At 60.7% G+C, this 91,112-nt stretch carries 93 protein-coding genes; 76 read left to right on the top strand and 17 right to left on the bottom strand.

The features are described 5' to 3' along the window. The first annotated feature begins 88 nt into the window (after positions 1-88). From ACQ4WP_RS21665 to ACQ4WP_RS21590, 16 genes are all read left to right on the top strand, one after another. Complete coding sequence (locus tag ACQ4WP_RS21665; protein ID WP_436524260.1) at positions 89-292, top strand: helix-turn-helix transcriptional regulator; 204 nt, start codon at positions 89-91, stop codon at positions 290-292. Then, the gene (locus tag ACQ4WP_RS21660; RefSeq protein WP_436524250.1) at positions 289-795 is read left to right on the top strand and encodes a hypothetical protein; all 507 of its coding nucleotides are present in this window, start codon (positions 289-291) and stop codon (positions 793-795) included. The genes ACQ4WP_RS21665 and ACQ4WP_RS21660 overlap by 4 nt, the downstream gene beginning before the upstream one ends. A gap of 8 nt (positions 796-803) precedes the next feature. After that, a complete protein-coding gene (locus tag ACQ4WP_RS21655) occupies positions 804-1,079 on the top strand; it encodes a hypothetical protein (RefSeq protein WP_436524248.1) in 276 nt (91 codons plus the stop codon). Next, positions 1,079-2,947 (top strand): replication endonuclease, encoded by a 1,869-nt coding sequence (locus tag ACQ4WP_RS21650; protein WP_436524246.1) that lies wholly within the window; start codon positions 1,079-1,081, stop codon positions 2,945-2,947. Before ACQ4WP_RS21655 ends, ACQ4WP_RS21650 begins: the two co-directional genes overlap by 1 nt. Before the next feature lie 113 nt (positions 2,948-3,060). Beyond that, positions 3,061-3,399 carry a single-stranded DNA-binding protein gene (locus tag ACQ4WP_RS21645; protein WP_436524244.1) on the top strand — a complete coding sequence of 113 codons (339 nt, stop codon included), beginning with the start codon at positions 3,061-3,063 and terminating at the stop codon, positions 3,397-3,399. Between the two features lie 34 nt (positions 3,400-3,433). After that, positions 3,434-3,970: a hypothetical protein gene (locus ACQ4WP_RS21640; protein WP_436524242.1), complete on the top strand. Its 537-nt coding sequence runs from the start codon at positions 3,434-3,436 to the stop codon at positions 3,968-3,970. A gap of 304 nt (positions 3,971-4,274) precedes the next feature. Further along, positions 4,275-4,493 carry a major coat protein gene (locus tag ACQ4WP_RS21635; RefSeq protein ID WP_436524240.1) on the top strand — a complete coding sequence of 73 codons (219 nt, stop codon included), beginning with the start codon at positions 4,275-4,277 and terminating at the stop codon, positions 4,491-4,493. A gap of 71 nt (positions 4,494-4,564) precedes the next feature. After that, positions 4,565-6,088, top strand: coding sequence for a hypothetical protein (locus tag ACQ4WP_RS21630; RefSeq protein WP_436524238.1), 1,524 nt, complete (start codon positions 4,565-4,567; stop codon positions 6,086-6,088). A gap of 2 nt (positions 6,089-6,090) precedes the next feature. Further along, the gene (locus ACQ4WP_RS21625; protein ID WP_436524236.1) at positions 6,091-6,501 is read left to right on the top strand and encodes a hypothetical protein; all 411 of its coding nucleotides are present in this window, start codon (positions 6,091-6,093) and stop codon (positions 6,499-6,501) included. A 12-nt stretch (positions 6,502-6,513) separates the two neighbouring features. Further along, positions 6,514-6,816 carry a hypothetical protein gene (locus ACQ4WP_RS21620; RefSeq protein ID WP_436524234.1) on the top strand — a complete coding sequence of 101 codons (303 nt, stop codon included), beginning with the start codon at positions 6,514-6,516 and terminating at the stop codon, positions 6,814-6,816. A 66-nt stretch (positions 6,817-6,882) separates the two neighbouring features. Continuing rightward, a complete protein-coding gene (locus ACQ4WP_RS21615) occupies positions 6,883-8,037 on the top strand; it encodes a zonular occludens toxin domain-containing protein (RefSeq protein WP_436524232.1) in 1,155 nt (384 codons plus the stop codon). Next, on the top strand, positions 8,034-9,323 hold the full coding sequence (locus ACQ4WP_RS21610; protein WP_436524230.1) for a type II secretion system protein GspD: 1,290 nt from the start codon (positions 8,034-8,036) through the stop codon (positions 9,321-9,323). Before ACQ4WP_RS21615 ends, ACQ4WP_RS21610 begins: the two co-directional genes overlap by 4 nt. Before the next feature lie 348 nt (positions 9,324-9,671). Beyond that, on the top strand, positions 9,672-9,899 hold the full coding sequence (locus tag ACQ4WP_RS21605) for a hypothetical protein (protein ID WP_436524228.1): 228 nt from the start codon (positions 9,672-9,674) through the stop codon (positions 9,897-9,899). Between the two features lie 245 nt (positions 9,900-10,144). Then, a complete protein-coding gene (locus ACQ4WP_RS21600) occupies positions 10,145-10,372 on the top strand; it encodes a prolyl 4-hydroxylase family protein (protein ID WP_128089108.1) in 228 nt (75 codons plus the stop codon). Positions 10,373-10,520: 148 nt separating this feature from the next. Further along, positions 10,521-11,033 (top strand): HAD domain-containing protein, encoded by a 513-nt coding sequence (locus ACQ4WP_RS21595; protein WP_436524226.1) that lies wholly within the window; start codon positions 10,521-10,523, stop codon positions 11,031-11,033. Positions 11,034-11,222: 189 nt separating this feature from the next. Further along, on the top strand, positions 11,223-11,477 hold the full coding sequence (locus tag ACQ4WP_RS21590) for a DUF2442 domain-containing protein (RefSeq protein WP_436524224.1): 255 nt from the start codon (positions 11,223-11,225) through the stop codon (positions 11,475-11,477). 87 nt (positions 11,478-11,564) lie between these two features. On the opposite strand, the gene ACQ4WP_RS21585 is transcribed toward ACQ4WP_RS21590, so the two are convergent. Further along, positions 11,565-12,620: a hypothetical protein gene (locus ACQ4WP_RS21585; RefSeq protein ID WP_436524220.1), complete on the bottom strand. Its 1,056-nt coding sequence runs from the start codon at positions 12,618-12,620 to the stop codon at positions 11,565-11,567. Between the two features lie 158 nt (positions 12,621-12,778). On the opposite strand from ACQ4WP_RS21585, the gene ACQ4WP_RS21580 reads away from it, so the two are divergent. From ACQ4WP_RS21580 to ACQ4WP_RS21535, 10 genes are all read left to right on the top strand, one after another. Next, a complete protein-coding gene (locus ACQ4WP_RS21580; RefSeq protein WP_128089107.1) occupies positions 12,779-12,994 on the top strand; it encodes a hypothetical protein in 216 nt (71 codons plus the stop codon). Positions 12,995-13,693: 699 nt separating this feature from the next. Next, positions 13,694-14,212: a sigma-70 family RNA polymerase sigma factor gene (locus ACQ4WP_RS21575; RefSeq protein ID WP_436524218.1), complete on the top strand. Its 519-nt coding sequence runs from the start codon at positions 13,694-13,696 to the stop codon at positions 14,210-14,212. 3 nt (positions 14,213-14,215) lie between these two features. Further along, complete coding sequence (locus ACQ4WP_RS21570) at positions 14,216-15,196, top strand: FecR domain-containing protein (protein ID WP_436524216.1); 981 nt, start codon at positions 14,216-14,218, stop codon at positions 15,194-15,196. Between the two features lie 103 nt (positions 15,197-15,299). Then, the gene (locus tag ACQ4WP_RS21565) at positions 15,300-17,063 is read left to right on the top strand and encodes an ABC transporter ATP-binding protein (protein WP_436524214.1); all 1,764 of its coding nucleotides are present in this window, start codon (positions 15,300-15,302) and stop codon (positions 17,061-17,063) included. Then, positions 17,057-18,823 carry an ABC transporter ATP-binding protein gene (locus tag ACQ4WP_RS21560; RefSeq protein WP_436524212.1) on the top strand — a complete coding sequence of 589 codons (1,767 nt, stop codon included), beginning with the start codon at positions 17,057-17,059 and terminating at the stop codon, positions 18,821-18,823. Before ACQ4WP_RS21565 ends, ACQ4WP_RS21560 begins: the two co-directional genes overlap by 7 nt. Before the next feature lie 16 nt (positions 18,824-18,839). After that, positions 18,840-19,793 carry an ABC transporter permease gene (locus ACQ4WP_RS21555; protein ID WP_436524258.1) on the top strand — a complete coding sequence of 318 codons (954 nt, stop codon included), beginning with the start codon at positions 18,840-18,842 and terminating at the stop codon, positions 19,791-19,793. Continuing rightward, on the top strand, positions 19,790-20,740 hold the full coding sequence (locus ACQ4WP_RS21550; protein WP_436524210.1) for an iron chelate uptake ABC transporter family permease subunit: 951 nt from the start codon (positions 19,790-19,792) through the stop codon (positions 20,738-20,740). The genes ACQ4WP_RS21555 and ACQ4WP_RS21550 overlap by 4 nt, the downstream gene beginning before the upstream one ends. Further along, positions 20,737-21,507 carry an iron ABC transporter ATP-binding protein gene (locus tag ACQ4WP_RS21545; RefSeq protein WP_436524208.1) on the top strand — a complete coding sequence of 257 codons (771 nt, stop codon included), beginning with the start codon at positions 20,737-20,739 and terminating at the stop codon, positions 21,505-21,507. The genes ACQ4WP_RS21550 and ACQ4WP_RS21545 overlap by 4 nt, the downstream gene beginning before the upstream one ends. 1 nt (position 21,508) lies before the next feature. After that, positions 21,509-22,492 carry a siderophore ABC transporter substrate-binding protein gene (locus tag ACQ4WP_RS21540; protein WP_436524206.1) on the top strand — a complete coding sequence of 328 codons (984 nt, stop codon included), beginning with the start codon at positions 21,509-21,511 and terminating at the stop codon, positions 22,490-22,492. Positions 22,493-22,594: 102 nt separating this feature from the next. Then, entirely contained in the window at positions 22,595-25,042 is a 2,448-nt protein-coding gene (locus ACQ4WP_RS21535; protein WP_436524204.1) for a TonB-dependent siderophore receptor, read from the top strand. 5 nt (positions 25,043-25,047) lie between these two features. Here the strand turns inward: ACQ4WP_RS21535 and ACQ4WP_RS21530 are convergent, their stop codons facing one another. Both ACQ4WP_RS21530 and ACQ4WP_RS21525 read right to left on the bottom strand, forming a co-directional pair. Then, on the bottom strand, positions 25,048-25,884 hold the full coding sequence (locus ACQ4WP_RS21530; RefSeq protein ID WP_436524202.1) for a MipA/OmpV family protein: 837 nt from the start codon (positions 25,882-25,884) through the stop codon (positions 25,048-25,050). Next, entirely contained in the window at positions 25,881-26,375 is a 495-nt protein-coding gene (locus ACQ4WP_RS21525; RefSeq protein ID WP_436524200.1) for a hypothetical protein, read from the bottom strand. Before ACQ4WP_RS21525 ends, ACQ4WP_RS21530 begins: the two co-directional genes overlap by 4 nt. 133 nt (positions 26,376-26,508) lie before the next feature. On the opposite strand from ACQ4WP_RS21525, the gene ACQ4WP_RS21520 reads away from it, so the two are divergent. The 3 genes from ACQ4WP_RS21520 (at position 26,509) to ACQ4WP_RS21510 (ending at position 29,781) form a co-directional block, all read left to right on the top strand. Next, positions 26,509-27,603 carry a type II asparaginase gene (locus ACQ4WP_RS21520; RefSeq protein WP_436524198.1) on the top strand — a complete coding sequence of 365 codons (1,095 nt, stop codon included), beginning with the start codon at positions 26,509-26,511 and terminating at the stop codon, positions 27,601-27,603. Positions 27,604-27,737: 134 nt separating this feature from the next. After that, positions 27,738-28,589: an MOSC domain-containing protein gene (locus tag ACQ4WP_RS21515; protein WP_436524196.1), complete on the top strand. Its 852-nt coding sequence runs from the start codon at positions 27,738-27,740 to the stop codon at positions 28,587-28,589. A gap of 34 nt (positions 28,590-28,623) precedes the next feature. Beyond that, positions 28,624-29,781: a GGDEF domain-containing protein gene (locus tag ACQ4WP_RS21510; protein ID WP_436524194.1), complete on the top strand. Its 1,158-nt coding sequence runs from the start codon at positions 28,624-28,626 to the stop codon at positions 29,779-29,781. Here ACQ4WP_RS21510 and ACQ4WP_RS21505 read toward each other — a convergent pair whose 3' ends face one another. Then, positions 29,782-31,761, bottom strand: coding sequence for a cation:proton antiporter domain-containing protein (locus ACQ4WP_RS21505; RefSeq protein ID WP_436524192.1), 1,980 nt, complete (start codon positions 31,759-31,761; stop codon positions 29,782-29,784). It abuts the gene before it with no gap. Positions 31,762-31,845: 84 nt separating this feature from the next. Here ACQ4WP_RS21505 and ACQ4WP_RS21500 point away from each other — a divergent pair, with 84 nt between their 5' ends. The 8 genes from ACQ4WP_RS21500 (at position 31,846) to ACQ4WP_RS21465 (ending at position 38,689) form a co-directional block, all read left to right on the top strand. Beyond that, positions 31,846-32,880: a KpsF/GutQ family sugar-phosphate isomerase gene (locus tag ACQ4WP_RS21500; protein WP_436524190.1), complete on the top strand. Its 1,035-nt coding sequence runs from the start codon at positions 31,846-31,848 to the stop codon at positions 32,878-32,880. Next, complete coding sequence (locus ACQ4WP_RS21495; protein WP_436524188.1) at positions 32,880-33,413, top strand: KdsC family phosphatase; 534 nt, start codon at positions 32,880-32,882, stop codon at positions 33,411-33,413. The genes ACQ4WP_RS21500 and ACQ4WP_RS21495 overlap by 1 nt, the downstream gene beginning before the upstream one ends. Before the next feature lie 45 nt (positions 33,414-33,458). Then, positions 33,459-34,070, top strand: a complete 612-nt coding sequence (lptC, locus tag ACQ4WP_RS21490; protein ID WP_436524186.1) for an LPS export ABC transporter periplasmic protein LptC — start codon at positions 33,459-33,461, stop codon at positions 34,068-34,070. Positions 34,071-34,095: 25 nt separating this feature from the next. Then, positions 34,096-34,677 carry a lipopolysaccharide transport periplasmic protein LptA gene (gene lptA / locus ACQ4WP_RS21485; RefSeq protein WP_436524184.1) on the top strand — a complete coding sequence of 194 codons (582 nt, stop codon included), beginning with the start codon at positions 34,096-34,098 and terminating at the stop codon, positions 34,675-34,677. Then, positions 34,677-35,432 (top strand): LPS export ABC transporter ATP-binding protein, encoded by a 756-nt coding sequence (lptB, locus tag ACQ4WP_RS21480; RefSeq protein WP_099760888.1) that lies wholly within the window; start codon positions 34,677-34,679, stop codon positions 35,430-35,432. Before lptA ends, lptB begins: the two co-directional genes overlap by 1 nt. 4 nt (positions 35,433-35,436) lie before the next feature. After that, on the top strand, positions 35,437-36,918 hold the full coding sequence (locus tag ACQ4WP_RS21475) for an RNA polymerase factor sigma-54 (RefSeq protein WP_436524182.1): 1,482 nt from the start codon (positions 35,437-35,439) through the stop codon (positions 36,916-36,918). A 69-nt stretch (positions 36,919-36,987) separates the two neighbouring features. Then, positions 36,988-37,347 (top strand): ribosome hibernation-promoting factor, HPF/YfiA family, encoded by a 360-nt coding sequence (gene hpf, locus ACQ4WP_RS21470; RefSeq protein ID WP_436524180.1) that lies wholly within the window; start codon positions 36,988-36,990, stop codon positions 37,345-37,347. Between the two features lie 256 nt (positions 37,348-37,603). After that, on the top strand, positions 37,604-38,689 hold the full coding sequence (locus ACQ4WP_RS21465) for an enoyl-CoA hydratase/isomerase family protein (protein WP_436524178.1): 1,086 nt from the start codon (positions 37,604-37,606) through the stop codon (positions 38,687-38,689). Here the strand turns inward: ACQ4WP_RS21465 and rapZ are convergent, their stop codons facing one another. The 5 genes from rapZ to ilvA all read right to left on the bottom strand — a co-directional run bounded on the left by rapZ (position 38,690) and on the right by ilvA (position 43,950). Continuing rightward, entirely contained in the window at positions 38,690-39,553 is an 864-nt protein-coding gene (gene rapZ, locus ACQ4WP_RS21460; RefSeq protein WP_436524176.1) for an RNase adapter RapZ, read from the bottom strand. It abuts the gene before it with no gap. Between the two features lie 148 nt (positions 39,554-39,701). After that, entirely contained in the window at positions 39,702-40,637 is a 936-nt protein-coding gene (gene hprK, locus ACQ4WP_RS21455) for an HPr(Ser) kinase/phosphatase (protein WP_034753337.1), read from the bottom strand. Between the two features lie 36 nt (positions 40,638-40,673). Next, positions 40,674-41,156 (bottom strand): PTS sugar transporter subunit IIA, encoded by a 483-nt coding sequence (locus ACQ4WP_RS21450; protein ID WP_071079718.1) that lies wholly within the window; start codon positions 41,154-41,156, stop codon positions 40,674-40,676. A 333-nt stretch (positions 41,157-41,489) separates the two neighbouring features. Further along, positions 41,490-42,332 carry an NADPH-dependent 7-cyano-7-deazaguanine reductase QueF gene (gene queF / locus ACQ4WP_RS21445; protein ID WP_436524174.1) on the bottom strand — a complete coding sequence of 281 codons (843 nt, stop codon included), beginning with the start codon at positions 42,330-42,332 and terminating at the stop codon, positions 41,490-41,492. A gap of 82 nt (positions 42,333-42,414) precedes the next feature. Next, positions 42,415-43,950, bottom strand: coding sequence for a threonine ammonia-lyase, biosynthetic (ilvA, locus tag ACQ4WP_RS21440; protein ID WP_436524256.1), 1,536 nt, complete (start codon positions 43,948-43,950; stop codon positions 42,415-42,417). A gap of 201 nt (positions 43,951-44,151) precedes the next feature. Between ilvA and ACQ4WP_RS21435 the strand changes: the two genes are divergently transcribed. From ACQ4WP_RS21435 to ACQ4WP_RS21310, 26 genes are all read left to right on the top strand, one after another. Next, positions 44,152-44,643, top strand: coding sequence for a YqaA family protein (locus ACQ4WP_RS21435; protein WP_034778395.1), 492 nt, complete (start codon positions 44,152-44,154; stop codon positions 44,641-44,643). 263 nt (positions 44,644-44,906) lie between these two features. Next, positions 44,907-48,947 (top strand): DUF3683 domain-containing protein, encoded by a 4,041-nt coding sequence (locus tag ACQ4WP_RS21430; RefSeq protein WP_436524171.1) that lies wholly within the window; start codon positions 44,907-44,909, stop codon positions 48,945-48,947. Beyond that, positions 48,947-49,396, top strand: a complete 450-nt coding sequence (locus tag ACQ4WP_RS21425) for an HIT family protein (protein WP_436524169.1) — start codon at positions 48,947-48,949, stop codon at positions 49,394-49,396. The genes ACQ4WP_RS21430 and ACQ4WP_RS21425 overlap by 1 nt, the downstream gene beginning before the upstream one ends. 9 nt (positions 49,397-49,405) lie before the next feature. Then, positions 49,406-49,855, top strand: coding sequence for a gamma-butyrobetaine hydroxylase family protein (locus ACQ4WP_RS21420; protein WP_436524167.1), 450 nt, complete (start codon positions 49,406-49,408; stop codon positions 49,853-49,855). Positions 49,856-49,952: 97 nt separating this feature from the next. Next, a complete protein-coding gene (locus ACQ4WP_RS21415; RefSeq protein ID WP_436524165.1) occupies positions 49,953-50,297 on the top strand; it encodes a YciI family protein in 345 nt (114 codons plus the stop codon). Between the two features lie 2 nt (positions 50,298-50,299). After that, complete coding sequence (locus tag ACQ4WP_RS21410; RefSeq protein ID WP_436524163.1) at positions 50,300-51,541, top strand: RNA polymerase sigma factor; 1,242 nt, start codon at positions 50,300-50,302, stop codon at positions 51,539-51,541. A gap of 29 nt (positions 51,542-51,570) precedes the next feature. Then, positions 51,571-52,305 carry a bifunctional demethylmenaquinone methyltransferase/2-methoxy-6-polyprenyl-1,4-benzoquinol methylase UbiE gene (ubiE, locus tag ACQ4WP_RS21405; RefSeq protein ID WP_034753359.1) on the top strand — a complete coding sequence of 245 codons (735 nt, stop codon included), beginning with the start codon at positions 51,571-51,573 and terminating at the stop codon, positions 52,303-52,305. 31 nt (positions 52,306-52,336) lie between these two features. Further along, entirely contained in the window at positions 52,337-53,281 is a 945-nt protein-coding gene (locus tag ACQ4WP_RS21400) for a Tim44 domain-containing protein (protein WP_436524161.1), read from the top strand. A 152-nt stretch (positions 53,282-53,433) separates the two neighbouring features. Beyond that, positions 53,434-54,072, top strand: coding sequence for a ubiquinone biosynthesis accessory factor UbiJ (locus ACQ4WP_RS21395; protein ID WP_436524254.1), 639 nt, complete (start codon positions 53,434-53,436; stop codon positions 54,070-54,072). Further along, positions 54,069-55,640, top strand: a complete 1,572-nt coding sequence (gene ubiB, locus ACQ4WP_RS21390) for a ubiquinone biosynthesis regulatory protein kinase UbiB (RefSeq protein ID WP_436524159.1) — start codon at positions 54,069-54,071, stop codon at positions 55,638-55,640. The genes ACQ4WP_RS21395 and ubiB overlap by 4 nt, the downstream gene beginning before the upstream one ends. 19 nt (positions 55,641-55,659) lie before the next feature. Continuing rightward, positions 55,660-56,262, top strand: coding sequence for a methyltransferase (locus ACQ4WP_RS21385; RefSeq protein ID WP_436524157.1), 603 nt, complete (start codon positions 55,660-55,662; stop codon positions 56,260-56,262). Between the two features lie 91 nt (positions 56,263-56,353). Then, the gene (locus ACQ4WP_RS21380) at positions 56,354-56,662 is read left to right on the top strand and encodes an FmdB family zinc ribbon protein (protein WP_436524155.1); all 309 of its coding nucleotides are present in this window, start codon (positions 56,354-56,356) and stop codon (positions 56,660-56,662) included. A 40-nt stretch (positions 56,663-56,702) separates the two neighbouring features. Continuing rightward, the gene (locus ACQ4WP_RS21375) at positions 56,703-57,344 is read left to right on the top strand and encodes a DUF502 domain-containing protein (protein WP_219117321.1); all 642 of its coding nucleotides are present in this window, start codon (positions 56,703-56,705) and stop codon (positions 57,342-57,344) included. A gap of 63 nt (positions 57,345-57,407) precedes the next feature. Next, the gene (aspS, locus tag ACQ4WP_RS21370; RefSeq protein ID WP_436524152.1) at positions 57,408-59,210 is read left to right on the top strand and encodes an aspartate--tRNA ligase; all 1,803 of its coding nucleotides are present in this window, start codon (positions 57,408-57,410) and stop codon (positions 59,208-59,210) included. Between the two features lie 84 nt (positions 59,211-59,294). After that, on the top strand, positions 59,295-59,759 hold the full coding sequence (gene nudB, locus ACQ4WP_RS21365) for a dihydroneopterin triphosphate diphosphatase (RefSeq protein ID WP_436524150.1): 465 nt from the start codon (positions 59,295-59,297) through the stop codon (positions 59,757-59,759). Between the two features lie 19 nt (positions 59,760-59,778). Next, positions 59,779-60,072 (top strand): hypothetical protein, encoded by a 294-nt coding sequence (locus ACQ4WP_RS21360; protein WP_436524148.1) that lies wholly within the window; start codon positions 59,779-59,781, stop codon positions 60,070-60,072. A 72-nt stretch (positions 60,073-60,144) separates the two neighbouring features. Then, entirely contained in the window at positions 60,145-60,966 is an 822-nt protein-coding gene (locus tag ACQ4WP_RS21355; RefSeq protein ID WP_436497646.1) for an endonuclease/exonuclease/phosphatase family protein, read from the top strand. Positions 60,967-60,975: 9 nt separating this feature from the next. After that, positions 60,976-62,139, top strand: coding sequence for a cardiolipin synthase ClsB (gene clsB / locus ACQ4WP_RS21350; protein ID WP_436524146.1), 1,164 nt, complete (start codon positions 60,976-60,978; stop codon positions 62,137-62,139). Continuing rightward, positions 62,136-62,525, top strand: coding sequence for an RNA-binding S4 domain-containing protein (locus ACQ4WP_RS21345; protein ID WP_077398991.1), 390 nt, complete (start codon positions 62,136-62,138; stop codon positions 62,523-62,525). Before clsB ends, ACQ4WP_RS21345 begins: the two co-directional genes overlap by 4 nt. A 257-nt stretch (positions 62,526-62,782) precedes the next feature. Beyond that, positions 62,783-63,385 (top strand): TetR/AcrR family transcriptional regulator, encoded by a 603-nt coding sequence (locus tag ACQ4WP_RS21340; RefSeq protein ID WP_436524252.1) that lies wholly within the window; start codon positions 62,783-62,785, stop codon positions 63,383-63,385. Positions 63,386-63,464: 79 nt separating this feature from the next. Then, positions 63,465-65,255, top strand: coding sequence for an acyl-CoA dehydrogenase C-terminal domain-containing protein (locus tag ACQ4WP_RS21335; protein ID WP_035824186.1), 1,791 nt, complete (start codon positions 63,465-63,467; stop codon positions 65,253-65,255). Between the two features lie 14 nt (positions 65,256-65,269). Then, on the top strand, positions 65,270-67,699 hold the full coding sequence (locus ACQ4WP_RS21330) for a 3-hydroxyacyl-CoA dehydrogenase/enoyl-CoA hydratase family protein (protein WP_436524144.1): 2,430 nt from the start codon (positions 65,270-65,272) through the stop codon (positions 67,697-67,699). Positions 67,700-67,761: 62 nt separating this feature from the next. Next, positions 67,762-68,208 carry a PaaI family thioesterase gene (locus ACQ4WP_RS21325; RefSeq protein WP_436524142.1) on the top strand — a complete coding sequence of 149 codons (447 nt, stop codon included), beginning with the start codon at positions 67,762-67,764 and terminating at the stop codon, positions 68,206-68,208. Between the two features lie 60 nt (positions 68,209-68,268). Further along, on the top strand, positions 68,269-69,465 hold the full coding sequence (locus ACQ4WP_RS21320) for an acetyl-CoA C-acyltransferase (protein ID WP_100875372.1): 1,197 nt from the start codon (positions 68,269-68,271) through the stop codon (positions 69,463-69,465). A 72-nt stretch (positions 69,466-69,537) separates the two neighbouring features. Then, a complete protein-coding gene (locus ACQ4WP_RS21315; RefSeq protein ID WP_436524140.1) occupies positions 69,538-70,317 on the top strand; it encodes an enoyl-CoA hydratase in 780 nt (259 codons plus the stop codon). Between the two features lie 169 nt (positions 70,318-70,486). Then, positions 70,487-71,965: a serine hydrolase gene (locus tag ACQ4WP_RS21310; RefSeq protein WP_436524138.1), complete on the top strand. Its 1,479-nt coding sequence runs from the start codon at positions 70,487-70,489 to the stop codon at positions 71,963-71,965. A gap of 7 nt (positions 71,966-71,972) precedes the next feature. Here ACQ4WP_RS21310 and ACQ4WP_RS21305 read toward each other — a convergent pair whose 3' ends face one another. Beyond that, positions 71,973-72,560: a TetR/AcrR family transcriptional regulator gene (locus ACQ4WP_RS21305; RefSeq protein WP_436524136.1), complete on the bottom strand. Its 588-nt coding sequence runs from the start codon at positions 72,558-72,560 to the stop codon at positions 71,973-71,975. A gap of 41 nt (positions 72,561-72,601) precedes the next feature. On the opposite strand from ACQ4WP_RS21305, the gene ACQ4WP_RS21300 reads away from it, so the two are divergent. Continuing rightward, positions 72,602-73,129: a dihydrofolate reductase family protein gene (locus ACQ4WP_RS21300; RefSeq protein ID WP_436524134.1), complete on the top strand. Its 528-nt coding sequence runs from the start codon at positions 72,602-72,604 to the stop codon at positions 73,127-73,129. Here ACQ4WP_RS21300 and ACQ4WP_RS21295 read toward each other — a convergent pair. Then, positions 73,126-73,929 (bottom strand): metallophosphoesterase family protein, encoded by an 804-nt coding sequence (locus ACQ4WP_RS21295; protein WP_436524132.1) that lies wholly within the window; start codon positions 73,927-73,929, stop codon positions 73,126-73,128. The two genes, ACQ4WP_RS21300 and ACQ4WP_RS21295, sit on opposite strands and share 4 nt — an antisense overlap. Before the next feature lie 140 nt (positions 73,930-74,069). Here ACQ4WP_RS21295 and bla point away from each other — a divergent pair, with 140 nt between their 5' ends. Further along, positions 74,070-75,014 carry a subclass B3 metallo-beta-lactamase gene (gene bla / locus ACQ4WP_RS21290; protein WP_436524130.1) on the top strand — a complete coding sequence of 315 codons (945 nt, stop codon included), beginning with the start codon at positions 74,070-74,072 and terminating at the stop codon, positions 75,012-75,014. A 411-nt stretch (positions 75,015-75,425) separates the two neighbouring features. On the opposite strand, the gene ACQ4WP_RS21285 is transcribed toward bla, so the two are convergent. After that, complete coding sequence (locus ACQ4WP_RS21285) at positions 75,426-76,229, bottom strand: metallophosphoesterase family protein (RefSeq protein WP_436524128.1); 804 nt, start codon at positions 76,227-76,229, stop codon at positions 75,426-75,428. Between the two features lie 46 nt (positions 76,230-76,275). After that, complete coding sequence (locus ACQ4WP_RS21280; protein WP_436524126.1) at positions 76,276-77,181, bottom strand: LysR family transcriptional regulator; 906 nt, start codon at positions 77,179-77,181, stop codon at positions 76,276-76,278. 119 nt (positions 77,182-77,300) lie between these two features. Between ACQ4WP_RS21280 and ACQ4WP_RS21275 the strand changes: the two genes are divergently transcribed. Further along, positions 77,301-78,167, top strand: a complete 867-nt coding sequence (locus ACQ4WP_RS21275) for a pirin family protein (RefSeq protein ID WP_436524124.1) — start codon at positions 77,301-77,303, stop codon at positions 78,165-78,167. 67 nt (positions 78,168-78,234) lie between these two features. Continuing rightward, positions 78,235-78,936 carry an isochorismatase family protein gene (locus ACQ4WP_RS21270; protein WP_436524122.1) on the top strand — a complete coding sequence of 234 codons (702 nt, stop codon included), beginning with the start codon at positions 78,235-78,237 and terminating at the stop codon, positions 78,934-78,936. 5 nt (positions 78,937-78,941) lie between these two features. Here ACQ4WP_RS21270 and ACQ4WP_RS21265 read toward each other — a convergent pair whose 3' ends face one another. Then, positions 78,942-79,673: a substrate-binding periplasmic protein gene (locus tag ACQ4WP_RS21265; protein WP_436524120.1), complete on the bottom strand. Its 732-nt coding sequence runs from the start codon at positions 79,671-79,673 to the stop codon at positions 78,942-78,944. Positions 79,674-79,925: 252 nt separating this feature from the next. Here ACQ4WP_RS21265 and pnuC point away from each other — a divergent pair, with 252 nt between their 5' ends. Together pnuC and ACQ4WP_RS21255 are read left to right on the top strand one after the other, a co-directional pair. Further along, positions 79,926-80,516, top strand: coding sequence for a nicotinamide riboside transporter PnuC (gene pnuC / locus ACQ4WP_RS21260; protein WP_436524118.1), 591 nt, complete (start codon positions 79,926-79,928; stop codon positions 80,514-80,516). 332 nt (positions 80,517-80,848) lie between these two features. Continuing rightward, the gene (locus ACQ4WP_RS21255; protein WP_436524116.1) at positions 80,849-83,416 is read left to right on the top strand and encodes a TonB-dependent receptor; all 2,568 of its coding nucleotides are present in this window, start codon (positions 80,849-80,851) and stop codon (positions 83,414-83,416) included. Here ACQ4WP_RS21255 and ACQ4WP_RS21250 read toward each other — a convergent pair. Beyond that, positions 83,404-84,249 carry a response regulator transcription factor gene (locus ACQ4WP_RS21250; protein WP_436524114.1) on the bottom strand — a complete coding sequence of 282 codons (846 nt, stop codon included), beginning with the start codon at positions 84,247-84,249 and terminating at the stop codon, positions 83,404-83,406. The genes ACQ4WP_RS21255 and ACQ4WP_RS21250 overlap by 13 nt on opposite strands. 12 nt (positions 84,250-84,261) lie before the next feature. Next, entirely contained in the window at positions 84,262-84,528 is a 267-nt protein-coding gene (locus tag ACQ4WP_RS21245; protein WP_436524112.1) for a hypothetical protein, read from the bottom strand. 70 nt (positions 84,529-84,598) lie between these two features. Here ACQ4WP_RS21245 and ACQ4WP_RS21240 point away from each other — a divergent pair, with 70 nt between their 5' ends. The 4 genes from ACQ4WP_RS21240 to ACQ4WP_RS21225 all read left to right on the top strand — a co-directional run bounded on the left by ACQ4WP_RS21240 (position 84,599) and on the right by ACQ4WP_RS21225 (position 89,311). After that, entirely contained in the window at positions 84,599-85,129 is a 531-nt protein-coding gene (locus ACQ4WP_RS21240; protein WP_436524110.1) for a Csu type fimbrial protein, read from the top strand. A 12-nt stretch (positions 85,130-85,141) separates the two neighbouring features. Next, a complete protein-coding gene (locus ACQ4WP_RS21235) occupies positions 85,142-85,870 on the top strand; it encodes a fimbrial biogenesis chaperone (RefSeq protein ID WP_436524108.1) in 729 nt (242 codons plus the stop codon). A 64-nt stretch (positions 85,871-85,934) separates the two neighbouring features. Further along, entirely contained in the window at positions 85,935-88,304 is a 2,370-nt protein-coding gene (locus tag ACQ4WP_RS21230; RefSeq protein ID WP_436524106.1) for a fimbria/pilus outer membrane usher protein, read from the top strand. Further along, on the top strand, positions 88,304-89,311 hold the full coding sequence (locus ACQ4WP_RS21225) for a Csu type fimbrial protein (protein WP_436524104.1): 1,008 nt from the start codon (positions 88,304-88,306) through the stop codon (positions 89,309-89,311). Before ACQ4WP_RS21230 ends, ACQ4WP_RS21225 begins: the two co-directional genes overlap by 1 nt. On the opposite strand, the gene ACQ4WP_RS21220 is transcribed toward ACQ4WP_RS21225, so the two are convergent. Beyond that, entirely contained in the window at positions 89,308-89,535 is a 228-nt protein-coding gene (locus ACQ4WP_RS21220) for a hypothetical protein (protein WP_436524102.1), read from the bottom strand. The two genes, ACQ4WP_RS21225 and ACQ4WP_RS21220, sit on opposite strands and share 4 nt — an antisense overlap. Before the next feature lie 10 nt (positions 89,536-89,545). Here ACQ4WP_RS21220 and ACQ4WP_RS21215 point away from each other — a divergent pair, with 10 nt between their 5' ends. From ACQ4WP_RS21215 to ACQ4WP_RS21205, 3 genes are all read left to right on the top strand, one after another. Further along, a complete protein-coding gene (locus tag ACQ4WP_RS21215) occupies positions 89,546-89,734 on the top strand; it encodes a hypothetical protein (protein WP_436524100.1) in 189 nt (62 codons plus the stop codon). 62 nt (positions 89,735-89,796) lie between these two features. Then, positions 89,797-90,354 carry a winged helix-turn-helix transcriptional regulator gene (locus ACQ4WP_RS21210; RefSeq protein WP_010394680.1) on the top strand — a complete coding sequence of 186 codons (558 nt, stop codon included), beginning with the start codon at positions 89,797-89,799 and terminating at the stop codon, positions 90,352-90,354. 156 nt (positions 90,355-90,510) lie between these two features. Next, positions 90,511-90,945 (top strand): CHRD domain-containing protein, encoded by a 435-nt coding sequence (locus tag ACQ4WP_RS21205; protein WP_436524098.1) that lies wholly within the window; start codon positions 90,511-90,513, stop codon positions 90,943-90,945. The last annotated feature ends 167 nt before the right edge of the window (positions 90,946-91,112 follow it).

The following is a 91,112-nucleotide window of genomic DNA, read 5'->3' as shown; positions in this document are numbered from 1 at the left end:
GGAGAAAAATATCGATCCATCGTGACCGCACCGACTACAATTTAGCCGCGTAACATCATTGAATGCGCAGCGGTCACGATAGACCGGAATCAGCGGTCACGTTGACCGGAATACGCACATACGTTCATATTCAGATGTTCTAGAGATTCTCGGCATAAGTCGAGTGACGTTGTGGCGTTGGCTGCGTGACGACGATTCAAATTTCCCACGTCCAGTTTGTTTGGGTAAGCGCAAGCTGGGTTTTGTCCAGAGCGAACTTGATGCATGGATAGCCGGGAATCGTCGTTCATGAATCAAAATTCCATTGCAAAAATAACATCCGTCGGCCGTACCTTTCCTTGCGCGCGGCCAGTATTTACGTATCGGATTTTCAGTGGTGCAACCATGCTTTCGCAAGCTGCTTTCGACGATTTCTTACTTTGCGTATTGACCGCTCAGCAGATGAAAAACGAATTCCTTTCGAAGCTTGGGGAAAGTGTTTTGCGCGTTGAGGTTATTTATCCTCATGGCGCACGTGTCCCATCTGCAGACCTTGCTGCTGCTGAAGCCGCTCTCGCTGCGCCTGCGCCTGGAACTGAGTTTGGCTGTCCGATTCGGAAAAATATAGGGCAACTTGTTGAGTCTCGTCGCGGTTCAGCCTCGCCGAGTTTCATGGTTGTTGACGCTCCTGGGACTGCTTCACGGCAAAGCTCGAACGTGCACGCGGTAGCGGGTGCGGGCGAATTTTGCCGTGCGTCCGCCATGGGCGGACCTGTTTGTCAGAGTACTTTGATTTCAAGGGAACTTGCGGCATGAAGAGGTCCATGCAAATCACTGGTTTCAACCCGGCTATTCGTGCCGTTGATGCAGAAGCTGTCCGTGGAATTTTTTGGACGCGCGCCTCAATTTCAGCCCGTACTGTCGCTGTTATGGCTGCAAATTTTCCTGCGGAGCGCGCCACTAGCAGCCTTATATCTTTTGATACGCGAGAGCGAGATATCGTTTGGAGTGCACTTCAAAGTTTGTTGTGTGAGCTGATCGTGATACAGAAATGCATGTGTGACACGCCCACGAACAATCCTGCCAGCAAGGTGCACTGATGCAGAACATGGGGATACCGTTACGTATGGCAAATGCCGTGCATCGTTTGTTTGGTGGATTGAACATGCGTCGACAGCGCGTAATTGATGCCTTATTGGCTGACGATTTGCGTCTACCGCTGGTAGATCAATACGGTGTTATGACGGGACCTATTGCTATTTCTGTGGCTGCGGAACAAGCGGCACGGGAGTGTTATTTAGTTTGTGATCGCGTCCAGACAGCTGACGCTATTCAGGCAGGTATTGCCGAAGTGTGCGCGCGCCGAGGCGTTTCAGAACCCGTGGCCAGAACCCTGGGCGGGTATATCGCGCGTGCTGTTGATAAGGGATGGTGGCGACGGAGGTTGCGCAAGGAGCTTGTGCGCCGGTTTGAACATACGTCGATACAGCTTGGCCTGACACACTTGCGTGCTGATCCTTACATCAGCCGTGAAATAGCGATAGCGCAGGCGGCGCAAAACAATGAGAACCAAAAATTGTTGGAATTATGTATCGCTACTAATGAGTACGGTGATGTGTACAGCTTAGCCAAGCTGGCTACGTTGGGGACTGCGAATAAGGCGATTCGTCGTGGTGAACTGATGCTACGTATTCGAGGATTTGAAGAGGTGGCGAGCGTGCTGGGTCATGTCGGTTTGTTTTGGACGATTACTTGTCCCAGTAAATTCCATAGCGTAGGTGGTACGAACGATGGTTACAAAGACTTTACGCCATCCGACGCGCAAAAGTATCTGGTTGGCGTTTGGGCTTTGATTCGTTCAGCACTCCATCGTCGTGGCATCAGGCCTTATGGTTTCCGTATTGCAGAGCCTCATACAGACGGCTGTCCGCACTGGCATATGTTGCTTTTCTTAGCTCCGCACGAAGTTGAGATCATGGAGCGTGTAATCCGTAAGTACGCGCTGCAAATGGATGGAGACGAGGACGGTGCCCAGAAAAACCGAGTCAAATTGGTCAAAATCGAGGCAGGGAAGGGTACTGCAGCGGGTTACATCGCCAAGTACGTAAGCAAGAATATCGATGGGACGGGCGTAGGCGATCATAAGACTTTCGAAAGTGGGGAGACCTACGTCATTGCTGTGGACAGATTCGGTGATGTTGAATTGACGGCGTCTCAGCGTGTGACGTATTGGGCGCAAGTTTGGGATATTCGTCAGTTCCAACCAATTGGCGGGCCGCAAATCTCGGTATGGCGCGAGCTAAGCCGTTTAGATGAAGGTGCTTTGCTGCACGCGGATGAGCTAATTCGTGACGCGTACCAAGCGACGCAAAAGGTTGAATCGGATGATCCGACGGTTGTACAGCGGGCGGATTTCGCGCGATTCATTTGGGCTATGGGCGGACCTCAATGTGGCCGCGATACAGAGATACGGTTGGCTTCGAGAGAGGTGATGATCGCTGGCCGGTATGAGACTGAGGAAGTGGAAAAGCCTGTAGGCGTGTACTTGGCGCGCCAGCCACAAGTCGTTTATGAGTCCGTGCGTTACCAATGGACGATCACAGGGCCAAGCGAGAGCGTCGGATCGTCCTTTGCCCGTCATAGCGTCGGGGCGTGCTCATCTCCGCCCTGGACTCGAATCGCGGCCGCTTCTGCCTCTACTTGGACTAGTGTAAATAAGTATACGCAGCCGGTAGAAGTCGCGCCAGCGTATCAGCCAAAAAATAAAATTCCCTCTCCGTCCTTTGATGAGAGCCGGAGCTTTCACCCGGACACTGGCAAGCCTTGCATCAAGGTTGACCACGCTGGGCTGTACATGCGCCACAAGAAACGCCCACCAGGCGCGCCAAGTGCGCACTTAACGTACCTGCGCGAAAAATATCGGAACCCGTCAGGAGGCTGCTGTCATGCGTTCGCGCAAGCGGCCTAGCCACTAAAAATGGATTCAAGTTTTTATAAAGCGATTGTGTTTTGTACCGGCGCGCAATCGTGAGAAGTAGCACGCAAGCCGGAAATTATGCAGATAGTTTAGGGGAATAAAAAATGGCGGAATCGAACGTAATGATGAAGATGGACGACAAGAAGAGTCATCAGGCCAGCAAGGCAATGCAGGTGATGGTGAGCGGTCGTATCGAGGGTTCCAAAACCTATGAAGGAAAGCGCTACACACAGGTGATCACGCCTGCGGCCGATGTCTATTCGCGGCCGCAGATGGTTGAGATTCGTAGCAAAGCCCGTCTGGGAGATAAGGGCGAGGAAATCTCAGTTCCATGTGTGTTGGGCGGTTTTCAGCGCAAGCCGTATGAAACGAAGGATAAGCAAACCGGTGAGGTTGTGAAGGTAGTGCCGGTTGAGCATACGCTCGATCTCATCGAAGAGTAGCCGTCGCTATTGGAGACAGGAAAAGAGGAGGTATTTGAATGGACGCAATGACGCCGGAATTTGTTTTGGCTATTGCCGTAGTCGTCATCTTCTCCTTGGGCTGGATTGCCGGGGGGCAACGATGACGATAAGCCCCGTCGAATTTGAAGCCATGTATGTATTAATGGGTATCAATATATTTTGTTCCGGTTTTGCTGGATTTGTTTGTACATTTTTTTTTCGTTATGAAAAATCGATGTCTCAATTTATGCGTATTGATTCTCTTCCAATGCCAGAAAGAAAATTGGCGCAAGAAATCTATGACAAGAAAAATTACGAAGTTAATTCGCCAATATTTTTCTTGGGGATTGCTGTCGTTTCCATCCTCTTTGTGATTTTAATTGATAGGGTTTCTGGGATGACGATGATGACTGCTGATATTGAGTGGTTTAAAAGCGCTTTTGCTTTCCAGATTATATTTTCTTGGCTTGCAGGATTTATTGGCATAATTTTTTATAAATTTGCACGGTTTGTTTTTTTGTCACGTTGGAAAATTGGCGTTTGGTTGCGATGCCGAGAGGGGGACGAATGAGCATTCTCCTTAAATCCCTTTGGCCGATTCTGCTATTGACCGTACTTTTCGTCGGCGGGGTTTATCTTTTCAAGTACATCGTTCACCGCTGGTTCGACCACAAATGACCGTCTACCAAATCGTTGGCTACTGCCTTACCGCCTTCGGCCTCGGCTTTGCAGGTGGGTCTATTCGGCGGATTGCACGTCAGGCAATAGAGTCGCTTGATTAACTCTATGGACTTGTCACATTAAATATTTTGTAGCACTCCTCGGCGTTGCCAAACCGGGGTTTCATTAACGGCTCTCCTGAAAGAGATTTTCACATGAACGCAAATATCAAAAAAGGTCTGGTAGCTGTCGGTGCTTTCGCTGCTTCCGCCACCTCGTTCGCTCAAGCCGCCGATCCTGGCGTCGATGCGATCACTGCGCTGTCGGCTCAGGCAACTACCTACATCACTGCCGCCTTCGCGGTCGCTGTGTTGGTTGCTGGCGGCTTCTGGGGCATCAAGATGATGAAAAAGGCGTTCAGTAAAGCCGGTTAAACGGTCTCGCTCCGATAGACTTTTTCGGCCAGCGTTTAGCGACTCTGGCCGTTTTTTATGGCAAGTGCAAAATGGCATCGTTTAAAAAAATCCTCGCCGTCTCGTTCATATCGGCCTCCCTAATTGTCGTGCCGATTCGCAGCGCCCGCGCCATCGTGCCGCTGATTATTCCTTGGCTGCTGGTTGGTTCCAATTTGCTCGTTACCGATCTGGTTGTTGGACAGGTCGGTATTTTTGCCGCGCTGTTCTGGTGGGACTGCAATAAGTTCGCACTCAGCGCGCCATGTACGACCAAGACGCCCATTCCCGCCGCGCAATTGCCCAAACCTGCTCTCACGGTTAACCTTCAACCAGACGCTAAGCGCGAGAATCCTAACCCGGCTAAGTTCAACGACCCGGCACCAGGTAAGCGGGACGTGACGCCTAAGCCGGTCATTGCTGCTTCCGGCAAAGGACCTCCAGCCAGTGCGCAGGAAATTCCTGGCGTTCCTGTTGGACCATCTGATATTGGAGTGCTCACGCAGGCAAATGTCGGAGTAGCTGGTACGGACGCCGGGGTACAGCGCTCTCAATACAATGGCTCTTATTCCGCTGGCGGTGTTGTAACCGGGATTTTGGTGGTTCCTCAAAAACTACCGGCATCGCCATTAGCCATTCCCTTTGTTGCTTTGCATACTACGTGTGTGACTAAGGAGAATGAACAATATCCAGATTGTTTAGGTCCTACTCGGGATACGGAGAGTTATCTTTGGCATCTAACAGGTGGTAAGTCTGCCACCATACATGGTATTGAGTGCTGTACGGGCAATGTCTATCGTTATGTCAGCGTCGTTTATTTGTTCGATCAAGCCACCAATGTGACTTTGGCTTGTGATCCTGGTTATGTGGACGGCGGGAAAGACGCCAGCGGCAATTACCGGTGCAGTCTTACTGATGCTACCAAGGTTAAGAAGCCGATGGATACCCCCTGCGAGATGCTGTTTGATCCTGCTACCAAGCAGATCATGACCGATTCGGCCAATCCCGCCTGTGCTGGCATGGAGTCCACTTCTAACCTGAGCGTGCCTGGTTCTGATGGCAAGTCGAGCATCGACGTCAAGGCCAACGCCGGTAACGGATTCGATGTCTGTATTAATAAGGCGAATGGTGGCAAGACTTGTTTTGACACCGGCATCTACGATCCAGGCACCGGGGGATACGTCATTGTCCATACCACTGTCACGCCTCCACCTGATCCGAACAACGGCTTAGGCTGTGGCGGACCGGGTCAGGGCGTTTGCTCGATGGTCGCTAACACTAACGCCGACATGCAGGAAAAGGATGCTGCTTCACGCGCCAGCATCGATCAGGCCAACACGGGCTTAAAAGGGAAGATGGACAACATCGACCCGAACAAATTCCGGTGGTCGTTCATCCCACAGATTCCAACCACCGCCTGCGTCAATCCCTCCCTCCGTAACCCTGTCACCGGAGGCCCTGTCGAAATGAACATCTGTGGAGGCTTTAATAAGTTTACGTTCTTTCTTAACGCCGTGCTGGCTATTGCCTGTGTGTATGGATGCGTCAGACAGGTACAGAGCGCTATTAAGACATGACCATGCCCCGTTTTCTCATTTTCCTCGTCATCGCGCTGGCAGCCCTGTCGGCGTCGGCGCAAACCGTGCCCACTGCTTGCGGTGGCAGTTCGCAACCACGCTGTGAGGTGAACATGGCCGCCGACAGCTCCATGACCGCGACCGAAAAGGCGTACAAGGACAACCGTACCTCATGGGACGACTACTCGAAGTCGTTCATTAATACCGGCATGAGTTTCCAGTGGTCTTTCATCCCGAATATCCCGACCGCCGTTTGCGTTAATCCGAGGCTCGACAACCCATTGGGCACGGCCTCGGTGGAAATGGATGTATGCGGACCATTTAATGTGTTTATGACGTTCATCAACGGCGTGCTGGCGTTCTTCTGCCTACTTGGCTGTGTCCAACAAATTCGCGGCGCTCTGGCCGCATAAAAAGGAAGTTCCATGTTCCAGTCAATTTTAGCGTTCATCGGCTTTAACGCCACCTCCAACATCGGCATGAAGGTGTGGGCCGTCACCACGCTCGCGCTGATGGTCAGTGTTCTGTGGGCCGCAGGCCAGGGCTGCGCGCAGTACGTGTGCGGTCCCGCTATTCAGGCGATCAGCACGTCGCACCCTTCGTTCGCCGTGGGCCTATCGCTTGGGTTCAATTCGACCACCTATGGGCTGGCGAGTTGTTACATGTCCGTCTATACGGCGTGCCAGCTCTACATTTACAAGAAACGTACTTTGGATAAGTTGGTTTAATCATGATAATTTTTCGCGGTATTGTTTTCGCTCTGTTCTCGACTGAACATTTTGGGAGGCCGTGACATGGCCGTCTACGCAATCACCGGCAAGCTTGGAAGCGGAAAGGGCAAAGGCGCAATGAAGTTGTTGCGCGACTACCTGCGCGCTGGCAAACGCGTTGCGACAAACTGCGACGTGTTCATGGAACACATGATGCCGGGTCAGTCTAAGCAAACCGTCATACGGGTTCCCGACAAGCCCACGTCGGCGGATTTGTACGCCATCGGTTCAGGCAACCGCTTCATCGACTTCGAGCCGGTGGTCAAGCACACCGTTAAGGGATTCGAGTACACGCCGCCTGCGCCGCAGCTTCTTCCCGGTTTCGATGAGTCGCACAACGGGGCGTTGTTCCTCGACGAATGCGCGTCCTGGTTGAATACGCGGGACTTCCAAGCTGGCGGACGTAAGGAGCTGCTGGAATGGGCTATCCATGCGCGTAAGTACGGATGGGATGTGTACTTCATCTGCCAGAACATCAGCCAGATTGACAAGCAGTTGCGCGATAGCCTGTTCGAGTACGTGGTGCGCATGAGCCGCCTTGATCGGATGAAAGTGCCGTTCGTTTCAGCCGCCTTCAAGCTTGTCACCGCTGGTTTCAGCGATGGCTCACTGCCTCGCATGCATATCGGCGTGGTGCGCCTCGGCTGCTCTCCGGAAGGTGTAGTCGCCGACCGCTGGCACTTCAGGGGCGATGACCTGAATCGGGCGTACAACACTACGCAGGTGTTCTCCGACAGCTATCCCCACGCTATCCACTGTTTGCTGCCTAGCTGGCACTTGCAGTCCCGCACGGGCATCCGTCCTGGCTTCATTGGCCCTGTACGTATTCCCCAGGACTACGAATTGCTCACAGACCGCCCGAGTCCTCCCAAACCACCGCACAAGCACATGACCAAGTTTCTCGCAATCGCTCTAATGTTTGGCCTCGTACTCGGGGGCGTAGGCTCCCATGTACTTGGGCCGATGTTTTTCACCCCCTCTGCCGCCGTGGCCGATGCGGCCAAGCCGGTCAAGTTCTCCGAGACCGTTACCGGTAAAGGGTTTCTTACCAACTCCGGTTCGGTGAGCGTGGTTCTCTCCGATGGCCGTGTTGTATCGCCGCTGCGCTTCAAGTCTGGTGCCAGCGGCTGGGAGGCCGAAATCGAAACGGGACTGTGGGTCAGAGGAGGTGCGCAATGAGGCGCTTTCTGTCGGCCCTGATCCTGGCCCCTGTCTTGGCGATTGCTGCACCGGCCCCGGCTCCTGTTTCACTGAGCTTCAATGCCACGCCGCTGATGGCGTTCGGCGAAGCCATGTTTAAGGCGATCATGCACCGGGACTTCGTGGTATCGCCCGACGTTATCGGAATCGACAAACGAATCACGATTAACGTAAAGAACATCGACGCCGCCGAGCTGCCACGCTTCGTTGAGGACCTGTTGTTGCGCGAGGGGATTGTTACGACGCTCAAGGGTGGCATCTACTACCTGTCGCTGAACCGTGAGAGCGGCCCACAGGATGTCATTGCGAGCCAGTCGCTACCTGCGCACTCGGCTAGTCAGACATTGAGCCTCACTGGCCCGCAAATCGCGCCCATTGGCATCGATGGTCCCGTGCTGCCAGATTCCGCAGGTTTTCAAACCCGGAAGGAAGACGAGGAATCGGAACTTTTTGCGCCCATTCACCGGACCAGCGAGTTTGTGGCCGTAGTCGTCGCCGCTGGTTTCGGTGCTAAGGCGGCCACCGTCGCTGGCGAATTGGTGGTGCTCACTGGCTCTAAAGCAGCTGTTTCCAAGATGCTTTCGTTGTGCCGCAGTCTTGATACACACGCCAAGATGGTCGACGTCTCTGCATCGTGGATTGAGGTCACTAACAGCAGCGGCTCTGGTCGTGGTATTTCATTGGCGGCATCCTTTCTTGGTGCCAAGTTGGGAGCCTCGCTCGGTACGATTAATTCCGGTTCTGTTATCAGTCTAAAGAACACACGCTTTGAGCTGGTCATCGATGCGCTGAACAGCGATGCCCGTTTCAAACAGGTTACGAACAGCCGTCTTGTTGGCTACGACAGGACCAAGCTTAAATTGACCGTAGGTGACAAGACGGCCACTGTTTCTAGCAGTGGTAACGACAATGCAGGCAATCGGGTTCAAAACATCGTGTATACGCCGTCTGGTGTCATCATTGACGCTTTGCCCCGCGTATTGGGTAGCGGAGAAATTAGCCTGGACGTGGACGCGCAGATCAGTAGCTTTAAGGCGAATACTAGCGGGCTTATCGGGTCTCCTACACTGATCCTACGCCAGTTGACCACCACTGTAGGACTCAAAGACGGTGATGTAATGCTGTTGGGCGGTTTGCAGGATACCCAGTCGTCCGAATCGAAATCCGGATTGAGTTTCCTGCCTGCATCATGGTCTGCTGGGTCGGACAGCAAGACTCAGACCGATCTAGTGCTCGTGGTATCTGCAAAGGTCTTAGAGGACTAGGGTAAATTGTATTGCTATTTGCAACAGTTGCAACAGGCTGATGAGCGAACGTTTCATCGCCGTATGTTGTTGCGATTCCGGGATTATCATGGGATGGTTGAACGGGGTAATGGCTCAACTAAGTGAGGATGGCAACACAGCTCAAACTCGACGGGCTCTCGGCTTCTGAGTGTTTATGCGTGAATATATTTCGGTACATCAGTCAAGGGCGCGTTGAATATCTTAGGAGGTTTTATCGACGAGGATATGGCGGGAAAAGCATCTAAGACCTAACCGTCGGCGCTGACGACGAAGCGACTCAGACTACTGAAAAATAGTTGATCTGGCTCAATGACTCAAGGAAAATAAATGAAAACATATGTTCACCTGACCGATGTTGGTTTCATGGCCAAGATGGAAGATGGGCGTTGCTTCGAGCGCTTCGATTTGCTTGACTTGGCTCATGAGCTACACGCCGCTGGTGTAACTGCTGACGATGTGTCTTGCAGCGATTGGCGCGAAGGAGAGCATGTTTTGATGTCAGGCCAGCAGGTCGCCTTGAAATTTGAGTTGCGCCGCCTTGGGTTGCGCGCATGATTATATTCTTGGATGTTGGCGCTGAAGTCGAGTTGCCCTTCAAGGTCAAACCCGAGCGGCTCTAGCGATCTGAGTGTTTATGCGTGAAAATTCCTCGGTACGTCAGTCAATGGAGCGTTGAACATCATGCGCCGTTTCATCGGCGAGGATATACCGCCAACTGCTTCTTAGGACCTAACAAGAGATCGCCTGTTAGGAGCCGCGATTTCCATCGAAGAGTGACCTAAAGCCAGGAGCGTTTGAGGATGAATTTGCAAGAGTTAGCTCATGCCGTGCCAGTTTATATGCATGCTGGCCGACGATACTTTATTCGGATTCAGGATATTCCTGATCCTTGGCGCGATCACTTTACGATGGCGTTACGTGGTTCAGCGTGTCCGGTGCTGGAAGGTGAAGGAGCGTTGGCGTATGTTTGGGATTGGGAGGCATGGATTGAAGGTCGCTGGGCTGGTCGTCCACCTCCAGTTGCCTGAACCAGGATAAGTGGCCTAGCTAGCGGCACAAGATATCTGATTGTTTATTCGTTGCATTCTGAGCGTTTATGCGTGAACAGTCTCGGCCACATCTGTCATCTTGAACGATTTTTTTGCCAAATCGTGGTCTATTTAGGACGTTGTAAGCATGGAAAAGAAATTGGTTTTGTTTTTGGATTTTGATGGTGTTTTGCATCCAGACGCCACCTATCTTGTACGCGGCCGTCCCATCTTGCGTGCCGATGGCCATCTGTTCATGTGGGCTGACCGTCTGATTGCTTTGCTGGCAGACTATCCCGACGTGGAGATTGTCCTTTCCACAAGCTGGGTGCGTGATCTGGGCTTTTCGCGCGCTCGCGCTTATTTACCCGTGGAACTTCAACGCCGGGTTGTTGGTGCTACTTGGCACTCAGCCATGGGACGGAATGCCGATGGATTTAAAAAATCCTCAACCTGGTGGGATGATGTTAGCCGCTATGAGCAAATCAGGCGCTGGGCTGATCGAGCCAAGGTTCATAATTGGATCGCTGTTGATGATCAACCTTCTGGATGGAGGAACCTAGAGTTAAGCAAATTGGTTCAGACCGATGGTGCTACAGGGCTTTCTGAAAGTAAGACCGTTGGTGATCTCAAAAAACTTCTTCAAGGCTCAACTTTATGATGTACGTAAGGCTATGCCAGGTACGAGCGGGGGGGGCCATTGAGATGGTCGGGAGCGGTGCCATGCCGACGAGAAAAAATGCCGCGCCGAGCGTTGGGTCAGGTGCTCGACTGGGCCAAGTTGCATTAAGCTGAATTGCTGTGTCAGGACATGCAGAGTACGAAACTAATTTCCCTTTTGGAGGGAACCATGAAATGGGATGTTATAGAAGTTAAGGTTGCTGGAGACTTTGCGCTGGCAGTGCGATTTCAGAATGGGCTGGAAGGTGCAGTGAGGTTCTTGCCGAGTTTTTTTCGTGGCGTGTTCACGCACTTGAGCAACCTTTCAGAATTCCAGAAAGTGCAGATCGTGGACGGCGTAGTGACCTGGCTTGGTGAGCTGGATTTGGCCTTAAATGCGATGTATGCAGCAATCGAAAACAGCGGTGAATGGCTGCTCAACTGAGGTGTAGTCGCTCACTTGACCTGACAGTCGCAGGCTTCAAACCGGGTAACTGTCAGATCAAGTCGCGATCACTACCTAAGTGGTAAATTAGAATCCACTCGCAAATTTGAACTGTTGGCCAAGTCCCTTTACTTTCTTGCCGGTCGGATCAAAAAATACATCTATAGATTTCGCGGCAACAAGGTTATTGATCGTCACTGCCCACTTATACATAACGTTCATTGCGGAGCGTTGTGTGAAATCCGAATCAGGTTCGCATCCGATTGTCTGTTTGACTGCATCAAGCGTCATACCTACTGTGATTCGGTTGTATCTGTCTTGGTTGAAATTTTCGGGTCGGCATTTGCTGAGGACAGCTTGGTTTTGAGCACTGGAAGGCATTTGCTCGCCAGTGCTGCGATTTTGCTTATCGGCCATCGATGCTGGTTCGCCTACTTTTACGACCCAGACGCGTCGGGAATCAGCCGAAAAATTCCAATCGTAGCCCATGGCGGTCATGATCGCACCTAAGAAAAAGACGCCGCCACGTTCGATGAAGGTTCGACTTGCAGCGTCGGTCGGAAACGGTGTGGCTGGCGGTATCGGACCCGTGGTTCGTACTTGTCCAGTGTTGGTTCCGGACAGCCCGAAGAATGGCCAAACTGTACGTAAACTTGAGTGAGAAACCTTGCTCAGGTCGGAAGCACAAACGACGAGATTGTCATAAATCTGCGGCGCGTCTTTATTGGCCCAGTATGTTACTGAGTACGTCAGGCATTGGTTTGGTTTGAATCGACCGATGGTGGCGTCGCCTTCATTTAGCCAGTTAGGGTAGCTGATGCTGATAGCCGTTTTAGGATAGTCTGGCGGATTGTGGGAATCCGTGACCGGGTACTTTTCGAAAATTTTATAAATTGGAGTGTCCTGTATCCGTTTCCCTCCGTTTGCGGCACTGGCTGCACCGTCTTTTTTTAACATACGCCCGAAGAAACTAGATACTGTATTTGGCGTCCCGGATGCCGCGTCAGTGTTGGATTTCTCAGCCTGCTGCATTGCGTCGCCCATATTCTGGGCCAGGATCGGAGCCGACACGCTGGCAACGAGCATTCCAACTATATAATTTCGCATGATTTTCCAAAAAGTAATCGTTGACACTTGGATCATGCCATTGATTCCGCATGGCAACAAGTTGGAGGCCGGTATGAGTTGATGCTTTGGCTTACTGCCTGCGCTTATGAGGAGGCTACATGCCCTGTTTTCGCTAGCGAAATTTATAGGTTAACGCGTGCTTTTAGCCAAGCTGTAAAGGCCTGTGTGTAAACATGGATAATTTAGCTTTGAAAGGCTTTAGTATGAAAAATCGTGCCCGAAAAAGGCAACTTGTTATGCGCCGAAAGTCTAGGACTCAGTTTGTGGTGGATACCCTTCGTGGCCTTGCTGAAGCTAAAGAAGGTAAACTTTCCCGTTATTGCTTCAATGAAGAGGATCGTGCGTGGCTAGACATGGTGCCGGTCGGTAGAGAGCGGTTAAGAGAATAGGTGGGGCGTGTATTGCTTGCCAGCTTTGGTGCTAGCGTACCTGAAAAAGGGCGATTTGAGGCCCGCGAGGGCTGGAGCGAAGCGGAACCCTTTTTGCCTCATGGTGGCATGTAGGAGCGTTTTGGCCGGTCGTCCCGGCCAGCGACGATGTCATCCAGTCGTTGTCGGTGGCCAGGTATAATTTTGTACCTATGTCCCTTGTGTATTGACGCCACGTACTGAGATTACATGAAGTCGGGGAGTTGCCATTGACGGGACTCACAATCCGCTGGCACTTCGAAAAGCCTTCATTTTCCGCAGTCTCAAACCTGAGTATAATATTGTTTATGTGGCACTTATTTCCAAAAAACGGTGTTGTTCATGCGGTTTTTGTACAGTCTTGATAAAAGTGGGTATGTTGGTGAGTACAAAATAGAATTTTTAGTATATTAGTCAATAAAATCAATGCGATATGCTTTAAATTCCTGTTCAACGTCTAACTTCCGACCTGGCCCCATACGGTGCGACAACGAACCCTGCAAGTGATTGATTTGCAGGTTTTTTTATTGCCCGCATGACTGATCCATCGCCTTGCCATGCCACGCGTTCCGGCCAGGCCGGTTGCGCTTGGCTTGCTTTTCCCTATATAATGAGAATAATTCTCATTTATATTTCAATGTGCCGTCTTGACCGCTGGCCGTTGGCGACAGGAAGGGTATCGTGAGCACCGCCGAGTTAGCGCTTCAGCAGCAAGTCAGCAGTCTGTACACCGACCACCACGGCTGGCTGCGCGGGGTATTGCGCCGCAAGCTGGGCAATGCCTTCGATGCGGCCGACCTGGCGCACGATGTGTACCTGCACCTGATGAAGACGGGCCGCGTGCCGCCGGCTGGCGAGTCGCGCCGCCACCTGACGCAGATTGCCAACGGCATGGTCATCGATCTGTACCGCCGCCGCCAGATCGAGGCGGCCTACCTGGAAGTGCTGGCCTTGGTGCCCGAAGCGCTGGCCCCGTCCGAGGAAGAGCGCGCGCTGGTGATCGAGGCGCTGACGGAAATCGACGCCGTGCTGCACCGGCTGCCCGCCAAGGCGCGCAAGGCCTTGCTGTTGTGCAAACTCGATGGCATGAGCTACCGCGACATCGCCGCCGAATTGCAAGTCTCTGTTTCGTCCGTCGAAAAATATATCGCCGCCGGCTTGCTGGCCTGCTACCAGGCCATGCACGCGCCGGACGCCTGAGCCATGGATGTGGTGATTGCGCCGGCCATCGTGCAGCAGGCGGCCCAGTGGATGGCGCGCCTGTGGTCCGATGACGCCAGCGACGAGGACCGGGCTGCCTGTGCCCGCTGGTGCGCCGCCCATCCGCACCACGCCATCGCCTGGCAGCGTTTGCAAGCGTTCGAGGGCAAGTTGCACAGCGTACCGCGCGACGCGGCCCGCCACGCGCTGCGCGAACCGGCGCCAGCCGCTTACCTGAACCGCCGCCGTGCCCTGAAACTGCTGGCCGTGCTGCTGCCTGTGGGTGGCATGGCGTACATGCTGCGCGGTACGGATGCCTGGCAAGTGGCCACGGCTGGCCACGGCACGGAGACAGGGGAAATTCGCGAAATCATGTTGCCTGATGGCACGCGCGTGATGCTCGCTTCCGCTTCCGCCATCGATGTGCGCTTCGACGCCAGCGAACGCTTGCTGATCCTGCGCACTGGCGAAATCCTCGTTACCACGGCGCACGATCCCGATCCGATGCAGCGGCCTTTCCGCGTGCAAGGTCGCCACGGCACGGTGCTGGCCCTGGGCACGCGTTTTACTTTACGGCAAGATGAATACACGTCGCGCGTGGCCGTCTTCGAGGGTGCCGTCGAGGTGCGCCTCGCGCATGCGCCCGGCTACGCCGTGGGTATAGCCACGGGTTATAGTGCCATTTTCTCGACCGATATCGTGCAATCGGCAGCCCCCGTGCCGCCCAGCGCCTCGGCCTGGACGAAAGGCGTGCTGGTGGCCGACAACATGCGCCTCGATGACCTGCTTGCCGAACTGGCCCGCTACCGTCCGGGCCTGCTGCGCTGCGACCCGGCCGTGGCCAGCCTGACCGTCAACGGCGTGTTTTCCTTGCGCGATACGGACCGCGCGCTGCATAACCTGGCGCTGGCCTTGCCGGTGCAGATCCTTGCGCGCACGCGTTACTGGGTCACCGTTCAAGCCATGCCCCAGGCTGCTGCCTGACAATTTCGCACGCGCGATTGAGGGTTTTGCATTTTCGTTCGGGATATAGGGTAAGAGCCACCCTTATCCATTGAACTTATGCACGTTTTTCCCCGTTTTCTCCATGAGTAGCCAAAGCCGAGTCGGTCCGATCAGCCGGATACTGCAGCCCATCCGCGGACGCTTGATCGTCGCCGCCATGCTCGCCTGCACCGGTTCCATGCTCACGCTGGCACCGCTGGCGGGCATCGCGCACATCGCGCAAATTGCCCTGGACCCTGCGCTAGCGCAAGGCGATGTCTGGCCCACCATTATCGCCAGCGTTGCTTGTCTGTGCTTCGGTATGGCGCTGATGTCGCTGGGCGAGCTGGCCGCCCACCTGGCCGACAACCGCCTCACCCACCAGTTGCGCCTGCAAGCCATGCAGCGCCTGGGACAAGTGCCGCTGGGCTGGTTCACCAGCCGGGCCTCGGGCGAGGTCAAGCAGGCGATGCAGGACGACATCAACACCCTGCACAGTCTCACCGCGCACTTTTACACGACGACGGGACGCGCCGTGGGCGCTATCGCTATCTCGGTGATTTATCTGTTCGCCATGGACTGGCGCCTGGCCATCGTGGCGATCCTGCCATTTCCCGGCTTTTTCCTGTTTTTCGGCCGGGCCATGAAGGCCAGCGGGAGCAATATGCAGCAATTTGTCGCTGGCATGGGGCGCATCAACAATGCCGTGGTGGAGTTCGTCAACGGCATTCCCGTGGTCAAGGCCTTCGGCGCCACGGGCCGCGCGCACGGCAGCTACCGCACTGCCGTTGACGCCTTTGCCGAGGCGTTTGCCGCATTCACGCGCCCGCTGGTCGGTTCGATGGCGAATGCCAATGCGCTGATTGCGCCAGTCGCCGTGCTGGGCGTGGTGGTGATTGCCGGCACCGTGTTCGTGGCCCTGGGCTGGATGGCGCCCGTGGAAATTCTGCCGTTCGCCCTGGTGGCGCCCGGTATTTCCGCGCCGATGCTGCTGCTGCATTACCTCACGCACGACCTTAATAACGCCACCGGCGCGGCCCAGCGCGTGCAAGCCTTGCTCGATACGCCCGTGCTGGCACAGCTGGCGCCCGACCAGCAGCAGTTGCCAGATGGTACGGAGATCCGCATGGACGGCGTGGGCTATGCCTACGATGGACACAACAAGGTGCTGTCGGACATCTGCCTGACCTTGCGTCCTGGTACGGTCACGGCCATCGTCGGCGCCTCCGGTTCCGGCAAATCGACCCTGGCGCGGCTGTTGCTGCGTTTTTTCGACCCGACCGAAGGGCGCATCACCCTGGGCGGCGTCGACCTGCGGCACATCGCCACGCCAGAGCTGTACCGGCGCATCGGCTTCGTGCTGCAGGAAGTGCGGCTGATCCACGCCAGCGTGCGCGAAAACATCGCGCTGGGGCGGCCATCGGCCAGCGCGCAAGAGGTCGAAGAGGCGGCGCGCCTGGCGAACATCCACGAACGCATCCTGGCCTTGCCACGCGGCTACGATGCCGTGATCGGCGAGGATGCGCAGCTGTCCGGCGGCGAGCTGCAGCGCGTGAGCATCGCCCGCGCTGTGCTGCTCGACCCACCCGTGCTGGTGCTCGATGAAGCCACGGCGGCCGCCGATGCGGAAAACGAAGTGGCGATCCAGGATGCGCTGTCGCGCTTTGCCAGGGGCCGCACCCTGCTGGTGATCGCGCACCGGCTCGACACCATCATGCACGCCGACCACATCGTCGTCGTCGAGAACGGCGCCATCGTCGAGCAGGGCAGCCATGCCGGCTTGCTCGCAGGCAAGGGCCGCTATGCGCAACTGTGGGCGCTGGGCGGCTATCAGGATACCCAGGAAGGGGCGACCCCGTCATGCTGAAGACTTTCATGCAATTGCTGGGTGATGATGCGCCCGTGTTTTGCCGCTACTGTGCCATGGCCGTCGCGTATGGCGTGCTCAGCGGGCTGACGATGACCGCGCTGGTGTTGGCCCTGGGCCGCTTGCTGGCCGGCGATACGGGCGGCGCGGCCCTGTGGCTGCTGGTGCTGCTGACCGGGCTGGTGGCCTGCTGGGGCTGGCGGCGCCAGGTGGAAAAGGCCGGCGTGCGCGTGGGCGTGACGGTGCTGCAAGGGGCGCGCCAACGCCTGGGCGAGCACGTGGCACGCCTGCCCGTCGGCTGGTTCACGCCGGAGAACACGGCGAAACTGGGCCACGTCATCACGCAAGGCATGATGAATGTGGCCCAGCTGCCAGCTCACGTGCTCACGCCCGTGATCTGCGGTGCCGTCACGCCTTTGGTGCTCGTGGCCGCGCTGTTCGTGCTGCACTGGCCACTGGGTCTCATTGCGCTGCTGGCGCTGCCCATCCTGGCCGGAACCTTGCGGCTCACCGCGCATCTGGGCCAGCGCGCCGATGACGCCTATCACCGGCATTTTGCCCAGACCAGCCAGCGCCTGGTGGAGTTTGCGCAAGCGCAATCCGTCTTGCGCGCTTTCAATGGCAACGGCGGTGGTGGCGGCACGCGTTTCCTGCAGCAAGCCATCAATGAGCAGCGCCACGCCGGCTCACGGCTGATCTATCTGTCGGCTTTGTCATCGGTGCTCAACGCCTGGGCCGTGCAAGCCATCTTTGCCGCCTTGCTGGCCGCTGCCGCGCTGTGGCTGCAGAGCCTGCTGGGTGCGGCATCCGCTGCGAGCGACGCTATTTCTGTCATCGTGGCGCTGTTGCTGGTGGTGCGCTTTGTCGATCCGCTGCAGGAAGTGGCCAGTTATGGCGAAGTGCTGCGCGGCGCGCGGGGCCCGCTCGATGCGGCGCGCGATATTTTCGCCGTGCAGCCCTTGCCGGAAGCACACACGCCGCAGGCGCCGCGCGATGCTTCCGTTGAGCTGCGTGGCGTGGGCTTTCGCTATGCACAGGACCAGCCCGACGTATTGACGGACATCAATCTGCGCATTGCGCCGGGCAGCATGACGGCGCTGATCGGCGCTTCCGGCTCCGGCAAGACAACCCTGGTGCGCCTGATCGCGCGCTTCTTTGACGCCAGTGCAGGCACGGTGCTGGTGGGCGGCGTCGATGTGCGGAACATGTCCAGCGAACAACTGGCAGGGCAGATCGGCCAGATCTTCCAGGACAGTTATCTGTTCCAGGGCAGCATCGCCGACAACATCCGCATCGGCAAGCCGGATGCGACCGATGCCGAGGTGCTGGAAGCGGCGCGCCAGGCGGGCGTGGCCGAGATCATCGCCCGCTTGCCGCAAGGATTCGATGCTTTGGTGGGCGAGGGCGGCGCGCGCCTGTCCGGCGGCGAGCGCCAGCGCATCGCCATCGCCCGCGCACTGATCAAGGATGCGACTATCCTGCTGGTCGACGAAGCGACGGCTGCGCTCGACGCGGAAAACCAGGCCGCCATCGCCGAATCGCTGGCGCGGCTGCGCGGCAAGCGCACGGTGATCGTCATCGCCCACCAGCTGTCGACGGTGGCGATGGCCGACCAGATCGTCGTGCTCGATGGTGGTGTGCTGCGCGAGCAGGGCGCACCCAGCACCTTGCGCGAGCAGGATGGCTTGTATACCCACTTCCTGGCCCAGCGCCAGGCGGCCAAGGGCTGGCGTATCGCCGCCGCAGCGCCGCCGCCATGAACGGGATGACGATTTGATACATGCGCGTCTGTTTTTCCTGTTCTTGATCCTGTGTTGCGCCTCGCTGTTGGTCGGTGCCAGGCACATCGCCTGGACGCAGCTGTTTGCGCTGTCCGACGCGCTGTCCGCTGATGCATGGCTGACCCTCACGGCCAGCCGGCTGCCGCGCCTGGCAGCGCTGGTGCTGACGGGCGTGGGCCTGTCCGTCTGCGGCGTCATCCTGCAACACATCGTGCGCAACAAATTCGTTGAGCCGGCCACCTCGGGCGGCCTCGACGCGGCCAAGCTGGGCATCCTCGTCGCGCTGAGCGTGGCGCCCGCAGCGGGCACGGCCTGCAAGATGGCGTTCGCGCTGGCCTTCTGCTTCGCCGCCAGCTTGCTGTATGTGGGCTTGATCCGCCGCATCCGCTTCAAGAACACGATCCTGGTGCCCGTCATCGGCCTCGTGTATGGCGGCGTGCTCAGTGCCGTGGCCGAGTTCTATGCCTACCGCAACAATATGTTGCAAAGCATGCAGGGCTGGCTGCTCGGCGATTTCTCGAAAATCGTCCAGGGCAACTATGAAATCATTTATCTGATCCTGCCCATCGTTGCCCTCACGTATCTGTACGCGCAGCGTTTCACGTTACTGGGCTTGGGCGAGGGCATGGCTACCAGCCTGGGCCTGAATTATGGGGTCACGGTGGCGCTGGGTCTGATGCTGGTGGCCGTCACGGTGGCGGCCACGGTGATCACGGTGGGCGCCATCCCGTTTGTCGGGCTGGCCATCCCCAACCTGGTGGCCTTGCGCCATGGCGACAACCTGGGCCGCACCTTGCCCATCGTGGCCCTGTGCGGCGCCTCGCTGCTGCTGGCCTGCGATATCGCCGGGCGATTGCTGATCTACCCGTTCGAGGTGCCGATCGGCCTGACGGCGGGCGGCGTGGGCGGCCTGCTGTTTCTCGCGCTGATCGTCCGGGGGCGGCGATGAGGCGCATATTGAAGCAGCGGACACTGTGGCTGGCCGTGTTTGCCCTGGCGATGGCCTTTCTCTTCGTCGGCGCAAATCTGGATTTCGATTACATCCTCCCCAAGCGCCTGGCGCGCCTGGCTGCCATCGTCATCGGCGGCGTCTGCGTGGCAGTGTCCTCCATTATTTTCCAGACCATCGCCGGCAACCGGATATTGACGCCGGCCGTCATGGGCTACGAAGCCGTGTACCTGCTGCTGCAGTCGCTGCTGATCCTCGCGATGGGCATGCATAGCGTGGTGCTGCTGGGACAGAACGGCAATTTTGTCGTGTCGATTGCGCTGATGCTGGCCTACTCCTGGGCCATCCATTACTGGCTGTTTCGTGATGGCAAGAACAACGTGTACTTCCTCTTGCTGCTGGGATTCGTGCTGACGATGGTGATCGGCACATTGACCCAGTTCATCCAGCTGCGCATCAGTCCCGGAGAGTTTGCCATTTTGCAAGGATTCAGCCAGGCATCGTTCAACAAGGCGCAGCCCGCGCAGTTGCTGACCTCGGCGCTGCTGGTGGGCGCCGCCTGCCTGGCCATCGTCAAGGCCATGCCGGCGCTCGATGTGCTGGCGCTGGGATGCGAGCAAGCCATCTCGCTCGGTATCGATTACCGGCGCATGGTGCAGCTGCAGCTGGCGCTGATCGCCGTGCTGGTGGCGGTGTCGACGAGCCTGCTGGGTCCCACGGCCTTCATGGGCATCTTTGTGGCGAACACAACGTATGCACTGGCACGCACGGCGCGCCATCGCGCCACCTTGCCGCTGGGCTGCGCCATCGCCATCGCCATCTTTCTGGTCGCCCAGCTGCTGGTCGAGCACGTTTTCAACTACCGGACCACCGTTGGCATCCTCGTCAACCTGGTGTGTGGCGCGTATTTCCTCGCGCTCATGGTCCGTACCCGAGGCACAGCATGATTCACGTCAACCATATCGAGAAAAGCTATGGCGCAAAGCGCGTGCTGGCCAACGTCAGCGCGCAGTTTCCCAAGGGGCAAGTGACGTCGCTGATTGGCCCGAATGGGGCCGGCAAGACCACCTTGCTGATGCTCATTGCGCGTCTGCAGGAACCGAACGGCGGCGAGATTGCAATTGCTGGGCGCCGCATCGCCGATATCAGCGTGCAGGAGTACGCGAAGCAAGTGGCCACCCTGCGCCAGTCGCCCGATTTCAACCTGCGCCTGACGGTGGAAGAGCTGGTCGCCTTCGGCCGCTTCCCCTACAGCCGTGGCACGCTGACGGCGCAGGACCGGCAAGCCATCGATGACGCCATCGCCTTTTTGTCGTTGGAATCGCTGCGCCTGGCGTATGTCGATGAACTGAGCGGCGGCCAGCGCCAGATGGCGTTCCTGGCCATGACGATTGCCCAACAGACAGATATTTTGCTGCTCGACGAACCGCTCAACAACCTCGACATGAGGCACGCCGTGCAGATCATGCGCGCGCTGCGTCGCCTGTGCGACGAGCAGGGGCGCACCGTGATCCTGGTGATTCACGACATCAATTTCGCCGCCAATTACTCGGACCACATCGTCGCCATGCAGGGCGGCGCCGTGCGCTTTTCTGGCCCCGCGCACGAGGTCGTCACGGAGGCGCGCTTGCGCGCGCTGTACGACATCGATTTTTACATCGTGCGCAACGAGCGTGGCTGTGTCTGCAATTACTTTACCCCTACAGGAGCTTGAGATGATCTGGAACAAATCCCGCTGCGCGCTGGTCGTGCTGCTCGCCGCCATGGCCGCCCTGCAAGGCTGCACCGACAAGGCGGCCATGGCGCCGCCAGCGCCTGCCGCCTCTGCGCCACCGCAGGCATTTTCTCCCATCACCATCGTGCATAAACTGGGCACGACGGTGATCGAACAGCGTCCGCAGAGGGTGGCTGTGCTCGACATGAACGAAGTCGATTTCCTCGACCAGCTGGGCGTGCCCGTGGCCGGCATGGTGAAGGATTACGTGCCGCATTTCCTCACGCGCTACAAGGATGACCAGGGCATCCGCGACCTGGGCGCCATCGTGCAGCCTAATCTCGAACACCTCCATGCGCTCAAGCCCGACCTGGTGCTGATGACGTCGATCCAGGCCAATCATTACAAGGAACTGAGCCAGATCGCGCCCACGGTGCACTTCGACGTGGATTACCAGAACAGCGAGAGCAAGCACATCGAGGTGGTCAAGCAGCACTTGCTGACCTTGGGACGCATCTTCGGCAAGGAAGACATCGCCCGCCTGAAAGCGCTGGGACTTGACGCCAAAGTGGCGGACGCGCGCAAGGTGACGCAAGACCGTCCCGAGAAGGCGCTGATCGTGCTGCACAATAACGGCGCCTTCAGTTCCTTCGGCGTGCAATCGCGCTACGGTTTTGTCTTCGACGCGCTGGGCGTGAAACCGGCCAGTTCGGCCATCGAGGCGGGCTTGCATGGCCAGCCGATTTCCAGCGAGTTCATCCAGCAAGCCAATCCCGACATTATTTATGTTGTGGACCGCACGGCCGTGATGGAACACCGTCCCGTCATGACGGCCGAACAGATGGCCAATCCGCTGTTACGCCAGACCAATGCCTGGAAGAACGGCCGCGTGGTCTTTGTCGATGCCGATGCCTGGTACATCACGGCGGCCAGCGTGACGTCGCTGAAATTGGTGATCGATGACGTGCTCAAGGGTTATCAGTGATAAGTATTTTAGTAATGATTCGTATTTAGATTGAGGATTCTGTCTTTTCGTTCGGGAGATAGGGTGAGAACAAGCAATCATCCATCTGAAAGGATTTACCGTATGAGCAAACGCATGGCAACGCGCCACCTTCCCGTTTTGAACCTGAACCGCCTCGCCACCGCCGTGCAGCTGGCGCTGATCACGGGCTTGACCGTGGGGGCGCTGGGCGTGGCGGCCACGCCGGCCTTTGCGCAAGCGGCGCAGGCACGGCAAGCGTTCAGCGTGCCGGGCGGTACACTGGGCCTGGCGCTCAACGCCTTTGCTGCCGAGGCGGGCATCGAATTGACGGTCGAGGCTAGCCTGCTGCAAGGCAAGAACAGCGCCGGCCTGTCCGGCAGCTACAGCGTGCCCGAAGGCTTTTACGAATTGTTGCGCGGACACGGCTTGCAAGCCGTGCGCGAGGGCAATGGCAGCTACACGCTGCGCCGCGAACCGGCACGCAGCACCGCGGCAGAAGCCGCCGCAACCATGCCAGCCGTGACGGTCTGGGGCAAAGGCAACACTGTCACCGATGCCTATGCCGGCGGGCAAGTGGCTTCCGGCGGCCGCGTGGGCTTCCTGGGCGACAAGGATTTCATGGAAACCCCGTTCAACACCATCAGCTATACGGATAAATTCATCGAAGACCGGCAAGCGCGCGATATCACCGATGTGATCTCGGCCACCGATCCCACCGTCTTCAGCAGCGGCATGACGGGCATCATCGGCGAAAACTACTCGATACGCGGTTTCAGTTCCGGCACCAGCGACGTCGCGTTTGGCGGGCTGTTCGGCGTTTCGCCCGTGTACCGCACCTCGCCCGAGATGTTCGAGCGCATCGAAGTGCTGAAAGGCCCGTCGGCCTTGCTCAACGGCATGCCGCCGGGTGGTTCGGTGGGCGGCAGCATCAACCTGGTACCCAAGCGCGCGGGCGATGCGCCGCTGGCGCGCGTGACGGCGTCGTATATGTCGGATGCGCAATGGGGCGGCCATGTGGACCTGGGCCAGCGTTTTGGCGAGAATAAACAATTCGGCATCCGCATCAACGGCGTCTACCGCGACGGCGAAGGCGCCATTGACCACCAGAAAAAGAAGACCCGGCTCGTCTCCGTGGGCCTCGACTGGCGTGGCGTTGGCGCGCGCCTGTCCGCCGACCTGTACAGCAGCGAAGACCGCGCGCGGGGCTTGAACCGGGGCGTCAACCTGGTCGCCGGCCTGCCCGTGCCGCGCCCGCCGAAGGCGGAGACCTTGCTCAATCCAAGCTGGGCCTTCTATGACACGAAGGACAAGGGTGCCATGCTGCGTGGCGAATATGACGTCAACGAACAACTGATGGCGTATGCCGCCATCGGTGCCAGCAAGGCCGATTACCAGTCGACGGGCGCTTACCTGATCCAGGTATTCAATACGGCCGGCGACTACCGCACCAATCTGGCTGACCTGGGTTTTAAACTGGAAAAACAATCGGCGGAAGTGGGCGTGAAAGGCAAGTTCCGTACAGCGAGCATCAGCCATCAATGGGCGGCCAACGCCACGTATTACCGCCACACGGACCAGCAGTTCGGCCGCCGCAATGTGCTGGACAAGGACTGGATCACGAATATCTACCGCCCCGTATGGGGACCGGCCACGCGCTTTGACGCACCGCAAATTTCGAAGACGGAACTGCGCCTGGCCAGTGTCGGCCTGGTCGATACCCTGTCGTTTGCGCAGGATCAAGTACAACTGACGGTGGGCGTGCGGCGCCAGGAAGTGCTCAACGACAGCTTCAACGTGAAGACGGGCGCGCGAAGCTCCCGCTATGACGCCGCTGCCACGACGCCGGCCGTCGCCCTGCTGGTCAAAGCCGCCAGGAACGTTTCGCTGTACGCCAACTACATCGAGGGCTTGAGCCAGGGTGCGACGGCCCCCATGACGGCGGCCAACGCGGGGGAAGTGTTTGCCCCGTACAAGTCCAAGCAGATGGAGGCCGGCGTGAAGGTCGACCTGGGTGAATTCGCCCATACGCTCAGTGTGTACGAAATCAAGCGCCCCAGCAGCTATGTTGATCCGGTCAGCAACGTCTTTTCCTTTGGCGGCGAACAGCGCAACCGCGGCATCGACTGGGGCTTCTTCGGCTCGCCCGTGCGCGACGTTCGCCTGATGGGCGGTATCGCCTATGTGGACCCGACCCTGGCCAGGACGAATAACGGCATTAACCAGGGCAAGCAGGCGGCCGGCGTGCCCAAGCTGCAGGCCAAGCTGGGCGTGGAGTGGGATGCGCCGCAAGTGCCGGGCGTGACCCTGACGGCGAATGCGACGGCGGCATCGAAGCAATACATCAATGAAGACAATTCCATGTCGGTACCGGGCCGCAGCGTATTTGACCTGGGCGCGCGCTACGCCACCCGCGCCGCCGGCCGGCCGTTGACCCTGCGCGCCAGCGTGAGCAACGTGAGCAACAAGGCGTATTGGGCGTTGCCGCAATGGACCAGCCTGGGGCTAGGCGCCCCGCGCACCTTCATGCTGTCGGCCACGACGGAGTTTTAAGCCGGCTAGTCATCCGGGCCCCGTGCCAGGCTGTCCGAGCGTTGCCACGTCCATAGCAGGCCGACGCCGGCCGAGGTGCCGCTGTTCTGGCGCAACAGGGGGCTGGCGCGGTTGGCGGCGCCTGAGTAAGTGTCGTAGCGTACAAAGGCAAAAGCGCGCCAGTCCTGGTGCAGCCGGTACGAACCGCCCAGGCCCAGCCGCGTGAGCATCAGCCCGCTTTTTGCCGCATACGCCGGGCGCTGATCGGTGGCAAACGCGGGGCTCACGCCATAAAAGTAATCGTTGATGGCGGCATTGCCCAGCACGGCGCCCAGGCTGGCATCGAGATGCCATGCCTGCTGCTCGCCTTGCAGCGCATACACGAAGCGCGGCTCGAACGTGGCGCCCTGGCGGCGCAGGCCGTCGCGCGCTTCGATGACGGCGCGCAGGGGCAGTTCCAGGCCCAGGCGGCTGTTGCGGGTCGGTTCGGCCAGCTTGATTTTCAGGCGCGGGCCAAACTCCACCAGGGTGCCCAGGTCCGGCATGCCGCGCCGGGCCGGCACGTCGCTGGACCTGGCCGGCAAGGACAGGGCAAAACCCACGTCAAATTCCACCCGCTCCGTATCGAGCAGGCGTGCGCCCACGCCGGAGCGGTCGGCGCGCAATACTTTCCCGCGATAAATCAGATAGGGCAGGGCCAGGCTGCGCGTCGAGCGCTCGCTGGCGCCGGGATAGGCGGGCGTGACGGCCGTGCCGCCGAAGACGCCTGCTTCCCATAATGGCAGCGGTGGTTCGACGGCGCGCGCCGGTGCCATGGCGGCGAAGAGGGCGGAGGCGGCCAGAAAGGTGCGTACGGTGTTCATCGAGGGACTCCGCAAGGTTTGCCGACTGGCAGCGATTCCAGGTCGGCAAAGGCGCCCAGCGCCCACGCTTGATGAAAGCCCAGTTCATTGCGCACGGCCAAGGCTTGCGTCGTCTTGCCCTGGCGTTCATATTGGTCGATCAGCGCCTTGTAGCTGAGGGCGCCCGACCGTTCGGTCTTCCTTGCCAGCGCGATGGCTTGGCGGAAATGAAATTCGGCCGCATCGTAGCGGCAGGCCCCGCTGGCGGCCCGTCCCGCCTGGTGATGCAGCCGCGCCTGCCAAGCGAGATCGCCTCGGCCCAGTTCGGCATTGTCGGCCGCGGCCGCGTAGCTGCGCATGGCTTGCGCCCAGTCGCCCTGGCTGGCTGCCTCCCGCGCGAACTGTTCCTGCTGCGCCGCCGTGCGCAGTTCTATCTGCGTGGAACAGGCGTTAAGCGCCATCACGACCAGCGGCGCGATGAGGCAAGAGCGGAAGGGGAGCAATGTGGACATGGCGCCACTGTAGCGCAAGGGCGGGCGCGCACGTTTGCGCGCTACGCATGAATTCGGGATTTACCCGCGCACGGATGACATATAATTTGCACACGACTTTGTTATTTTTGACAGTACACCTCACGGGAGCACCATGTTTTCACGCAAATTCCATTCTTGTGCACAGCTGATGCTGGCTACTTTGCTGATGGGCTTTATCGCCGCTTCCCCCGCGCGCGCGCAGCAAGCGGCCGTCAAATTGCCGAATGTGGTGATTCTGGCCACGGGCGGCACGATCGCCGGCAGCGGCGCCGACAGCACCACCACCGTCGGCTACACCTCGGCCACCGTGGGCGTCGAGCGCTTGATTGCGGCCGTGCCGGAACTGAAAAAAGTGGCGAATGTGAAAGGCGAGCAAGTGTTTCAGATCGCCAGCGAAAGCATGGGCAATAGCCACTGGCTGGCCCTGGCCAAGCGCATCAACGTGCTGCTGGCCTCGAACGATGTCGATGGCGTGGTCGTCACGCACGGCACCGACACCATCGAGGAAACGGCATATTTCCTGAATCTGACCGTGAAGAGCCATAAACCGGTGGTGGTGGTGGGCGCCATGCGTCCGTCGACCGCCATCTCGGCTGACGGCCCCATCAACCTGTACAACGCCGTGATGCTGGCCGGCAGCAAGGAAGCCGTGGGCAAGGGCGTATTGGTGGCCTTGAACGACCAGATCAACGCCGCGCGCGAAGTGACCAAAACCAACACCTCGACGACCGACACCTTCAAGTCGCCGGAACTGGGCATGCTCGGCTACATCCAGGGCAGCAAGGCCTTCTTTTACCGCCAGTCGACGCGCAAGCACACCTTGGAATCGGAATTTGACATCAGTAAGCTCGATTCCCTGCCGCAAGTCGATATCGTGTATGGCTACGCCAATATGCACCGTGTCGGTATGGACGCCTTCATTGCCGCTGGCGCCAAGGGCATCATCCACGCGGGCGTGGGCGATGGCAGCGTGGCCGCGCAAATGAAGCCGGCCCTGGTGGAAGCGCGCCAGAAGGGCGTGCTGATCGTGCGTTCGAGCCGCGTCGGCCAGGGCATCGTGGCGCGCAATGGCGAAGCCAACGACGATGAACTCGACAGTGTCGTGTCCGACACCCTGAACCCGCAAAAAGCCCGCATCCTGCTGATGCTGGCCTTGACCAAGACCAATAGTACGCAAGAAATCCAGCGTATTTTCTATACGTATTGATCCTTGTCGCGCCAGGCCAGCCTTATTGGCTGAGTCTGGCTGATTTACGCTTGCCCGCTTTGCTGCCATACTTCGTTTCTGAATAACTCCTGGCAGAAGCAGCAACACTGTTCCTTGTCCCTTGTCCCTTGTCCATGGCTATCCTGTCCGACATCATCCTGTATCCGATCAAATCGTGCGCCGGCATCCACTTGCAGGAGGCAGTGCTCACGCATTCCGGGCTGATGAGCGAGCATGTATTCGACCGCGAATGGATGGTGGTGGACGAGCAAGGCCGCTTCCTGACCCAGCGCGAACATCCGCGTATGGCGCTGATCGTGCCGCGCATCAAGGCCACCACGCTGGAGTTACGTGCGCCGGGCATGCTGCGCCTGGAAATCGCACTGGGCTTGCCGCATCCACAATTGGCGCCCATGCTGGAAGTGCAGGTGTGGGACGATACCGTGCGCGCCTACGATTGCGACGACGTCACGGCCACCTGGTTTTCCAACGCCATCGGCGTGCCGTGCCGCCTGGTGCGCTTTCACCCGGACGTGGTGCGCACCACCAGCACAGAATGGGCGAATGGAATTGCCGCCGCGACCATGTTTGCCGATGGCTACCCGGTGCTGATCGCCGGTAGTGCCTCGCTAGCCGATGTCAATGACAAGTTGCGCGCCGCCGGTCGCGAGGCGCTGCCGATGAACCGTTTCCGGCCCAACCTCGTTATCGGCGACATCGGCGCCTTCGAGGAAGACTACGCCGCGTTCCTGCAATTTGGCGCCACCGTGTTAAAACCCGTCAAGCCGTGCTCGCGCTGCCCGATCCCGTCGGTGGACCAGGCCACGGGCGTGCCCGGACCGGACCCGCTCGACGTCATGCATGGCTATCGCGCGAAGCCAGAGCTCGACGGCGCCATCTGCTTTGGCATGAATGCCATCGTCACCGAAGGCGGCGATGAGCGTATCGTGGTGGGGCAGGATATCGGTTTCGAACTGGCATTTTAAGCATGGTGCCCGTACAGAAGGGTTTAAGGTTTCTATGAATCAAGCAATACCGCCGGACCCGCGCATTGCCAGCCTCGAAGCCGAAAACCAGGCCTTGCGCGCGCGCATGGCTTTCCTGCTGGAACAGGTCGAGCGCAACCACGACATCATGTGCCGCCACCAGGCGTTCGACCTGGAAATCGTCGGCGCGTCCACGTTTCCCGAACTGATCGGCACCATCTTCCGCACCCTGCCCGTGATTTCCGACCTCGACGGCGTCACCCTGAGCCTGCTCGACGAGGATGACGATATCGTGCTGGTGATGGAAAAGCTGGGCGTCGATTTCAGCGCCTTTCCGCAGTTGCTGTTCGTGCATGCCGTGGCGGAGCTGGGTTTTGCCGCGCCGGCACTCGTGGCCGAGGGCGAAGCGGCCTTGCCGCCGTTGCCGCTGCTGGGTGCCTTCGATGCTGCCGTGCATGGCCCGCGTTTTCCGCAGATCGACGCTCTGCGCAGCGTGGCGCTGGTACCCTTGCTGCGCAACAAGCGCCTGATTGGCAGCCTGAACCTGGCCAGTAGCGACGCGACGCGCTTTACGCCTGCGCTGGGCACGGATTTCATCAAGCACATGGCTTCCATCATCGCCATTTGCCTGGAAAACGTGATCAGCAATGAAATGCTGAAATACATCGGCTTGACCGATTCCTTGACGGGCGTCTACAACCGGCGCTATATCGACCGCCGGCTGCTGGAAGAAATCGCCCGCGCGCGGCGCCAGAATTATTGCATTTCATGCATGTATATCGATATCGACCATTTCAAGCTGGTCAATGACACCTATGGCCACCAGGGCGGCGATGAAGTGCTGCGCGAAGTGGCCACGCGCATTCGCACGGAGTTGCGCCGCTCCGATGCGTTGGGCCGCTTCGGCGGCGAGGAATTCGTCGTGCTGCTGATCGACGCCGACCTCGACAGTGCGACGTTTGTTGCCGAACGCATCCGCGCCAGCATCGCCGGCACCATGTTTGACTTGCCGGGCAGCGCGCAGGCGTGGGTCAGCGTATCGATCGGCGTGGCCAGCCTGGAAGCGGGCGCGGCCCTGCTACCGATCGAAACGGTGGCGCAGCAACTGGTGGCGCACGCCGACCAGGCCCTGTACCAGGCCAAGGCGGATGGCCGCAACAAGGTCGTCAGCTGGCAGGCGCAGGTCGAATAATTATTTCAACAGCAAGGTTTCGGCTTTGGCCACGGCATCGGCCGTGCCGCGCAGCACCACCACGTCGCCGCTGGCCAGCTGTGTCTCGGGGGTAACATCAAGGCTGTCGCGGCCGCGGCGGATGGCCGTAACAAACGCGCCGCAGCCAGCCACGTCGATCGCGCTCAACGGTAAACCCACGCAGTGCGCGCCCTCGTTGACGGTGACCGTATGCAGGCGTTCCAGCTCGGCATCGTCGCCCGCGTCGCTGGAACCGTGGAAATAGCCGCGCAAGGAGGCGTAGCGCTCTTCGCGCGCCGCCTGCACCCGATGCACCACGCGGCGCAGGGGTACGCCCATCATGATCAGCGCGTGCGAAGCGAGCATCAGGCTGCCTTCCATCAATTCCGGCACCACTTCGGCCGCGCCCGCGCTTTTCAGCAGGTCGAGGTCGGTGTCGTCGTGGCTGCGCACGATAACGGGTAAAGTCGGCGCCATTTCTTTAAGTAGATGCAATAACTTCAGTGCCGAGGGCGTGTTGGCGTAGGTAATCACCACGGCGCTGGCCCGGTAGATGCCGGCCGCGACCAGGCTTTCGCGCCGGCCCGCGTCGCCATACGAGACGTGGGCGCCGGCCAGCTGCGCTTCCTGCACCCGTTCCGGGTCCAGGTCCAGCGCGTGGTATTCGATCTTTTCTTCTGCCAGCAGGGTGGCCAGGCTTTGCCCGCTGCGCCCGAAGCCGGCGATCAGCACGTGTTTCTGCGACGCCATGGTGCGCGTGGCGATCTTTGTCAGGGCCAGCGACTGCATCATCCAGTCATTCGCCGCCAGTTTCATGACGATGGCGTCGGACTTGGCGATGAGGAAGGGCGCCGCCAGCATCGACAGCACCATCGAGGCCAGCACCACCTGCACGACGAACGGATCCATCAACTTGATGCCGCCCGCCAGGTTCAGCAGCACGAAGCCGAACTCGCCCGCCTGCGCCAGTCCCAGCCCCGTGCGCAGGGCCACGCCGTTGCTCGAACCGAACAGCCGGGCCAGGCCCGCGATCAGGGCGAATTTCAGCAGCACGGGGCCGCACAGCAGCAGCAAGACCAGCCACCAGTTGTCGAGCACCACGCGGATATTGAGCAGCATGCCGACAGTGATGAAGAACAGGCCCAGCAGCACGTCGCGGAACGGTTTGATATCCTCTTCCACCTGGTGCTTGAATTCCGTCTCGGAAATGAGCATGCCGGCAACAAAAGCCCCCAGGGCCAGCGACAGCCCGGCCCGTTCCGTGATCCAGGCCGCGCCCAGCGTGATCAGCAGCAGGTTGAGCATGAACAATTCTTGCGAGCGGCGCTTGGCGACGATGGTGAGCCAACCCCGCACCAGCTTCTGGCCGATGAATAGCAGCAAGATCAGTACGACCAGGGCCTTGCCGCCCGCCCAGGCCAGGGTTTCGGCCAGGTTGTCCGAATCGCGCGTGAGGGCGGGAATCAGGATCAGCAGGGGCACCACGGCCAAGTCCTGGAACAGCAGGATGCCGATGATCTTACGGCCGTGTTCGCTTTCCAGCTCCAGCCGTTCCGTGAGCATTTTCGAGACGATGGCCGTCGACGACATGGCCAGCGCGCCACCCAGGGCAAAGGCGGCTTGCCAGCTCAGGTGGATGTAGGCGGACAGGTAGCGCCCGACGAACCAGCCGAAGACGACGGTGGCGACGATGGTGGTGACCACCTGCGCCATGCCCAGGCCGAAGACGATGCGCCGCATGGCGAGGAACCTGGGAAGCGAGAATTCGAGTCCGATGGAAAACATCAGGAAGACGACGCCGAACTCGGCCAGGGTGTGGCTGGCCTCGTTTTCCGCTGCCAGGCCCAGCGCGTGGGGGCCGATGACGATACCGACGGCCAGGTAGCCCAACATGGGCGGCAAATGCAACATTCTGAAAGCGACCACGCCCAGCACGGCGCTGCCGAGTAACATCAGGGTCAGTTCAAGCGAGGAAAACATGGGTTGCCCGGTACGGTCAATGGAAATCGTTGTTTGTTGTGACTGGCAAGTTTTTTGCTTTCCTAATTCGTTTATACTTTGGGCATGAGTGTAACCCATGAAAAAACAATGCTGAAAGCTTTTGATCGAATTGACATGCAAGCGACGACCGAGCGCGCCGTCGCGCTGGCCCGCACCACCTTGCAGATCGAGTCCGACGCCATCGTTGCGCTGCACGCGCGCCTGGCCACGGACGACAGCGTGGGGCGCGCCGTGGCGATGTTGCTGCAATGTAAGGGGCGTGTCGTCGTCTCGGGCATCGGCAAGTCCGGCCATATCGCGCGCAAGATTGCCGCCACCCTCGCTTCCACCGGCACCCCGGCCCTGTTCGTGCATCCGGCCGAAGCGGCCCATGGCGACCTGGGCATGGTCACCTCGGAAGATGCTTTTATTGCCATATCGTACTCAGGCGAATCGTCGGAACTGATGGCCATCATGCCCGTCGTCAAGCGCATGGGTGGCGTGCTCATTTCCATGACGGGCAAGCCGAACTCCAGCCTGGCCCAGTTGGCCGACGTGCACCTGGATATTTCTGTTGAGAAAGAAGCCTGTCCGCTGAACCTGGCGCCGACGGCCAGCACCACCGTGACCCTGGCCCTGGGCGACGCGATCGCCGTGGCCTTGCTCGACTTGCGCGGCTTCAAGGAAGAAGATTTCGCCCGCTCGCACCCGGGCGGCGCCCTGGGCCGCCGCCTGCTCACGCACGTGCATGACGTCATGCGCAGCGGCGAACGGGTGCCCAAGGTGCCCGTGCAGGCGTCCTTGCTGCAGGCGCTGGAAGAAATGACGAAGAAGGGCATGGGCATGACGGCCGTCGTCGATGCGGATGACCGCCCCGTGGGCGTGTTTACCGATGGCGACTTGCGCCGCATGTTCGAGCGCGTGCAGGATTTCACGCAAGTGGCGATCCGCGACGTCATGCATGCGCAGCCGCGCAGCATCGCGCCCGAGCGCCTGGCCGTCGACGCCGTGGCCGTGATGGAGCAGTTCCGCATCAACCAGATGCTGGTCGTCGATGCCGACGGCAAGCTGGTGGGCGCCCTGCATATCCATGATCTGACGCAAGCGAAGGTGATCTGATGGACAGCGTAGCGGACAACCTGGCGCGCGCGGCCAAGGTCAAACTGATGATCTTTGACGTCGATGGCGTGCTCACCGACGGCAGCCTGCATTTCGGCCCCGATGGCGAGATGATGAAAACGTTTAATGTGTATGATGGCCTGGGCATCAAGCTGCTGCAGGAATCGGGCGTGCAGACGGCCATCATCAGCGCGCGCCGCTCGGCCATCACGGCGCGCCGCGCGCAAGACCTGGGCATTACCCATGTGCACCAGGGCGGTCACGACAAGTTGACGCCGTTTCGCGAACTGCTGGCGCTGACGGGTTTGACGGAAGAGCAATGCGGCTATATCGGCGACGATGTCATCGATGCGCCCATCCTGCGCCGCGTGGGCTTTGCCGTCAGCGTGCCGGGCGGGCGTCCGGAAGCGCAAGGACTGGCGCACCATGTGACGCAGGCCGGCGGCGGCCGTGGCGCGGTGCGCGAGATCTGTGAATTCCTGCTGCGCGCCCAGGATAACTATGCGCGCGTCATGGCGCCGTTCCTGGAGTGAGGCGCATTGCCTCGCCGCCAGTGACATTTGAAAGAGTGAAACCCTATGCGTAAGCCAGGAGGCGCCCATCGCTGGCGCATGATTTTTACCGTGCTGGGGGCCGTCGTCTTTGCGCTGGGCAGTTTTTGGCTGCTGGAAGTGATGAACAAGAATGCCCAGGACATCACGGCCAGCAAGCATCTGGATGAGCCAGACTATTTCATCACCAATTTCAGCCTGGTGCGCATGGACTTGACGGGCAAGCCCAGCTATATCGTGTCGGGCACCAAGCTCACGCATTATCCGCTGGATGATTCATCCGATATCGACCAGCCTTTCGTGCGCAAGCTCACGCCCGGCATGCCGCCGATGAACATGAATGCGGAGCTGGCGCATATCGATCAGGACAATACCCGGCTGCAACTGCGCCGCAAGGTCGTGATCGACCGGGTGGCCAGTCCGAAGGCGCAGAACCTGACAGTCAAGACGGAAGCGCTGACGGTGTTTCCGGATGAGGAAAGAATGGAAACGGACGTGCCTGTCGATATCCTGACGGGCGCCTCGCGCATCAATGGCATCGGCATGAAGGCGAATAACGCTACCGGCGTGGTGGAAGTGCAGAATGCGCTGCGCATGGTCCTCCCGCCGAAACCGCGCCCGGCCGCGGCGGCAAAATGACAGAATGAAACAAGGAAACCATACTATGAAGAACATCTTGCTGTTGACCGTATTTTCTCTGGCCATGATGGGCGTGGCGCATGCCGAGAAGGCCGATTCCGAGAAGGAAGCTGTCATCACGGCACGTAGCGGCCATGTCGACGACATCAAGCAGGTGCGTACCCTGACGGGCGACGTCGTGCTGGTCAAGGGTACCTTGACCATGAAGGCGGGCCGGGCCCTGATCACGGAAGACCCGCAAGGCTACCAGTTCATTACCTTCTGGGCCGATCCCGGCAAACTGGCCACCTTCCGCCAGAAGCGCGATGGCGCGGGCGACCTGTGGGTCGAAGGCGAAGCGGAGCGCGTGGAATACGACAACAAGACGGAAGTGGTGAAACTGTTTTCCAGGGCCAAGCTGACGCGCCTGGAAGGCACAAAAGTGACTGACGTGGCCAATGGCGCCTTCATCTCGTATGACAGCCGCAAGGAAGAATTTGCGATGGAAAATTCGAATAGCGGCACCAGCACCCCGGATGGCGGCAGCGTGCGCATGGTGATCCAGCCGAAGCCCAAGGCACCGGCGGCGGAGAAAGCGCCGGCCACGCCCGCGCCAGGAAAGAAATAATGGACAATACACGTTGCGGCAGCACCCTGATCGTTCGCGGGCTGCAAAAAACCTATGGCAAGCGGCAAGTCGTGCATGATGTCTCGCTGCAAGTCGAATGCGGCGAAGTGGTCGGGCTATTGGGTCCGAACGGCGCCGGCAAGACCACCTCGTTCTACATGATCGTCGGCCTGGTGCCGTCCGACGGCGGCAGCATCGATATCAGCGGCGTGGACATTTCCCGCCTGCCGATCCACCGCCGCGCGCAGATGGGCCTGTCGTATCTGCCGCAGGAAGCGTCCGTGTTTCGCAAGCTGACGGTGGAAGACAATATCCGCGCCGTGCTGGAAATCCAGACCGTCGAAGGCCGTCCCCTGAAGAAGGCCGAGATCGAGGAGCGCCTGGATAAATTGCTGGCCGACTTGCAGATTGAAAAGTTGCGCGAGAACCAGGCGCTGTCCCTGTCGGGCGGCGAGCGCCGCCGCGTGGAGATCGCCCGCGCGCTGGCCACCGACCCGCGTTTCGTGCTGCTCGACGAGCCATTCGCCGGTGTCGACCCCATCGCCGTGATCGAGATCCAGCGCATCGTGCGCTTCTTGAAGGAGCGCAATATCGGTGTCCTGATCACCGATCATAATGTGCGCGAGACGCTGGGTATCTGCGACCGTGCCTACATCATCAACCAGGGCTCGGTGCTGGCGTCGGGACGCCCCGACGACATCATCGCGAACGAGTCGGTACGCCGGGTCTATCTGGGCGAACACTTCCGCATGTGAGCCAATGAAACAATCATTGCAGCTGCGCACTTCGCAGCACCTGGCACTGACGCCGCAGTTGCAGCAATCGATACGCCTGTTGCAATTGTCTACCCTGGAATTGCACCAGGAGCTAGAGCAATTGCTGACGGACAATCCCTTGCTCGAACGCCTCGACGATCCGCTCGACCGTTCGCTGCGCCTGCTGTCCGATGGCGCCTTGAGTTCCACGGCTGCGCCGGCCGAAGCACCGCCCCAGCCGCCAGGCCAGGAGGCGCCTGCAGCGCCGGCCGAAGCGGAAACCTTTGACGGAGAGGCCGCCGGCGACAGCCCGGCTGCAGCGGAGGGCGGCGACAGCGACTGGAGCGAGGCGAGCCGGGGCAAGGCGCCCGACGACGAAGATTCCCGCCCGCAACTCGAAGCCCATCACTGCACCCTGCGCGAACACTTGATGGAGCAGATGCGCGTGACGGTGCTCGAATTGCGCGACCGCGCGCTGGTCGAGCTGATCATCGACGCACTCGATGACAACGGCTACCTGGAAGAGTCGCTCGACGACATCCTGGCACGCCTGCCGCAAGAGCTGGAAATCGACGCCGACGAGATGCGCACGGCCTTGTCGCTGCTGCAAAGTTTCGATCCGCCCGGCGTGGGCGCGCGCAATGCGTCCGAATGCCTGGCGCTGCAAATCAAGCGTTTGCCGCACATCGCCATGGTGACGCGGCGCATGGCCCTCGTCATCGTGGAAAAGCACCTGGCCTGGTTTGCCCAGCGCGATTTCAACAAGCTGAAAAAAGCCCTCGATTGCGACGATGAGGACTTGCGCGAAGCGCAGACGGTGATTCGCCAGTGCAATCCGCATCCGGGTGCCGTCTTCGCCTCGGATGTGTCCGATTACGTGGTGCCCGACGTCGTCGTCAAGCGCGCGCGCAATGGCTGGCAAGTCACCCTGAACAACGACGTCATGCCGCGCCTGCGCGTGAACGCCATGTACGCCAACTTGCTCAAGCAGGGCAAGGGCGAGGGCGCCATGGGCGCACAGTTGCAGGAAGCCAAGTGGCTGATCAAGAATATGCGCCAGCGCTTTGACACGATCTTGCGCGTGGCGCAGGCGATAGTAGAAAGACAAAAGAACTTTTTCTCGCATGGGGCCGTTGCCATGCGCCCCCTTGTGCTCCGTGAAATAGCTGATACACTGGGTTTACACGAGAGTACTATCTCGCGGGTAACAACCCAAAAGTACATGCTGACCCCGCATGGCATGTTTGAGTTGAAATATTTCTTTGGTAGCCACGTCGCCACCGAAGCGGGGGGCGAAGCGTCATCGACGGCGATACGGGCATTGATCGTGCAACTGACAGGAGCAGAAGACCCTAAAAATCCTTTATCCGACAGTAAGATTGCGGACATGCTGGGGGAACAAGGCATGGTGATTGCGCGACGTACTGTTGCCAAATACCGGGAAGCGTTGAAAATTCCGCCAGTGAGCCTGCGTAAGTGTTTGTAAGTTTTTTTCGGTTCCTCTGCGGGCCGGATAGGATGGACCGCACGAACCCGATCATCTTTAGGAGTGTGTATGAATCTCACCATCAGCGGACATCATCTCGAAGTCACACCAGCCATCCGTGAATATGTACAAACGAAGCTGGAGCGCGTGAAACGTCATTTCGATCAAGTCATCGATATTGCCGTGATTCTGACCGTGGATAACCTCAAAGAGAAAGAAAAACGTCAAAAGGCCGAAGTCAACCTGCGTCTGAGTGGTAAAACTGTCTACGTGGAAAGCCTGGCGCAAGACTTGTATGCCGCGATCGATACCCTGATCGACAAGCTGGACAGGCAAGTGATGAAATACAAAACCAAAGTGCAAGGGCACGGTAAAGAGGCGATCAAGCATCTGCCAGACAACTCGGACGAAGAATTCGCCGCCGCCTAAGAACACCAAAAAACCTGCTGCGCGTCGCGATTTGCGGCCTCCGATGCTCACTGTGCATACGCACAGCTCCGCTTCTCAGCCACAACTCACATCCGCTCGCTACGGTTTTTCCACGTGTTCCACGGCCTGCGACTTTGAACCGGTTGTGATCAACTAGGGGCGCACCTTGCGCCCTTTTTTGCGCCCGAACCTGTCGAACGCAATGTTCCCTCGCAGGCGCTAGAATGTGGCCACTCTCACTTCTTTTCATTTTGCCATGAGCGACTTCGTCCAGACCTCCATCCGCAACCGTACGGGCCACATCGTTCTCGACCGCCCGAAAGCCTTGAATTCCCTGTCGCTGGAGATGGTGCGTGCCCTGAGCACGGCCCTGCTGGCCTGGCGCGCCGATCCGCAGGTGGACGCCGTGGTCATCCGCTCCAGCAGCGAGAAAGCCTTGTGCGCCGGTGGCGACATCCGCTTCTTTTACGATGCGGGCCTGGCCACGCCGCAAGGCGGCAGTGCCCAGCTGGAAGATTTCTTTACGGAAGAATACGCTTTAAATCATTTGATTCATTTCTATCCGAAACCGTATATTGCCGTGCTGGATGGCGTGGTGATGGGCGGCGGCATGGGCGTGGCGCAAGCCGGGCCTGGCAACCGCCTGCGCATCGTCACGGGCCGCACGCGCATGGCCATGCCGGAAGTCAATATTGGCTTGTTCCCGGACGTGGGCGGCAGTTATTTCCTTTCCCGCTTGGCGGGCCAACTGGGCCTGTACCTGGGATTGACAGGCTTGACGATCAACGCGGCCGATGCCCTGTACACGGGCCTGGCCGATGTGTACCTGCCCGAGGCGCAGATGGGGGCGCTGCTGGCCCTGTTCGAATCGACGCCGGGCGAGGCCTTGCCGGTGGCCATCAAGGCGCTGGCAGCACCGTTCCAGGCCGAGGCGGGGGCTTCTCCCCTGGCCACGGCGCGCGCGGCGCTGGACCGCCATTTCGGCGCCGGTTCGGTGGCCGCCATCATGGCGTCGCTGACGCAGGACGACAGCGCGTTCGCCGGCAAGGCCCTGGCGGCCATGCGCCTGCGTTCGCCGCTGATGATGTCGGTGACCCTGGAATTGCTGCAGCGGGGCGCCCGCCTGGGCGTGGCCGATTGCCTGCGCATGGAGCGCAGCGTGGTGCGCCATAACTTCGAACATGGCGAAGTGCTCGAAGGCGTGCGCGCGCTGGTGGTCGACAAGGACAATGCGCCGCGCTGGAACCCTGCCAGCCTGGACGAGGTCGACGCGGCCATGGTGGCGCGCTTCTTTGCCCCCGTCTGGCCGGCGCCAGCGCATCCGCTACGCCACCTGGATTAACTAGGAGCGCTCGCGGTGACGCAGCACGACCCGTTCATTCGGGCTGAAGTATTGCGCCAGCCGTTCCGCCATGTACACGGAGCGGTGCTGGCCGCCCGTGCAACCGAGCGCCACGGTCAGATAGCTGCGGTTGTCGGATTTGAATGACGGCAACCACTTCTCGATGAAGGCGCGGATGTCGGCCAGCAGTTCCAGCGCGCTCGGCTGCGCGTCGAGGAAGGCGATCACGGGCGCATCGCGTCCGTCGAGCGGGCGCAGCGCCAGGTCGTAATAGGGATTGGGCAAGGCCCGCACATCGAAGACGAAATCGGCGTCCAGCGGCACGCCCAGCTTGAAGGCGAACGATTCGAAGAACAAGGTCAGCGGCGCGCGTTCGGAGGCGACGATATCCTTGATCCAGGCGCGCAATTTGTTGGCGCTCAGTTCCGAGGTATCGATCACATGGCCCAATTGCTCGATCGCTGACAGGCGTTCCCGTTCTTCCGAGATGCATTCGATCAGGGTGCGGCGGCTGGCCGGGTTCTGGTTCGGGCGCAATTCGTGCGACAGGGGATGGCTGCGCCGCGTTTCCGAAAAACGCGCCACCAGCGAATGCGTGGTCGCCGTCAAAAACATGACTTTGACGTCGTGCCCCTGGTCGCGCAGCAGCGCCACATTGTGTGGCAGGCTGGTCAGCGACTCGGCGCTGCGCGCATCGACGGCGACGGCCAGTTGCGGCGTCCCTTCGTCGAGCAAGGTTTGCACCAGGCTGGGCAGCAAGGCCGGTGGCAGGTTGTCGACACAATAATAGCCGGTATCTTCCAGCACATTGAGCGCGACGGATTTACCGGAGCCGGATATTCCGGTGATAAGGACTATATGCATACGCCGATCATACAATAAAGATCGGCGTTCTGCTTCCGAGGCAATTGTCTTTACAAATTATTGCAATTATTGTTTGAGCATTGCTTGTATTTAATTGTTGCCATTGGCGTCAATGTGGGGTCAGACCCGTCGGGTCGGACCCCGGTAATTAGTCACCACTCATTGCCAATCTCTGCCGCTCCATGAACTCCTGCAAGGTGTCGATGCCGCGCAGTTGCAGAATCGTGTTGCGCACGGCCGCTTCCAGCAGCACGGCGATGTTGCGGCCGGCGGCGACGGGGATGACGACCTTGCGCACGGGCAAGCCGAGCACGTCTTCCGTGGGGAACAGGAAAGGCAGGCGCTCAACTTCTTCTTCCAGCGCGTTGCGGCGCACCAGGTGCACGATCAGTTTCAAGCGCATCTTGCGGCGCACGGCCGTTTCGCCAAAGATGGCCTTGATGTCGAGCAAGCCCAGGCCCCGCACTTCCAGCAGGTTTTGCAGCAGGGGCGGGCAGCGGCCTTCGATCATATTGGGCGCGATGCGCGAGAATTCCACGGCGTCATCGGCCACCAGGCCGTGGCTGCGCGAAATCAGTTCCAGGCCCAGCTCGCTCTTGCCCAGGCCAGAGTCGCCCGTGATCAGCACGCCGACGCCCAGCACGTCCATGAACACGCCATGCATGATGATGCGCTGCGCCAGCTTTTTCGACAGGTAGACGCGCAGGAAGTCGATCACTTGCGCGGCTGGCAGCGGGGTGGAAAACAGGGGAATGTTTTGCTCGTCGCAGATGGCGAGGATGTCGGGCGGGGTTTCCAGCCCTTGCGCGATGATCAGCGCGGGCGGGCCGCCGGCGATCAGTTCGCCAATCACGTGGGTGCGCGTATTGACCTTCAGGCGCTGGTAGTAATTGATTTCCTGGTGGCCGAAGACCTGGATGCGGCCCGGATGGATCAGGTTCAAGTGGCCCACCTGATCGGCGGCCGACGAGACATCGCCCGAGATCAGGCGTTCGCCGCCGGGGAAGCCGGCGAACCAGCCCAGTTGCAGACTTTCACGATTATCGTCGTACAGGCGTTGTATCGTCAGCGGCGTTTGCAACATGGCAGTCTTCTTCAGGAGTGGAGGAATACCTGAAGTTTAACCCGCCGCTTGCAGACTGGGTTGCCAATTGACGATGCGCGAATGCACGGATTTCGGCTCCGGATCCGTGGCCAGCGCCGTGCGGAAGGCATCGTCGGAAAACATTTCGGCGATTTCCGACAAAATTTCCAGATGTTGCTGGGTGACATGATCGGGAATCAGCAGGAAAAACAGCAGATTGACGGGCTTGCCATCGGGCGACTCGAAGGGAATCGGCTCGGCCAGGCGCACGAAGGCGCCCAGCGGCGCTTTCAGGGTCTTGCTGCCCTTGACCCTGCCATGCGGCACGGCCACGCCATGGCCCAGGCCTGTCGAGCCCAGGCGTTCGCGGGCAAACAGATTGTCCGAAACGGTAGAGCGGGCGATGCCGTAGTTGTTTTCGAAGATCAGGCCGGCTTGCTCGAAGGCGCGCTTTTTACTGGAGACTTCCAGGTCCAGCAGGACGTTTTCGAGGGATAGTATTTTGCTAAGATTAGTCATGACACTCAATGAAATGGTGCAATGCGCAGAGGGCTTGCGAGCCGAATTATAGGCCTGTTTCGGCGGCCTGTAACGCCAATTCTCAACAGTATACGCCCGCTGCGGGCACAGTGCGCGCTGCAGCCCATGTCGCCATCATTTTAGCAAAAAACCAACGCCGGGGTGTATCGGCTATTTCTTGATTAAAAACACGCGGCGCGCCGGTTTTTCCGCCGCCGAATGCCGATTTTCCGATTTATCAGCGTCTTTGACATGCACTGGGGCACTACTGCAACGTTGTTTTAAAACACAGCCAACATTCCTGTTGGCATGATTTCAAGGTCTTGCGCGGTGTTACTGGCGCGCATTACGCAGATTGCCCGGCATCGCGCCTGTGCTGTAGTTGCTGCGCCACGGATTGATATCGAGTCCACCGCGGCGCGTATAGCGTGCATACACGGACAGTTTTTGCGGCTTGCACTGGCGCAAGATATCGACAAAGATGCGCTCCACGCATTGCTCGTGGAATTCATTGTGTTCGCGGAAGCCAATCAGATAGCGCAGCAGGCTTTCCTGGTCGATCTGTGGTCCTGCATACGTGATCTGCACGCTGCCCCAATCGGGCTGGCCCGTCACCAGGCAATTCGATTTGAGCAAGTGCGAGACGAGCTTTTCTTCCACCGGTGCTTCGTCCAGCGCCGCCTTCAAGAGTTGCGGCGAAGGCGTGTATTGCGTGATTTCCAGGTCCAGGCGGTCCAGCAGCACGCCGTCGAACTCGCCCATTTTGAGCTTGCCGAAATCTTCCTGCAAGGTCAGTTCCACTTGCACGGGCGCACCGAAACCCGTCGATAAATCCTGCTTGAGCAAGGTCAACAGGGCTTCCGGGCTGTCCAGTCTGGTCTGGTTGAAGGAGTTCAGGTACAGCTTGAACGATTTCGATTCGATGATGTTGGGCGAATCGGCCGGCGCGCTGACCTTGGCAATGGCCACCTGTGGCTTGCCGCGCTGGTTCAGCCAAGACAGTTCGTAGGCATTCCAGATATCGAGGCCAAAGAACGGCAGTGTGCCGTGCAGCTCCAGCTCATCGCGCTTGCCCTGGCGGGGAATCGGAAACAGCAATTCCGGCGCGTAATCGCTGCGGTAGGCGGCGCTTTTGCCCAGGGGAGATTGTTCGGCGAGGTCGTTGGTGGCGGTCATGGTCGTGTGGCGTGAATTCAGTCAAGCACGCATGGTAGCCTAATTCTCCCAACGGCGAGTAGCCGCCGTTGGGAGGTGATGCTTAACCTAAAAACAGCTTATACACAGGATTGCTGCTTTCATCCCAGTAACGGTAGCCCAGGGTGTCGAGGAAGCGGGCGAATTCTCCCATCTCATCGGGCGGCACTTGCAGGCCGATGAGGATGCGGCCCACGTCGCCGCCCTGGCTGCGGTAATGACACAGGGAAATATTCCAGTTCGGCGCCATGCTGTCGAGGAAGCGCATCAGCGCACCGGGGCGCTCGGGGAATTCAAAGCGGTACAGCAGCTCATCCTGCGCCAGGCGGCTCTTGCCACCGACCAGATGGCGGATGTGCGACTTGGCCAGCTCATCGTGCGTCAGGTCGAGCGTTTTGAATTCGTGTTCCTCGAAAGTCTTCGCCAGCACGCCCGATTCATGCCTGTCGGCAATTTGAATGCCGACGAACACGTGCGCGGCTTTTTCATCGCTGATGCGGTAATTAAATTCCGTCACGTTGCGCGCGCCGATGAGCGAGCAGAAGCGCTTGAAGCTGCCTCGCTGTTCGCGCATGGTGACGGCAAACACGGCCTCGCGGAACTCGCCCAGCTCGGCACGCTCGGCGACGAAGCGCAAGCGGTCGAAATTCATGTTGGCGCCGCAGGCGATGGTGACCAGCGTCTGGTTGACGATGGGGTGCTTGCTCAGGCTGGCCCGCTCCACATAGGCCTTGGCGCCCGCGATGGCCAGTGCGCCGGCCGGTTCCAGGATGGAGCGCGTATCCGTAAACACATCCTTGATGGCGGCGCAGATGGCGTCCGTGTCGACGATGATGACTTCATCGACATATTGCTGCGCCAAACGGAAGGTTTCCTCGCCCACCAGGCGCACGGCCGTGCCGTCCGAAAACAGCCCCACGTCGGGCAGGGTGACGCGTTCGCCCGCTTTCAGCGAGCGCGCCATGGCGTCCGAATCGACCGTTTGCACGCCGATGATCTTGATGTCGGGGCGAATCTGTTTCACGTACGCAGCCACGCCGGCGATCAGGCCGCCGCCGCCGATGGCCACGAAGATGGCGTGGATGGGGCCGGAATGCTGGCGCAGGATTTCCATGCCGATCGTGCCCTGGCCGGCGATCACGTCCGGATCGTCGAACGGGTGCACGAAGGTCAGCTTCTGTTCTTTTTCCAGGGTCAGCGCGTGGTTATAGGCATCCGTGTAGGACTCGCCGTGCAGCACGATTTCCACATGCACGCCACCGCGCGCCTTGACGGCGTCGATCTTGACGGGGGGCGTGGTGGTGGGCATGACGATGACGGCGCGGCAGCCCATGCGCGCGGCCGACAGGGCCACGCCCTGGGCATGGTTGCCGGCCGAGGCGCAAATGACGCCGCGCTTGCGTTCCGCATCGCTGAGCTGGGCCATCTTGTTGTAGGCGCCGCGAATCTTGAAGCTGAACACGCTTTGCATGTCTTCGCGCTTGAAGTAAATCTGGTTGTTCAGGCGCTGCGACAGGGCAGGGGCCAGTTCCAGCGGCGTTTCGGTGGCGACGTCATAGACGCGGGCGGTCAGGATTTTCTTGAGGTAGTCGATGTTCATAGTCTGCAAGCAAGTGATTCTGGGCCAGAAAGGGTCTGGAGCGTGTCTGTCGATAGCGGCGGCGCGGCGGCGGATAGCCTGGCGACAATAATGCTCTGTAGAACTGCGGGCGGGTATGCCTTTGCCGGCCGGCGCGATGTGTGCGGCGCCCAGGCTGCTCTTCATTATAATGGAGAGCCTTACTGCATCGCGAAGTGTTCCATGATCGAATCCGCAATCGCCTGGCTGCTGCAGCTGATCGCAGCGCCGGAAGTCGGGCTGACCTCGGTCTTTCTGATCAGCTTTATTTCCGCCACCTTGCTGCCGCTCGGCTCGGAGCCAGCCGTGTTTGCCGTCATCAAGGCCAATCCCGCGCTGTTCTGGGCCGCCATCGGCGTCGCCACCCTGGGCAATACCTTGGGCGGCATCGTCGACTACTGGATGGGCTACCGTGCCAAGCAGGCGTTCGCCAAGGAGCGCGATACGCGCTGGTTCCGCTGGCTCGCTCGCTATGGCGCCAAGACCATGCTGCTGGCCTGGCTGCCCCTCGTGGGCGACCCCCTGTGCACGCTGGCGGGCTGGCTCAAGCTGCCGTTCTGGCCCAGCGTGGCCTACATGGCCGTCGGCAAGTGCGCGCGCTACCTGACCATGACTGGCTTGCTGCTGTACGTGCCCGATGGCGTATGGCACCGGATCGGGCAAATGCTGGCGTGATGGCGATGGTGCGTATTGCAACGCCTGTTTGCCCTATTTTTGGGCAGCTTGATAGTTTGTGGCTGAGTCCGATTCTTGGCATTTTCACGTAAAAAAATCAGGGAAGCTGGTTTTTTATTCATGCAAAAGAAGGCTTTTCCGTATTTGCTATGGTGGTGGATGAGGTGCTTAAACCTTGGGCGGGCTAAGGCTGTTCCCGCATGGTGCGGCGCAATAAGATAAAATGGGCCTTTAGGGTCCAGTCCACATCGTCACCACACTCCATGAACGCTCCCGCACAACTCCAAGCTTTACTGGCAGAAACGCCGAATGGTCCCGCAGCAAGCCGCCTGCGCGAAATCCCGTATAACTACACGTCGTTTTCCGATCGCGAGATCGTCATACGCCTGTTGGGGGAGGACTCCTGGCGCCTGCTCGACGAGCTGCGCGGCGCCCGCCAGACGGGCCGTTCGGCCCGCATGCTGTACGAGGTGCTGGGCGACATCTGGGTGGTGCGCCGCAATCCCTACCTGCAGGATGACTTGCTCGACAATCCGAAGCGCCGCCAGGGCTTGATCGATGCCCTGCATCACCGCCTGGCTGAAGTCGACAAGCGCCGCTTGGGCATCGATGCGGCCGGCGGCGATGTCGCGGCCAGTGGCGAAGCGCCCGAAGTGGCCAAGGCGCGCAGCGCCAACGTGGAACTGCTGCTGAAAGCGGCCAGCAAGGCCGTGGCCGATTTCGGCGACGAATTCCGCAAGACCTATGACTTGCGCAAGCGCACGGTCAAGGTGCTGGGCCGCTACACGGAAAAGCACAACGTGCGCTTCGACGGCATGACGCGCGTGTCGCACGTGACGGATGCCACCGACTGGCGCGTCGAATACCCGTTCGTCGTCCTGACGCCCGACACGGAAGAAGAAATGGCCGGCCTGGTGAAGGGCTGTATCGAGCTGGGGCTGACCATCATCCCGCGCGGCGGCGGCACCGGCTACACGGGCGGCGCGATTCCCTTGACGCCGATGTCGGCCGTCATCAACACGGAAAAACTGATTACCCTGGGCGCCGTGGAAATGACGGTCTTGCCGGGCCTCACGCACGAATACGCGACGATCAATTCGGGCGCAGGCGTGATCACGAACAAGGTATCGGAAGCGGCGGAAAAGGCCGGCTTCGTGTTCGCCGTCGACCCGACCTCGGCGCACGCCTCTTGCATCGGCGGCAACGTCGCCATGAATGCGGGCGGCAAGAAAGCCGTGCTGTGGGGCACGGCGCTGGATAACCTGGCTTCGTGGCGCATGGTCGACCCGAATGGCGACTGGCTCGATGTCACGCGTCTCGACCATAACCTGGGCAAGATCCACGATATTGCACTGGCACGTTTCCAGCTGGAATGGCGTCACCCGAGCACGCGCGACGCGACGAAACCGAATGCACCATTCAAGACGGAAATCCTGGAAATTCCTGGCCGCAAGTTCCGTAAAGAGGGCCTGGGCAAGGACGTGACGGACAAATTCCTCGCCGGCTTGCCGGGCATCCAGAAAGAGGGCTGCGACGGTCTCATCACGTCGGCGCGCTGGATCTTGCACAAGATGCCGAAATTCGCCCGTACCGTCTGCCTGGAATTCTTTGGCCAGGCGCGCGATGCGATTCCATCGATCGTGGAAATCAAGGATTACCTCGATGGCTTGCCGGCCAAGGGCGAGCAATACACGAGCATCCGCCTGGCGGGCCTGGAACACCTGGATGAGCGCTATCTGCGCGCCGTCGGCTACGCCACCAAGTCGAAGCGGGGCGTGCTGCCGAAGATGGCCCTGTTTGGCGACATCGTCGGCGACGATGAAAATGCCGTCGCGCAAGCGGCGTCGGAAGTGGTGCGCATTGCCAACACCCGCGTGGGCGAAGGCTTTGTGGCCGTTAGCCCGGAAGCACGCAAGAAATTCTGGCTCGATCGCGCCCGCACGGCGGCCATTGCCAAGCACACCAACGCCTTTAAAATTAATGAAGACGTGGTGATCCCCCTGAATCGCATGGGCGAATACACTGATGGTATCGAGCGCATCAATATCGAACTGTCGATCAAGAACAAGCTGCAACTGGCCTATGCCCTGAGCGCGTTCTTTGCCAAGGGTAACTTGCCAATTGGCAAGAGCGACGATGCGTCGGACGACCGGGTCGACGACGCGGAAATGCTGGGCGATCGCGCCGAGCAGGCGCAGCAGTTGCTGGCGCAGGTCACGGCACGCTGGACCTATCTGTTGGCCCAGCTGGACCGTCCGTTGGCGGACGTGAAGGGCGAGCTGGCTGAACTGGGCATGGAGCGCTTGCTGCCCGTGTTCGATGCACGCCTGGAAACGCAGCCGGATGCCACCCTGTTTGACGTGGTGCAGGACCGTACCGTGCGCATTACCTGGAAGCAAGAGATTCGCGCCCAGCTGCGCCAGATCTTCAACGGCGCCGCCTTCAAGCTGATCCTCGACGAGGCGACCGCCATCCATGCGCGCATCTTGCGTAGCCGCGTGTTTGTGGCTCTGCACATGCATGCGGGCGACGGCAACGTGCACACGAACTTGCCCGTCAACTCGGACAATTACGAAATGCTGCAAGATGCCCACCAAGCCGTGGGCCGCATCATGCTACTGGCCCGCTCGCTGAATGGCGTCATTTCCGGCGAGCATGGTATCGGCATTACCAAGCTGGAATTTTTGACAGAAGAAGAAATCGGCGAATTCCGCAGCTACAAGCAGCGCATCGACCCGGAAGGCCGTTTTAATAAAGGCAAGTTGCTGAACCTGCCAGGCATGGGCGCCGACTTGCGCAATGCCTACACGCCATCGTTCGGCCTGATGGGGCACGAATCGCTGATCATGCAGCAAAGCGATATCGGCGCCATCGCCGACAGCGTCAAGGATTGCTTGCGTTGCGGCAAGTGCAAACCCGTATGCTCGACCCACGTGCCGCGCGCCAATTTGCTGTACTCGCCACGCGACAAGATCTTGGCGACCTCGTCCCTGATCGAAGCCTTCCTGTACGAAGAGCAGACGCGCCGCGGTATTTCCATCAAGCACTGGGAGGAGTTCGAGGACGTGGCCGACCACTGCACGGTGTGTCATAAATGCGTCACGCCTTGCCCCGTCAACATCGACTTCGGCGACGTGTCGATGAACATGCGCAACTTGCTGCGCAAGATGGACAAGAAAAGTTTTAATCCGGGCACCAAGGCGACGATGTTGTTCCTCAACGCCACCGATCCCGTGACCATCAACGCCACGCGCAAGGTCATGATCGGCTGGGGCTACAAGGCGCAGCGCCTGGGCCACGATTTGTTGAAGAAATTTGCCAAGAAGCAGACCAAGGCGCCGCCGCCGTCGACGGGCAAGCCACCGGTCAAGGCGCAGGTGATCCACTTCATCAATAAAAAGATGCCGGGCAACTTGCCGAAGAAAACGGCGCGCGCGCTGCTCGACATCGAAGACGACAAGGTCATCCCGATCATCCGCAATCCGAAGACGACCACGGCCGATACGGAAGCCGTGTTCTACTTCCCCGGTTGCGGTTCGGAGCGTTTGTTCTCGCAAGTGGGCCTGGCGACGCAAGCGATGCTGTGGGAAGTGGGTGTGCAGACGGTCTTGCCGCCAGGCTACCTGTGCTGCGGTTATCCGCAGCGGGGCGCGGGCGAGTTCGACAAGGCCGAGAAGATGATGACGGATAACCGCGTCTTGTTCCACCGCATGGCCAACACGCTCAATTACCTGGATATCAAGACGGTGCTCGTCTCGTGCGGCACCTGTTATGACCAGCTGGCCACGTATCAGTTCGAGAAGATTTTCCCCGGCTGCCGCATCATGGATATCCATGAGTATTTGCTGGAGAAAAACGTCAAGCTGGAGGGTGTCAACGGTACGCGCTATATGTACCACGAGCCATGCCACAATCCGATGAAGCTGCAAGAATCGGGCAAGACCATCAATTCCCTGATCAGCACGGTGGATAACGTGAAGATCGAGAAGAATGACCGTTGCTGCGGTGAATCGGGTTCCCTGGCCGTCACGCGCCCCGACATTTCCACGCAAGTGCGTTTCCGCAAGGAAGAAGAGATGGTCAAGGGCGCCGACAAGCTGCGCGGCGACGGGTTTACGGGCGAGGTGAAAATCCTCACCAGCTGCCCGTCGTGCCTGCAAGGCTTGTCGCGCTACAATGATGATTCGGGCACGACTGCCGATTACATCGTCGTCGAGATCGCCAAACACTTGCTGGGAGAGAACTGGATGCCGGATTACGTGAAACGCGCCAATGACGGCGGCATCGAACGGGTGCTTGTGTGATGTCCACGAGTTGCGATCTGTGCACCTTGCTGGATGGCTACGCCAACAAGCAAGGTCTGGAGACCTTGCTGTGGCATAGCGAGCGCCTGTCCGTCGTGGCTGTTGACGATCCAAGCTACCCCGGCTTTTGCCGCGTGATCTGGAACAAGCACGTGAAGGAAATGACGGATCTCACGCCCGGCGAGCGTAACTATGTCATGGAAGTCGTGTGGCAAGTCGAGCTGGCAGTGCGTGAAATCATGCAGCCGGAAAAGGTCAATGTGGCCAGTTTCGGCAACATGACGCCGCATGTGCACTGGCACGTGATTCCCCGCTACCGCGACGATGCGCATTTCCCGCATCCCAGCTGGGCGGCGATCCAGCGCGAGACGGCACCCGAGGTGCTGGCCGCGCGCCGCGCCTTGTTGCCGGCCTTGCGTGACGCCATCATTCAACGTTTATCCGCATAAAGTATTGTCATGACTGAAAAAGTAGCAACACCCCAACCCACCGGCTTGACCGTGCACAACCAGTCGCGCGTGCTCGACGTGGCTTTCGACGATGGCAGCACATTTGCGCTGCCGTTCGAATACCTGCGCGTGTACTCGCCGTCGGCCGAAGTGCAGGGCCATGGCAAGGGGCAGGAAACCTTGCAATTAGGAAAGCGCCTGGTGGGCATCACGGGTCTGGAGCCTGTCGGCAACTATGCCGTGCAACCCACCTTCAGCGATGGCCACAATTCCGGCCTGTACACCTGGGCTTATCTGTACAAGCTGGGCGCCCAACAAGCTACCTTATGGCAAGCCTACCTGGACCTGCTGACGGCGGCCGGCTACCCCGGTGACAGCGGCCGCGACGCCAAGGCCGACATGACGGTCAAGCAATCCTCCGGCCACGTGCATGGGCCAAGCTGCGGGCATAAACATTAAGCTAAAAAAATAATGCGGTAATCTGTCGGGTAACCGCCGCCCCGTTCGTCGTATGAATGCCCGCGCTTGCGGGCATTTTTCTTTTGGAGAAGAGACTATGGAATACCTGATCCTGATTTACGCCGATGAATCCCGTTATGAAACCATGGCAGAAGGGCAGATGGCCAGCCTGATGGCCGACTTTGCCAGCTATACGCAAGCCCTGGAAGCGGCCGGCGTGCTGCGCGGCGGCGCCGAGCTGGCGCCCGTGGGCAGCGCCACCAGCGTGCGTGTGCAAAATGGCAAACCTGTCATCACGGATGGGCCGTTCGCGGAAACCAAGGAGCAGCTGGGCGGCTACTATCTGCTAGCCTGCGCCCACCTGGACGAGGCGCTGGCCTGGGCTGCGCGTTGTCCGGTAGCCTCTCTGGGCACCATCGAAGTGCGGCCCGTCACGGCCTGACGATGGCCGGCGACGCCCTGTCGGCCGTCGAGCACGTCTTTCGCCAGGAGCGGGGCAGGGTGCTGGCCGGCCTGATGCGGCGTTTCGGCGACCTGGGCCTGGCGGAAGATGTGCTGCAGGAAGCGTGCCGCAAGGCGCTGGAACTGTGGCCGCGCACGGGCATACCCGATAATCCCGCCGCCTGGCTCAGTTCAGTGGCACGCAATGCGGGCCTCGATCAGCTGCGTCGGGCGGGCAAGAGCATTATCGATGCCGAGGCTGTGCTGTCGAGTCTGCCTGCTTCCATGATTGAAGAAACGCACGCCATCGAGGACGACCGTTTGCGCCTGCTGTTCATCTGTTGCCATCCCGCGCTGGCGCCCGAGGCGCAGGTGGCGCTGGCCCTGCGCACCCTGTGTGGCCTGTCCACGGCCGAGATCGCGCGCGCCTTCGGCCTGGCGGAAGCGGCCCTGTCGCAGCGGTTATTGCGCGCCAAACGCAAGATCGCCGAAGCACGCATGCCCTTCGAGTTGCCGCCAGCGCAAGACTGGCCACAACGGCTGGCGCAAGTGCTGCACGTGATTTACCTGGTCTTCAGCGAAGGCTATTGCGCCAGCGGGGGCGACACCCTGCTGCGAACGGACTTGTGCGCGGAGGCGCTGCGGCTGGGACGGCTGCTCGACGCCTTGCTGCCCGGTCAGCCGGAAGTGCAGGGTTTATTGGCCCTGATGCTGCTGCAGGCGTCGCGCGGCCCGGCCCGTTTGTCGCCAGAAGGCAATTTGTTGACACTGGAAGAGCAGGATCGGCGTCTGTGGCAGAGTGACTTGATTGCCGAGGGACTGGCCATGCTGGAGCGGGCCTTGCCTGCGCGCGCGCCAGGACCGTACCAGCTGCAGGCGGCCATTGCCGCCTTGCACGCCAGGGCGGCTGCGGCCAGCCAGACGGACTGGCGCCAGATCAGCGCTCTGTATGGCGCCTTGCTGCGGCACAAGCCGGAACCGCTGGTATTGCTCAATGCCGTGATCGCCTGCGCCATGGCGCATGGCGCCGAACACGGCCTGGAGTGGCTTGATCGCCTGGAAGCCATGCCCAGCCTTGCCAATTCGCATTATCTGCACGCGGCCCGAGCCGACTTGTTGCGCCGCCAAGGCGACCGGCCGGGGGCGCTGGCGGCGTATGCTCAGGCGGCAATGCTGGCTTCGAATGCCGTCGAAAGGCAATACCTTCTCCGGCGTCACGGGGAAATGCGCCTGCCGCTTGTATAATGCTCCCAAGTTCAAACAGACTGCCTACCATGACCAATACGACCCATTTCGGATACAAAACAGTTGCAGAAGACGACAAAGTGCGCGAAGTCGCCAAGGTGTTCCATTCCGTCGCTGCCAAATACGACGTGATGAACGACTTGATGTCGGGCGGGCTGCACCGTCTGTGGAAGACGTTCACCATTGCCAACGCGGGCGTGCGCCCCGGCTTCAAGGTGCTCGACATCGCCGGCGGCACGGGCGACCTGTCGAAGGCATTCGCCAAGCAGGCGGGCCCTACCGGCGAAGTCTGGTTGACCGATATCAATGAGTCGATGTTGCGCGTAGGCCGCGACCGCCTCTTGAATCGCGGCTTGCTCACCCCCACCTTGTTGTGTGACGCGGAAAAACTGCCATTCCCCGATAATTATTTTGACCGTGTCAGCGTGGCCTTTGGCCTGCGCAACATGACGCACAAGGATGTGGCGCTGGCGGAAATGCGCCGCGTGCTGAAACCGGGCGGCAAGCTGCTGGTGCTGGAGTTTTCCAAGGTGGCCGCACCGCTGCAAAAGCCATACGACCTGTATTCGTTCTCGGTCTTGCCGTGGTTCGGACAGAAAATCGCCGGCGACGCGGAAAGCTATCGTTACCTGGCAGAATCGATCCGCATGCACCCGGACCAGGAAACGCTGAAGACCATGATGGAAACGGCGGGCCTGGAGCGTGTGCAGTACTACAATTTGACGGCAGGCATTGCCGCTTTGCATACCGGCATCAAGATGTAATGCATCAACGTTGGTGATTTTAGGAGATGGAATGAAATTGAAGAAATTTATGGTCGGCATGATGCTGGCCGCGACCACGGTATCCATGCTGGGCGAGGCGCTGGCCCGTCCCATGGGCGGTGGCCGTTCGTTTGGCCGCCAGTCGCAAAACGTGGGCCGCCAGGCTCCCGCACCGGCGCCGACCCCGGCACCGGCTGCCGCGCCACGCCAGGCGCAACCTGCGCCAGCCCCGGCACCGGCCCCTGCCGCCAAGGCACCGAGCCGCTGGAAGGGCTTGCTGGGCGGCGCCTTGCTGGGCCTGGGCCTGGGCGCGCTGCTGTCGCATTTCGGCCTGGGCGGCGCCCTGGCCAGCATGATCAGCACCCTGCTGATGGTGGCCTTGCTGGCCGGCGTGGCCTTCTTCATCTATCGCATGGTGCGCGGCAAGCGTGACAGCAATGCCAGCGGGAATGCGCCGTTCGCGGGTTTTGGCGGCAACCAGCCGGCACCTGCCGGCAATGTGCCCGACATCGGTTCGCGCATCCCACCGCTGCCGCCGCTGCAGCCCGTTTCGTCGGGCGTAGGCCTGGACAAGCCGGCACCGGCTGCCGCGCCATGGGGCGTGCCAAGCGACTTCGACAAGGAAGCCTTCCTGCGCCACGCGAAAAGCAATTTCATTCGCCTGCAAGCGGCCTGGGACAAGGCTGATGTCAACGATATCCGCGAATTCACGTCGCCGGAAGTGTATGCGGAACTGCGCATGCAAATCCAGGAACGGGGCGCGCAGCCGGATTTTACCGATGTCGTCACCATCGATGCCGAATTGCTGGGGATCGAGACGAGCGTCAACGATTACCTGGCCAGCGTGAAATTTACGGGCTTGATCCGTTCGGCCCCTGGCGCGGCAGCGGAACCGTACGCGGAAGTGTGGAATATGTCGAAACCCGTCAGCGGCAATAGCGGCTGGGTCTTGGCAGGCATCCAGCAACTGAATTAATTGTCAAAACTTGCTGAATAATCGCTTAAGTCCATGCGCAATGCATGATGCTTGACAGATATTTCCTGCTGAACTGGTAAGATCGAAACCGCCCACGTTGTTTTACGGGCGGTTTTTTATTTTTAGGGGCGCGTTTGGCGCGCAAGCACATGATGGCACCACTTTCCGATCTCTCCCTGATGACGCCCGTCATCGCGACAATCAACCATTTGCTGGCGCAGGAGCCGTGGGCGCGCCAGCAGCTGGCCGTGCACGCCGGCAAGCTGGCCTGCATCGACACGGGCGCCGTGGCCCTGCGCCTGCGCGTCGACAGCGCAGGCATGCTGGAAGCGGCGCCGGCCGACATGCCGGCCAATGTCACCATCCGCGTGAAATTGTCCGATGTACCGCTGATCCTGCAAAACCGCGAGCGAGCGTTTTCCTACGTCAAGATCGAAGGCGATGCCGAGTTTGCCAATGCGATTTCGCAGTTGAGCAAGGGCTTGCGCTGGGAAGCGGAGCACGACCTGGAAAAGGTAGTGGGTCCCATGCTGGCCACGCGCCTCGTTTCCGGTGCGAAGGATGCCGCCGCCTTTGTGCGCGCGGGCCAGAAAAAGCTGGCGGAAAACGTGGCCGAATATTTTCTTGACGAACAGCCCATGCTGATTCGTCCTTCTGCCTTGCAAGAGTATTCCGCTGGCGTGACGCGCGTGCGCGATGACGTCGAACGCCTGGCCAAGCGCCTTGCCCGGCTGGAAAAGGCGGCCGCCGCCCTCCAGCCGCAGTCCTCCTCACCGGATTTGTCTACATGATATTGAAATTCCTGCGCCTGTTTAAAATCATCCGTGTTTCCATCAAGTACGGTCTGGATGAGATAGCGATTTCTGGTCTGCAAGTTCCCCGCACCGCCAAATTGATCGACACCCTGATTTTCTGGCGCGACCTGTCGTCGCCACGGGGCTTGCGCCTGCGCCTGGCGCTGGAAGAGCTGGGTCCTATCTTCGTGAAATTCGGCCAGGTGCTGTCGACCCGGCGCGACCTGATGCCGCCCGACATCGCCGAAGAACTGGCGCGCCTGCAAGACCGCGTGCCGCCTTTCGACTCCGACCTGGCCATCGCGCAAATCACCAAGTCCCTGGGCGCGCATCCGGATCAACTGTTTGCCAGCTTCGAGCGCGAGCCGGTGGCCTCCGCCTCGATTGCCCAGGTGCACTTCGCCACCCTGAAAGACGGCCGCGAAGTGGCCGTGAAAGTCTTGCGTCCCGGCATGAAAAAGCTGATCGACGAAGACGTGGCCCTGATGCACATCGCCGCCGACTGGACCAGCCGCCTGTGGGCCGACAGCAAGCGCCTGAAGCCCAAGGAAGTGGTGGGCGAGTTCGACAAGTACTTGCACGACGAACTGGATCTGATGCGCGAGGCGGCCAACGCCAGCCAGTTGCGCCGTAACTTCGCCAACTCGAACTTGCTGCTGGTGCCGGAAATGCACTGGGATTACTGTTCCAGCAGCGTCATCGTGATGGAACGCATGGTTGGGATTCCCGTGTCGCAGACCGAGCGCCTGGTGGCGGCCGGCGTGGATTTGCGTAAACTTTCCAGCGATGGCGTGGAGATTTTCTTCACACAAGTGTTCCGCGACGGCTTTTTCCATGCGGACATGCACCCCGGGAATATTCTCGTCTCCATCGCGCCTGAATCGTTCGGCCGCTATATCGCGCTGGACTTCGGCATCGTCGGCACCTTGAATGACTATGACAAGGATTATCTGTCGCAAAACTTCCTCGCCTTCTTCCGCCGCGATTACAAGCGCGTGGCCGAAGCGCACATCGAATCGGGCTGGGCGCCGAAAGACACGCGCGTCGATGAACTGGAAGCGGCCGTGCGCGCCTGCTGCGAGCCGATCTTCGACCGCCCGTTGAAAGATATTTCTTTTGGGCAGGTTTTGCTGCGGCTGTTCCAGACTTCGCGCCGCTTCAATGTGGAAGTGCAGCCGCAACTGGTGCTGTTGCAAAAGACCCTGCTCAATATCGAGGGCCTGGGCCGCCAGCTGGACCCGGAGCTGGACTTGTGGCAAACGGCCAAGCCTTATCTGGAAAAATGGATGAGCAACCAGGTGGGGCCGCAAGGCTTTATGGAGCGCCTGCGCGCCGAGGCGCCCCGTTATGCGCACATCTTCCCGCAACTGCCGCGCTTGCTGCACCAAGCCTTGACGGTGCATGGCGAACCGCGTGAAAACGACGTGGAATTGATGAAAACCTTGCTGGCAGAGCAACGCCAGACGAATCGATTGCTGAGCTTTATCGTGTACTTCGTGGGCGCCTTCGCGCTCGGCGCGCTGGGCTTGCAAGTGTTCATGCGCTGGCATCAATTGCCGTTTTAACTGGCTGAGGACGTAAGTGATGGCTGACTTTCAAACCCGCGATCCGCTCTCGCCCGCCTTCTGGGACGAGCGTTTCGAGAAGCAATTTACGCCCTGGGACCATGGCGGCGTGCCGTCGCGTTTGCGCAGCTTCGTTGCCGGCAGCCCGGCCCCGCTGCGCTGCCTGATTCCCGGCTGCGGCTCCGCGTATGAGCTGGTTTTCATGCTCGATCACGGCTGGCATGCCACGGCCATCGACTTTTCGCCGGCTGCCGTGGCGGCCGCGCGTGCTGTCGTCGGTGCGCGGGCACGGCAGGTGGTGGAAGCCGATTTCTTCGCCTGGCAGCCCGAAGCGCCGCTGGACCTGATCTATGAGCGGGCCTTCCTGTGCGCCATGCCGCGCGCCATGTGGCCGCAAGTGGCGGCCCGCTGGGCGCAGCTGCTGGCGCCAGGCGCCATGCTGGCCGGTTACTTTTTCTTTGATGACAATGCCAAGGGGCCGCCATTTGGCATTTCGCGTGAGCAGTTACAAGCCTTGCTGGCGCCGCATTTCGACTGCCTGGCCGATGAGGCCGTGGACGATTCCATTGCCGTCTTCGCCGGCAAGGAGCGCTGGATGAGCTGGCGCCGCCGGGCGGACTGAGGCTGACCGGCTGAGCGAGCGGGCATTTTCCGCTGGGAATGGCGGAAAAGCTTTATAATTCAGGGTTTTTGATGATTTTCTCGGAGTAGAGATGCCGATTTACGCTTACCGTTGTGACGAGTGTGGTTTTGCCAAGGATGTCTTGCAAAAGATCTCCGATCCAGTACTGACGGTGTGCCTGTCGTGCGGCAAGCCCAGTTTCAAGAAACAATTGACGGCCGCCGGTTTCCAATTGAAGGGCACTGGCTGGTACGCGACCGATTTCCGCGGCGGCACGGCCCCTAGCACGGCCATTCCGACGGGCCCGGCCGATAACGCCAAGCCCGCCGCAGCCGCCGAGAGCGCGCCTGCTGCGGCGCCTGCGTCCGCCCCGGCTGCCGCTGCGCCGAAAGCGGATTGAAAAGCGCGCCGCGCCGATACGATCCATTACCGAGAAACCGATGCGTAAATATTTTATTACCGGATTACTGATTTTGGTTCCCCTGGCCATTACCGCCTGGGTCTTGAATCTGGTGATCAGCACGATGGACCAGTCGCTGTTGCTGGTGCCCGGCAGTACGCAGCCTAGCGTATGGTTCGGCCACAAGCTTCCCGCGCTGAGCACCATTCCAGGCCTGGGCACGGTATTGACGGTACTGATCGTGTTCTTCACGGGCTTGCTGACGAATAACCTGGTCGGCAATTACGTGGTGAAACTGTGGGAAAAATTGCTGCAACGCATACCCATCGTCAATTCCCTGTATTCGAGCGTCAAGCAAGTGTCCGATACCCTGTTTTCCCCGTCGGGCAATGCCTTCCGCAAGGCCGTGCTGGTGCCGTATCCGCACCAGAACTCCTGGACCATCGCTTTCCTGACCGGCGTGCCGGGCGGCGATGCGGCGAACCATCTGGTGGGCGACTATGTCAGCGTGTACGTGCCGACGACGCCGAATCCGACATCGGGCTTTTTCCTGATGATGAAACGCAGCGATGTCGTTGAACTCGACATGAGTGTCGATGCGGCGCTCAAATATATCGTCTCGATGGGCGTGGTGGCGCCTGCGGAAGTTGTTGCTGTACCGGCCCCGGCAGCCAAAGAATAAAGGCAGGCGTCCCACGCGGGACGTGGCCGGATTGAACACTCACTAACCTGAACTGAGAATTTTATGTCTATGCGTACTGAATACTGCGGCCTCGTTACCGAAGCCATGCTGGGACAAACCGTCAGCCTGTGCGGCTGGGTACATCGCCGCCGCGACCACGGCAGCCTGATTTTCATCGACTTGCGCGACCGTGAAGGCCTGGTGCAAATCGTCTGCAACCCGGAACAAGCGGAGATGTTCAAGGTCGCCGAAGCCGTGCGCAACGAATTCTGCCTGCGCGTGACGGGCGTCGTGACCAGCCGTATCGACGGCACCATCAACAACAACCTGAAGTCCGGCAAGATCGAAGTGGTCTGCTCGGAACTGGAAGTGCTGAACCCGTCCGTGCCCGTGCCGTTCCAGCTCGATGACGACAATCTGTCGGAAACGACGCGTCTGACGCACCGCGTGCTGGACCTGCGCCGCCCGCAAATGCAGAACAACCTGCGCCTGCGCTACAAGGTGACGATGGAAGTGCGCAAATACCTCGACGCGCTGGGCTTCATCGACATCGAAACGCCGATGCTGACCAAGTCCACGCCAGAAGGCGCGCGCGATTACCTGGTGCCGTCGCGCGTCAACGCGGGCAGCTTCTTCGCCTTGCCGCAATCGCCACAGTTGTTCAAGCAACTGTTGATGGTCGCCAACTTCGACCGTTACTACCAGATCACCAAATGCTTCCGCGACGAAGACTTGCGCGCTGACCGCCAGCCTGAATTCACGCAGATCGACTGCGAAACCTCGTTCCTGACGGAACAGGAAATCCGCGACCTGTTCGAAGACATGATACGCGTCGTCTTCAAGAACACGCTGAACATCGACCTGCCGAACCCGTTCCCGGTGATGGATTTCGCCGAAGCGATGGGCCTGTACGGCTCCGACAAGCCGGACATGCGCGTCAAGCTGGCCTTCACGGACTTGACCGACATCATGAAGACGGTCGAATTCAAGGTCTTCAACGGCGCCGCCAACATGAAAGGCGGCCGCGTGGTGGCCCTGCGCGTACCGCAAGGCGGCAGCATGCCCCGTTCGGAAATCGACGCTTACACGCAATTTGTCGCCATCTACGGTGCCAAGGGCCTCGCTTACATCAAGGTCAACGAGAAGGCCAAGGGCCCAGAAGGCTTGCAATCGCCGATCGTCAAGTTCCTGCCTGCCGACGTGCTGGCGACGATTCTCGAGCAGACGGGCGCGCAAGACGGCGACCTGATCTTCTTCGGCGCGGACAAGGCCAAGGTCGTCAACGACGCCATCGGCGCGCTGCGCGTGAAAATCGGTCACAGCGAGTTCGGCAAGAAAGCCGGCCTGTTCGAAGACGTGTGGAAGCCATTGTGGGTAGTCGACTTCCCGATGTTCGAACACGACGAAGAAGCGGACCGCTGGACGGCAACCCACCATCCATTCACGGCGCCGAAAGACGGCCATGAAGACATGCTGGAAACGAATCCGGGCGCCTGCATCGCCAAGGCCTACGATATGGTATTGAACGGCTGGGAACTGGGTGGCGGTTCGATCCGTATCCACCGCGAAGAAGTGCAAAGCAAGGTCTTCCGTGCACTGAAGATCGATGCCGAAGAAGCCCAGCTGAAGTTCGGCTTCCTGCTTGACGCCCTGCAATACGGCGCGCCACCGCATGGCGGCCTGGCATTCGGCCTGGACCGTATCGTGACCATGATGACGGGTTCCGATTCGATCCGCGACGTGATCGCCTTCCCGAAAACCCAGCGCGCCCAGTGTCTGTTGACACAAGCGCCGTCGGAAGTGGACGAGAAGCAATTGCGCGAGCTGCATATCCGTTTGCGCGGCGCCGAGCCAAAAGTAGCGTAATGCATCAGCGGCCGCTGCGGCGGCCGCTGTTTGATAATGCTATGCAAAAAGAGGCGCTGACGAGGCGCCTTTTTCATTGTTGATATGACTCATAAAATTCCCGTTTCCGTGCTGGTCGTCATTCATACGGCTGATCTGGACGTCTTGCTGATCGAGCGCGCGGGCCAGCCCGGTTTCTGGCAGTCGGTGACCGGTTCCGTCGACGCCGTCGACGAACCGCTGCTGCAGACGGCCGCGCGCGAATTGTGCGAGGAAACCGGCATCGTTGCCGATGGGTACGACATCGTGCTGCGCGACTGGAACTTGTCGAATGTGTACGAGATCTATCCCATCTGGCGCCACCGCTACGCGCCCGGCGTGACGCGCAACACGGAGCACGTGTTCAGCGTGCAAGTGCCGCGCGACATCGCCATCACTTTGAGTCCCCGCGAACATCTGCAATACGCGTGGCTGCCTTACTTGGCGGCGGCCGATCGCTGTTTCTCGTCGTCCAACGCGGAAGCCATCCTGCAATTGCCGGCCATGACGGGCCTGGCGCGCCCCACCTGATTTTCCTAGAAAGCATTCCATGTTGAACTGGTTACATTTGACTACGCAGCAAAAACTGCTGGGCACCCTGGGCATCGTTTTCTGCCTGTGCTTTATCTTGCTGCTGTTTAGCTCCACCGTGCCCGGCCGCACGCCGCCTATCGGCATGCCGCTGATGGCGATCGGCTGGCTGCTGCACCCTGGCGCGTTTGCCAAGGGCAAGCGCACCGTGGCCTGGCGTGGCGCACCGTTGCTGGTCAAGATCGTCTGGGCGGCCGGCATCACCGCGCTGCTCGTCAGCGTGACGGCGGGCGTAGGACGCATGCTGGCCTGATTGTGCGTGGTAGGTGCGCACGCGCACCTACGCTGACGCCGCGCGGGGCCCGTCTGGGAGTAGAATCAATGCATGAAAATCCGCGTAGCAACTTATAATATCCACAAGGGTGTCTCCTCCGTGCGAGGCTTGCCCAGGGTTCACGCATTGAAGCAGGCGATCGCTCTCTTCAATGCCGATGTCGTCTTTTTGCAGGAAGTGCAAGGCAAGCATGACCGCAATGCGGCCCGCTTTGGCGCCGAGAAAAACGGCCACAAGCATTGGCCGGAAGCGTCGCAGCATGAATTCTTTGCCGGCGCCGAGCACCATTCCGCGTATGGCATGAATGCCGTGTATGACCATGGCCACCATGGCAATGCCTTGCTGAGCAAGTTCCCCATCGCCTCGCAAACCAACCACGATGTGTCCGACCATGCCTACGAGCAGCGCGGCATTTTGCATTGCGTGCTCAAGACGCCGCAGGCCGACGTGCACTGCTATGTGGTGCACCTGGGCCTGTTCGAATCGGGACGCGGGCGCCAGACGCAGGCGTTGATCGACGCCGTCATGGAATCGGCGCCGAACGGCGAGCCCGTCATCATCGCCGGCGATTTCAACGACTGGCGCAACACGCTCAGCGACAAGCTGCGCAATGCGCTGGGCGTGGTGGAAGTATTCGACCAGCGCGCGTCGAACTCGGCGCTGGGCGACCTGGTGCGCACCCTGGCGCGGCGCCAGACGAAGCCACCCGTGCCCGTACCGGCGCGCACCTTTCCCGCCGCCTTGCCGTGGTTCCGCCTGGACCGCATCTATGTGCGCGGTTTCCACGTGGAAGGCGCGCAAGTGATGCATGGCACCTTGTGGGCCAAACTGTCGGACCACGCGCCGATCGTTGCCGCTTTAAAACTCGCGTAGACTGCCAGCATGCGCACAGTCAATTTCATCGCCCACAACGACATCCAGCTGCTGTATTGCGGCACCGATTACTTTCCCGCGCTGATAGCCGCCATCGATGGCGCGCGCTCGGAAGTCTATTTCGAAACGTATATCTTTGCCGACGACGCCACGGGCACGCTGGTGCTCGACGCGCTCAAGCGCGCCGCCGCGCGCGGCGTGCTGGTGTGCATGATCACGGACTGGTTCGGCACGGGCAACCGCCGGGTCAAGGCCATGCATGCGCAGCTGGAAGCTGCCGGCGTGCACCACCGCATCTTCAACCCTTGGTTCCGGCGCGGCATCACGCGCACGCACCGCAAGATCTGTGTGGCCGATGGCGAAATCGCCCTGGTGGGCGGCATCAATATCAACGACGACATGTTTTGCGACTACGACCACAACATCAGCCTGGAAGCGCCGCGCTGGGATTTCGCCGTGCAGGTGAAGGGCCCGCTGGTGGACGCCATCCATGAGGAAGTGCAGGCGCAGTGGGCGCGACTGGGCAAGATGAACTTGGTGCGGCGTATCAAGCTGTACCGCAAGATGCGCGTGGTCAGCAAGGAACTGGCGAAGAACCCCGTCGTGGCCGGCTTTGTCGTGCGCGACAACCTGCGCAACCGCCGCACCATCCAGCGCGCCTACCTGCAGGCGCTGGGCCAGGCGCGCAAAAGCGTGATGCTGGCCAACCCGTATTTTGCGCCCGGGCACAAGCTGCGCCACGCGCTGGCCCAGGCGGCCCAGCGGGGCGTCGACGTGGTCTTGCTGATCGGCGTGGGCGAGTTCCGCATGCAAGATGCCGTGGCGCACTCGTTTTATCCGAAACTGCTGGCTGCCGGGGTGAAAATCGTCGAATACCGCAAGACGCAGCTGCACGCCAAGGTGGCCGTCGTCGACGATGACTGGGCGACGGTGGGTTCGAGCAATATTGACGCGCTGAGCCTGTTCCTGAACCAGGAAGCGAACGTGGTCATCAAGGACGTGGCGTTCGCGCAAAGCCTGCGCCAGCACATTGAGCAGGGCGTGGCGGACGGCATCGTCATTCACCAGGATGATTTCAAGCACATCGGCCGTTTCCGGCGTATCGGCTACGAAGCCGCCTTCCTCGTGTACCGGCTGGTGATGCGCATTTTTTCAGTAGGCAAGTACGCATGAACGAGATGACAACGGTAAGGCTGGACAAATGGTTGTGGGCGGCGCGCTTCTTCAAGACGCGCTCGCTGGCCAGCGAAGCCGTCGACACGGGCAAGGTGAAAGTGGGTGGCGAACGCGTGAAACCGGCGCGCAGCCTGCGCGTGGGCGACGAGCTGGCCATCGACAATGGCGCGGAAACGTGGGAAGTGGCCGTGCTGGGCCTGTCCGACAAGCGCGGCGCGGCGCCCGTGGCGCGCTTGCTGTATGGCGAAACGCCGGCCAGCATTGCCCGCCGCGAGCAGCTGGCCGAGGAGCGCAAGCTGTTCCGCGAGCCGGGCACCACCATCAAGGGGCGGCCGACCAAGCGCGACCGCCGTCAGCTGAGCAAGGCAGGCGACCTTTCCTGATGTTTTCTTGTTGCTGTAAGACAAGACGTGCGAAGTTTTTGCCCTCCTGAAATCGCTATAAACACATAGCCAAAAAATGCTGCGCTGCACCAATAGAACGCCGGCTCTAAAGTTCCCGTTTGACTTTTATGTGGCAGTGGATAATAGTACGAGCGTTCGGATTTTTTCGTGGCGTGCTTTTTTTTACCCGCGTTCCCATCCGCCAGATCGGCAACATCACTTTTAGAACGGACCTCTTGAATACTTCAGTCAAATTCATGCGCAAGGGCGAACTGACCCGTGCAGCCATCCTCGACGTGGCGCTGGACCTGTCCAGCCGCGACGGCCTGGAAGGCCTGACCATTGGGCTGCTCGCGGACAAAATGAACATGAGCAAGTCGGGCGTGTTCGCCCACTTTGGTTCGCGCGAGGACTTGCAGATGGAAGTGCTGAAGCTCTACCACTATCGTTTCGAGCAAGAAGTCTTTTTCCCCAGCATGAAAGAACCACGCGGTATCCAGCGATTGCAATCGATGTTTGCGCGCTGGGTCAAGCGGGTCAGCGTGGAGATCGCTTCCGGCTGCATCTATATCAGCGGCGCCGTCGAGTATGACGACCGTCCCGGCCCCATCCGCGAGTCCCTGGTGGCCATGGTGCGGGCCTGGCAGGGCGCGTTGCTGCGCTGTGTCGAGCAATCGATCGCCACGGGCGACTTGAAAGCGGACACGGACGCCCAGCAGCTGGTGTACGAGATGTATGGCCTGATCCTGGCCTTGCATCACGATGCGCGCTTCCTGCGCGTGCCGGGCAGCATCGAACGGGCGCAGGCAGGATTTGTCCGTTTGCTGGCGTCCTACCAGAATTCTGTCACAAGCAAATAAGCCGTCAGGCAGTATCCGCAGCAACGCACACGCAGTTCACAAGTACAACACTTTAGCTAAACGCCTTCAGGAGAAAATTATGGGTCAATACGTCGCGCCAATCCGGGATATGCAATTCGTTCTGCATGAGTTCCTGCAAGTGGAAGAAGAACTGAAGCAAATGCCGTCGTACGCCGACGTCGACGCCGACATCATCAACCAGGTACTGGAAGAGGGCGGCAAGTTCACTTCCGAAGTATTGTTCCCCCTGAATCACTCCGGCGACCGCGAAGGCTGCCACCACGATCCTGTCACGAAAAGCGTGACCACGCCCAAAGGTTTCAAGGAAGCGTATAAACAGTATGTCGAAGGCGGCTGGGCGGCATTGGCTTGCGATCCGGAATACGGCGGCCAGGGCTTGCCGGTCGTGCTGAACAACTCCTTCTATGAAATGCTGAACTCGTCGAATCAGGCCTGGTCCATGTACCCGGGCCTGTCGCATGGCGCCTACGAGTGCCTGAAGGAACACGGCACCGACCATCAGAAGGAAGTGTATCTGCCGAAACTGGTGTCGGGCGAATGGACAGGCACCATGTGCCTGACCGAACCGCACTGCGGCACCGATCTGGGCCTGCTGCGCTCGAAAGCGCTGCCTGAGGCAGACGGTTCCTGGACCATCACCGGCAACAAGATCTTCATCTCGGCCGGCGAGCACGACATGGCGGAAAACATCCTGCACCTGGTGCTGGCCCGCGTGCCGGATGCACCGGAAGGCTCGAAAGGCATCTCGCTGTTCCTGGTACCGAAATTCCTGCCGAACGCGGATGGCACGGTCGGTGAGCGCAACCCGATCACCTGCGGCGCCATCGAAGAAAAAATGGGCATCCACGGCAACTCGACCTGCCAGATGAACCTGGACGGCGCGAAAGGCTGGATCATCGGCCAGCCGAACAAGGGCCTCAACGCCATGTTCGTCTTCATGAACGCGGCCCGCCTGGGCGTAGGCATGCAGTCGCTGGGCCTGACGGAAATCGCCTACCAGAACGCGCTGATCTACGCCAAGGACCGCACGCAAATGCGTTCGCTGTCCGGCATCAAGAACCCGGAACTGCCAGCCGACCGCATCATCGTGCACCCTGACGTGCGCCGCATGCTGCTGACCGGTAAAGCCTACGCCGAAGGCGCACGCGCCTTCACCTCCTACGTGGCGCTGCAGATCGACCGCGAACTGCACCACCCTGACGCCGACGTGCGCAAGGAAGCCGCCGACGAAGTGGCGCTGCTGACGCCCGTCATCAAGGCTTTCATCACCGACAACGCCTGGATCGCCACCTCGGACGCGATGCAAGTGTTCGGCGGCCACGGCTATATCTCGGAATGGGGCATGGAGCAGTATGTGCGCGACGCGCGCATCAACATGATCTACGAAGGCACGAACACGATCCAGTCGCTGGACCTGCTGGGCCGCAAGATCCTGGGCGACAACGGCGCCAAGCTGCGCAAGTTCGGCGAAAAGATCAAGGCCTTCGTCGAAGACAACGGCACCGATGAAGCGATGAGCGAATTCGTTACCCCACTGGGCGACCTGGGCGACAAAGTCACCAAGCTGACCATGGAAATCGGCATGAAGGCCTTCCAGAATCCTGACGAAGTGGGCGCGGCATGCGTGCCTTACCTGCGTGTCGTCGGCCACATGATCTACAGCTATTTGTTCGCACAGATGGCCAAGATCGCCCTCGAAAAAGAGTCCAGCGGCGACACCTTCTACACCGCCAAACTGGCTACCGCACGTTTCTACTTCGCCCGCTTGCAGCCTGAAACGGCAACCCTGATCCGTCAGGCGCGTTCCGGTTCGGCCAACCTGATGGCACTCGACGCAGACCTGTTCTAAGACTTGAGGAAAATATGACCAATTTCATCGTTAAAAAAGTAGCCGTCCTCGGCGCCGGCGTGATGGGCGCGCAGATCGCCGCCCATTGCATCAACGCGAAAGTGCCGGTCGTGCTGTTCGACCTGCCTGCGAAGCCGGAGCATGTCTCCGGCGGGACGGATAAAAATGCGATCGTGCTGCGCGCCATCGAGAACCTGAAAAAGCTGTCGCCTGCCCCGCTGGGCAACAAGGATGACGCGTCGCTGATCCAGGTCGCCAACTACGAAGACAACCTGGACCTGCTGGCCGGTTGCGACCTGATCATCGAAGCCATCGCCGAGCGCATGGACTGGAAACACGACCTGTACCAGAAGGTGGCGCCGCACATCGGCCCGAATGCGATCTTCGCCTCGAACACCTCCGGCCTGTCGATCACCAAGCTGGCCGAAGGCTTCGACGCCGACCTGAAATCGCGCTACTGCGGCGTGCACTTCTTTAACCCGCCGCGCTATATGCACCTGGTCGAGATCATCCCGACCGCGTTCACCAAACCTGAGATTGCCGACCAGCTGGAAGGCTTCCTGACCACTACCCTGGGCAAGGGCGTGGTCCGCGCCAAGGACACGCCGAACTTCATCGCCAACCGCGTTGGCGTGTTCGGCATCCTGGCCATCGTGCACGAAGCGGAGAAATTCGGCCTGTCCGTAGACGTTGTCGATGACCTGACGGGCTCCAAGCTGGGCCGCGCCAAGTCGGGCACCTTCCGCACGGCGGACGTGGTCGGCCTGGACACCATGGGCCATGTGATCAAGACCATGCAGGACTACCTGCCGAACGATCCTTTCGCCGCCGTCTACAAGACGCCGGCCGTGCTGGCGCAGCTGGTGGAAAAGGGCGCGCTGGGTCAGAAGAGTGGTGCAGGCTTCTACAAGAAGGTTGGCAAGGAAATTCAACGCCTGGACTTCGCCACCGGTGAATACGTGGCTGGCGGCGCCAAGGCTGCCGACATCATCGCCCGCATCCTGAAGGAAAAGGATCCGGTCAAGAAGATGAAGGCGCTGCGCGAATCGACCAACCCGCAAGGCCAGTTCCTGTGGGCGATCTTCCGCGACGCTTTCCACTACATCGCCATTCACCTCGACACCGTGGCCGACAATGCGCGCGATATCGATTTCGCCATGCGCTGGGGCTTCGGCTGGAACGTCGGTCCGTTTGAAACGTGGCAGGCATCGAACTGGCTGCAAGTGGCCAACTGGGTCAAGGAAGACATCGACGCCGGCCACGCGCTGTGCAACGCACCGCTGCCAGCCTGGGTCTTCGAAGGCCCGGTCGCTGAAAAAGGCGGCGTGCATACGCCGGAAGGATCCTATTCCGCCGTGTCGAACAGCTTCGTGCCCCGTTCGACCCTGTCCGTGTATGACCGCCAGCCATTCCGCGCGCCCGTTTTTGGTACCAACTTGGGCAGCGGCGCTGCCGACCCCAAGACCGCCGGCACCACCGTCTTCGAAGACGAATCCGTGCGCGTCTGGCACACGGGCGACGACGTCCTGATCATCTCGTTCAAGACCAAGATGCACGTGATCGGTGAAGGCGTGATTAGTGGACTCAAACTCGCATTAGCGGAAGCGGAAAAGAACTTCAAGGGTCTGGTGATCTGGCATGCCGACGCAGCCGAAGGCGGCGCCTTCTCGGCCGGCGCCGACCTGCAATCGGCCCTGCCAGCTTTCATGCAAGGCGGCGTGAAAGCCGTCGATCCGATCATCGCCGAATTGCAGAACACCTTCATGTCGCTGAAATACGCGAACGTGCCGGTGATCGCCGCGGTCGCTGGCCTGGCACTGGGCGGCGGTTGCGAACTGGCGCTGCATGCATCGAAGCGCGTGGCCTCGATCGAGTCCTACATCGGCCTGGTGGAAGTGGGCGTGGGCCTGATTCCAGCCGGTGGCGGCCTGAAGGAAGCGGCGCAGCGCGCCTACAAGGAAGCCAAGGGTAACGATATCCTGCAATTCCTGAAAACGGGCTTCACCAATGCAGCCACCGCCAACGTGTCGAAATCGGCACTGGAAGCGAAGAAGATGGGCTACCTGAAAGAAGACGACGTGATCGTGTTCAACGCCTACGAGCTGCTGCACGTGGCCAAGGTCGAAGCGCGCGCCATGTTCGACGCGGGCTTCCGTCCGCAACTGCCGTCGCTGATCCAGGTCACGGGCCGTTACGGCTGGGGCACCATCAAGGCGCAGCTGGTCAACATGCGCGACGGCGGCTTCATTTCGGCGCACGATTTCAAGCTGGGCGAGATGATTGCCGAGATCGTATCGGGCGGCGACGTGGACCAGGGCAGTTTCGTCAGCGAACAGTGGCTGCTGGATATGGAACGCAAGGCATTCCTGGAGCTGTTGAACCATCCGAAAACCCAGGAACGGATCATGGGCATGATGCAAACCGGTAAGCCGGTACGCAACTAAGCCCATCGTCGATGAAGATCCTGTCATTGGTATTTAAAGTATTACTGCGCGTGAGGCCAAGCATGGTGTATGACCGTATCAAACAACAGATGATGGACACCTTGCCCTTCGTGCGGCTGCTGGGGATCAGCATCGACGACATCGGCGCCGGCACCTCGAAGGTGTCGATGCCGGAAGATCCCAAACTGAATAATCACCTGGGCACGCAGCACGCGGGCGCCTTGTTTACCCTGGCCGAAACGGCTTCCGGCGCAGCCATGGCTGGCGGCTTCGCCGAGCTGATACTGGGCTTGCGCCCGGTGGCCAAGGAGTCGCGCATCGCCTACCAGAAGGTGGCCCGGGGCGCGACGCGCGCCGAAGGCCGGGTACCGGGCGACCTGGCTGCCTTGAAGGCGCAGCTGGCGCAGGACGGCAAGGTGGCGTTTCCCGTGGCAGTCGACATTTTCGACTCCGAAGGCACGCTGGCGGCACAGGTGACGGTGGACTGGTATTTGTCGCAGAAGCGATAGAGCGCCACCTCGGACATTCGACAGAACACGAACTTCGTTCAACATCTTTGAAAGAATAAAATGAGCAAACAACTTCAAGACGCCTACATCGTCTCTGCAACCCGCACCCCGATCGGCAAGGCGCCGCGCGGCATGTTCAGAAATACCCGCCCGGACGACCTGCTGGTGCGCGTGCTGCAATCGGCCCTGGCGCAAGCGCCTGGCCTCGACCCGGCGCTGATCACCGACGCCATCATTGGCTGCTCGTTCCCGGAAGCGGAGCAGGGCTTCAATATCGCGCGTAACTCGGTGCTGCTGGCCGGCTTGCCGAAAACCGTGGGCGGCGTCACCGTCAACCGTTACTGCGCCTCGGGCATTACGGCCATTGCCATGGCGGCCGACCGCATCCGCGTGGGCGAAGCCGACGTGATGATCGCCGGCGGCATCGAATCGATGTCGATGGTGCCGATGATGGGCCACCACCCATCGATGAACCTGGACATGTTCAGCGATGAAAACATCGGCATGGCCTACGGCATGGGTCTGACGGCCGAGAAAGTGGCGCAGCAATGGAAAGTGTCGCGCGAACAGCAGGACGCGTTCTCCGTCGAATCGCACCGCCGCGCCATCGCCGCGCAACAAGCCGGTTTCTTCAAGGCCGAAACGACGCCCGTCGAAATCATCACGCGCACGCCTAACCTGGCCACCGGCCAGGTGGACGTATCGCGCCGCACCGTCGACACCGACGAAGGCGCGCGCGCCGATTCGTCGATGGAGTCGCTGGGCAAACTGAAACCCGTGTTTGCCGCCAAGGGCACCGTTACGGCCGCCAACAGCTCGCAGATGTCCGACGGCGCCGGTGCGCTCTTGATCGTCAGCGAAAAAATCCTGCGCGAGCATAACCTGACCCCGCTGGCGAAATTCTCCTCGTTCGCCGTGCGCGGCGTGCCGCCGGAAATCATGGGCATCGGTCCTAAATTCGCCATCCCAGCAGCGTGCGCCGCCGCCGGCATCACGCAAGACCAGCTGGACTGGATCGAACTGAACGAAGCGTTTGCTGCACAGGCGCTGGCCGTCATCGGCGACTTGGGCCTGGACCCATCGAAGGTCAACCCGATGGGCGGCGCGATCGCCCTGGGCCACCCGCTGGGCGCCACGGGCGCCATCCGCGCCGCTACCGTGATCCACGCGCTGCAGCGCACCAAGCAGAAGTACGGCATGGTCACGATGTGTGTGGGCGCCGGCATGGGCGCAGCCGGAATTTTTGAGCGCGTATAAGTTTGGCGGGCTAAAGCAATAAAACAGGGCGCTGCGGGATTATCCCGGCGCCCTTATTCTTTTGGAGACGACATGGATATTTTGTGCAGCAAGAGCGAAGGCATCCTCACCCTGGAATTCAACCGCCTGGAACGCAAGAATGCGATCACGGGGGCCATGTACCAGACCCTGGCCGATGCGCTGGGGGCGGCCGAGACGGACGACGCCGTGCGCGCCATCCTGATCTGCGGCAAGCGCGAGATTTTCACGGCAGGCAACGATCTCGATGACTTCATGAAGGCGGCGCGCCCGAAGGATGGTTCGCTCGATCATGACCGTCCCGTGTTCCAGTTCATGCGCGCCCTGTACGGCAGCAGCAAGCCCGTGGTGGCGGCAGTCTCCGGCCCGGCCATCGGCATCGGCACGACGCTGTTGATGCACTGCGACCTGGTCTACGCGGCCGACAACGCCAGCTTCTCGATGCCGTTCACGCAGCTGGGCCTGTGCCCGGAATTCGCTTCCAGCCTGCTGCTCACGCAACTGGCCGGCTACCCGCGCGCGGCGGAAAAACTGATGCTGGGCGAAGCGTTCCCTGCTAGTGAAGCCCTGGAAATGGGCCTGGTGTCGAAAGTCGTGCCCCTGTACGAATTGATGACCTTCGCGCAAGGCCAGGCCGCCAAGCTGGTGGCCCTGCCAGCCGCCTCGATCCGTGCCACCAAGCGCCTGATGAAGCAAAGCCGCATGGAGCCGATGAAGGCCGCCATCGCCGACGAAAACAAACTGTTCAGCGCCATGCTGGGCGGCGCCGAGGCGAAGGAAGCATTTACGGCCTTCTTTGAAAAGAGGAAGCCGGATTTCAAGAAGTTTGCCTGAGTCTTGTCCAGGTCAGTGCGCAACAGGCGTCCTGCGGGGCGTCTGTTTTTACTTGGGAGCAGATTGATATTTCTGTTTCGCAAAATTGCATAATCCGCTAAGGTAGGTGCCGAGGCGTTCCACGCTCCCCCTTGCATGCCTGACGCCCGCCAACGCGAACGGAGACAACATGAAACTGGTAGCGCTGATCAGCGGACTGTGCCTGGCCTTGCCCGCCTGGGCGCAAGCTGCGCAAGGGACGTCGGTCCAAGTGATGGACTATCTCCGGCAACAGATGGCACTGCAGCAGATTCCTGCGCTGCAAGTGGCCGTCATCCAGCAAGGCAAGGTTGTCGAACTGGCCGCCCTGGGGATGGCCAATGTGGAACACGGCGTGCCGGCCACTAACGAGAGCGTGTTCTCGATCAATTCCTGTACCAAGGCGTTTACGGGCGTGGCCGTCATGCAGCTGGTCGAGGCGGGCAAGCTCAGGCTTGCGGACCCCATCTCGCTGTATCTGGACGACTTGCCGCCGTCCTGGCGCGCGCTGACCATACGCCAGTTGATGACGCATACCTCGGGTTTGCCCAACATCATCGACGATAAGGAAAGCCCGCTGGGTGGCGAGAATGAAGCGCTGTCCTGGAGCAAGGTCAAGACCCTGCCGTTCGAATTCGCGCCGGGAGAGCGCTACAGCTACAACCAGACTGGCTATGTTTTGGTCGGCAAGATTATCGAAAAGCTCAGCGGTGAGTCCTTCGTGCAGTTCGTGGAAAACCACCAGTTCAAGCCGGCCGGCCTGAAGCACACGCGTTTCGGCGATTCCAGCGATGTGGTCGCCCATTCCGCCGGCGCCTACACCTATTCGCGTAACGAGGGCGGCAAGTGGCTGACGGGCACTCGGCTGGCCACCACCTACGTCACCTTCCCCGCGTATTTCCGTCCAGCCGCCGGCATCCTCTCCACCTCGGGCGATATCGCGCAGTGGCTGCTCGCCCTGCAAGGCGGCAAGCTCCTGAAGGACAAGGCCAGTCTGCAAGCCATGTGGAGCCCGTATGTGCTGAACAACGGCAAGACGCAGGGGCCGAATGCGCTGTTGAATGGTTCAGCGCTGGGCTGGCCCGTGACGGTGCGCGGCGAACACCGCGCGGCCGGCCCCATCGGCGGCATGCGCTCCGCGTTCTTCGTGTATCCCGAAGACGATCTGTCGGTGGTGGTGTTGACCAATTTGCAGGGTGTCAATCCGGAACTGTTCATCGATGAAATCGCCGGCTTCTACGTGCCGGCCATGCACCCGTCGACGGGCTTCGGTCTGCCACCGGCGGTCTTGCCTTTGCGCAAGATGCTGCTGCAGCGCGGTTACGCAGAAGCGTCGCAGGCGTGGGCTGAACTCCGGGCGCGCGATGCGCAAGCGCTGCCGGACGAGGATGCGCTGAACGTGTGGGGCTACAAGCTAAGCGGCCAGCAGCAGCTGGCGCAAGCCGTGGCCGTCCTGCGCCTGAATGCCAGCCTGCACCCATCGAGCTGGAATGCCTACGATAGCCTGGCGGAAATCCTCGAGCAGGCCGGCGACAAGCAAGGTGCGATCGTCAATTACGGCAAATCGCTGGCGCTCAATGCCGACAATAGCCATGCCAGTGAACGGCTGCGCGCGCTGCAGGCGCCCTGAGGCGCGATCAGCATCTTGCGCGCATTCCCGCCAGGATCAGGCCGACCGAGGCGTGCCATTGCGTCTCGCTGGCCGGCCGGCCCGCCAGCGCATAGCCGTGCAGGAAATCGACGAGCGCATCACGGCCGCGCAGGCGAATATTTTGCGGCAGATCAAGCCCCTCCAGTGCCTGCTCGAATAGCGCCGTAAACCGCTCGGCCACGTCGGCTTGCGTCACCAGCCCGCGCGCCATCAGGCGCACGAAATACGGCGTGGCGCTGACCAGTTCCAGGTACAGGGCGCACAGCGCGAGCACACGCCGTGGTGGCGCCTGGCGCCGCGTAAACGGCGGCTGGCGCGGATTGAGCGCGGCAAAACGCTGCACCATCAGAGCCAGCAGCAATTCCTCCTTTCCTGCGTAATAGTGGTACAGGGCCATGGCATCGACGCCCAGGCGTTGCGCCAGCGCGCGCATGGAAAACGCTTCGCCTTGCTCTTCCAGCAGGACCAGGGCAGCGTGCAGGATGCTGGCGCTGTCCAGCGCGGGCGCCGCGCGGCGCGGACGCCCCGCGCGGCGCACGGGAGATTCCATGACTTGAAGTTTTGGGGTTTTCATGGGCATAATTCTACACCGTAGAATTAATTGAAGGAGCACCCATGCAAAAAACTTCTGTCAGCGTTTTTCTCGGCATCAGCATCGATGGCTGTATCGCCGGGGAAAACGGCGACCTGTCCTGGCTGGCCGAGCTGGCCCCCGACTCGCCTGACGCCACCGGCTACACGGCCTTGATGGATCAAGTCGATACCCTGCTGATCGGGCGCACCACCTATGACGCCGTGCTGGGTTTTGAGCCGTGGCCGTATGCAGGCAAGCGCGTGGTGGTATTGAGCCACCGCGACTTCGCGCCGCGCCATGGCGAGCAGCGCCGCGAAGGCAGCGTGCGCGAAGTGCTGGAGGAGCTGGCAGAGGAGGGTTGCCGCCACGTGTATCTCGATGGCGGCGCCGTCATCCGCGCCGGTTTGCGCGAGGGCGTCATCGACAGCCTGACTTTGTCCGTGCTGCCCGTGGTGCTGGGCAAGGGCGTGCGCCTGTTCGAGGATGGCTTGCCGCGCAGCGACTGGCGCCTGGACGGCACGCGCCAGCTGCCTAGCGGCGTGGCGCAGCTGCGCTATCGAAAAAACTAAACCGTGCTGGCGATGTCGACGATGAAGCCGGGATCGTAGCGCTCGTTTTCCGGCGTGCCATCGGGGCGCTTGTAGCCGCAGGGGTTGCAGACGACGCGGCAGCCTTGCACGCGATAGTCGAGCGAGGCGTGCATGTGGCCATGCACCCACAGGTCGGCTTGCGCCACCAGGCCGTCCAGCTGCGAGGCGAAGGCGGGCGAGCCCAGGTTTGTCGCGTATTGCTCGTCCACCGACTGCATCGAGGGCGCCATGTGCGTGATCACTACCGTCTTGCCATCGAAGGGCTGCGCCAGTTGTTGTTCCAGCCAGGAGCGGTGCTGCGCATGCAGCTGCGCCGTGTCGCTGGCGCACAAGAGACGCGGCGTGTTGCCGCCCGTGCTGATGCGCTTGTAGTCGGGCATGTAGGCTTGCGCCGCGCTAAGCGCTTCTTCCCGGCGCTCCGCGCCAAAGAGTAAAAAATCCGTCCACAGCGTGATGCCGAGGAAGCGCACGCCATCGAGCACCGCGGCGTCGCCGTCGAGCAGGCGGATGTTGGCGCCCTGCGCATTCGCGCTGGCACAGGCGTCGCGCACCGCGTCCTGCATGTATTCGAGCTGGTGCCCATAGCCCTCGTGATTGCCATGCACGTACAGCACGGGCAGGGCGCCGAAGGTGCGCGCAGCCCAGGCGATGGCATGGTTGCCCGTGGCGATGTCGCCGGCCAGGATCACCACGTCGGGGCGGCTGGCGGCAAGGTCGATGGCGGGCGTGTCTTCACCCCAGACTTCCAGGTGCAGGTCGGACAGGATCAGCAAACGCATGGCAGTGGGCGCGGCAAGGCGCGCGGCAGGTCTATGGGCCTCTATCGTAGCGCAAGTCGTTGCGTCCGTCTGCTTGACCGCGCCAGGGTGGCGACGTTACCCTATGGCATCGATTACCCCACACTCACTCCTGGAGCCGCATGCCGCCTTTCTTTTCCCCCAAGACCTTGCTCAGTATCGCGCTGGCCGCCATGGCGCTGCCGCTGACGGCACACGCCGCCACGCCCGCCATCGATCCCCTGACGCAGCCGATTGCCTCGCCCTACGCGGCGCAGTGGAACCGCCCGCAGCAACCGGCGCGCATCCACGGCGACACTTATTACGTGGGCGTGGGCGGCTTGAGCGTGGTGCTGATCGACACGCGTGCAGGCTTGATCCTGATCGATGGCGCGTTGCCGCAATCGGTGGCCGCCATCAAGGAACATATCCTCGAGCTGGGCTTTCGCCTGCAAGACATCAAGTTCATCCTGAATACGGAAGCGCATTTCGACCATTCGGGCGGCATCGCCGCCTTGGCCCGCGACAGCGGCGCGCAAGTGGTCGCCAGCCCGCTGGGGGCGCAGGCGCTGCGCGCGGGATCGGTGCTTGCTGCGGATCCGCAAGCGGGCGAAATCGATGCCATGCCGGCCGTGGAAAACGTGCACGAAATCGCCGACGGCGAAACCCTGCAATTGGGCGACGTGGCCATCACGGCGCGCTACACGCCCGGCCATACGCCAGGCAGCACCAGCTGGACCTGGGTTTCGTGCGAGGATGCCGAGCGCCAGGAATGCCTGAACGTGGTGTTCGGCGCCAGCCTTACGCCGGTGGCGGCCGACGATTTTCACTACCTGGCCGATGAACGCCATGCGGACCTGACGCCGGCCTTTCGCCGCGTCATGCAGGACTTCGCCAAACTGCCGTGCGATATCCTGATCTCGGCCCACCCCGACCACTCCGGCGGAGACCGCAAGCTGACGCAATTGCTGGAAGGCGTCACGCCGAATCCCTTCATCGATGCGCAGGCGTGCAGCAACTACGCAGCCAAAAATGAAGCCAAGCTCGATGCCCGCATCGCCAAAGAAAAAGCGGCTGCGACAAAATAGCAACGTTGGCGAATGCGTCATGAAAAGCGGTTGACGCACTGCAGCATACGGTGCAGAATCAGCGTCCGCAAGGCAGATTAAGCAAACAAGGAACCCCATGTTCGAGCAGGTTGGCAGCAAGTCGTACAAGCACTAGCCCCGCGCATGACGCTCGGGGCCATCGGCAGCATTGCCGATCCCGAGCCGGTGTCCTTCAAACCCCGGTGAGGAAACTCGCCGGGGTTTTTTGTTTTGGACGACCCGGCATAAATCGTTTGCATCCAGGGTTGAAAAGAGACACCATGAAAATCAAAGTGAAAGCGACGCCCAAGTCGCGCAATCCGCTGGTGGCGGCCGGCAAGCACCGCCTGCAGCAATGGCTGGCGGGCCGTTTGAAGGCGGACGATTAACGCGGACGATTAACGCGGACGTTTAACGGGCCGGCAGTTCGACGATGAAGTTCGGGTTGAAGCGGGGATTTTGCGGCGTGCCGCTGCGCGTCCTGTAGCCGCAGGGGTTCGATACGACGCGGCACGGGCCGATGCGATAGTCGCGCGAGACGTGGAGGTGGCCATGCACCCACAGGTCCGCCTGCGCGGCCAGCTCGTCCAGGCGAGAGGCATACGCGGCAGAACATCCCTCGCTGCCATACGCATCATCGACCGATAGCAGCGACGGCGCCATGTGGCTGATGACGACGGTGCGGCCCTCGAAAGGCTGCGCCAGTTCGCGCGTCAGCCAGGCTTTTTGCTGCGCGTGGAACATGGCCGTGTCGGCCGCGCGCAATTTGCGAAAGCCCATGTTGGCCAGGCGGATGCGTTTGTAGTCGTTCATGACGGCTTCCGCGTCGCGCATGGCTGCTTGCCGCGTGTCGTCGCCCAACAGGCGGAAATCCGTCCACAGGGTGGCGCCCAGGAAGCGCACGGTGTTGCCTGCCTGGTCTGCGATGACGTGCGTGCCGCAGTCGAGGAAATGTACGTTCTGCGTGCTGGCGCAGGCCGCATGGAGCTCCTGGCGCACCTTGTCGAGGTGGTGGCCATAGCCTTCGTGGTTGCCATGCACGTACAGCACCGGCAGTCCCGCAAACGTGCTGGCGGCCCAGGCGACGGCGCGGGCGCCCGTGTCGATGTCGCCTGCCAGGATGACGGCGTCGGGGCAGCTGAGCGTGAGGTCGCCTTGCGGCGCTTCGTCGCGCCATAACTCATGGTGCAGGTCCGACAAAATCAATAAACGCATGCGGTATCCAGGCGATTCGAGAGTACGTCATCGTACCTGAAAACCCTCACTCCTCCTCCAGCGCGGCGAAGCTGTGCGCCAGATAGTCGATCAGCGCGCGCACGGCCGGCAGCAGGCCGCGCCGCGACGGGAAAACGGCGTGGATGATTTCGCGCTGCGGCCGCCACTGCTCCATCAGCGGCAGCAGGCTGCCATTGGCCACCTGTTCGGTGATCATCATGGTCGGCAGCTGCACCACGCCCACGCCGGTCACGGCCGCGTCGCGCAAGGTCAGCATGTCGCCCGTGACGAAGCGCGGCACGTGGCGCAGCTGGGCGCGCGCGCCATCCGGGCCGTGCAAATCCCACTGGTAGTGCTGTTGCGGCATGCCCAGGGCCAGGCTGGGCCAGTCGGCCAGGTCGGCCGGCGCTTTCGGCACGGGCGCGCCGGCGAACAGCAGCGGGCTGCCCACCATGCACTGGCTGCGCTCGGCCAGCACGCGCAGCACCAGCTCGCTGTCGGGCAGCGGCGGCGGACGCACGCGGATGGCCACGTCGATGCCTTCGGCCACCAGGTCGACGCGGCGGTTGCTCGCTTCGAGCAGCAGCGTGACCTGGGGATGCTCGCGCATGAAGCGGGCCAGCATGGGACCCACCAGCGCGTGCAGCAGGGCGATGGGGCAGGACAGGCGCACCGTGCCGCGCGGCGCCGCCCGTGTCAGTTCGATCGCTTCCTGCGCCGCTTCCGCCTCCACCAGCATCGCCTTGCAATGCTCGTAAAACGTCTGCCCTACGTCGGTGACGGAAAAATGCCGCGTCGTGCGCTGCAGCAGGCGCGCGCCGAGGCGCTCTTCCAGCAGCGCGATGCGCCGGCTCAGTTTGGATTTCGGCATGCCCAGCGCGCGCCCGGCCGGCGCGAAGCCGCCATGGTCGGCCACTTGCACAAAGTAATACAAGTCATTCAAATCCTGCATGCCGCTTCCTTTATCGTTCTATTTTTAGAACGCTGATGGCGTATTTTACCGTCTATCGCCTCCATCGTTGCAAGCGTATTCTGTCTCCATCGAAATGCAAACCCCAACAGGAGATCGAGATGAACACAGTCACAGGTATCTACAGCGCACCGCGCCAGCACTGGGTCGGCGACGGTTTCCCCGTGCGCTCGATGTTTTCGTATAACGGCCATGGCAAGCAGCTGAGCCCCTTCCTGCTGCTCGACTATGCCGGTCCTGCCGAATTTGTGCCCGGCACCCGTCCGCCCGGCGTCGGCTCGCACCCGCACCGCGGCTTTGAAACGGTGACCATCGTCTACAAGGGCGAAGTGGCGCACCGCGATTCGACGGGCCAGGGCGGCGTGATCGGCCCCGGCGACGTGCAGTGGATGACGGCCGGCGCCGGCATCTTGCACGAAGAGTTTCACTCGCCGGCCTTTACGCAGTCGGGCGGCACCCTGGAAATGGTGCAGCTGTGGGTCAACCTGCCGGCCAAGAACAAGATGACGGCGCCCGGCTACCAGGCGATCACCAGCGACACCATTCCCACCGTGGCGCTGCCGGACGGCGCCGGTGCGGTGCGCGTGATTGCCGGCGACTTCGGCGGCCAGCATGGCCCGGCCCGCACGTTCTCGACTATGCAGGTGTGGGACATGCGCCTGGTCCAGGGCAAGCTGACGGAGCTGCCCGTGAGCAAAGGTTGGAGCACGGCGCTGATCGTCCTGCATGGCACGGTGCTGGTGAATGGCGAGAGCGTGGTGCGCGAAGCGCAGATGGCGCTGTTCGAGCGCGATGGCGACAGCATCACCATCGAGGCGAACAACGACGCCGTGGTACTGCTGCTGAGCGGCGCGCCGATTGAGGAACCCATCGTCGGCCACGGTCCCTTCGTCATGAATACCGAAGCGGAAATCGCGCAGGCGTTCGAGGATTTCAACAGCGGCCGCTTCGCCCGCATCGCGACGTAATTTGTGCAGCAGGCAGTAAGCAACAACCCATGCCGCATCCCGCGGCATGGTTTTTCAGGAGACCACCATGAGCACCCCCGCCAACTTCCAAGGTTTGCCACCGATGATTGATCCCGACGACGCCGTCATGCTGCTGATCGACCACCAGAGCGGCTTGTTCCAGCTGGTGCGCGACATCGAGCAGCACGTGCTGCGCGGTCACGTCACGGCGCTGGCCAAGCTGTCGCGCCTGGCCAATATGCCCACTTTTACTACCGCTTCCGTGCCCGATGGCCCGAATGGCCCATTGATCCCGGAAATCCACCATTTCAATCCGGACGCCGTCTACATCCCGCGCACGGGCCAGATCAACGCCTGGGACAATCCGGCCTGGGTCGAGGCCATCGAAAAGACGGGCCGCAAGACCCTGCTGATCGCCGGCACGCTCACCAGCGTGTGCATGGCGTTTCCCACCATCAGCGCGCTGGCCGCCGGCTACAAGGTGTTTGCCATCATCGACGCTTCGGGCAACTGGTCGAAGATGGCTACCGACATCACCATGGCACGCGTGACGCAGGCCGGCGCCGTGCCGATCGACACGTATGCGGTGCTGGCTGAGGTGATGAGCACCTGGAACCGCGCCGATGCGATGGAGTTCGCCGCCGTCATGACCGACCATATCGTGCCGCCGTACCGCGCGCTGATCGAAAGCTATGACAAGGCGCAGGGCGTGCAAAAGAATGGCCGCGAAACCAAGCTGGAAATCCTGGAAGCGGCCAGCAAGGGCTGATCGCCTTACGGCGCTTCGTAGCGGGCACGAATCGCCGCCAGCGTACCGCGCTGTTCCAGGTGCGTGATGGCGGCGTTCAGGCGCGCCAGGTCGGCGGCGCTGGTCGTGCGCGCATTGAGCATCAGGTGGACGGGGGCGCGCAGGGCCAGGAAGGGCAGGGTGCTCAAGGCAACGCCCTGCAGGCGCGCTTCGTGGCGCACGGCCAGCACGTCGCCCAGCAGCAGGTCGGCGCGGCCCGCATCGAGCATGCGCACGCCTTGCTGGAAGCTGCCGAACGCATTCAGGCGGCCGGCCTTTTCCAGCGCCGGCCGGACCGCCGCGTACTGCGCGCCATACCAGCCCACTTTGGGCGCCAGCAAGGTCGACTTGCCGCGCGCGAGCTGCGCGAAGCTGGCGATCTGGCGGTGGCCGGCGGGCGAGCCGGATTTGCTGAAGAGCCCCACGGCTTCGTCGCGATACGCGATGGAAAAGCGTGCATAGGAATGGCGTTCCGGCGTCTCGGACGCGGCCAGCATCAGGTCCAGCCCCCCTTGCTGGAACAGCAGCTGGCGCCGCGCCGTAGGCAGTTCCGGCAAGGTGACCAGGGTGCACCGGGCTTCCTTGAGAATGGCTTTCAGCAAATCCAGGTCCAGGCCCGTATAGCGGCCCTGCGCATCGCGGTGGACATACGGTGGCCACTGCTCCAGCGCCATCGTCATGCGGCAAGCCAGGGCGGGCAGGGCGGATACGCCGAGCATTGCCGCAAACAGGAGATGGCGCATGCGCATATGGGGGCTTCCCTGGAGTTTCAACTTGATATTCAATTTGCCAGAATGGCCACGGAAGTCAAGGGCTGCGGCTGCTGAAGGCCGGCCTGGTACGCATTTCCTCGATGTGCGCGCGTTTTTTGCCACTTGCCCCATGGGGATCGCCTCCGGCACGGTGAACACCGTGCAGTGTAATCGGCTATAGTGGCGCGGTGCCACCACTGCCCCGCAAAGGAAGACCGCTTGACTGCCCCGCTCGAGATCGCCGCCAATGTACTGATGACTGCCTCCATCATTCTGGCAGGACGCAATAATATTCATTCCTGGTGGATCGGCATGGTCGGCTGCGTGCTGTTTGCCGTGCTGTTTTTCCAGGTTAATCTGTACGCCGACGTGATGCTGCAGCTGTTTTTCATCGTCACCTGCGTCATCGGCTGGCTGCAATGGCGGCGCGGTGCCGGCGGCAAGCCGTTGCCGATCACGCGCACGGGCTGGCGCAGCCTGGCCTGGGTGGTGCCGGCCGGCATCGCCTCCGTGGTCATCTACGGCATGCTGCTGCACCGCTTTACGAATGCCTACGCGCCCTTCATCGATTCGGCAGTGTTGGTATTTAGCATCATCGCGCAATTCTTGCTGATGAGCCGGCGCATCGAAACCTGGGCTTTCTGGCTGCTGGTCAACACCGTGGCCGTGCCGCTGTATTACAGCCGCGGCCTGCACCTGACGGCCGTGCTGTATGCGGCCTACTGGGTCAATGCCCTGATTTCCTGGTACTGGTGGAGCGTGCAGGCGCGCCGCGCGGCGCTGGCGCCTGCGGTGAGTGCCGACGCCTGATATTGCCATATACCAAGTCCTTAGATTCAAATCGTATATACAATCAATTTTTAATTCGTTCACGCCATAAAGACACCGGGATATAGTGGACTTTCCCCGCTTACCGGTGTCTTTTATGTTGCGTTTTGCCCTTTCTGCCTGTTTTTACGCCGCCCCGCACCAGCTGACCATGCAATGCATGGCGCAGTGGATGCCGGTGCGTGCCCGTCCACGCATCCCCTAAGTCATTCCCATCCGTTTCGTTGTCGTTTGCCCGCTGGTCCACCCGGTCCGCGTGCCCCTGCTCGGCCTTTTTTATCTGAAAAAGGCTGCAATCCCGATAAGAGGAAACCATGTTCAAACCACTCGCCATCAGTCTTGCCATCGCCGCCGCCTTTCCCGTTTTCCCCACCCTTGCCCACGCCGAGGACGACATGCTGCGGGTTAATGTCACCGGATCGAATATCCGCGTCAGCGAAAAGGAGGGCGCCAGCGCCGTGCAAGTCATCACGGCCAAGGAATTGAAAGCCAGCGGCAAGACCAGCGTGTCGGACGTGCTGCGCGCCATCTCCGCCAATAGCGGCAACAGCTATAACGAACAATATACGGGCAGTTTCTCGGCCGGCACCTCGGGCCTGTCGCTGCGCGGTATCGGCCAGCAAAACACCCTGATCCTGGTGAATGGCCGCCGCGTGGCCAGCTATGCCACGGCGCAGGATTTGCAGCAGACCTTCGTTGACCTCAACAGCCTGCCGATGGCGGCCGTGCAGCGCATCGAAGTGCTCAAGGATGGCGCCTCGTCCGTGTATGGTTCCGACGCCGTGGCCGGCGTGGTCAACATCATCTTGTACAAGGAATTCACGGGCACGGACATCACGGCGCAATGGGGCGGCTCGACGCAAGGCACGGGCCAGCACGAAAAGAGCGCGGCGCTGCAAACGGGTTTCGGCAAGCTCGGGGAAGATGGCTACAGCGTGGTCTTCTCGGTCGACGCGCAGCAGCGCGACAAGCTGCAGCAGAGCGACGTGGCATGGCTGCGCGATGCCGATTACCGCCAGCAGCAGCGCGGCAGCCTGGGATGGACCGCCACGAATTACGCCGGCAACGATCCCACGCAGACGCTCGGTGGCGTGCGCGGCCCGCTGCAACTGGTGCCGTACAAGGACATCAATCCCGATCGCAGCGGCCAGGTGCTGGCCTACAATCCGGCGCCGTATAAAACGCTGATCCCGGGTATCCAGCGTATCCACTCGTCGCTGCGCGGCACCCTCAAGTTGAACGCGGGCACGGAAGCGTATGTCGACCTGTTGCACAGTTACTCGCGCGCCGACCAGACCTTCAGCGCTCCGCTGACGGTGAATAACGCCACGCGCGTGTGGAACAACAGCACCAAGCTGCTCGATACCATTCCCGTGGTGCTGCCCGTGGGCCACCCGAACAATCCGGGCACGACGCCTTTGCCGTTCACGGCCACCCTGTTCGACCTGGGACCGCGCCTGAAGCAGGACCGCGTCACCTTCTACCGCGCGCTGGCCGGCGCCAAGGGCACCTGGGCGGGCTGGGACTGGGATACGGCCGTCGCCCATTCCAGCAGCAAGCTGGAAGAAACGGTGCAGAACTTCGTTAACCGCTATGCATTCCAGAAAGTGCTGGCCGAGGGCAGCTACAATTTCTTTGACCAGTCGCAAAACAGCGAAGCCGTGCGCAAGCGCCTGCGCCTGTCGACCCTGCGCCCGGCCGAGTCGACCCTCGACACGCTCGACTTCTCGGCGGCCAAGGATATCTGGAACTTGCCCGCAGGCCCGCTGGGCTTTGCCGCCGGCTTTCAATGGCGCCGTGAGAAAATGGATTCGCAAACCTCGACGGCCGTTCTGTCGGGCACGGAACTGCGCCCCGCACTCAATATCATCAACGGCTCGCGCAATGTGTCGGCCCTGTTTGCCGAATTCAACGTACCTGTAGTGAAAGACCTGTCCGTCAACGTGGCGGGCCGCGCCGACCATTACAGCGATTTTGGCAATGCGTTTTCGCCGAAAGCCAGCGCCCGCTACCAGGCGGCGCCCTGGTTGTTGCTGCGCGGCACCGTTTCACGCGCCTTCCGTGCCCCGTCGCTGCCGGAAATCACCGACAGCACGGCCGTCAGCTATACCGGCGTGATCGATGCCCGCGATCCATTGACGCCAACGCAGTCGCGCGGCGTGACGGTCATGACCATCGCCAATCCGAACCTGCGTCCCGAGCGCTCGAACAACTTGAACCTGGGCGTGGTGGTGTCGCCCACCAGCAGCTCGAGCATCGGCCTCGATTACTACCGCATCAAGCAAGATGGCGTGATCGGCACGGCCAGCGCCACCACCATTCTCGAGAATGAAAAAACGGCGCCGCAACAGATCACGCGCGGTGCCGATGGGCGCATCACGACCCTGTACCGCCAGTTCCGCAACCAGGGCCAGCGCGAAGTGTCGGGCATCGATATCGACCTGCGCCAGCGCTTTGCCGACAAGGACTGGGGCAAGCTGACCCTGGCCGGCCAGCTGAGCCGCGTGCTGCGCTTTGCCGAGCCGTTGTCCGATGGCGCGCCGCTGACCGATGGCGTCGGCACCAATTACTTCGGCTCCATCCCGAAATGGCGCGGCGTCACCTCGGCTACCTGGGAACAGGGAAAATGGGGGGCGACCCTGACCTGGAACTACGTGGGCAGCTATGCGCAGCAGCAGCACCTCGATGAGTCGGTGGCTGCCTTCAGCACCTTTGACGTGACCAGCAGCTGGCAAGTCACGCCGGCAGCGAACGTCACCTTCATCGTGCAAAACCTGGCCAACAAGCGCGCCCCCTGGGACTATGCCTCCACCGGCTTTGACTTTACCCAGGCCGATCCGCGTGGACGCTTTGCGGCACTCAAGCTGAACTACAAGTTCTGAGCGCGCGGCAGATTCACCAATAGCGCCCGCCCGCCACCCGCCGCCTGCCGCTGTCCTGTCTGCTCCTGCAGGCGCTGGCGGTAGGCGCTAGGCGTGACGCCCATGCGTTCGCGAAAGGCGGTGGCGAAGTTGCCCGCGTTGTGAAAACCGATCAGCAGGGCGATATCCTGCACGTCGATATCCGTCTGCTGCAGCAATTCCACACCGCGGGCGATGCGCGCTTCGCGGATGAAGGCAAACACGGTCATGCCCGTTTGCTCGCGGAACATCAGGGTCAGCTTTTCGCGGTAAGTGCCCACGCTGCGGGCGATGTCGGACAGGTTGGGCAGGCTGCCCAGGTTGTCGAGAATGAGCTGTTTGACGGCATTGACGAATACCAGGTCGGGATGCTGCAGCTTGTCGCTGATCGGCATCGTGGCTGGCAAGGTACTGTTGCTTTTACGCATCAATCCCAGGTGGATATGGATGCGCGCGGCCAGTTCTTCCGGCGTGAACGGCTTTGAAATGTAATCGACGCCCCCCACCTGCAAGCCCATGATGCGTTCCTTGGCGGCGTCGGCGCCGCTGAGAAAGATCACGGGTATCTGTTCCGTTTCGGGGTTGGCCTTGAGCAAACGGCATGCCGTGTAGCCATCCATCTCGGGCATGCGCACGTCGAGCAGGATCAGGTCGGGACGCGTGGCCAATGCCAGTTGGTAGCCCTGGTAGCCATTGAACGCGATGCTGAAACGGTAGGGCTGCTCGCTGAGCAGTTCCATCAGCATGCGCTGCTCGAACGCGGAATCGTCCACGATCAAGATGTTTTTTTTGATGGTTTCGCTGGTCAATGGCATGGCATGGATGACTTAACCAAAAAGCAAGTTGTGGCTTATTATGCTCTGCTTTTTCTTTTTTTTCTGCTTTTCTCGTGTTTCAAAAGATGTTTCGCCGCCAGCAGAAGCGGCGATTTCCCAGATCGCTAATAATTCATTGGTGCATTGATTTGAAGCAATGCCGCTTGTTAAAAAATCTGTTTTGCAAATGCTGCAAAAAATGCTGGAGTCCTCGGCTTCCTGACTCTCGGCGCAAGTATTTTGTTGTCCTGGTTTGCGTGCCCCAAAAAACGCTGGCAATACCGTGACTATCCTCGACGTCCTTCATATTGACGGGCTCATTAATGATGTTCCATCATCAGGAGGTATCATGTTGCGAGTTATTTCCACCCGCCTTATCGTTGCCGCCAGCGTCGCTGTGGCCAGCACGGCGCTCATGCCTGGCGTTGCCGACGCGGCCGTGTATCTGAACGGCAGCGCCAATATCACCTTTGACGTCACCCTGAAAATCATCGCCAATTGCACCATTTCGGCGGCCAATCTCGACTTTGGCCAAAGCCAGGGTGTACTGGCTACTGCCGTGAACGTCAATACGACCGTGAGTGTGACCTGCACCAATACCACCCCGTATAACGTGGGCCTGACGGCGGGCACGGGCACGGGTTCGACCGGCACCACGCGCTACCTGAGCGGCACCGGTGGCAACCTGGGGACGGTCCAATTCAGCCTGTACCAGACGGCCGGCAGCACCTTGTGGGGCGATACCCAGGGCACGAATACCGTCGGCGGCACCGGCACCGGCGCATCGCAGCCGATCACGGTGTACGGCAATATTCCGCCGCAAGCGACACCGGCGCCCGATACCTACAAGTCGACCATCACGGCCACCGTTTACTTTTAAGCCAGGCGCTGCGTGAAGGCCGGTTCGACTTCCCTGATGAAAAACGTGCTGGCGCTGCTGGCCTGCTGCGCGGCGGGCGTACAGGGCGCCAATCTGCAGATTTCGCCGGTGACGCTAACCCTGCGCGCAGCACAGAGCGCGGCCGGGATCAACCTGCAAAACCTGGGCGACCAGCCCATGTATGGGCAGGTGCGGGTGTTCGCCTGGGACCAGCGCGATGGCGAGGAAGTACTGGCGCCCACGCAGGAACTGGTGGCCAGTCCGCCGATCGTGGAAATCGCGGCCAACAGCCGCCAGGCCATCCGCCTCGTGCGTGCCCAGGCCGGCCCTGTCGCGCAGGAAAAGACGTATCGCGTGCTCATTGATGAAGTCAGCCGCGACGATGAATCGGGCCGCAGCGGCGTCGATATCCGCCTGCGCTACTCGGTGCCCGTGTTCGTGCTGCCGGCCGGTGCGCCGGGCCGGGAAATGCTCGACTGGCAGGTTTTTCGCGAGCGGGGCGAGTGGATGTTGCGTATCAAGAACAGCGGCAATGTCCATGCGCAGATCGGTGCGATGACATTCACGAACCAGGCGGGCAAGGAGTTCGTCATCAGCCAGGGGCTGTTTGGCTATGTCCTGGCGGCACGCATGCGCGTATGGCGCCTGCCCGTCGCCAGGGAGGCTGAACTGGATGGGCCGTTGAGTATTGCGGTGAATGTGAATGCAAAGGCGCTCGTTGCCACGAATTCGACACCTTGAACATGGCCGCCATGGCGGGCGAGCTTGCCACGCGCCTTCGGCATGGATGCAACCGGGTTAAACCATGAGACGCGCACTGAGCTGGCGGACCTGCTGGACCTTGCTGCTGCTGGCCATGGCATCACCGGCCAGGGCCGATGGGTCTGCCGCCGTGACGGGCGCAGACCCGGGGCCGGCCAGCTTGCCCAGTGATCCGATGGCACCGAATGAACTGTATCTGGAGGTAACCGTGAATGCTGAATCAACCGGGTTGATCTTGCGTTTTACCCAGGTGGGTAAAGGCTTGCGCAGCAGTGTGGCGAACTTGCAACAGCTTGGGCTGGACCCGGAGCGCCTGGGCGCGCCCGCTCGAGCCGAGGTGGCGCTCGATGCGATTCCCGGACTCAGCTATGACTATGATGCGGCGCGCCAGAGCGTGTCGCTGCAGGTGGCGGACGACTTGCGTTCGCCTTACCGCATCAGCGCGCGCACGGCGGCGCAGACACCGCCATCGCGCGTCACGCCCGGCGCCGTCCTCAATTACGAAGCTTATGCGGAACTGGGCCGGACGCGGCGTGTCGCCATCTTCAACGACTTGCGCTATTTCAATGACAGCGGCGTGTTCAGCAATACCGGCACCTTGAACCTGCGATCCGACCAGCGCAAGTACATGCGCTTTGACACCTTCTGGAGCCACGCCGACCCCGAGACCTTGCAAACGTGGCAAGTGGGCGACCTGATTTCTTCGTCGCTCAGCTGGAGCCGCGCCGTGCGCGTCGGCGGTGTGCAGTGGCGCAAGAATTTCCAGCTGCGCCCCGACCTGCTGACCTTTCCCGTCGCCTCCGTCGATGGCACGGCGCTCGTGCCTTCGTCGCTGAGCCTGTATGTCAATGGCGTGCAGCAATATGCTGCCAGCGTGCCCAGCGGTCCGTTTGTGCTGAACCAGGTGGCCGGTATCAATGGCGCCGGGCAAGCCACCCTCATCACGCGCGATGCGCTGGGGCGTAGCGTGACGACCGTGCTGCCCCTGTATGTCGATACGCGCATGCTGGCCAGCGGCTTGAGCGATTACTCGGTCGAGGCGGGCGCCGTGCGGCGCGAGTATGGCCGCCGCCTGTTCGGCTATGAGCGGCAACTGGTCGCCAGCGCTTCCGGCCGCCATGGCGCCAGCGACAGTCTCACCCTCGAAGGCCATGCTGAACTGGCCGCCGGCCTGTATCAGGCGGGGGCGGGCGCGCTGCTGCGCCTGAGCCAGGCGGGCGTGCTCAGCGGTTCGCTGTCGGCCAGCGTTGGCCAGCACCGCGGCGCGCAACTGGGCGCCGGCTACCAGTACATGGGGCCGCGCTTCAGCGTGGATGTGCAAAGCGTGCGCGCCAGCGCCGGGTTTGGCGACCTGGCCTCGCGCGATGGCAGCCCCGTGGTGCGCGCGGCGGATAGATTCACCGTCAGCTTGCCTTTGCCGGCGGGAAGCAGCATCAGCAGCAGCTATATCAGTTACCGCACGCCCGGCGCACCGCCATCGAAGCTTGCCACCGTGGGCTATTCAGCCACCCTGTTTCACGGCCTGTTCCTGAACGCCAGTCTGTTCCAGGACTTGCGGCAACGCGAGAAGCGGGGTTTTTACTTCGGCCTGAGCATGGCCTTTGACAACAATCTGGCCATCGGCACGAGCAGCAGCCGGCAAAACGGCGAGAGCGGCCGCAGCGTCAGCGCGCAGCGCGCGGCGGATTTTGGCGGCGGTTTCGGCTGGGGCTTGCAGGCGGGCACGGCGGGCGGCAACGCCTACCGGCAGGCGCAACTGGAATACCTGGGCAATGACGGCCGCGTGAGCGCGCGCACGCAAAGCAGCAGCATGGGCAATGCTTCCTCGCTGGGCGTGGCCGGCGCGCTGGTGCTGATGGATGGCCATGTCGAGGCGGCGCGCCGGGTGGGCAACGGTTTTGCGCTGGTCTCCACTGGCGGCGTGGGCAATATTGCTGTGTTGCATGAGAACCGCCAGATCGGTGTGACGGGCAGGAGCGGCTATCTGCTCGTGCCGAATTTGAATCCCTATGGAAATAACCAGATCAGCATCGCCACGGAGGAACTCGACGTCGATGCGCGGGTGCCCGTGACGAACATCAATGTTGTGCCGCAACAGCTGGCCGGTGTGCTGGCCGCCTTTCCCGTCGAACGCTACAGCGCGGCCACCGTCATCGTGCAAGGCGCCGATGGCAAGCCGCTGGCGACGGGCTTGCCCGTGCTGCACGTACAAAGCGGCAAGCAGACGGTGGTGGGATTTGACGGCATCGTGTTCGTCGACAATCTGCTGGAGCAGAATCAGTTGCAAGTCGGCGAGGGCGACAGCGTGTGCACGGTGCGTTTTGCCTATGCGCGTCCGGCGACGGGCGGCTTGCCCGTGATCGGACCGCTGCGCTGCGTTAGCGTTGCTGCCAGCGCCGGGGCAGGCCGCTGATGCGCCGCCTGCTGCCATGGCTGACCCTGCTGCTGGGCTGTGCCTGGGGCGGCGTGGCGCAGGCGGCCGACACCTGCACGGTCAGCATGACGAATATCGATTTCGGCACCGTCAGCCCGATTTCCGGCACCGATTATGTGGCGCAGGCAACGGGCACCTTCAGTTGCCTGTTTTCGTCGCTGGACCTGGGACAGTTGCTCACGCCGAATGCGCAAGTGTGCATCTCGCTGGGGCTGGGCACGAATTCCACCTCGGCCCTGCCGCGCAAGCTGGGCAATGGCAGCAATCGCATGGAATACAACGTGTATGTGGACAGTTCGTATGCGACGGCGAAGATCTGGGGTGGCACCGGCGTGACGGGCGCACCATCGACCTTCGGCATGATTTTGTCGGTCGGCGTGCTGGCGCCGCCCGGCACGTATTCCACCACCTTTACCGTGTACGCGAAGATCCCTGCCGGCACCGCGCTGGCGGCCGTGCCCACGGTCGCCAACGCGAATACCGTATATACATCGAGCTTTGCCGGGCAAGGCACCTACACCTACACCACGTATGGCCTCGTCAACCTGCAGGGTTGCACGGCCAGCAGCGGCAGCTTCGGCTTTACGGTGAATGCCACGGCCGTCAACGATTGCACCATCACGGCCAGCCCGATGGCATTCGCGAACGCTTCCATCCTGACGGGTAACTTGCGCAGCACCAGCACCTTGTCGGTGCGTTGCGTGAATAACAATGCGTATCAGATTGCCCTGAACGGCGGCAGCGTGGCGGCCAATGTGGCGAATCGCCAGATGAAAAATATCTTAACGACGGACAAGGTCAGTTACCTGCTGTCGTCCACCCTCGATGGTGCGCCATGGGGCGATGGCACGGCTGGCACCAGCATGGTGACCGGCACGGGCACGGGCGCCAGCGTGCCTTTGACGATTTACGGCCGCGTGCCGGCGCAGGTGTCGCCGCGCCCCGGCGACTACAAGGACACGGTGACTGCAACGATTTATTTTTAGAACGTGACGGTGACGAGGCCGGCGCCCGATGGTGTTGTCTGTTGGAGCAGCAGATACGGCGTGTTGTGCTGGCAGCGTACCTGGGCGCTGTTGCGCTGCGCAACGATGGTGCACGCTTCCTGGACGACGAAGGTGGCCTGGAACGACGCGGAAGATACGGTACCGGCGGTGGTGGTCTGGCAAAGGGACAGGGCGAGCAGGGCAGGCAGTACGGCAAGCTTCAAAGGGGGCATCGTGAATGTATCGCGTGAAAAACGGGCGTGGGCAGCAGCGCTGGAAGGCGTGGCTGACACCGTTTTTCGCACCGGGATGGGGGGAGAAGAACCAGCCATGATTGTACTTGAACAAGGAAAGTGTGAGTTTTTGCGTATTTTCAAGCCGTTACCGTGGTGCGAAGGTGACTTGCAAAATGATAGTAATTAAGTTTCCGTGTTGCAACTGAAATATTTTTGATTGTTGTGTTGAATCAACGTGAGGAGATGGTCATGAAACATACCAACTTTAATAATTTGCCCTGCCCGATCGCACGCAGCCTGGGCAAGGTGGGCGAATGGTGGAGCATCCTCATCCTGCGCGAAGCGTTTTATGGCAAGACGCGTTTCGACGAATTTGAAAAAAGCCTCAAGATCGCGCCCACCATCCTGACGCGCCGCCTGGCCGACCTGGTGGAAGGGGGCTTGATGACGCGCCGCCTGTATTGCGCCAAGCCGCCCCGCTACGACTATGTGCTGACCAAGTCCGGGCGCGCCTTCAAGCCTGTCTTGCTGGCTTTTATTGCCTGGGGCAATGAAAACTTCGCGCCGGAAGGCGCCAGCCTCGTCATCGCCAGTCGCGACACGGGCCTGGCCGCCGATCCGGTGCTGGTCGACGCCATGACGGGCTTGCCCATCAATGACGAGTACTACGCGTTTGCGCCGGGGCCGGCCGCCAGCGACAGCATGCGCAGCATCATCCTCGACGCGGAGAAAAGCAGCGGCATCGCGCCCAAGCCGAAGGCCGCACCCGCCAACCGGGGCTGGGTGGCGGAAGGCCATCTGGCCTGAGGCGCGCCGGCAGGCGAGCATCAAGTTTGGCGAAAAGCAAAGCGGGCGGCGCGGCCTGGCGCTACTGTCGCACCATGCAACACAAGTGCGGCGTAGGCCCGGTTGTGCGGGGCCGGACGCCATCCGAGATCCGCTGTCCGTTGAAGGAGACCTGCGATGAGTACATTGCAACAATACGCCTACCGCGCTGCCAGCGTGCTGGCGCTGGCCGCCCTGCTGGGCGCCTGTTCCCATGGCCCGCATCCGGGCGGCCATGACGTCACCTTGACGGGCGCACAGGAAGTGCCGGCCAACACCAGCATGGCCAGCGGCAGCAGCACGATCCGCATCGCCCACGACCGCAGCGTCAGCGGCGGCGTGCGCTATACGGGCATGCTGGCCACCGTCGCGCATATCCATGAAGCGCCCGCCGGCGCCAACGGTCCTGTCATCGTGCCCCTGCTGCAGACGGGCGCCGGCATGTTTGCCGTGCCGGCCGGCACCCTGCTCACGCCGCCCCAGTATGCGAGCTACCGGGCCGGCAACCTGTACATAAACGTGCATAGCGCCGCTTACCCGGCCGGCGAAATCCGCGCCCAGCTCAAGCCATAGCCGGCCCAGCGGCGTTTTCCCCGAAACCTCCTTGGGCCGCGCGAGCGGCCTTTTTTTGGTGCGCCAGGCATGGCGCGACGCGCGCGAGCGCGGCTCGACTGACTGTGGTGGTTAGTTGAGTGACTTGGAGGTGAAAGTCCTCTGCACACCGGGCAAGGGGAAGTGCT

The sequence above is a fragment of the Janthinobacterium lyxosi genome (assembly GCF_051380665.1).
Taxonomy (GTDB): Bacteria; Pseudomonadota; Gammaproteobacteria; order Burkholderiales; family Burkholderiaceae_D; genus Janthinobacterium.
Note: the sequence above shows the minus strand (reverse complement) of the source record. Positions and strands in the feature narration are given on the sequence as shown.

What these genes read in the sequence shown, in the direction of transcription:
- ACQ4WP_RS21660 (WP_436524250.1), top strand. Translation starts at nt 289, where the DNA reads ATGAATCAAAATTCCATTGCAAAAATAACATCCGTCGGCCGTACCTTT.
- ACQ4WP_RS21655 (WP_436524248.1), top strand. Translation starts at nt 804, where the DNA reads ATGCAAATCACTGGTTTCAACCCGGCTATTCGTGCCGTTGATGCAGAA.
- ACQ4WP_RS21650 (WP_436524246.1), top strand. Translation starts at nt 1,079, where the DNA reads ATGCAGAACATGGGGATACCGTTACGTATGGCAAATGCCGTGCATCGT.
- ACQ4WP_RS21645 (WP_436524244.1), top strand. Translation starts at nt 3,061, where the DNA reads ATGGCGGAATCGAACGTAATGATGAAGATGGACGACAAGAAGAGTCAT.
- ACQ4WP_RS21635 (WP_436524240.1), top strand. Translation starts at nt 4,275, where the DNA reads ATGAACGCAAATATCAAAAAAGGTCTGGTAGCTGTCGGTGCTTTCGCT.
- ACQ4WP_RS21630 (WP_436524238.1), top strand. Translation starts at nt 4,565, where the DNA reads ATGGCATCGTTTAAAAAAATCCTCGCCGTCTCGTTCATATCGGCCTCC.
- ACQ4WP_RS21625 (WP_436524236.1), top strand. Translation starts at nt 6,091, where the DNA reads ATGCCCCGTTTTCTCATTTTCCTCGTCATCGCGCTGGCAGCCCTGTCG.
- ACQ4WP_RS21620 (WP_436524234.1), top strand. Translation starts at nt 6,514, where the DNA reads ATGTTCCAGTCAATTTTAGCGTTCATCGGCTTTAACGCCACCTCCAAC.
- ACQ4WP_RS21615 (WP_436524232.1), top strand. Translation starts at nt 6,883, where the DNA reads ATGGCCGTCTACGCAATCACCGGCAAGCTTGGAAGCGGAAAGGGCAAA.
- ACQ4WP_RS21610 (WP_436524230.1), top strand. Translation starts at nt 8,034, where the DNA reads ATGAGGCGCTTTCTGTCGGCCCTGATCCTGGCCCCTGTCTTGGCGATT.
- ACQ4WP_RS21605 (WP_436524228.1), top strand. Translation starts at nt 9,672, where the DNA reads ATGAAAACATATGTTCACCTGACCGATGTTGGTTTCATGGCCAAGATG.
- ACQ4WP_RS21600 (WP_128089108.1), top strand. Translation starts at nt 10,145, where the DNA reads ATGAATTTGCAAGAGTTAGCTCATGCCGTGCCAGTTTATATGCATGCT.
- ACQ4WP_RS21595 (WP_436524226.1), top strand. Translation starts at nt 10,521, where the DNA reads ATGGAAAAGAAATTGGTTTTGTTTTTGGATTTTGATGGTGTTTTGCAT.
- ACQ4WP_RS21590 (WP_436524224.1), top strand. Translation starts at nt 11,223, where the DNA reads ATGAAATGGGATGTTATAGAAGTTAAGGTTGCTGGAGACTTTGCGCTG.
- ACQ4WP_RS21585 (WP_436524220.1), bottom strand. Translation starts at nt 12,620, where the DNA reads ATGATCCAAGTGTCAACGATTACTTTTTGGAAAATCATGCGAAATTAT.
- ACQ4WP_RS21580 (WP_128089107.1), top strand. Translation starts at nt 12,779, where the DNA reads ATGGATAATTTAGCTTTGAAAGGCTTTAGTATGAAAAATCGTGCCCGA.
- ACQ4WP_RS21570 (WP_436524216.1), top strand. Translation starts at nt 14,216, where the DNA reads ATGGATGTGGTGATTGCGCCGGCCATCGTGCAGCAGGCGGCCCAGTGG.
- ACQ4WP_RS21565 (WP_436524214.1), top strand. Translation starts at nt 15,300, where the DNA reads ATGAGTAGCCAAAGCCGAGTCGGTCCGATCAGCCGGATACTGCAGCCC.
- ACQ4WP_RS21560 (WP_436524212.1), top strand. Translation starts at nt 17,057, where the DNA reads ATGCTGAAGACTTTCATGCAATTGCTGGGTGATGATGCGCCCGTGTTT.
- ACQ4WP_RS21550 (WP_436524210.1), top strand. Translation starts at nt 19,790, where the DNA reads ATGAGGCGCATATTGAAGCAGCGGACACTGTGGCTGGCCGTGTTTGCC.
- ACQ4WP_RS21545 (WP_436524208.1), top strand. Translation starts at nt 20,737, where the DNA reads ATGATTCACGTCAACCATATCGAGAAAAGCTATGGCGCAAAGCGCGTG.
- ACQ4WP_RS21540 (WP_436524206.1), top strand. Translation starts at nt 21,509, where the DNA reads ATGATCTGGAACAAATCCCGCTGCGCGCTGGTCGTGCTGCTCGCCGCC.
- ACQ4WP_RS21535 (WP_436524204.1), top strand. Translation starts at nt 22,595, where the DNA reads ATGAGCAAACGCATGGCAACGCGCCACCTTCCCGTTTTGAACCTGAAC.
- ACQ4WP_RS21530 (WP_436524202.1), bottom strand. Translation starts at nt 25,884, where the DNA reads ATGAACACCGTACGCACCTTTCTGGCCGCCTCCGCCCTCTTCGCCGCC.
- ACQ4WP_RS21525 (WP_436524200.1), bottom strand. Translation starts at nt 26,375, where the DNA reads ATGTCCACATTGCTCCCCTTCCGCTCTTGCCTCATCGCGCCGCTGGTC.
- ACQ4WP_RS21520 (WP_436524198.1), top strand. Translation starts at nt 26,509, where the DNA reads ATGTTTTCACGCAAATTCCATTCTTGTGCACAGCTGATGCTGGCTACT.
- ACQ4WP_RS21515 (WP_436524196.1), top strand. Translation starts at nt 27,738, where the DNA reads ATGGCTATCCTGTCCGACATCATCCTGTATCCGATCAAATCGTGCGCC.
- ACQ4WP_RS21510 (WP_436524194.1), top strand. Translation starts at nt 28,624, where the DNA reads ATGAATCAAGCAATACCGCCGGACCCGCGCATTGCCAGCCTCGAAGCC.
- ACQ4WP_RS21505 (WP_436524192.1), bottom strand. Translation starts at nt 31,761, where the DNA reads ATGTTTTCCTCGCTTGAACTGACCCTGATGTTACTCGGCAGCGCCGTG.
- ACQ4WP_RS21500 (WP_436524190.1), top strand. Translation starts at nt 31,846, where the DNA reads ATGAGTGTAACCCATGAAAAAACAATGCTGAAAGCTTTTGATCGAATT.
- ACQ4WP_RS21495 (WP_436524188.1), top strand. Translation starts at nt 32,880, where the DNA reads ATGGACAGCGTAGCGGACAACCTGGCGCGCGCGGCCAAGGTCAAACTG.
- lptC (WP_436524186.1), top strand. Translation starts at nt 33,459, where the DNA reads ATGCGTAAGCCAGGAGGCGCCCATCGCTGGCGCATGATTTTTACCGTG.
- lptA (WP_436524184.1), top strand. Translation starts at nt 34,096, where the DNA reads ATGAAGAACATCTTGCTGTTGACCGTATTTTCTCTGGCCATGATGGGC.
- lptB (WP_099760888.1), top strand. Translation starts at nt 34,677, where the DNA reads ATGGACAATACACGTTGCGGCAGCACCCTGATCGTTCGCGGGCTGCAA.
- ACQ4WP_RS21475 (WP_436524182.1), top strand. Translation starts at nt 35,437, where the DNA reads ATGAAACAATCATTGCAGCTGCGCACTTCGCAGCACCTGGCACTGACG.
- hpf (WP_436524180.1), top strand. Translation starts at nt 36,988, where the DNA reads ATGAATCTCACCATCAGCGGACATCATCTCGAAGTCACACCAGCCATC.
- ACQ4WP_RS21465 (WP_436524178.1), top strand. Translation starts at nt 37,604, where the DNA reads ATGAGCGACTTCGTCCAGACCTCCATCCGCAACCGTACGGGCCACATC.
- rapZ (WP_436524176.1), bottom strand. Translation starts at nt 39,553, where the DNA reads ATGCATATAGTCCTTATCACCGGAATATCCGGCTCCGGTAAATCCGTC.
- hprK (WP_034753337.1), bottom strand. Translation starts at nt 40,637, where the DNA reads ATGTTGCAAACGCCGCTGACGATACAACGCCTGTACGACGATAATCGT.
- ACQ4WP_RS21450 (WP_071079718.1), bottom strand. Translation starts at nt 41,156, where the DNA reads ATGACTAATCTTAGCAAAATACTATCCCTCGAAAACGTCCTGCTGGAC.
- queF (WP_436524174.1), bottom strand. Translation starts at nt 42,332, where the DNA reads ATGACCGCCACCAACGACCTCGCCGAACAATCTCCCCTGGGCAAAAGC.
- ilvA (WP_436524256.1), bottom strand. Translation starts at nt 43,950, where the DNA reads ATGAACATCGACTACCTCAAGAAAATCCTGACCGCCCGCGTCTATGAC.
- ACQ4WP_RS21435 (WP_034778395.1), top strand. Translation starts at nt 44,152, where the DNA reads ATGATCGAATCCGCAATCGCCTGGCTGCTGCAGCTGATCGCAGCGCCG.
- ACQ4WP_RS21430 (WP_436524171.1), top strand. Translation starts at nt 44,907, where the DNA reads ATGAACGCTCCCGCACAACTCCAAGCTTTACTGGCAGAAACGCCGAAT.
- ACQ4WP_RS21425 (WP_436524169.1), top strand. Translation starts at nt 48,947, where the DNA reads ATGTCCACGAGTTGCGATCTGTGCACCTTGCTGGATGGCTACGCCAAC.
- ACQ4WP_RS21420 (WP_436524167.1), top strand. Translation starts at nt 49,406, where the DNA reads ATGACTGAAAAAGTAGCAACACCCCAACCCACCGGCTTGACCGTGCAC.
- ACQ4WP_RS21415 (WP_436524165.1), top strand. Translation starts at nt 49,953, where the DNA reads ATGGAATACCTGATCCTGATTTACGCCGATGAATCCCGTTATGAAACC.
- ACQ4WP_RS21410 (WP_436524163.1), top strand. Translation starts at nt 50,300, where the DNA reads ATGGCCGGCGACGCCCTGTCGGCCGTCGAGCACGTCTTTCGCCAGGAG.
- ubiE (WP_034753359.1), top strand. Translation starts at nt 51,571, where the DNA reads ATGACCAATACGACCCATTTCGGATACAAAACAGTTGCAGAAGACGAC.
- ACQ4WP_RS21400 (WP_436524161.1), top strand. Translation starts at nt 52,337, where the DNA reads ATGAAATTGAAGAAATTTATGGTCGGCATGATGCTGGCCGCGACCACG.
- ACQ4WP_RS21395 (WP_436524254.1), top strand. Translation starts at nt 53,434, where the DNA reads ATGGCACCACTTTCCGATCTCTCCCTGATGACGCCCGTCATCGCGACA.
- ubiB (WP_436524159.1), top strand. Translation starts at nt 54,069, where the DNA reads ATGATATTGAAATTCCTGCGCCTGTTTAAAATCATCCGTGTTTCCATC.
- ACQ4WP_RS21385 (WP_436524157.1), top strand. Translation starts at nt 55,660, where the DNA reads ATGGCTGACTTTCAAACCCGCGATCCGCTCTCGCCCGCCTTCTGGGAC.
- ACQ4WP_RS21380 (WP_436524155.1), top strand. Translation starts at nt 56,354, where the DNA reads ATGCCGATTTACGCTTACCGTTGTGACGAGTGTGGTTTTGCCAAGGAT.
- ACQ4WP_RS21375 (WP_219117321.1), top strand. Translation starts at nt 56,703, where the DNA reads ATGCGTAAATATTTTATTACCGGATTACTGATTTTGGTTCCCCTGGCC.
- aspS (WP_436524152.1), top strand. Translation starts at nt 57,408, where the DNA reads ATGTCTATGCGTACTGAATACTGCGGCCTCGTTACCGAAGCCATGCTG.
- nudB (WP_436524150.1), top strand. Translation starts at nt 59,295, where the DNA reads ATGACTCATAAAATTCCCGTTTCCGTGCTGGTCGTCATTCATACGGCT.
- ACQ4WP_RS21360 (WP_436524148.1), top strand. Translation starts at nt 59,779, where the DNA reads ATGTTGAACTGGTTACATTTGACTACGCAGCAAAAACTGCTGGGCACC.
- ACQ4WP_RS21355 (WP_436497646.1), top strand. Translation starts at nt 60,145, where the DNA reads ATGAAAATCCGCGTAGCAACTTATAATATCCACAAGGGTGTCTCCTCC.
- clsB (WP_436524146.1), top strand. Translation starts at nt 60,976, where the DNA reads ATGCGCACAGTCAATTTCATCGCCCACAACGACATCCAGCTGCTGTAT.
- ACQ4WP_RS21345 (WP_077398991.1), top strand. Translation starts at nt 62,136, where the DNA reads ATGAACGAGATGACAACGGTAAGGCTGGACAAATGGTTGTGGGCGGCG.
- ACQ4WP_RS21340 (WP_436524252.1), top strand. Translation starts at nt 62,783, where the DNA reads ATGCGCAAGGGCGAACTGACCCGTGCAGCCATCCTCGACGTGGCGCTG.
- ACQ4WP_RS21335 (WP_035824186.1), top strand. Translation starts at nt 63,465, where the DNA reads ATGGGTCAATACGTCGCGCCAATCCGGGATATGCAATTCGTTCTGCAT.
- ACQ4WP_RS21330 (WP_436524144.1), top strand. Translation starts at nt 65,270, where the DNA reads ATGACCAATTTCATCGTTAAAAAAGTAGCCGTCCTCGGCGCCGGCGTG.
- ACQ4WP_RS21325 (WP_436524142.1), top strand. Translation starts at nt 67,762, where the DNA reads ATGGTGTATGACCGTATCAAACAACAGATGATGGACACCTTGCCCTTC.
- ACQ4WP_RS21320 (WP_100875372.1), top strand. Translation starts at nt 68,269, where the DNA reads ATGAGCAAACAACTTCAAGACGCCTACATCGTCTCTGCAACCCGCACC.
- ACQ4WP_RS21315 (WP_436524140.1), top strand. Translation starts at nt 69,538, where the DNA reads ATGGATATTTTGTGCAGCAAGAGCGAAGGCATCCTCACCCTGGAATTC.
- ACQ4WP_RS21310 (WP_436524138.1), top strand. Translation starts at nt 70,487, where the DNA reads ATGAAACTGGTAGCGCTGATCAGCGGACTGTGCCTGGCCTTGCCCGCC.
- ACQ4WP_RS21305 (WP_436524136.1), bottom strand. Translation starts at nt 72,560, where the DNA reads ATGAAAACCCCAAAACTTCAAGTCATGGAATCTCCCGTGCGCCGCGCG.
- ACQ4WP_RS21300 (WP_436524134.1), top strand. Translation starts at nt 72,602, where the DNA reads ATGCAAAAAACTTCTGTCAGCGTTTTTCTCGGCATCAGCATCGATGGC.
- ACQ4WP_RS21295 (WP_436524132.1), bottom strand. Translation starts at nt 73,929, where the DNA reads ATGCGTTTGCTGATCCTGTCCGACCTGCACCTGGAAGTCTGGGGTGAA.
- bla (WP_436524130.1), top strand. Translation starts at nt 74,070, where the DNA reads ATGCCGCCTTTCTTTTCCCCCAAGACCTTGCTCAGTATCGCGCTGGCC.
- ACQ4WP_RS21285 (WP_436524128.1), bottom strand. Translation starts at nt 76,229, where the DNA reads ATGCGTTTATTGATTTTGTCGGACCTGCACCATGAGTTATGGCGCGAC.
- ACQ4WP_RS21280 (WP_436524126.1), bottom strand. Translation starts at nt 77,181, where the DNA reads ATGCAGGATTTGAATGACTTGTATTACTTTGTGCAAGTGGCCGACCAT.
- ACQ4WP_RS21275 (WP_436524124.1), top strand. Translation starts at nt 77,301, where the DNA reads ATGAACACAGTCACAGGTATCTACAGCGCACCGCGCCAGCACTGGGTC.
- ACQ4WP_RS21270 (WP_436524122.1), top strand. Translation starts at nt 78,235, where the DNA reads ATGAGCACCCCCGCCAACTTCCAAGGTTTGCCACCGATGATTGATCCC.
- ACQ4WP_RS21265 (WP_436524120.1), bottom strand. Translation starts at nt 79,673, where the DNA reads ATGCTCGGCGTATCCGCCCTGCCCGCCCTGGCTTGCCGCATGACGATG.
- ACQ4WP_RS21255 (WP_436524116.1), top strand. Translation starts at nt 80,849, where the DNA reads ATGTTCAAACCACTCGCCATCAGTCTTGCCATCGCCGCCGCCTTTCCC.
- ACQ4WP_RS21250 (WP_436524114.1), bottom strand. Translation starts at nt 84,249, where the DNA reads ATGCCATTGACCAGCGAAACCATCAAAAAAAACATCTTGATCGTGGAC.
- ACQ4WP_RS21240 (WP_436524110.1), top strand. Translation starts at nt 84,599, where the DNA reads ATGTTGCGAGTTATTTCCACCCGCCTTATCGTTGCCGCCAGCGTCGCT.
- ACQ4WP_RS21230 (WP_436524106.1), top strand. Translation starts at nt 85,935, where the DNA reads ATGAGACGCGCACTGAGCTGGCGGACCTGCTGGACCTTGCTGCTGCTG.
- ACQ4WP_RS21225 (WP_436524104.1), top strand. Translation starts at nt 88,304, where the DNA reads ATGCGCCGCCTGCTGCCATGGCTGACCCTGCTGCTGGGCTGTGCCTGG.
- ACQ4WP_RS21210 (WP_010394680.1), top strand. Translation starts at nt 89,797, where the DNA reads ATGAAACATACCAACTTTAATAATTTGCCCTGCCCGATCGCACGCAGC.
- ACQ4WP_RS21205 (WP_436524098.1), top strand. Translation starts at nt 90,511, where the DNA reads ATGAGTACATTGCAACAATACGCCTACCGCGCTGCCAGCGTGCTGGCG.